Here is a 104,716-nt window from a genome sequence, read left to right on the forward strand (position 1 = left end):
GGCTCGATGGCTGCGGTGGTACCGGAAACAAGAACGCCGGCACCGGGCCGGCGTCGTGGCAAGTCGCACCGTCAAGCGTAATTGCTGCTGTAAATGTCGATTCCGTGCTCTGCCTGACGAACGTAGATGGAATGACCGTTTACGGAATCGTGATAACTCGCAATGCAGGCGAAACCCTTCGCGTCGTATTCCTCCTGATTGCTGGCAATCAGCCGGTCTCTCGTGCCGTCCGGGCGGTTGAGCCGTTCAGACTTGTAATAGCGGTCCATCGCTTCCGTCATGTTTGCGACCGTGGCGATTTTCGTATATGTCGCCCAGTCCGGAACGTAATAGCCTTTTCCGCTGCGCTCCGCCTCCTCTGCCTCGAACTGGTCAAGCTTTGCGAGATACGCGCTATCGGCCAGGTCGACACAACGCGGTAGCACAGCGTCGCCGTTGAGAATGCGACGGCAGTCGTGCATGCCGCGCAGATCGACAATATCGATGGGGCGAGGCAAACGCCCTACATCGCGCAGGCGATTCATTTGATGAAGACGGTCATAGCGACATTGGCGGTCGTAACGTGCTTGCTCTGCGTTCATGCTGCTATCTCTCCTGTGCTGTTCACGTGCAAAAGTTGGTGGCTGTTCCATTCCACGTCGATGTACTTCAATCCATCCCATACCTGCAACGCTTCGGGTCTTGGTGCGTCGGTGCTTCGAGCAGCCTCAGACATGGCCTCCTCATGATTACGCGCGCCGATCATGATCCAGCCGTACCGGTCTTTGAGCCTGTAGCTGGTGAGACCATGCGCAGCCAGAGGGCGGTCGTGCATGGGGGTGGTGGACATGTGCATTGCGTGTTACTCCAGTGGGAAATTGGTTAAGCTGACCGGGCCCCTAGATTCAGAAGTCCCGGCCATGCCGGTTTGTGCTGAGTCGGCGGTGCTTCTCGTCGTTGCCGCCGTTCCCCTGAGTTCGTCGTCCCGCGATCAAAGGAGACGTGGCCGGAACTGGGTCAAGGGATGAAGCGCGGGGTGTGGGGCGGGATGGAGCGAGAGCGACTGACACGGCCCCGCGCGCCTTGACGCAGTGGAGGCTGCGGCTACGATCGCGATAGAGGACAGCGAAACGAGGGGGACGGGAATTCGGCACGAAGAGCCGCGGCGAAGCGAAACGCCGCGCGGCGAGCGCGTTACCGAGCTGCCGAAGGCAGCGAGGCTGAAGGGGATGGCACGCGCCGGGGCAAGTCCGCGGGACGCGGCGCGCCCCAAGAGCGGGCGTGGAATGACTCCGTGACGCGGTGCTGTCGGCTTGCGTGACGGGCGAAGCCGGGCGCGCAAGGTGCAGCGGCACGGCTGGATGGCTGAGGCGCCAACGGAAACAAAAACGCCGGCGCGAGGCCGGCGGCGGATAGCGATCATCCGTTGGCAGGACGCGTTCTCCAGCTTACTGTCCTATCGGCCCAGCATACGAACCGAAAACGCTCCTGCAATCTTGCGCTCCATCTCAGCGACGAGCTCCGCGACAACTTGCTGGATTTCGCTTTCAGGCGTGCCGACCGGAAAAATCGCATGGCTTGTCGCCAGTACGTTTTCGCCTGCACTGGTGAAGTCACCGTTGGTGAGCCACCACCGATCGCACTCGTGATCGAAACGCAGCCAGATGCAGGCCCGTGCCGGCCCAACAAACGTCTCGAAATTCTTATTGAAGTAATCGAGAATGCTGTCTTTCTCCCAGGCGAACTTCGCAAGGCAATCAACAATCACGTCTTTCATGACTCTCCACTGTTCTAACAGTTAGAAGCTCAGTTGGCCCTGAGTCGCGGGCGCGGGCGGCACGGTCTCGGCACTGGATGTCTCGGGCACATGCCACGTGAGCGCATCGCGCATCGAGCCGACGCGATAACGTACCCGGTCAGCGTCCTCGCCTTTGATGTCAGAAAAGGAGAACGTGAATTCATCCGGTGCCTGGTCGCCCTCGCGGATCAAGCCAAGGCCTCGGGCCAGTTCATCAACGTCGCTTTGCTGATAATCCTTCTTGCACGCGGTGCGGCGCACGGTAATGCGGCTGTCCCCAGGCAACGGCGCTGCGTCGTTCAGGGCTTCACGCACGGCCGGAATGGTCGTCTTGGCAAATCCCGGTTGAACGAGCTCCCGCTCGAGCGCCGTGCCGGTCACGAAACTGGCGAGCGCAGAGTAAGCCCATTGACCGTGCGACCACTCGCCGTTTTCGCCTGCAACAAGCCGCACGTCTCGGTCAATCGCGTAGCAATGGATTGACGGAATTTCGACTTCCCGTGCCGCAACATTACGCACTGCGGGAACGTCAATCGGCAAGGTGCCAGTGTCGGAATGCGTGAAGATCCGCCAAGGGGAAAGCTCGCCATTAACCCCGTATATGGCATGCAACAAGGCCGTGTCGTCGTAAAGCGTCACGTCAATGCCACCGTTCCTGATAGTCTCGAACCGATCGGCGAAACCCGCACGATTAAGCGCGTCGGCAACTCTTTCGCACGAATCTTCCGGCACCGCCGCGCGCCATGATTGGTCGAACTTCAGCGACACGGCAACATCGCGAATCTGGACCGGACGATTTAGCTCCTGCTTCCACGACTCGATGTAGTTCTCGGGCTTGATTTCGCCGCTCCGACTTTGCAGCATGCCACCGCAACAGTCCGATGCGCCGACAAATACGCGGCGAAACACCTCCTCTCGCGTGCCGAATGCGAACGCGCTCCAGTGGTCGTCGTGCGGATAGACGTTCTTCTCGTAGTGACGCTCGAAAAGGACATAGAACAACTCCCCTTCATTCGAGCGGAAAGCTGCTGCGCACTTCCCAGTTGTGACCGTTGCGCCCATGTAAAGCTCCTTGCGTAAGTGGGTAAAAGCTGACCGGGCCCCTAGATTCGGAGTCCCGGCCATGCCGGTTTGTGCTGAGTCGGCGGTGCTTCTCGTCGTTGCCGCCGTTCCCCTGAGTTCATCGTCCCGCGATCAGAGGAGACGCCGCCGTAGCTGGGTCAAGGGATGAAGCGCGGGGTGTGGAGCGGGATGGAGCGGTAGCGACTGACACGGCCCCGCGCACCTTGACGCAGCGCAGGCTGTGGCTACGATCGCGATAGAGGACGGGGAACCAGGGGGCGGGAATTCGGCACGAAGAGCTGCGACGAAGCGAAACGCCTCGCGCGGCGAGCGCGCACACCGAGCTGCTGCAGGCAGCGAGGCTGGAGGGGATGGCACGCGCCGGGGCGAGTCCGCGGGACGCGGCGCGGCCCCAAGAGCGGACGTGGAATGATTCCGTGACGCGATGCTGTCAGCTTGCGTGACGGGCGAAGCCAGGCGCGCAAGGTGCAGCGGCACGGCTGGACGGCTGTCCCCTACCCTCGCGGCACCGCAAACGAATTCGCCGGCGGGTGCCGGCGATGGTGGACGGGAAAGGTCGTCGTTCAGAACAGAGCGAGCTGTTCCAGCTTCTTGAAGTCGATCGCGGCCGGTTCGGGTGCAGGGGCCGTCACAACCGGCGCCGGACCCCTTGGCTGTGGGTCGTTTTGCGGGGCGTACTGGGTATCCGGGGGATTGAGAAGCGCCAATGCGTCCGCCTCTGCCCGCTCGCGCTCAGTTTCACGCGCGAGACGGGCGCGCCATCCGCCAAGGATGTGCGCAGGGGTGTACCAGTGTCCCCACTCTTCGAGGGAAAGAGCGTTTCCGTGGACAACAACCCCTGGGATGTGTAGCAGGGATAGTTGTAGGTAAGCCATGTGAACGCATCGGGGATCAATGTCGACGCAGATTGCGTGCATCGAATTCTGGTAGTTGATCCCGGCATCGAGCAGCGCATCGGCGTAGGCGATCACCATTCCGCCGGCGCCGCATGCGGGTTCGTTCAGACGAAGGAAGCCCTTTTGCCTGACTTCGGCACCGTCTCCGACCAACACCATCGCCATCAATTTTGACACTTCAAACGGCGTGAAAAACTGGCCAGTTCTCTCGTTGCCAAGCTCGAACATCATGTACAGAGACCCGAGCACGTCTGCCAGTCCACCACGGGGTAATCCGGTCTCTTCGTTGAACGATCCGGCTATCCGCTCCTCGTAGCAGAGAACCAGTTCGCCAAACATCTGCGGGAACAGGGCGACCTCCTCTTTCTTGTACTTGCCGACGATATCGAGGTAACGCGCCTCGCGCTTTTCGTAATGCACCTTGTCGACGGCATTGCTGATCGACAGCGCCGAAAGCTCGATGAAGTCTGAAAATACCTCGTGCGTGTGGCGAGCATAGCTAAGGCTGCGAATCATCTTGACCAGTGCCGTTTGGTGTTGCCCTGCCGTGGTTTCATGCTTGCGTACTGCGCTTTTGTTTGCCATGTCGTTACAGAATTGGTTTGAGCTGACCGGGCCCCTAGATTCAGAAGTCCCGGCCATGCCGGTTTGTGCTGAGTCGGCGGTGCTTCTCGTCGTTGCCGCCGTTCCCCTGAGTTCGTCGTCCCGCGATCAAAGGAGACGCGGCCGGAGCTGTGTCAAGGGATGAAGCGCGGGGTGTGGGGCGGGATGGAGCGAAGCGACTGACACGGCCCCGCGCGCCTTGACGCAGTGCAGGCTGCGGCTACGATCGCGATAGAGGACGGCGAACCAGGGGGACAGGAATTCGGTACGAAGAGCCGCGGCGAAGCGAAACGCCTCGCGCGGCGAGCGCGCTTACCGAGCTGCTGCAGGCAGCGAGGCTGGAGGGGATGGCACGCGCCGGGGCAAGTCCGCGGGACGCGGCGCGGCCCCAAGAGCGGGCGTGGAATGACTCCGTGACGCGGTGCTGTCGGCTTGCGTGACGGGCGTAGCCGGGCGCGCAAGGTGCAGCGGCACGGCTGATTTGAAGTGCAACCGGATGACGCGCGGCGTGGTACTGCAGCGCGTGCTATCCGGCTGTGGCCGCCTAGCCGTCAGGCACTCGGGCCGCTGGGCGCCGCGTGTACGTGATCCGAGAACAGAAGCGCAAACGCCACGCTTCCATCGATCTGTTCTCCTTGCAGCAATTCGGCGATGGCGTCTCGTCGCACGATCAGGTCGATATCGTCGTACTCGTGTGGCTCGGCGAACGATGCGTACAGATCTGCGTCATTGTCCTGCAGGACGTTCTCAAGCAGGTCAGTGGCACGGTCCTGACACAGGTTGCCAGCGGCATCCACGCTTTCTGCCAATGGCACGCCGTCCACATGGATAACGTCCGACACGCTGGCCACGACCGAGCGGAAGGTAACCCCATCGTCGTCCGTTACCGCGCTCGCCCGTAGCTCGATTGTCATACCGGCCAGCCACGGGTGATCGATGAACAGGCGCGCGAGGAGAGCGCCTGCCCAGGTCGCGTCGAGCTTCCGCTTCTCGGCGGCCGCATGCTCATATTCGCTATTGACCTTCTGCCCTGCGTCGTTGAGCAGGAATTTACCGCCGCTGAGAAAGTACGTCGGCGTTGCGAAATTTTGATCTGCACTCATGCGTTGCTCCGTTTGGTACGGTGATTTCCTTCTGAGAAAATCACGGCGTTGGAATTGACATGGCGAAGCAGACCGCTCCACCACGAGGTTGCACTACAGACCTGATGCCAGTCACCGCGTCCGTCATTAGCGCTTACGTGGACTTCGATACATCGCTCACACGAGAGCATCTCGGCCACCAGTCCATCGTCGCGTGTGTGTGTTTGTGTCGCGACGATGTTCAGATGTGAGAGGTCGATGGCGTAGGGAACGCCGGATTCGAAGACTGTCCGGTACTCATCCCAGGTTGAGACAAGGAGGGGATCGCCCCTCGTCGGATACTGCCCCTCGACTGCTACCTGACACCCAAACAGATCCGCGCAGCGTCGGGCGTTGTCCAGCATGCTGTCGAGGTTAGCGTTCGCCCGACTGCCCGAGTGCGCGCTGTAGGCCGGAGCATTCAGGCTCTGGCTTACATGTGCCGCACGTTCGAACCAATCCTGATTGGCTTCGAAGTTCGAAAGGTCGGCAAGGCGGTGTGTACGCAGTACGCGTGCATTGGCGTGAAGCCGGAACTGTGTCGATGGGAACGCCCGCAAAATGTCCGACACAACCTCGTCTGTCAGCGTACCGAACGATTGCGGAACGAGTTGTACATGTTCGATGGACAGGTCACCGAATACTGGCTCGACATGCGTCCGGGTCAGCATGGCAAGTGCGCTTTCGTATCGCAGACCGGGCCAGCTTGCGAGAGAGACGCAGACTTTCATAGCCGCGTCACCGTCTGGGCCGACTCAACGTAGTAGTCGCGGTGATCCAGCGTCACGGTGCCCGTTTCGCAAACGAAGTCGACTTCGCCTGAACCACCTTCCCCGTCCTCAAAACCGCTATGGAAAACCTCGATCGCCCGATCTGCATAGTCGCTGAGAGCCTGGGTAAGAGATACGGTCTCTTCAACATATGCGGTCTGCCATTGACCGTCCACGTACTGGGAGCGAAGCGTCGTAACCGTAACCGTGGTGTTCGATTCGAACGCCTGACCGTCCGCAATGAGGATGGAAACCTCGTTGTCGTTGCCGGAATCACCAGATCCCGAATAGCAAACCGTCGCACCGGACGCGTCCACATTGCGCAGCGCATCAATGAGAACCGGCTTGTTTCGCGAAAGAATCAGATCGGGCGTCTTCTCAGCGGCTGCAGGAAGGCAGTCACTCTCGTTGTGGCGGGGTTGGTTGAGCAGGTCGGACATGGCGTGTTCTCCATAGTGGTTGAGCTGACCGGATCCCTAGATTCCGAGTCCCGGCGTGAACGATGTTTCTGCTGAGTCGGCGGTGCTTCTCGTCGTTGCCGCCGTTTCCCTGAGTTCGTCGTCCCGCGATAAAAGGAGACGCGGCCGGTGCTGGGTCAAGGATTGGAGCGCGGGGTGCAGGGGCGGGATGGAGCGGCAGCGACTGACACGGCCCCGCGCGCCTTGACGCAGCGCAGGACGTGGCTACGGTCGCGGGAAAAGGACGGCGAACAAGGGGAACGGGAATACGAGGGGTGGCCGCGACGAAGCGAAAAGCCTCGCGCGGCGAGCGCGCTTACTGAGCCGCTGAAAGCGGCGAAGCTGGAGGGGATGGCACGCGCCGGGGCAAGTCCGCGGCACGCGGCGTGGCCCCAAGAGCCAAAAGTCCTTGACTGGAAAAGTCTGCGTTGTCCGACCGGGGCGCGCTGGTCGTCGTCGCACATGAGCGCAGCGCACGCCGCAGGCGCGCGATTGCCGGGTTCGGCATGTCCCCGTCGCGGTACCGGAGGTTCCTGATCGACGGATCTACGTTCGTTGCGAAGAACCGCACGGCGACCTCGCGCGCTGGAGCCTCCAGTATCCCGGCTTCAGGGTACAAAACGTCGAGCGTGCGGAGCTGCCTGTAGACCAGACCACCGATATCCGCCCAGGAGCGCTCGGGTGCCTCTCGCCATGCCGCGAGCGCATCGGTCACTACCGTATTCAGAAGAACGCGGATCTGGGCGGTACGGGTCGGCTGCTTCGTGTGAATTGGCCAGCGTACGGGCAAGTGGACAGGTAAAGCAAAGATTGATTTCATGGTGGTTTTACGCGCCGAAGGGGCGCGCTCCTGTGTAGTAAGGAAAGGCAATCGGCTGGTTCGAGCGCGGTGTCTGCAACAAACTCGCCTCGCACAGCCGGTGCCGCTTTCATAGTTCGGTCCAGGCGAGATCGGCGGTAACCTGCCGGCCCATGCCAAATGACCGGCTAACCGAGTGTCTGATTCGCTCGCGCGCGCCGTCGATGGTCAACGTTCCCTTGCCAAGGAAGCGCCCGAAGAGAGCCCGCTGTTCTGCCGCCAGAAGGGTCCCGCTCCACCGCGCGGCGCGGTCTCCCTTGCGCTTAACGAGGAACAGGGCCAGCCTCGCAGCCAGTTCGAAGCGGTTGGCCTGCGCAGTCAGGATCAGGTGGGCGTCACACGCAACCGGGGCGAGCTTTGGATCGCGGAACGTGCGCGTGTATGGGGCTGGCCCGTAGGAAAGCGCCCAATCGACGGCGTGCTGCACGCGGCCGCGAGCTTCAGCGGGCGAGCGCGCGAGCTTCGAGTCGTACTGCCTCGCGTCGCGAGACAGGCGGATGTCGAAAAACTCCCGGCCTGGACGCGGTTCGATGCGCATGACGTCGATCTGATAACGTGCGCCCTTCGCGGCCCCTTCCCAGCGTTCAACCAGTTGCGCGCTCATGCTGCCTCCACGCGCTTGCCGTACAGCGTGAGGGCGATCATTTCCAGCCGACCGATGGAGTCGTGCACGTCACGGCCATCCGCCGGGTTGGCCACGATGTAGTGCGCCGCATTGCGGGGGCGTCCCGCAGCGTCACGTGCCACATACACCGTGCTGACCCGGGCGGCGAGCATCGCGCGCCGGGCAAACTCCGCGAAAGTACGCGCGTCGCCAAGCTCCCTGTCCGCCTTGATCATCTGCGTCCGGATGCGGTCCAGCTTGCGCAACGCGACGCGGACCTCGTCCGTCTCCGCTCCGCAGATGTTGGAGAATGTGACGCGATGGGCGAACGACTCCGCGCTCTGATCACTCACAAACGCTCGCAGCGAAATGCTACCGCTGTAGACGTAGCCGGTTGGGCCGACCACTGCGCGCTCCACATCCACTATCAGTTCAGTCGTGCAGCTTTCCTGCTTGACGTAGGCATAGGCGGTGACTTCGTGCTTCGGTTCGCGTCGTGACATGGCATGGCTCCTGTTTTTAGCTGACCGGGCCCCAAGATTCGGAGCCCTACGTAGGGGTTTCCATTCGGCGGGCGCTTGAAAGGTTCCAGCGTTGCCGCCGTTCCCCTGAGTTCATCGCCCTGCGACTACGCAAGCCGGTCGAGGCCGTGCGTCAAGGAGGCAAGTGCGGGGTGTTGGGGCGGGCAGGCGCGAAGCGACAACACGGCCCCGCACGCCTTGACGACAGGCCGACGCCGGCTAAGGTCGCGGGTATGGGCGATGAGGGGGAACAGTCGGTATGCGACCGCTGCGACCGCGTGAATGGCCCGCGCGGGCAGCGCCTTCTCGCGTAGCGAAGCGAGCGACTGGCATGGGTGGCTCGCGCCGGGCGAAGCCTTAGAGCGATCCGTTGTTGGTAACCGGGTCGGGGGAAATGCGAGCAGCCCGGAAGGCGGATGCCTGAAGGGCTGCTCGCCCCGACCCGGCTGATTTGCGGCGCAAAATCCGGAACGTAGATGAAATACGCCGAAGAGCGGTTTCCGCTCCTCGGCGTCTGAGTGTCTGGCTACTCGGCGCGCTGTTCGATCAGGTCGAGCAGGTTTTCGCCGTCCAGTTCAAGAGTCTGCGTGCCCGTGAGAAGCGAGTGCGAGACGCGGATGACTTCGGACGCACCGATCTGGGCGAGCGCTACCAGATCCTCGTGGGTGAGCGGCACATCGAGCGAGCGGAATCGAACGATGCCTTGCGGCGGGTTAGCGTGAGCCCACGGCGACATGCTCACGTCCATCATTGCGATGGTCCGGCCGTTCTTCCCCACTACGTGCGTTCCTGTCACGTATGTGAACCGCGACATCTCCTCGCGCAACTTTGCCTCGGTTACCTCCATTACGGTCCCAGCGCGCGCGTCGATCAGATAGCAGTCGCGGCTCGGACCGACGCGCAGCGCTGCGTCCAGTTCTTCGTTCATGCGGGGGTGTCTGCCGAGCTGTACCAGGTGCGTACCGCTTTCGCGAACGACCCAGCCGTACTGGCCGGTTGCGTAGGTACGCTGCAGGTATGCACGGTCGTGCTCGTAGAAGTCGACCGTGTAGTGTTTGAGTCGTGCGTCCGGCTTTTCGACAATGCCACGCATCGCGTCGAAAACGCGCGCGACGCGCGCAGCGTGGGCGGTGGCTTTCATAGCGGTCGCAATGGCATCGGTTGCAATGGTTTCAGCCGACAGGCAAAGTTCGATCTGCATGGTGCGTTCCTTTTACAAAGAGAGAGCAAGTTGGGTGCTGGCGACTTCGTGTGCGGCAGCGGCGAGAAGAGTCGTAACCCAGTCCGGCTTGGTCCGCGCGCCGGCCCACGCACGCGCGAATTCCTTGAGGCAGGCGACGCAGCAAAGCGCCCGGTAGTCGTCGCGCTGGACGGGGGCATACACAGCGTGGTGCGCAGTGCCGCCATCCCGGCGGGCACCGCATAACGTCGCCCCTGCTGACGGGCCGGTATGGGTGAGATGGATAGGCGGCACCTTCGGCTGGGCCGGGGCGGTCCCGCCGACGGCCGGGGCTGTTCCTTCGCTTTCGAGGGATAACAGATACGCGTCATACCCGGCGCGCTCCGCTGTCTGACGCCTGGGAAAGGCAATGCCGGGTACGTGCACGTGGGCGTAGAAGTACTCTCCGGTCGAGATGCGCTTGTTTTGTGTCAGCCGATGGCTGGACGCGTGGTTCGCGCGCTGCTCGCTTGTGTAGCGTTGGAAGCCGCGCGACGCGCGAAAGCGCTTTCTGTATTCGTCAAATGTCATATTCGACCCCTTCTGGTTTGAGCTGACCGGATCCCTAGATTCCGAGTCCCGGCGTTGGTGGTTTCTGCTGAGTCGGCGGCGCTTCTCGTCGTTGCCGCCGTTCCCCTGAGTTCGTCGTCCCGCGATCAAAGGAGACACGGCCGGAGATGGGTCAAGGATTGGAGCGCGGGGTGCTGGGGCGGGATGGAGCGCAGCGACTGACACGGCCCCGCGCGCCTTGACGCAGTGCAGGCTGTGGCTACGATCGCGAGAAAAGGACGGCGAATGAGGGGGACGGGAATTCGGCACGAGGAGTCCGCGGCGAAGCGAAACGCCGCGCGGCGAGCGCAACCTCGCGTAGCAAGCGATAGCGCCGCGGAGCGACACTTCTTCGAGGTACAACGCGCAGTCGAGCGGAGCTCGATGCGCGTGTAACGTTATCCGGGGCGCGATAGTCGCGCCCCGGCTGGACACTGGTCTGCCCGACTAGTCAGTGACCGGGCCCGGTCAGGACCCGGTGCGGCATCAGATAGGTGAGCGTTTTCAGGAAAGGTGAGCTTTATCAGGATACCAAAGCAAAAGCCCCTGCATCTTTTGCAGGGGCTTTTGTACTACTATGGCGTACAACGTAGGCGACGTCGTCAGACGGGTACGTTCGACATCGGCATTCTGCGCAGCAGCTGAGTAGTAAGGGACATGTAGCCATTCTCCAGGCGCGGGCAATGATCAGCGGCCCACTGTGCCGCAAGCGGAGATGCGAGCGCTTCCTCGACGACTGCGAGCTGCTCTTCGGTGCCGGCGACAATGCTGAGGTTGTGATTGATCGGGAGTACGCCTGGGGGCACGCGCACGGACTTCGGTGACGTGGCGATACGCGGCACGAGCAGCGACTCACGCGAGATATCCATCGCCGTGGACTCGGGAGGTACCCAGAGCTTGGCATTGCGACCGCGGGCGGCCATCCGGTGCATCTGGCTTGCGAGGTGCTCCATGATCTCGTCACACGGCCGCGTACGCGGCGTGGTGCGAATTACCCAGCGTGTCGGCTCCCCAAGCTTCCCGTCAACGATATCGTCCGTGTCCACAGCAGGCACAAGATATTCTGCCGGTAGCCTGCCGGCGGTCGATGCGTCTACGACGAACACGCCGGTGGTGCCGAGCCATGGGGCGATGCGGACCGTGGCGAACTCGCCCAGTGTCTTGTAGCCGGCATACCGGGTCACGTCGACGCCCGGATAGATCGGTTGCTCGGAGAGCTGAAGACCGCGCGCGGATCCGCCCTGCAGGACCACTGACACGGGATGAATGCGCGGAGGCGAACCAGCCTTGCGATGTTTTGGCCGGTAGAAGACATGGTCACCCTCTAGCCGCTCAAGGTGTGCAATGCAAAACCGCTCGCCGAGTGACTTCCGAAGACGGGCGGCACCCGAATTCAGCAGCCATCGATCGGCTGTGACAAACGCAATCCGGCCATCGGGGTGGACTGCGCGACCACACCGTTCGAGGAAACTATGGAGCAGATCCGCGGAGGCCCATTCCGGGACGTAGTCTGCGTACTGTTCGCGCAGATACCGTGGCACATTCGCCGCCCTTAAATAAGGTGGATTGCCCGAGATGAAATCCGCATAGGGTCGTGTCGGCCCATCGGTCAGAAAGTCGCGGTTGTAGACCATGTTCTGTGCGAGCTCTGCCGCGCGGGATGCGGAATGTCCGTATCGAGTAAATACCTGCGCGACGCGCGCGCGTGCATCGTGGCAGGCACCCGGGTGGATCTCCCATCCTTCGATAAGCGCACCCGGTTCGAAGCCGGCGGGCCGTGCCGCGAGCAAGCGATCGAGAGCGCGCGCGAGGAACATCCCATCACCACAGCTGGGATCCAAGAGGCGTCGGTCCTCGTGTGGCCAGCCTAGTCGATCGAGCAGTTGGTCGACAACGGGGCTTGCCGTATAGATTGCCGTCAACCAGTGCAACTCGTCGATCGCAGCACGCTTGATCTCTTCTGCTTCGTCGGTGAAGACCAGAGCGGACTGCGTAGCGCCGCCGAAACCGTCAAAGTCAATATTGCCCTGCATGAAGCCTCCGTGTTTGACTATGCCGCAGCGCGCATCTGGGGCGACGCCGCGTCGGATATCCGCGCGAGTTTCATCAGATACGCATATGCGTCGCTCGCACGGCTAGCCGCCGTGAACAGCGCGTTTTTATCCTTCTTCAGGACTCGAAGCCATGAGTCGAGATACGACGCGTGAAATTCGAGCTGTCCGGCGTCCATGCCAATACGGGCAAGACAGAACGCCGCGCCGAATTCGGCAACGAGTTCCTCAAAGGCGTAGGCTTCGTCTCCGAAGCGGCCACTCAGATCGCGCGCGAGTCGCTCCGGGTGTGCGGTCCAGTGGGTCAATTCATGGACGGCCACGTGGTAGAAATTCGCCGCAGATTCGAATCGGGTGCGCTCCGGCAGGAAACATTCGTCCGTGCTCATGCGATAGAAAGCGCGCTCGCCGGTCTCGATAATCGTGGCGCCGGAGCGTGTCAGGATCTGTTCGGCGACGGCGACGGGCTCAAACTCTTCATAGCGCGTTGCCGGCGCAACGCCGTCGATTTCTTCGACGTTGAATACGCTGAACGGCACCGGCGCCGGGAAAAACTCAATCTCGCCAGTTTCCGGGTCAACCCGCTCGCGTTGCGCAACTTTCAGCAAGCGACAATGTTTCGCACCGCGACGCACCTGGGCGCCGATGTCCTGTGCCTGCTTGTAGGTCATCCACTCATTACGAGCAAAGCCCCGGTCCGCAGCTTCTAGCCAGAGCAGCAACACATTGGTTCCGCTGTAGGGATTCTTGGTCGCGTAGTTAATCGGCAATCCGCCGCCTTGACTACGGGCCCAGAGATTGCCGGGCGACATACGGCCATCTTCGATTGCTTTGACAATGCGATCCGTGACTTCCTGCTTGAGGTCGATGATGGCGTTGCGGGAGCGCTTCATCACACACGCTCCATGATCACGTTAGGCAGCGGAACCAGACGCACAGATGCTGCATGCGATGCATGACAATCGAACTCCAAAAGCACCCCTGCTTCGGATTCGACTTGCACGGCTTGTGACATATATTTCTCCACGAGGTTTTGAGCTGACCGGATCCCTAGATTCCGAAGTCCCGGCGTTGGTGGTTTCTGCTGAGTCGGCGGTGCTTCTCGTCGTTGCCGCCGTTCCCCTGAGTTCGTCGTCCCGCGATCAAAGGAGACCCGGCCGTAGCTGGGTCAAGGGATGAAGCGCGGGGTGTGGGGCGGGATGGAGCGGTAGCGACTGACACGGCCCCGCGCGCCTTGACGCAGCGCAGGCTGTGGCTACGATCGCGATAGAGGACGGCGAACGAGGGGGACGGGGATTCCGGCACGAGGAGTCCGCGGCGAAGCGAAACGCCGCGCGGCGAGCGCAACCTCGCTCAGCAAGCGATAGCGCTGCGGAGCGACACTTCGTCGGGGTGCACCGCGCGGGGTGGGCAGCGCCCGGACCGCGCGCGAATTTTCCCGGGGCGGGGTGTTGCGCACGGGCTGGATGGGTCGGCTATAACTGGATTTGCAAGGATGCAGTCCGAGGAGTCGGGCGCCCGGCACGCGCCAAGGAAAGTGAAATACCTACCCTCGCACGCGGTAGCCAGAAAGCTCAAGGTTAAATGAAGCAAACCCCGGAGGTGAGCCGGCTTCGTTCACCCGGGCCGACCGGATTCTGTTCTAGGTTCGACCTGGGCGGGGACGCTGCAGTTAGGCGTATCCGTATTCAATTGTCACGACTAGTTGTGCCGCAGTGCCGCGCAGGCGCCCCTCGCCGAGAAATCGGGATTCGATCTGTGTCCGCTTTATCGACAGCGTCACAACCACATCGTCCGTGACCGTGCTGAGACGGTATTCATCGTCTTCATTTGACTCGCCGAATTCCCACTGCACCCGAGCAATGCCCGGCACGATCGGTTCCAGATCCGGCGTCGAGATTCGATCACCTTCCCGCAATGACCGAAGGGTGTCGGGAGTGCGGGACCTGTGGACCGAGTGCAGCGAGAGGACAACCGCGCCGTTCACTATCGTCATCGTGCGGCGGTGAAAGGCTGCATAGGCCTCGACGGGCCCCAGCCGGACATATGTACTTTCGCGATGAGGAAATGACACGTTCGATCACTTTGATGGACAACACGGCTAGAAATGATACGCCGTGGAACGCGGTGATCTATCGCGAGGGAGACCTGCGTCAATGCGGCGTCACGCTTCAGACTCAGCGTGTCGTCGCGCCCAATACTGCTTTGGGGTCGATCAGCGACAGTCGCGGACGGCCGAGCCCTCGCAAAAAGGGCGCCGCCCGGGTTACTTCACTAACCGTGTCAGCAGTTTTTCACTTACTTGGTGTCCGGCGTCACCATTCCTGAAAAGTCGATCCTTGAATTTAAAGCGATTTTTCAGGAAGAGTGGCACCGGGCGCCCGGCACGCGCCAAGGAAAGTGAAATATCCCTCTCGCTCTGCCGTAGTAAGTGAAAAAGCCGGTTGTGTTCTAATCGACGCGCCTAGAGTCGATACTCGGTCGCTGCCCCGGCGGCCTGCTTGCCGCTGGTCAACGACGGGCAAGGACCGGCCAGTTGCGGACGGTCGGAAACGCCGCCAAAATCCCCGAGTAGCTAGTCGCCTATCTGTGAGACTTCCGGTCGGCAGCATGGTTGCCGTTCTACCTTGGCGCTACCATTACAAAAGCATAGGCGGGAGGGCGTATGGCGCGATTCAATGCAACTGAACAAATAGGCGTTAATGCTGTCCAGCAGATAGTTCTCAAAGAGCTTGAGTGGATCTTCCGCGAGCAGCCGGTGATCGACATGGGAATCGACGCCCATATCGAGTTGGTGGACAAGCAACCAACCGGCAAGCTGATTGCCGTCCAGATCAAAACCGGCCCAAGCCACTTTGCCGAAGCTGGCGACGCATACATTTTCCGCGGAAAGCTCACACACCTGGATTACTGGACGAATCATTCACTGCCGGTAATCCTCGTTGCCCATTTCATTGAGTCGGGCCAGACGTTTTGGGTGCAAGTCGACGAGAATCTGGTAAAACGCACCGGCAAATCGTGGACCATCCCGATTCCAAAGGCGAACAAGCTAGGGGCCGGGACTCGCGAGGCTTTGATGTCGGTTTTCGATGGATCACCCTCGCAGCAGCGCATGCGGAAACTCGCTATTGACGAACCGCTTATGCGGCACATCAGTGAGGGAGGAAAGGTTTCCGTCGAACTCGAAGACTGGATGCACAAGAGCTTGGGGCGTAGTACCGTACAGGTGTTTATCCACGATGAACACGGAAGAGAAATACTGAAACAGGAGTGGCTCCAGTACTTCACTGGTTACAACATGAAGGCCCTAGCAGAAGCGCTGTTTCCATGGTCCGTCGCCAGCGTTGATGAAGACTTTTACGAGGAGAACAATGAGTTTGACGAGGACCCACGTCTTGCGCTTATGCGCGCGACCGACGAAGACAACGGATATTTCGCCATTTCCAACGACCCCGACGAAGTCTACCCATACGCAAATTCCGGTGGAGAAGTCGACTGTTACCGCCTTAAACTCGAATTGAACGATCCCGGCAAAGCATTTTTGTTGGTGTCCGACTACACCGCCGGTGCGGAGTGATCCGCGATGTACAATCGACCCGCTCGTGTAGGCCGAAGAAATCGGGCAAAAAACGATACGAAAGCGATCGGGGGTAAAAATGAAAAAGCTCGTGGCGGTCTTCGCAGTTACGATTTTTGCGGGATGCGCTTCCGATTCCGGCGTTATTGACCAAGGCGGCGGTACGTACTTTGTTTCCAAGCAGGCCGCCACTGGTTTCCCTGGCCTCGGGAATCTGCGCGCTGACGTGACCACTGAAGCAAGACAGTTCTGCGCGCGCTCCGGCAAGGACCTACGGGTGCACAGGACAAACGAAACGCAGCCACCCTATATCCTCGGTAACTATCCTCGAGTCGAACTCGAATTCACCTGCTCGTAACTCTGTTGTTAGAGAGGCGGAGCGACTTGCGGCGGTGCGGTTTCCGAGTAACCCGCTGTTTCTGGCGCAGCTAGGCCGCGTCGTTCGCCTACCGCCTGCTGCCGGCCAACTTCGGACGCTCGACACTGTCTCAGAATTTCGCGACAATCAGGTGGGCGTTTCAAGCGGCCTTGCGTAATCTACTAAGCCCCCTACATCAGTGACGACTGAATGATTCGCTCTTCGCCCAAGCCGTATTTTGAGCATATACTAGAAATGACTTGGTGAAACCAAGTAGGTGTGTAGGGATTGATATACACCTTATGCACCAGTCGTTCTAAGTCGACTCCAACCTTAACAACGGATTTTTTAAAATCCCAAACAACACACCTGAGTTCGCGCTCATACGTGAATTCTCTTTTTTTATGCATTATCGGCCAAAAACCGTTATTCGCCGGGATAATATAATTATCCCAGTCAACATAACTAACTTCCCCGACGTACACCCTGTTCGTTTTACGGTAGAAGCCGTACTCTCCATCGTTGAAGCAATTGGTCAAGCTGTCGTAAGTTGACTGAATGCAGACCCCGAATGGCTCCGAGTATATTTTCCACATTGCGAAATTCTCGTGCTCGTTCATGTGCCAACAATTGACAAAATAGCGTTTCAACATCTCTTCCTGTGCGCGATCACTCTGCGTCAGCATGTTGAACATTTGAGCTACGGTAATGCCTGGTTGATTGGGGAAAGGTAATTCGCCGTTTATTGCCGCGATCTCTCCAAGTGCCTTGATAGCAGCGCGCCCTGCATTGGTGTGGCTAGTCCCTTCGGACTTATCGTCACCTCGCAGCAAATCCGCCCTAGTGAGGAAGAGGGCTTTACTGTGTAGAAGATCAATAAATTTCGGTAGCGTCAAATACCGCCAAATTTTTATATGGTCGTTGCTTGGCTCAGAGAAACATGGATGCGTGTAGTTCTCAAGCTGAACTTTCTGTTGCTTTATCAGATTTTTATATTTTTCGTAAATTTCTGAATCACCGCCATAAAAATCGCTATGCGACACAATGGTGATTTTTTCGGATTGTTCATCAATCCAATTTAAGGCTTCATCAAACAAGCTGCTTTCATGCAAAGGGCAATCTTCAAACCCGGAAATTACCTTTATTACGGTTAATCCGTTTTCGCGAGCGTATGCTCGAGACTGCTCCTTCCGCTTCTCCAGATTTGCCGCACCCGCTGCTGCGGGCGTCCTCACGAGTAGCACGGCCTTCGCTTCGTTTTCCATTTCGGATCGATCGTTAGTATGAGGGCATATATCTTACCGCCGCTAACGAGTCGTCGCGTATGCCTTTACCTTTCGTTTGCGCTGCACATTTTTATACATGCTCGGCTGCCTGAATGGCCGCTTCGGATGACGCCGACAGGCCGTTGAGGGTCGATCAGCGACAGTCGCGGACGGCCGAGCCCTCGCAAAAAGGGCGGCGCCGCCCGGGTTACTTCACTAACCGTGTCAGCAGTTTTTCACTTACTTGGCACGGTTTTCACTCTCTGTGTCAGTCGACACTTGGCACAGTTTTCACTTTCTGTGTCAGTCGACAGCCGGCCTTAAGAGCCCCTTAGAGCGCGCTAGTAAATTGCTTGCGCTGTCGCTACAGCCTACTTATAATGTCTTTACGCGCTTCTTGGAAGCGTTCGATCCGCTACGAAGGAGCTATCACCGTGCAGTCCCAAGACCTTGTTTTTCTCGAAAACGCCCTCTCGTCATTCATCGAGACGGCGATCCATCGCGTCGCACACTCCGGCGACATGCAGTACTCGTACCGCATCACCGCGGCGGAAGTGAAGGAAGCAACCGACCGTCAACGCCTGCATGAGGCAATCATCAGCGAATACCAACAGTTTTTCGCGAATCACCACGTCGGCGCAGCGTACGACGCGGGTTTCGCGTCTTTCAGCATCACCATCGACCTCAATCGCTGTGTCTTGTCGCCGGCCCAAGCAAAATTTTTGTCGACCGCGATGGAAACGTTCCGCGCAGAAAACACCTAACTGCGTGACGCCAGTGTCTGTTCAGCAGATGCTGGTCGATCCGCAAATTTTGAGCGAGCGAGTTATGACACTGGTACAAAAGGAAGCTGACGGCACCTACCGCGCGGTATCCGGCGCGCGACGACTCAGGACGATGCTTGACGTCAACGGATGGGCCTCAGTGACTGATGTGGAGTCGCGCGAAACGCTTATCGTGGCCGAGGTGAATGGGTGTCTGGTCCTGTCGCAGATCGCAGAACCTGTGAACCGTGACGGCGCCGTCTAGTTTTCACACTTTAGGTCCGTGCTCGCCACGCCTGCGTTGACCTGATCTTCGGAGGATAGCTGATGGCGAAGCGATTGTTTGTTGAGGCGTCGTACGAGGCAACCAAGGATGGATCGATAACGACGGGCAAGGTCGAATTCATTGCCCGTGTCACTAATCTGAACAAAGGAACCGACGTGGATAGTCGTGCGCAGTGCGCGGCTGCTCGGCGACTAGCGGTCCCTCTAAGGGATGTCAAGATCACCGGCGTCATGTCGACCTGACGCCTCCAGAAATTTTCAAAGGAACTGTTGTGAATATTCCTCGACGTCCAAAGACGGTTGAAGTGACCACGCATGTCCCCGAACATCTCGCCGAGGCATTCCGGCAGACAACTCTGGAGTTCTTTGCGAAGGCGCGGGGTGGTCTGACTAGCGGGCAGCGGGCGGCAGAGATCCGCGCGCAGGACCGCGATGCGGGCCTCGATTCGCTCGCGCACCTGTTCGGCGTCGCCGAGGCTGACACCGGGCAATCAGCCCGGGTCGCGCAGTTTCTCGCGGGCCTTTACAACGGCCCCCGCTACCGTTTCGACCTGACGGATCTGCGCGCGCTGGACGATGACCTGTTTGAGCATTGCATGGCGGTGTTGCGGATGGACCATCGTCCGGACGTCGAGGTCCACCGTTACTTCCCGGACGGCGGCAATCGCTGGGAAAAGATGATCGCGGACTGGAATCTCGACAAGCGTCCACCGCCCGAGCCAGAACCGGAGCCAAACGCCAGGTATCAAGCTGCCTACGTGACGTACGCGAACGCACCGGGATATCGCAGCGTGACGCTTAGCGTGGCGCTGAATGACGTCGATCGCACGCGCCCCGTGGATCTGCATTTTTCGGCCGATGACACTGAGAACATCGCGCGCGACCTGCTCGAAATCCTTCGCCATGCTTGGGAACCGCGCGAGCACCGTGACGTGCCGCTGGATGCGCGCGCTGGTGAACGCCGGCCGCGGTGGCTTTAAAGTCTCGCCGTTGGACCAGAGAGTCACGACAGTGATTGGGATTTTTGGCGGGTGGGCGTTGGGCGCACTGATCGCTTTTCAGTGGGGTGGTTATCCGGCTGACCTCTGCCTGGGAATGGCGTCCGCGCTTAGCAAGCGTTTGCATGTGGGCGATATCGAGGAACATGGTGTTTTAGCGTTTGCGAACGTCGCGGACATTTCCCTGGCGTTCCGTTACGTGCTAATGCCGATGATGTTTTGTGTGCTCGGGCATGACGCGGAGCCCGCAGTGGTCGTGGTTATGGCCGTCACTCACCAGATCTTCTCGGAATAGATCGTTGGTGGTACGGCTTTGCTCGTACTGTTCGGTGAAGCAGTCGTCGCGCTGCGTTATGTCCACGCTGACCTGCCGGCGGAACGCAATTGAACGTCGACGCGGTCGAATCTCCAAGGGGGATCAGACGTTACGCTGTGTGACAGAACCGCGCGGATAGCCTCGGCCTGATGAACTGGTACACCGCATTGGACTCGCCTGGGTTTAAACCAACCGTCAAAGCGTAGTCAATGCAGCGTTTTGCGAGCGCCCTCTCCCGTTCGTTCATCCCGTTCATCACGAACAGGTTGCAGACCATGTCCGGGTGAACAATCGAAGCGAGCAGGTCGAGCAGCAGCTCGCACGAGCGGGTCTTGTCCGTGAGGATCGCCTCGATAGCGTCAGTGAATGCGTATGGGAGCTCGGTCATAGATTCGCGCGGGGGTGTCCGCCGAGTATATCCGCCGATATCGCGGTCGTCACTCGTGGAAAATTGCAGCCCGGTGGTGCGATAGACACCTGGTGCGCGAGCATTTTTGCCCGTATTTCGCACAGTTCGCGACCGGTGGTCGGCCGCAGGCAAGCTACCAGGACGCGCTACCGGCCGCGCAGATCGGTTGCGGCCGAAAGTCAGCGTGAATCCCTCACGCATCAGAACCGGCCCGAAGCGCTTTGCCCCACTGCCCCCTCACCTTCACCACAAGAGGCCCACAGCGGCCCTGTACAGCGGCCGTATGCGCAAGATCAATGCCGGGCGACCCCCTTCCCTGCAAAACTCGGTTTTAAAACCCAGGTAGACCGACACGTTGTCACGGCAGTGGCGAGCACACGAGCGCGTTGATTTGCGGGTGCGACGCAGGCGCGCCCGTAAATCTTTTATCGCGCACTTAGGGGTGCGGCGGCCATCGGCCGTCGTAGCCCTTAGTGCCTGCCGGTCGACGAGGATTGCATTCGGGTGGTGTGTCGTCGCCTGCCCCGGAGGGGCCACGATATGTCTTTGGGGGTGTGGCCGGGTGGGTGGGGCCGGCTTTAGCCGGCGAACCCGGCCGGGGGCTTGCCCCCTCACTGAGGGTGGGGCGTGTTTTCAAGCCTAGTTAAAACCAAGTTAAAAAAATAAGTTAACCACCCGCGCGCGTTTACACGCCGGACAAAGCCTTACCAGCATTGGCTAAGGGGGCCGCTCGGTGGTCCGATCGACACAAGCCGGTGGCGGGATAGACGCACGCGCGGTGGTGCGATAGACGCGGTTGGTGGTCCGAAAGACGCGTCGATTGCCAACTTATCCACAGAATTTGCAGCGGTGGTGCGATAGACGCGCGGTTTCCTGGCTCCAGGTTTTCGACTCTAAAACGGTGTCTTCGGCTAAAGAATCCCGGATCCCCCGCGGGACAGGACTCCTCAGGGTGCCGCGTGAGAAGGTTGGTGGCGCGATAGACGCGCCGACGGTGGTCCGATAGACGCGTCGGACCGTTGAAAAATTTTGCGTTGGGTGGCGCGATAGACGCTGTGGTCTGGTGGTGCGATAGACGCGCGCTCTTGCTCGCTTCCCGGCCCGGTGCGGCCGGAATTGCCTAAGGACAATTTTTTTTGTCAAAGGGGCAATAAATTTGTCAAAAATAGCGCCTGTGGACAATTCTTCTTGTCAGAATCACTCACTCAAACCGGCGCCGTCGTGGCCGTGCGCGTGGCGCTGAAGAGCCGGGACGATAAAACGCCTGCGCCGGCGTTGGATCGACCTGCAGAGCAAATGCAACCGGGACACAAAAAAGCCCCTCGAGGGGGCTTCAGGTTGCATCGGGCGCCGCTGCGTCAGGCGGGCAGCAGCTCGTGTTGTGCCGGCGGCATGAGGTGCGAGTCCCAGCGCAGCAGCCCGTAGTACCAACGGGTCAATTTCTTGGCGACGATCTCACGATGAATGGCCGCGTGGAGGTGCCTGTCCTGCTTGACGTTGTCGCGGTCGCGGCGAAAGAAGACGACGATCGCCTTCTCAGTGTCGATCGCGATGTGGAATTCCGGAAGGGAGTCGGCCTTCATGACGTCGACAACGTCACGGCGAAAATATTTCAGGGCTTGTGCCGAGCCGCTTTTCGCGTGCAGATTATCCAGCCCGATCTTCCACCATAGCTTGTCGCCACAGTGCTTTTTTGCGAGGTCGTACAGTCGTCTCTGGATGCCCTGGTTGAGGTTGAAGTAGCCGTGATGAATCATCAGGACCCGGCGTTTTCGCAAGTCTTTGTAAAGCTGCCGTGACAGGATCAATTCCAGCTCGAGCGCCCCTTCCCCGCCGCTGGTGTAGGTGGTGACTTCATAGTCGGTGATCAGGCCGAAACCTTTGAGTTTTTTTTCTAGAGTCTGTCCAGCTTTTGGGGCTTCCGGGGGCGCGCCCTCTTCGTCTTCATCCTCATCTTCTGGTGAGATGAAGTTGGTTTCAATATTGGTGCCTTTGAGCCTGCGGCACGAGTCGACGATGGCGGTGTACGAGCGTCCGCCGGTGCTACGACCCGTATAGACGAGAAAATCCCGTACCTTGAAGCGGATCCGTCTTGAGATAGGCATCCCGGCGTCCGCCGCCTTGCTGATCAGGGTGGCCGCGTAGACCAGCAGGTCCTTGTCGAAGATATTGGCCGCGCCTACGACGCTTGGGATGATCTGCACGATCTTCTCACCATTACGGTAGATACGGAGGCGGGTGTCCTTACCTTTCTGAAGCGAAAACAGGGGAAATTCCAGCGAGAGAAGATCCTCGCGCGGTTTCCATGCGGTTGCGAGTCGCTCGCCCTGGAAGAGTTCGAACTGTGTGGGTTCGTCCTCGTCGATGCTGGTTCCGTCGGCCATGGATGGGCCGTCGTCAAGTTCCTGTCGAAGGTCGATCGCGTCGGGAAGCGTTCGAGGGAGTGCCTTCGTTGTTTTGCCCGGCGCAGCCAACGCTACCACGGGAATTTCCTGCGCCTGCTCTAAGATCGTAGCCATGTAACTCAACGAGAGATCGGCTACTCCAGTTTGTCTGACTGCGTCTCAATTGCTCGTATTACGGCAGACAGCGCTTTCTGGAGCGCCTTCGGGTCCTTGCACGATTTGGCAAGCGGAAGGAACCGGTCTAGTGGCGCCGCGAGTGCCGCTGGAATTTCCAGGGTTCGACGGATCCACGATTCAGAGTCCTTTGCGCCACTTGCCCCAGTCGTCAGGTAAAGCTTGTAATACTTTCCGACGATCTGGTTCACCCATTGCTTTGATACCTCATACTTCCTTGCTACCTCGGCCTGCGGCAACCCTTTGACGACCACTGCGCGTGCGATCGCCGACGTTCGCTTGTCGATCGGTTGGATCGGCTTGTTGACCGACTCACGATGTTCGCGGAAAGCCCTGTCGATGATTTCAAAGGTTTCTTCGGTGCAGCGGAAGGTTGCCAAGAGGGTGGATCCAGGTAAGTTTGGGCACGACGGGAGCGCACGTCCGACGCGCGCCCCGCGACGATCAAAGCGCCCATTGCACGGGCGGCTGGGGATGCATTTCCCGGCCGGTATCGTACCTGAAATCATCGGGAGCAACCCCCGCTCGCAGCGTTGGATGCAGGCTGTTCAGCAACTGAACGGGAGTCTGTGATTCCAGCTCCAGATTCAGGCGCTTCAGCAGCGCGTCCGCGCGTTCCTGCCCAACGCCGATCAGCATCGAGCAGGCCACGTCGGCAAATGCCACCCACAGATGCCAGTCAACGTCGGTTTCGTCGGCGTTGGCCTGAGTAAAGTCGGCCCGGAGCTGCCTCGCGCGCGGAATCGTTCCGGTGCTCGTTTCGTAGAGCTCGCGCATATGCGTCTGAATGCGCTGCCGTGACGCGCCCTCAGGCTTGCGACCATCGCGAACCCGGGTCGCCGGAAGGCTGGCCATCGTGTTGGCCGGCTTCGATGACATTTCACCTCCGGTTTCGGCCCCGGTTTCGTTCCCGGCATTCGCCTGCATGCCGGATGTCTCGGCTGCGGAATCAGCGGGGTTGTTCCGCGGGGGAACGGGGGGAAACCCGTGAATCGGTGGGATGGCATCGGTGGTTTGCGCCTCGAGGGGTGCCGATTGCACGCGGGGTTTCCCCGGAACCGGTGGTGGCGTGCGCAGTTCGGTGAGGCGGAGGTCGAGTGTCAGGCGGCTGACCTTCGTGCCGTTGCGCATCTGTGCGGCATATTCTTCCGCGATATCAGGCGAGATCAGTTCGAGATCGTGCAGTTTGTTTGCTGCCTCGATGTCATCGAACCGGCCTTCGTCGAAAAGCGCCCTCGTAACGGGGCCGAATTTCTGGAAGCGCAGGTGTTTCGAAATCCATGACTCGCTACGCTGCTTTCCACCCGGGCTGGTCCAGAGCATCGCGGCTTTTTCCCGGCCGTACGTGGCGACGTCCTTCGCGAGCCCGGTGGCAACTTCCCTGACGGTCAGGGACTTGCGATCGACGTTTTCCGACACCTGGTAAAGGCGCAGAATGAAATCTGGCGTGTCTTTCGGGAAGATCTTCGCCGGGATGGTTTCCCATCCGTTGATTTGCGACGCACGGGTACGTCGTTCGCCCGCGACGAGTTCATACTCGCCGTTGCCCAAATCGCGCACGAGAATTGGCGTGTGAACAGAACCGGCGATTTTCAGTCGCGCGGCAAAGTCCATCACGTCAATGAAGTCGGTGCGATCCTGCTCATGAATGATGAGCTGTTCGATGCGAAGGTCGCGGTGCTGGACCCCGGCTTCTTTCTCTTGCAGAACCCGATCCTTGCTTTGAGGCATTCTTGCAATGTGCGCAAGGCTCGTCAGTCGGCTGCTGATTGATGTTGCTGCTGCTTCCATTTTTTGGTCCCTTCTTGGTCAGAATCCGATCTTGGTAAAGATCGCCTCACAGACCGCGCGCATTTCTCGTGCTGCACGTCGATCGCTATCGCCCCGCGGGTTTCTCCAAACCGGAGCCTTCTTTGCCAGCTTGGTTGCTGATCGTTCTTGTAGTTCGGCGTCGAGAATCACGTCGCCCCATTGATTGCGCAGCGCGATCCGTTCAGCCTGGTCGTAGGCGCGCCGGCTATTAACCTTGTTCAGCAGCACCCCGACAAGCTGGAGTGCAGGGTTGAAATGTTCGCGAATTCTCTCGGCCTGATCTGCCAGGTCGAGCAGGCCCGTGGTCGCGTCCTCGTCGAGGTCGCACGGCATTGCAAGGTAATCGGCGCAGATCATTCCAGCGAAAAGCAGATTGCACATGGTCGGCGGCGTATCGATCAGGCAGATATCGAACTGGTCATCGAGCGACGCGAGGTGTGCCCTGGCGTGTTCGACACAGTCGATTGGCCACTCGAGAACAGCGGTGAGGTCGCGGTTCCCGGCGAACAGCGATAGGTTCTCGTTGATCTTCTGCGGGATCGGGGCGACTTTCGTCTGGAAAAGCAGATGCGCACCGGAGCGGTCCGCAGGCATTGACGGGTCCGGGAGGGTTGCTCGTACACTGCGCGTCAGATTTCCTTGGGGATCGAGATCGATAACAAGCGTGCGGAGACCTCTTTCGATCGCGCTGTGTGCGAGGTGCCGCACTACGGTGGTCTTCCCCACTCCACCTTTCTGATTGGCGACGCTGAACTTTTTCATATCAGCTTCGTCCTCACGCCTGAACCATCTGGTCGACAGGCTGGAACATCCGGCCAAGGCTGTTAAACACGGCCAGCCAGTTAGCGGCAAATACGTTCACTGTGTTGCGCGCGGCGTCGGTGCCGCGGCCTGCGACGCTGTATTGGACCCCATCGTAGTAATCGGTCACGTGAGCGACTGCATTGCCCGGATCGACGTCGAACGACAGCCATGAACAACGGCGTGCAGTCCCACGAGGCTGCTGGTCGTGCGCGATCTGTACGCGCAGATGGCCATCCGGCGTCTCGTCGACGGTGCAGTGGACTGCCATGTCACTGGCAAGTCGCGGTGCAGCGTAGTGAGTTCGGCCGTTTGCCATTTCAGGAATCAGATCGACAAGCATCACGTAGATGCGGGATTGAACGGTGGACGTCATGAAGCCCCCTTTTTCTGACTGTGCGTACAGGATCGGCCCGCGGCGCAGTGCCACGGTTTACCGAATCATATTTGCGCATCACTTGACGGTCAAGTGACCGTCAAGTGATCGCCAAAAAAAGAAGCGTCCGAGAAACCGGATAGCCATGAAATCAAGTTAACACGGCCATCGGAAAGTTAACAACCAGGGCGGCAGGTCAGACCGTGTTCTGTAACGTCATGCACGCGGTGTGAGCTTCATCTGCTGTGCGTCGCGCAAGGCCGACTACGGGATCTTCAAGACAAATCGGGGAGTAGCGGGGATTCATATCTGCTTTGCTTATTCCAGAACATTAGAAGCCAACCGCGAGACGGATTAAAAACGGGATCCGTGTCTGCTGTCGGGTTGCTGCGTCAAGCGATCTATAACCACGCAAAAAATTTTACGCAGTTATCGGACTGAGCACAATTTCGCATGCGAAATTTTAGGACGTGGCCACATAGAGCGCCACGGCGAACGTAGGACCCAGCTTGAGAGCGGGATATCTGGAATTCGGTGAGTACGAGAGGTGGTATTACGTGGCGATATTCAGCCAGCAATTACCGTCACGAAACTTACGGAAGGATTACTAATGAACTTGAACGCGTCTCGGCGTATCTGGAGAGACCCTGCTGCGGAGTTGCTTTAGTGGGCAACTGGTTTACGGCAGCAATGAGGACTTCTTTAGCTATTTTTGAGACTGAACTTCAACTTTAGTAGTCCTACAGGCGTGCTTACCCCATCGTTCCCGGATCGCTGTGTTGAACACTCGATCGCGAGGTGGAGGGTTATTGCGACGTTACTGGGCGAACTCGAAATTTCCGAAAGGGCGATGCTCGGCCGCTACGAAGTAACAGGTCTATCGCTTCAAAATGTGATGTGAGAGTTCCGCTGCGTTTGCAGGAATCGTCTCAGACAGATGAGTGCCAGGCGAGCGAGTGCGCTGGTCAAGCGACTGGTCAGCCGAAGTGTGTGCGGTCATGTTGTGAAGCCTTGTTTTTTGTTTTGCGGTCCTCGAATGTCGGCTTTCCGCACCAGGACTTGAAGGCCCTGCCCCACGAAATGCCAACTGCCGCTAGTGTTACTTTGCGCTATGCCGGGCGGCTAATTCAAGCACTGGCCCTGGATTGCCAAATTGGCAATCGTATGTTATGCGGAGTTTGCGGACACGGTGCGTCCCGACGGAATTCGACAGGGAGCGATGGAAAACGTGGGATGCGATGCGGGAAAGAGACGACTGTACCTAGTCGATCATTCCGCTCGTTGCGGCTTTCGCGACTGCGTCGGAAATTCGATTGACACCCATTTTTTCGTTGATGCGCTGGAATATCTTGTAGGCGACAGACTCCGATACCCCGATGCGATCGGCAATATCCCTGGCGCTGTCGCCCCATCGGCGCATCTGGAGCACGGTCGCCTCCTGATCATCTAGCCTGAATTGCTCCAACGCTTCCCGCCGCACGTGAGCAATGTGCCAGTCGAGCAACTCAGCGGATAGCGCACGAAAGAGTTGCCGGCGCTCCCAGAGCTTGTCCTCCCCTTCCCCATCAGGGGTCGCGGCAGTGACAAAGAGCAGTCCGACCAGTTCGTTGCCCCGGACGTGAGCCGGGATAACGAGCCCGTTGTAAAGTCCGTGGCCGCGCGCTTCGGTAAGAAGCCAATGGTCCTGCCGGTGCAGGCTGATTGCCGAACTGCGTGTCGGTGCCACATGAGTCCGCGCGTAGTGGATGAACGGATCACTGACGTACCACAGCTTCGCGACATACTGCTGGATCCAGCTCGCACGGCATCCAACCAGAAAGCGGGCGTCTGCGAGGTCCGCGCGATCTGGCTCGGGCTCTGTGAATCGAAGCCAGTTATAAGTGAACTCACGCCCGCCGAGAAGAGTCACGACGTTTCTGACCGACAGGAGCAACTCGCCTTCTGTGCGGCAGTTCTCAAGTTCTCCGATGGCCTGCTCGGCGTCTAACCCCGTCGCGCTAACGCGCTCGAAAGAGATTTCTCGAAGGGCCGTTTCGAATTTGCGTTGAATGGTCCGGTAGCTATGCGCGAGCTGCAGTCCGTACGGATCTGCTGTGGCGAAATCATGGAGCGTCGCCGTGTTGGGTACGTCGATAACCTGCGTCAGCGCGACGCCGTCCCTTCGAGTAAGCTCGCGCTCGAGCGTGAATACGCCGGGCGTGACCTCGAACAGCCGCATGCGCACGCGCTCACTGGCGACGAGGTCGCTGCTTTCGTGCAGTGTCGAGGGAGGTTCAGTTAGAACAATTTCGGCCACGGACGGTCACCCTGCACTCACTTTGGGTCCGGCGTTTGCGGCGCGAATCCAGACGGCAGGATTGCTCCTTCGAGGTCTAGCGTGGGGAATTGCTTGAGCCACCTTAGCTGGCTGCTGTTGTCGACGCCGTGGATCATGATCCCAAGTTCCAACTCCTCGCATGTCCCTATGACGCCTTTGAGCACCGCACAGGTGGGTCTGTCAAACGGAACGCGTGCGATCAGGCCCGAACCGAAGCACACGCCATCGATCAACCCCGCGGTGAAATCAGCGAAGCGGGCAGCATCGGTGATGTCGAGGAAGACCGGTGAGCCGCCGCTTCTGATGGCTTTGATTTTTTTTACTATCTCGCCCTCTTGGTTGCTGTCGGTCAGCGGGCCGATCTTCAGCCGGATGCGATCGGGTGCGATCCCGTGCCTGGTAAGACACTCTGCCAGGCTACCGGCCATGTCCAGCTCGGCCAACTGGGCAGTGGAGACGGCGAGCGATACGTACGGCAGCTGTGCACCTGTGGCCGGGTATTCGCCGAGGTAGCGACATGCGCTTTGGACCATGAACTCGCTCACGTGCACGCTCAATCCGGATCGCTCAGCGAGGGGCATGATCTCCGATGCTGTTAGCACGATCTCGTCGCCGCGGCGCCACGTTAAGCTGGTGTGAAAACCTACAGGTGCGGTTGTGCGCATGCTGAAAATCGGCACGAACTCCATATGAAGCTCACGTTGCAAGAGAGCCTGCTGGAACGCCTGAACCTGCTCGATATGTCGGTCTGCCCTGCCGGACAATTCGGGAGTGTGGACGCAGTAGTGACTGGCTCCGGCCGCTTTGCCGGTAGCCTTTGCGGTGTACATGGCGAGATCAGCCCTGCGGAGGATCTCGAACTCGGATTCGTCGGTAGCCGACATTGAAGCGATGCCGATGCTCACGTGCACGGAGTAGCTCCTCCCGTGCAACACAAAAACGACGTTCAGTTCTTCGATGATCCGCCTCGCAGCATCAATTGCCCGGGCTTCCCTGCTGTCATCCGTGATCAGCACCACAAATTCGTCGCCCCCAACGCGGATGAGCTGCTCCCCGCTCACGAGGACGCCGCGGAGACGGTTGGCCACCTTGCTGAGCAACTCGTCGCCTACCTGATGACCGAGTTGGTCATTGATCAGCTTGAAGTTGTCGATGTCTATGAAAAGTATCGATACGCGGTCGCGTGGACCCGATTTTTGTATCTCCGTCTTCAGGGTTTCTGTGAGGAAGTAGCGATTCGGCAGGTTGGTGAGCGGGTCCGTGTTCGCGATGGCGGTCAACCTGGCCGTTGCGCGGCGTTCGTCAGTGATATCAATGCCGGAACAGATGAGGAATCGCTCACTTGTCCACGCGGGATTCAGCGTGAAGTTGTTGCGAAAAAAAAAGAGTCGTGGCCCGCTTGCCGTATTGATGGTTCGTTCAACTTCATACGGTCGCCCGCTATTAAAAAAGTTGGCGATGTTCCCCTGAGATGCTGCGCTTTCCGGCGCCGACATGAAGAGCTGGTGCGCACTCAGGCCGATAACACTCGCCTCGCTCATACCCGTGTATTCTTCCGCCCGGCGGTTAAACCGCTGGATGATCCCGTTCTGATCGATGATGACGACTGCTGAGTTCACTTCCGACACTACTTGCTCGGCAAACGCGAGGGCGCGGGAAAGATTTTGAGAAACCGCCTCAGCGTCACAAAACGCGGCCGCGCTACCGGCCCACTCCGATACGTGCGACTTTTTCCCAATAAGATGCAGCCGCATTTGCCTGCCGAACGCGTGTGCGTCGAGTACTATGGCCGACGTGACGCCCGTGAGGTTTCGAATCTGTTCCGCCTGCGTTCCGTCCAGTTCAATTGCAACCACAGGATCGCCCGCTGTATTGCAGAGGGACAAGTCGTCGCTCTCGCGGGTCAGCTTCCATACCGGACTGGAGGTACCTAGGTGGCTGTACAGGACTGCCCCGTCATGTAGGTCTTTCATCTGATGGGCTCAAAGCGTGCAATGTTGGTTTCTAATCCCGGTCGCATTTCGCGCGGATGTGGAGACAGGCGTCATTCACGTCTGTTGGCGTCGAGTTGGGATAGGAACCACGTTTGTCGCCACGCGTCTTTCGCTGAGTTTTGCGACTGCCTGAACAGGCACGTACTCGGGTTTCGATGACGCTACACCGATCCATCTGAAATCGTTGTCCCTGCGACCGACGAGGTAGAGCTGCAGCGGCTCTCCCGACAGGTTGATTTCGAGGTAGATTGCGGACGGCGAATCGCCAAGGGCGCGTATGCGGGCGGTTTGCTCGCGGTCTAGCGCAATGGTGGCGGCCGGCGGGGCCGTGATCGCGGGTGAAAGTTGCAGTGCCTTGCTGTCTGCTGAAAAGAGCCAATGCAGGGTTGTGCTGCCGAAACGTTCGAACAGAAACGCTTCCAGGTGTTCGTGGTTCATTCGAATTTCTTTGCCTAGAGTCCGTATCCCGTCCAACGGGGTCGAACAATCAAATGTCGCGGGGCCACGAAAACCTGCCCCAAATTGTATTGCTCTGGATTGCAAAAAATTGGTCGTCAGCATACGCCGATGCCAAACAAAATAAAATGGCAATCAGTTCACATGATGAACAAAATTTCCACGCTGATAGCGACTGCGTCCAGGACCTAGCTTGGGCAAAATAGCCTGGCGCTGGGACCACTCTCCTGCCCTTTGCAGTCAGCAGGAAGTCGGTCAGGTTAAAGCGGTCGCAGGATACCTGATCTCCATCGCCGCCGGTTTACACCACGCTTTCAGCGTGAGAATTCGTGGCGATCGACTTCGTACTCTCTCTTCCGGGCCGGCGTGATGGGCCAACTATCTAACGGCAACTCGGGCGACTTCTTTAGGATTTTCGGCACCGGCTGGCGCCTATCAGCTCAAGACGACTCGGCCTATGCGAACCGAGTTGCCTCATTGGTCGCCTTCCGGGCCTGCTAAATGTGTGTACCTGAAGCAAGCCACTAGACTTGTCGCTGCAAAGCGGTTTGCCTTGTACCCTTGCGGCGAACACCTTTCGATTTCCCTGTGATCCAGCGTCCGTCTCGATGGGACGGTTGGGGCGTTCGGTACAGAGACAACCCGTTGTACGTTGTGGATTGACGATCATTCAGGCTGCGGTGTGCGCTCGCGGGAGTGGCCCCGCGAATCTTGCCACCTTCGACGGCGGCTCTGTCGTAAAAACGAACCGCTCCTCGTTCATCTAGTTCGCGAGGGCGGCTGCTTTCCGTTTGAATTGATCCGTGCCTGTCTCGAACAAGCCGTCCAGAACGGCGGTTGAGGGCGCGGCGATGTCCCGGTCTGATGGGTTTTTAAGGAAATGTGACAAGTTACTCGCTGTCGATGACTCACAGCTTTCGGAGCGGGTAGTGCGACTTTAAGTCTACTTTCGTGGCGCGCGTCCGGCCTTTCTCAGTTCGCCGGCAACAAAGGAGCCAAACGTATTGGCGATATCCGGAAAGGTCAGGATGTTCGCCTCTGTTACCTGGGCAGGTTTAAGCATCTGACGTTCAATCGCCCGGAGCCCCATTGTGCTCGATGCGACAAACTTGCGGACAAGGTCTTCCCGTTTCTTCTTGTCGGCCGTGTCAAAGTATTCGCGCGCAAGGCGAATCTCGTCGTGTCGACGCTGTTCGGCCGCGGCGTTAGCTGCCGCCAAGTTGTCCGCTACTGCTTTTTGGATGTCGGACTTTGACTCCTTTTGAACCGTCGTCGCGGCAACCAGCTGAGCCTGAATCAATTCAATCTGTTTATCGGCTTCGGACACCCGGTAGTTGTCCGAAAGAGCTTTCATCATGTACCCAGCAGCAGTTTTAATCTTGTCGCCCTGTCGGATTCTCCATCGGGTGTATTCAATGGCCTGTTGAATGCGTTCATCGGTCCACACGGCCCGGTTCTGCGCGATTGTTTCAAATTGTTTTTCGGACAGCGCGAAGTCATTCTGCAGTGTCATGAAAAGCGCTACAGAATTGAGCATATCCGCCTTCGAGGCCACAGATGCTTCCTTGCGCTTGAGCCTGAAACGAATCTGATCTTTCTTTCTCGAACCAGGTGTCCCCGCGCGCGTTTCGTACGTCAGCTCGATATCAGACAATTCGTTGATTTGGCTAACGGCTGGCTCTAGATAATCGCGCTTGAAGTATTTGAATTCAGCATTGTTTGCCCATGACTTTCCGGGCAGGTTTCTAACGAGGTCGAGCGGCAGCCACTCAGTTACCGCATTCGGAACGAATGGCAGGACATGGTCGTAGATTGCGCGGGCATAGATGAGCGTGAATCGCGAAGTGATTAGCAGGCTTGTCCAGTAGGAGTTCTCTGGGTCCTTGATGAGACGTTGCAGCTCGACCGGGACCCTGAATCGAATCCGACCATTTCTGACACTCACGCGACCTATGAGCTCAAGCCAGTCGCCGTCCTCAGTCTCAACCACCAAGTCCTTATCCGCCTCATCGTCGTCTGCCCTTCCCTTTTCGTCACCTCTTTCGACGGATTCTTCCACCATCCGTCCAGCCGAATCGACGGACACGACTGGGGCGCTTGTCACTTCGAGCATGGACGACTTGACGCTACGTATGACGCTTGAAAAATGCTTCTTGTTTTTACTGTCGTAGCGCATCAGCCATTTGAAAAAGCTTAGCGTGACATCGTAGGCTTCCTGGATCTCAGGGTCCTGCGCAACGATAAAGTAGGCGGCGTCGACGAAACGCCTAGCGGATAGACCGAGGCCAATAATGCGAGCAAAGACTCGGTTCTTTTGATAGCCGATATCCTTGTCAGAGACGGCCTCGTTGATAGACCCGCGTGCGGGCGCCATTTCGACGAAAAGGTCAAGCGCATATTGAAGCGGGGTCACTCGCCGTTCGACGCTGCTGGCCATTCCTGTTCCCTGAAAAATGCAGCTATTCTTAAGCCCAAATTTCAGCAAACTCTAAGCATATAAAGGTGAGATGTCAATGAGGACGTCTCACCTTTGGCGCCCGCGACGGACGCAGTACACCATCTCTCACCTTCGGTACAACAAGTCTCACCGCCAATTCAGACATGTGCGCTCCAAAGGTCTGTGCCAGCTGGTTTCCACCCGGTTATCCACAATCCTGCCGCCAAACCTCTCACCTCCGAGCGGGCCACGGCACCCACTCTCACCTTTTGGTCAATCGAGTCTCACTGTTTAGCCTTGAGACTCCTCACCTGAGGGGTACATTTTCTCTCACCTTTGGGACATCAACTCTCACCCTACGCGGCTTAACGTATTGATATTTAAAGATTTATGTTTCGCTTGTTAGTATGTATGTTCGTTTTTTTTTATAAGACAACTTACAAACGGAGTGGGCAGAGCATTGGCTTTATTGAAGGTTCTGTACGAGGATGCTCGCGTGCAAGCACAACGGCAACATTCACCCGGGGGATTGTCAACCGGCAATACTGAATGCTCGACCAGTAGAACTGGCGCCGTCACGGTGCTAGTGACCCCGAAGCAGCCGATGTAGATGAATGGCGGACCTTGCCGTAGTGCCACCACGAAAGGTGAGAGATTTTGTACGCGTGGTCTACCGTCGAGATTGCTCGCGGAACAAACAGGACAAGGTCTCCCAGGACTACAGTGAGGCGCCGATGCCCAACGGGCGCGAGGGTCCGTGGCTAGCCGTCGCTCAGTGGGACGGCGAGAGACTTCGTGCCCAATCTGCTCTTATACGAGCAGGCGGGCAAATTCGGTACACAATCTCTCACCTTTATCTCCGCTTCGTGCCTAGGGAGACGGAATTGTTATAGACACGCGGTGTTGAGCGGTGGTTCTAGTGACGCAGGCCAGTTTTCCTAGAACAGCATGTCTGATCTGTCCCAGCTGGGGCAGCAGACCGATCGCGTCGTTTCTTGCTGCTCGACCTAAATACCCTCAACGTGAACTCGTGTTGCTCTTCAAAGGTGAGAGATTTTGTACCGGTAACGGCGACCATTTATCGGCTGTCTGCTGCCGGTCTGCGCGCCCGACCATATAGAAAACAGTGGCTTACGCGTGACTCTTCAGGGTTCAGGCGATGAAAAAAGCATGTTTTTGTGTTTTTCCTGTATTCTCCGTTTAGCTTCAATTTTCAGGGAAAACTCAGAAATGGCCAATGTCAGTCAACCGATGCCGATAGACCGAACCGTGACGCTTGAGGAAATCTCCGATTTCGCCGACGTCGTCACCGATTACGCAACTGAGTTGCGAGACCAGATTCTGGCGCCGCGCCCGCGCAAGGAAGCACCGGTGTTCACTACGGGAGAAGTCGCTGACCTGTGTGGGTTGACGCGCCAGCAAGTGCAATACCTTGCAACGAAGGGAGACGGCGTCTTGCCCGAGGGGCAGTCCACGGGCACCGGGCGAAGCCGTAGTCGGCTATTCACATTGGTTGAGGCTCGAAACTGGGTGCAAAAGGTATCGGACATCTACCAGACACCACTGGTAGTTGGACCGAGTGACTTTGAGGGCAAAGTGATCGTTACTTCCCAACTCAAGGGCGGCTCGGCCAAGACTACGTCAGCCATGTGTATTGCCCAAGGGCTGACCTTGCGTGGAAGAAAGGTTGCCGTAGTTGACCTCGACCCCCAAGCTTCCCTTTCGGAGTTATGTGGCTTATATGCTGAGAAGGAAGTCTTCGCTGACGACACAGTGCTCCCATATATCTATGACCAAAATGTGGAGGGCGGCCTGCTGGCGAAAGTGCAGAAGACTTATTGGGATGGGATAGACATCATCCCTGCTCATACGGAGCTAGTCGGTGCCGAATATCACCTTCCAGCGATGCAGATGAAGATTCCCGGCTTCAAATTCTGGCAGGTGCTGCGAGACGGGCTTGCGCCTTTACGCAAGCACTACGACTACATCATCCTAGACACGTCGCCTTCCCTTTCGTACCTGAATTTGAACGCCCTTTTAGCCGCGGATGCGATGGTCATGCCCATGGTTCCGGAGAATCTCGACTTTTTCAGTTCACTATCGTTTTGGCGGCTTTTCTCCGACGTTGCCAAGTCCTTTATCAAATACGAATCTAATAAGAAGTATGACTTCGTGTCCGTCTTGCTGACGCGGGTGAATTACAGTACCACTTCCGCGGCGCCTGTCGTGCGGACGTGGGCTCAAGGCGCTTACCGGCACTGGCTGTCCCAGTTCGAGGTTCCAGCTAGTTCCGTGATGAGTTCGGGGGCGCTTGCGTTCACAACCGTATTCGATATCAGCAGCTCGCACAGCCAAGCCAAGTCCTTGGCGCGGGTAAAACAGCCGCTCGTCGACTACTGCCGATGGGTCGATGACATGTTCGTCCAACAATGGAGGCCAGCACAATGAGCAATGGCAATATTCGTGACCAGATGCTGGCAAAGACCGCGGGTCTTCGCTCGACAGCGGAAAGAACTCCTGACGCCGGCCGGCGCGCGAGTCGTACAGAGACCGCGCCGGGTATGGCCGGGGCGTTGGCGGCCGCGCAATTGAGGGTCCAGGAACTCGAGTCGACGGGCACCTCGTCGCAATTGCCTGTTTCCGCGATCGTGCCGAATCCGTGGCAGCCGCGGCGGGTATTCAATGAAGCCAAACTCTCTGAGCTGGCGGAATCGATTCGCGAAGTGGGACTTATGCAGCCCATCGTTGTTCGGCGCGTCGAGTCGGCGTACCAGATTGTCGCGGGGGAACGCCGCTGGCGGTCACATAAGATGCTCGGGCTTGAGAACATCAAGACAGTAGTGATCGAGTGCTCCGACCAAGAAATGATTGTCTTGGCGCTTGTCGAGAATCTGGGACGGGACGACCTTTCTGACTATGAGGTGGCCATCTCCATCCGCCGGTCTGAGACTGAGTTTCCAAGCCGCAAGCGGTTGGCGGAGTCACTGGGCCTATCGCGCACGGGCCTATACCAGTTTCTCGCGTTTCAAAATTTGCCTGACTTCATCAAGAAGGATCTAGATCTGCAGCCTGCTCTTCTCGGGTGCAACGCCGCTGAGGAAGTTGTTTCTGCTCTGAAAAGGCACGGTGCGGAGGCTGAAGGCGCTGCGCAGGAGCTGTGGCCCGACGTGGTCAAAGGCGAGCTGGCGCAAGGCAAATTCGCTCCCGCCATTGTCGCGATGGTTACACGTCGCGCGACTGGGACTGCGGCGCGGGAGCGCCTCATTGAGAAGTTTTTCGCCGGCAAGGATCAGGCCGGAAGCATTACCAAGGATGTCAACAATTTCACGGTCAAGATCAAGACCGGGTCATTAACCGAGGCGCAGGAGACTCGAATAAGACAGCTCATTAGTGAACTGTACAAGGGTGAACCGCGCTGAGCATCAGGCGTGCCCCCTATGGAAGAGCCCGCCGCGAGCGGGCATTTTTGTCTTCAGTCGAGGCTACCCTCGGTGTCAGTAATACTGACACTCTAAGTGGTCGCCAGAGGTGTCCGAGTCTTACAGAATTGCGGTGTCAGTATTACTGACACACCGAAACTACTCTCGGCGCGACAATTAAACTACTTCGAGCGTTGGCGCGCGATCGGCGAGGGGCGCCGCGGCAATGATGGTTCGTGGCTACCGCCCCGCTACGCGCCCCATTTCGACGGATCACGGGCGAGTGGCGTTCCTGAGCGCGTGCGTGCCGGCAGAAGATCCGGAACGCCAGTCGGGCCGGTGATGGCCTTCATGGCATGGCGGCCACCCATAGTCGTGTCCTTTCTAGTGTTATCTCGACCGTTGTCGAGGTTCGGTCCGCGGAAGTATTTGGAGGCCGACGAAACGCCCGCCTCAACGGGCGTTTCGTCGGGCGTGGGATGTAGCCAGCGCTCTCTTCATTGGCTCGTCGTCGACGTACTGATTGAAGGTCCGCATATCGGCATGGCCCATGTTCTCCAACGCGGCGCGCGCGTCGAGCCCGTTGCCAACCGCGGTTGCCAACCCTTTCGCATAGGAGTGGCGGAGCCAGTGGGTGGAGGCGGCTTCAAACCGCTCCGCATCGACGCGACGTAGGTGGGCGCGCGCGTAGACCAACGCTTCTGCACACAGGCCCGTAATCAGGTTCCAGACTGTCGTCCGGCTGCGCAGTCCTTTCCAGTTCCCGAAGCGCGTGCGACGTAGCGAAAGCAGCAGGGGCAAGGTTTCGTCCGGCGCTGGCACGGGCGGCAGTCCATAGGCCATGCGGTAGGCCTGAAGTGACAGCGCGATCTCATCGCAGGGCACCCAGCGCGCCTTGCCGCCCTTACCGCGCTCGACGCGCAGCAACCACTGGAATGGCGGAGCGTCGGGAAACTCGCGCCGCAGTTCGGGGGAGACAGTTTCGATGCGCACGTGACCCATGACACAGCGAACCGCCTCGGTGGTGCGCAGGCCTGTGCGTTCGAACAGATCGACCGCGAACAGGTCGCGCGCTTTCGCCAGACGGGCTTCACGGGACAGTTCTGGCCGTGCGGCGATCACCTCGCGGATCAGGGCTGTGTCGTCCGGCGCCAGAAAGCGCGCCTGTTTTTCCGGCTGACGACGGCCCACGGTCGGCATCCCGGTCGCCGGATTCAACTGCAGGTAGCCAACGTCGCGCATCCAGTCGAATAGAGACGTGACGATCTTCTGGGTCTGTCCAGCGGACCGGTCGCTGAGCGGTTTGAGGAATGGCCGCCAATCTGATGATCCGCGGCGAACCCCCGGCCGGCGGATCGCCCATGAAGCAGGGGCTTGCAGGAACGCGAGATACGACGCGAATTCGTCCATTGTCCAGCTGGAGACTGTGGCGCCGGTCTGCCGCGCGTACCAGAACAGCCGCTCGGCCTCGGTGCGGTACTGTTCGAGCGTCGTGGGAGAGAGGCGGCCGCGCCCGGTTGCCTTGGCCCGAAGCCACCGAGCAACGACGTCCTCGTCCGATAGGTCCGGCGGCAGGATCGGGCTTTGCACGCGATTCGGTGTGTCCGGCACGCGCCCGACAGAGGAGCGCGTGCCGTCGGGGGGCGGGAGGGGCGGGACGCGATCGTTCAAGGAGCGTCCCCGGACGGCGTGCCGCCGGCGCCAATGCTGATCGCGGGCGGGGCGACGAAAACCTCCAGCACGCTGGCCAGCGGCGGGCTGACCAGAATCCCGAAGAACCCGCAAACGTCGTACGGATGCGCGAGAAAACGCCGCGATCGCTCAGAATCCGGCAGCGTCACGTCGACCATCTCGCCGCGCGCCGTCAGCACGACCGAGTGGGCGACGAAACGGTAGGGCGCGTGCGTGGCCGGATCGCCCTGGGCGTCGAGCAGCCAGCCGCGCAGCACGACGTCGCCCGGGTGTGCGCCGGCCCAGCGGTCGGCCAGGTCATGACAGAACGTCCTGTCCGGGCGGCCTGCCGGCGACGCCGGGCCGTGCAGCTGCGCAAAATCCGGCTGTTCGCTCTCCAGCTTCGCCAGCAGTGCGGCGCCGAGCGCGACGAACGGATTGCCGGGTGGCTGGCTGTGTGTGACCAGGTTGTTCATCGGGGCGACCTCCTGCGGCGCGGCCGGGCGCCTAGCGTGGCGTGATGGTGACAGGCTGGCCCTGCGTGGCCGCCCAGGCGGCAAGCGCCGCATGCGGATCGGCGTCGACCTGAAACGCCTTCACTCTCGATACCCGGTGGGCCGCGGTGGCCGGCAGCGCTTCTGCGACCCACCAGCTGTTATCCGGCCGGACGAAGGCCGTGAACGCCTGGTCGCCTGCCGTGACCAGCCAGTAACCGGTCATTGCGTCGCGGGCGAGCTGCAGCGAGGCCGTCAGCGCGTCAGCCGCCGCTTCCAGCGCTGCGTCGACGGCAGCCTGGTCGGTCGGGCCGTTTACGGTCAGGTTGACGCGCACGTCGTCCAGATAGGCGATCCAGTCGCGCCGGAGCCCGTCCATGTTGGTCGCGTTGACGGGTTTCCAGTCCACCCCGGCGAGGCCGGGCAGCAGCGTGTACAGCTCGCTGCTCGACACCATCTGGCCGTCGCGCAGGGGGCGCAGGACCGCCGGGGCCGGGCCGAGATCCTTGTCCCGGAACGAGAGCGAGGCGGGGGTTCCGGGGATCGCCAGACTGAAGGAAGAGACGTGGAGGCCGGTTTCAACGGGGCCAAAGGCAGTAATCGTCATGGTGTGGGCAGGTGGTTGGAAAGGTGGGAAATGACTTCACCGCGCGTCGGCGGCCGTCGGCGCTGCCGCCGACGTGAGCAGGGCCGTCACGTCGGGTTGACGCAGCGCGGCGCCGAGTTCGGCGTACTGCGGATCGTCCCCTTCGTCGGAAAACCCCCAGCGGCCGTCGTGCAGCATCACGGCGTACTTCATCGCGTCTGCGGGAGGGTAACCGTTCAGCACGTCACGCGCGGCGATCGCCACCAGCGCCGACCGTTCGTGTGGCAGCAACGTCGTCCACCCGTACTCCGGCAGCGTCCGGCCCAGGTGCGGCTCGACGGCCGTGCGCAGGGCCGCAGCCAGGTGCGTGACACGCTCGACGCGCGGCAGCTCGGTCTCGAGGAAGGCACGCATGCCGGGTTCCAGCGTGACCACGAAGCCTGGCCGGTACGCCGGCGTGTCGGCGTGCGGCGCGCACAGGCAGCGCAGCTCGTCGCCGGCGACCGTTTCGAGCAGCTCGACGTCGCCAGCGGCAAACTCGTGCGGCACGTCGGACGTCAGTCGCGCCCAACCTTCCCAGCGGGGCGAGATCGCGTCGACGCCGATCGACAGCGTCGCGTCACCGGGCTCGCGCCAGTCGGACAGCGGGTGAATCCAGACTGCATATTGATTGCCCTCGATGCGCACGCCGTCGAACTCACGGTGAACGGTGATCATACACACTCCGGAAAAATAAGGGTAAACCCTATGTTAGCTTTGAGTCGGGGCTGTATAAACCCCCATGCAAGTTACTGAACATTATGGCGGTAATGTCGACTAGATAAAAGTAGAGTAATAAATACGATAGTAAAAATAACGCCGACTATGGCAGAATCGGCGGCATCACAGAACACACCAGGCGGGTAGGCGGATGGACGGACAGCGGCAGGTGATGGGCAACGGGTGTGCTGGGGCGAGGACCGCGGCGAGGGCAGGGCGGGGCGCCCATGGCTGACACGTTCGAACTGGTCGCGCTGGGACTGCCGGCCGGGTTCGCGCCGGATTCCCTGCCCGACGCGGTGAAGCGGCTGGTGGCCGAGTGCTGGCCCGGCATGAGCCGCGCGCAGCTGGTCGCGCGCGCCCGCCGTCGAGCCCTTCAACCATCGCTGCGTGCCGCAGGGGGCAACCCGGGCGCGGCGCCGCCGGGGGAGACTGGGCTTTTCAGCCTGACACTGCTGGCCGAGGGCGTGCCGGTCCGGCTCATCGCGCATCTGCGGCGCGTGAAGCCGCGGCGCCAGTCGGCGCGCCCCGTGAAGGCATCAAAACCCCCTGCGCGCGATCCGCGGCAGGGCGATCTTTTCTGACGGACCCCGAGGAGCTGAACAATGGGCCGACCCCGGATTGAATGGAGCGATGCGCAACTGCTCGCGATCATGAATGGCATCGCCGCGATCGACCGGGATTTCCCGCGCGACAACGCGCGCTTTCTGGATGGGCTGATCGCCGAAGTCCGGGCCATTAGCGGTCGCGTGTTTGGCGCGACCACCTACAGCCGGCTGCTGCGCGATGTCGCGCCGCAGGTCGGCGTGCAGCGCCATCCGAGTGCGCCGACGGTCCAGCAGGCCATCCTGCGCGCGCAGGCGCTCGCCCCGATGGCGCCGCAGGGCAGTGCGGAGAACCGCCCGGTCGATCTTGAGCTGATGCGACAGGCGCTGGCTCCCGTGGTGCGCGAGGCGCTCGCGCCGTGGTACGCGTCACAGCGCGAGCGGGGGAACGGGCATGCGGGCGGCGCCGCGCCGGATCGTGGTGATGCGAACGCGATGGCGCAGAAGCCGCTGCTGCAGGCGGCGCTGGAAGATGCCCATGCGCGGATCCGGCGGCTTGAGCAGGACAATGCGCAGCTGCACCGCGAACTCGGCGAAGCGCATGCGGCACGGGATCTGGCCGGTAAACACGTGAACCGGCTGCTCGGCGAGCTGCACGCGTCGATCGAACGCGCCGGCGTCGGCGCAACGACCCTCGCGCAGACGGCCACGCAGCTGGCCGGCACCGAGCGGTTTCTCAAGATGCAGAACGATGCCGTGCGGCTGCAGGCGAGCGGGGAGGCGGACGCGCTGCGCGCGCAGAATGGCCAGCTGCGCGAGCGGATTGACCATCTGCTGCTCGAAGTCGACCAGTACCGGCGCACCCTGTCGACCCGCCCGCCCGGGAGTCGCTGAGCGCGCGGCACGCCGGCGCGGTTAGCCACGCATCGGGCCGGTGCGCGGGTTCCAGCCGGAGGTGCCGGTTGGTGATTACTCCAGTCATCAGATGTGGCGATTTGGTATCTGACGGCGAAGAGGGTGGCTTTTCACCGGTGAAAGCCGCGGACAGGGACAAGGCGGGACAGGGCGAGCGGAGTGCGGCGGACGCCGTAAACGCGAAGGGCCCGCCGGTGGCGGGCCCTTGGATGGGTTGGGGAACAGAAAATGTAGCGGGACACCGCCCAGACCTACACCCCTGACCCCTTGATAACCGTGCCGTCAAAAAACGCAACGGGCTTGCTGAAGTAGGACGTACTATAGGCGGCCAGAGTTCCCCGGTCAACCAAAAGCCGCTGAAAATGCGGCCCGGAAAACCAACGTCAAAACTGCGCACCCAAAACGCGTGCCCAAAAGAACGCACGAAAACAGAGGCAATGAAACACGACCCCAGACTAGCACAGTATCCGCTGACCCGCGAACAGGCCGTGTTTGCGAGCGTCTGGTACAACATGACGTATGCGTATTCGCTCGACTCGCACCGCGTGCGCGTCATGCATGCGGTCAACATCCTTGAGGAGCTGATGCGGCTGAACTCGTACGCGCACGCGAACGGCGAGGACCGCTGGATGGTCGGCCGGGAGGCACTCAGCATCCTGGAAAACGAGGCGGCGCTGAAGCGCCTCGCACTGAGCCCGCCGACCGCGACCATCCGTGCGCTGCTTGGCAGGTCGTTTGGCGCAAAATATGACAAGGCCGCCCTCGAGAAGGGGCGCCCGTTGCTGGAATCGTATCTGCGCGAATACGTGAGTCTGCTGCACCGCCGTTACGTCGACGAGGTCATTCAGGGCCTACACGACGCGGTGCTCACCCCGGATGCCCGCCCCGAGCCGGAGCGTTTCAACGAGATCCGGTCGCTTACTGGCAGCCTGGTCAGTTACCTGATTGCGCGTGGCCAGAGTATCGAAGGACTCTTCCAGCTGTACAGCCATGTCCTCGTGCCCATCCGGCGGCAAAGCAAGCCGTACCAGTTCGCGCAGCGATTCGACCTGCTCAGGAAGCTGGTCACGTCGGAACGTCGTTCCTGGCATGTCTGGTTTGCCATCGACGGCGTCACCGACCCGAAGTCGTTTCCCGCAAAGATCGGCGACATCCAGTTCGCCAAAGCGACCCCAGCCGAGGTCGCAGCGCTCGACGGCAGCATGAAGGAGCAGGGGCACCGCCTGTTTGCCGCCGACACTGCGGACGCGATCGACGCGCGCACCGCAGGCCAGCTGGTGCACGACCGCATCAACCGCGTGCTCGACCTGGTACGTTTCGAGTACGACCGGGCGAACATTTTTGTTTCCGAGCAGTTTGCGGTTCGCAAGTCGACGGGCGACGACTGGCGAATGCTGCCGATCCCGAAGGTCGTCCCCAATCCGCAGTCATCGGTGAGCCCGGCCGAACTGGACGCATTCGCACAGAACGTCGGCCGGCTGGTGAGCGGCGATCGCTTCTCGCTGGAGGGGCGCGACCGGGTGCTGGCTGCATTCCGGCTCTATCGCACGGGCGCGGACACCACCAGTTTCGAAAACAAGCTCGTTAACTGGTGGACCGGGCTGGAATTCCTCGCCAAGGGAATGGGCGGGTCCAATTCCATCGCTGACGCCGTCGAGGGAAGCGTCACGCCAATTCTGATGGGGGTCTCCGTGATCAACCACCTGGCCGCCTATCGCGAGATCCTCCTGGAACAGTCGATTGAACTCATCGACGCGTCGAGCGGGCAGCCGCTTGCCCTGAAGGAACTGGACTTTGCTCAGCTCTATGATGTCCTCGCTGAACCGGGTCATCGGCAGACGATCAACACCCGGCTGCAGAATCTGCCGCTCACACAGATGCGCTTTGACCAGTTCATGGGCTTCCTGGCCTCCCCGGCCGACATGAACACGTTCCTCGAACGGTCCGAGCAGGGGCTGCGCTGGCACCTGCAGCGGGTGTGGCGGGCACGCTGCGACATCGTTCACAGCGCGGGCCGCATGGTGAACATCGCGTTGCTGTGTGCGAATCTCGAGGCGTATCTGAAATCGGTGCTCACCGCGCTGCTGGCGGCGTTCGGGCGCATCCCCACGCTCGCGAGCCCGCAGGAGTTTTTCATTCGGGCCGAGCACAGCTACGCGAGCGCGCGCGACGCGCTGGGTCGGCGCGATGCTGGAGCGCTCAAGGCATTTCTGACGGAACTGAAGCCGCAGCAGGTGTAGCAGTGGACGGTCGTCGTTGCAAGAAGCGCAGCGCCGGGTGAACGCACGCGTAGCACGGCACGGTTGGCGTCGCCCGCGTCGTGGTCTGACACGCTTCGGACGTCTACGTACTCCAGCGGCGAAACCGTCAAATTTGAACCTGACACGTTGACGCGAAAGCGTAAACTAACGGCGGAAACGACTCTAATCTGATGCGTCTTGCGCGCCGCTCTGACGTCCGGTTGAAGTACAGCCCATCCTGACTGTCCGATGCGCCCTGGCACGTATCGACTCACCACCTAGAGCAACACTATGAGCACAGCCGGTTTCACAATCAGATGTGTCGCGAGACGGATGGCGGAAGGGCAGGGCCACGAACACATCGCGTATTTGTGGTGGGTCAAGGTCGTCGATGGCAAGAATACCAGCGAGTAGGGCTATCTCACCCGGGAACAAATGGTCGCCTACATCGAAAGGAACGGTCCGGACATCGTATGGTGTCCGGACCGGAATCCCGCTCTTCAGGGAAGCGTGGATTCATGTCCATAGCAACGGGCAAATCAAATACATCCAGACCGTTGCTGATCACCGCCGAACGGACAACCTTCTATATCTCCCGCTGCGATAAGCCTCCGGCGCGATGCGCATTCTTCTCTTGACGGACAGCGCTAAAGGGAACTCGCCGGTTCAACGGGTTCGTCGGTGCCGACCTTATAGAGTGTCGTCGCGAGGCCGAATCTTGCGCTCGCGACGCCATCACGTTGGCTCGTTTTCCCCGCAGACTGTCTGCATACAGTGCAGCGTGAGCCCACTTCTTTCGGACTACATTTCGTTCGCGGCAATCCGGCTGGGCAACAGGGCTCCCGTGCGCTCGAGGACCGGGTACGCGGCCGCGGCGACGATATGCGAATTGATGAGCTTCAGGTCACGGAGCAGATCGAGGTGCAGTGCGCTGGTCTGGGCGGTGTCAATGCGACCGGAGCGCAGCCGCTCAAAGTGCGACGCCGTGGCAGTGGATTCCGCTTCCCTGAAGGCCACCTTCTCGTCAGCCAGCATGCGTGCCGTACGTGGATCCTCCGTCATGAACAGCGACGCGGCGGTACGCAGATTGGTCATCAGGCGGTCCATCATGGCCAGCAATTCCGTTTCCCCTTCCTTCGAAAACGCGAGTCCGCGCTTCACGCGCTTGGTGGCGTGCGGGAGCAGGTTCAGATCCACCACGTCGCCAGCCTGCTCGATGTTGATAACGAAGGTCAGGATCTCGTGCAGCCGCCGATGGTCGTTCTCAGCAAGTTGTTCGGGATCGAGCGACGTCAGGTACGTCTTGATCGCGGTATTCAGGTTGTCCAGGATGTCATCGCGCCGGCGGGTTTCCACAATCAGTTTCCGGTCGCCCTCCACCAGCGCCGCGCGGGCACCCGCCAGCATCTCGCCGAGCACATCGGCCAGGCGCAGTGCCTCACGTGCCGCATTGCCAAGTGCCACCATCGGAATCTGCCGTGCGGCCGGATCCAGATACAGTGGCCGCGACGGGTCGGCGGGGTCTGCGCGCTGAGGTAGCAGCCGGCCCAGCAGTCGCGCGTACGGAGACAGCACCGGCAGGAACAGGCAGGCAAGCACAAGGTTGAACATCGTATGAAAATCGGCCACCACCCGAGCATTGTCCGGTTCGATCGTGACCATCAGCCGGCCAAGCGGCCCGAGCGCGGCGAGCGCCATCCCGACGCCCACGGCCCGCGAGAGCAGATTGCCCACCGGCAGCCGCTTCGACGCCGGATCGCCCGCGGTGGCCCCCTCCAGCAGCGGGTTGATGGCAGTGCCGAGATTCGCCCCCAGCACCAGTGCGAATGCGGCATCGGGCGGCACCACGTTCTGCGCACACAGCGACATGATGAGCAGGATGATCGCCACGCTTGAATGCGCGGCCCAGGTCAGACCCGCTGCCAGCAGCACATCCACCAGCGGCACGGTGGATGCGGCGCCCAGCAGCATGCGCAGACTGGGCGCGTCCTCGTAATCCGTCATCAGCCCGAGCAACTGGTGCAGCGCGAGCAGCATCAGGCCCAGGCCAATCAGGACGCGGCCCAGATCGTGTGCCCGTGTGTTTGACGCCTTCCGGAACATCAGTACGCCGACGAGTATCACCGCCGGCGAGGCCGCTGCAACATCGAACGACAGCACCTGCACGATCAGTGTCGTGCCGACGTTCGCGCCGAGCATGACGGCGAGCGCGGGGACCAGATCGACCAGGCCGCCGGCAGCGAAGCCGGCCGTCATGAGTCCGGTCGCCGTACTGCTCTGCAATACCGCGGTGACGCCGATCCCGGCCAGGAAGGCGCCCAGTCGCCCGCGCAGGGCCCGACCGAGCAGTGAGCGAAGGGTGGCACCGAACGCGCGCTGGATGCCGGTCTGCACCATGTGGGTACCCCACAGGAGCAGCGCAACGGATCCAGCCAGATCGATCAGCGTGAACGTCAATGTCATGATTCAGAGCCCTCCGTGCTGAACGACCGGTCATGTGACTCTTCGTGCGGGCTTGTCGCGCCTTGCTTGCGCGTTCGCATCGGACCTGAACCATTGCCGGCTGAGCCCCGGAGCCCGGACAGGGCAAGCGCGACGGCCTCTCGCAAGCCCCGGCTTTTGCCGCTATATGGCGCGACCATCAGGCCCCGCGCGCGGCTTACTTCGATTTTGGTGGCCGGCCCGTCTTGACCGGCTCGACCGCAGTGACGGCCGCGAGAAGGAGTTTCGTTGGTTCAGACTCCAGCAGAAGCAGGCCCGCCCGCACGAGCTCGCTCTTTTTCACGGCGACGCCCGCATCGAGGCACCGCTGTTTAAGCGCCGCGATCTTTTCGTAGTCCGACCTCGGCATCGTGAAGGTGTCCCGCACGACCTTTTCCCGTTTGACGTGCTCCCTGCGGTGCCGGGCGACGCGCGGAGGAGGCTCTTCAACGGGCGTTGCCTTCCGGGTCTTCGCCTTCGTCGCCGAATGTCGAACCTTCGTCGTATCAACCGGCTCCTTGCCTGCAGCTGCCTTATTGGCACCTGCAGCCGTGTGCACATACGGTCGTTTGCCGCTTCTGTTCCTCGTGGCCTGTGGCTTCATGATTTTGCGCAGGTTTGACAAACCGTACAAACAGTTTATCTTCTTTCGGGCAAGGGGAGTTTTCAATGCCAGACAAGCACATTTCCAGCGGGTTCGACGCTGACCTTGAACACCTGTCGTTGAGGTTTTTCGAGATGGGGGGACTGGTTGAATCACAGTTGAACGATGCGATGGAGGCGCTCAGCCGCTTCGACATGGGCCTGGTCGAGAAGGTGGTTGATGAGGAGCATCGACTCAATGCGATGGAAGTCGAAATCGATGCCGAGTGCGGCAACATCATCGCGCGACGCCAGCCCGCCGCATCCGACCTGCGTCGACTGATGGCCATCTCAAAGGGCATTACCAATCTCGAGCGTGCGGGCGATGAGGCACGCAAGATCGCAAAGAGGACGCGACGAATCGCGGATGACGGTGTGGGCAGGAACGTCAATACTGCCGAGATCCAGTCATCCGGTCAGATGGCGGCAACCATCCTCCATCACGCGCTCGCTGCATTCGCCCGACTCGATACGGTTGCGGCAGCCCGGATCATGCGCGAGGATGAGGCGATCGATGACCTGTACCGCGCTTTTGTGCGCAAGCTGCCAACGTACATGGCCGAGAATCCTCGCCTCATCGCTTCTGCGCTCGACTACCTGTTCATTGCATCGGCCATCGAACGGATCGGGGATCACGCGAAGAATCTGGCGGAGCTCGTCATTTATGTTGTCAAGGGCACGGATGTACGCCACGTTTCGCGCGAGCGACTTGAGCGCGAAGCCCTGGATGATTGAAAACCGGACAGCAGGGGCACGAAGACTCAACGATGGAGCGAGGCCTTTGGATGATTGCCGGGGTTTCCTTGCACATTCGTAGAATGACAGTCGATTCCGCTGGAACGGGTCGGATTCTGGATCAGGCGCCCCAGAGTCACACCCGACGGGGGTGCACCTTTTCGGGCCGTTTCGCGCGTTCGCTGAAGGACAGCAATACCCCGGGTGAAGGTAGCGTGACCGGGGACTGCCACAATGGCATGACGATGGAGTCGGCATTGTCCTGGCCGAAAAGGTCGTCCACGATCGTGCGCGCTGCGATGTACCCGCCATTCAGGGCGTCGGCCTCGCTCTCGAACGCGTGGCCGCCTGCTTCACCCAGTCTGAGTTGCGACAATCGGGGCACTGCGCTGCCTGCCTCGCAAATCCGAACGACCGCGACATAGCCCGGATGTGCCGATGCGCGTTTTGCCGGGCCGCTGCGGCAATCGGATTCGACTGCGACCTGCAGGGTGAACCCGTTGTATTCGTACGTCCGTGTCATGGCATGCTCCATTTACTTGCCGTGCTTGCAGGCTCGCATGCCTCACACGGCTTTCGGCCGCGCAGGTCTCGGAGAACCCGCTTGCAGTCATCCGCCACAGCACACCGCTATTGCAATCAAGATTCCAATAGTGCGCTTCGCTCGGCCCGAAAACGCATAATTGTGACATTTTTATGACGCCGTGGTGTGCGAAGTGCACATCGAAATTCGGTTGCAAGTCACTTTGAGCGGATCGCCGCTTGCCGCAACTGTGTTCAAAGGCCCCCGAATTTTTGATCACGCAGCTTCATCGTCCGTGTCGCCATAAAATCGGCGCCTCGCATAAGAGGTCAGACTGCTATGAAAGACAGGGCAACGATGCTGTGTATCCGTGATGGCCGGGTACTGCTGGTCGCGAGGGCACGCTCACGGTGGGCGCTGCCCGGTGGCAGGCGCCAATTCAGGATTCCACGCATGCACATCACGAACGCTGACAGGATGGTGTGCCGATCAAGTCAACCCGATTGCGAAGGCTGTTCGATGAAGGATCACTGCATCACCCTGTTGCGTCTTCGCGCCGATCCCAATGTGGGTGGCGTAGCAGATTCACGCGCTGTAATAAATATTTCGCAATGTCGGGCTAAGGATAACCGCTTCAAATGGACGTTGGCCCATAAATGCAATCTTCAAATATAAACTCATCCGATGCATTCAACATAAACTGGCACCATTAATTAGGTCATTGATTCACACATCGTGTGTAGTCAGGATCAGCCATGGGCCATGCCAGTCAGGCACCCACTGGGATCGCCGGTGGCGCTATGCACCACATCGCGCTGCCATGCAATATACATAAATATTCATCAGACAAAATGGTGGTACCCGTAAAAAGCATTTCACATATTGCATTCGAAAATTGAGCAGTTATGATGACGTCTCGGTAAGGATTTCCTGAACGTGCTTAGCAAACGCCAAGGAAATATTTGCCGCCATTCGGCAGGGAGAGGGTAATTAATGCTCGCGGCGCAGAAAGACTAAATCGAGGAGACGATATGCTGAGTCCCCATGAATTCGCTACCTTAATGCTCATCAAGGCCTTGCCGGATCAGATTGATCTAGGCCGCGCCGAGCTCGACACGCTGTTCGAGCAGCAACTCATATCACTGGAAAACCTCGCGTCAGGACGCTCACGTCCTCAAGTCACAAGCGACGGCGATTCCATTCTCAAGGCCGTCGCCCGGATGCGCTAGACATCTGCGGCGTCTACCTCCCGGTCCTGAATGAAACTGCGGCGTCTGCTGTCCCCATGTTCGACACGAATGCAGCTGCACCACACGGCGATCGCGCCGAAGCAACAGTCATGAACGAAGCGTCCCAGTTGGGGTTGGGTTCTCAGTTGGGGTTTGGTTTGTAGTGCCTGTTGATGTAACGACCGTCCGAAGTCCTCGCGACGCGTGCCGCCTGGCAGGCGTCCTTGCACTTCGATTTTTCCAGCATCGCGATCCGCCGCAACACACCCGTCCGATCGGGGTTTCGCGCGCCGGACCGGATTTTGAGGAAGTCAACAATGACTATATTGAGTCCCGAGCAGGTTGCTGCCGCGAAGGCCAACGTCGACGCGTTCTTCGGGTTGGCCGGAAAGGCCTTTGAAGGCGTCGAGAAACTGGTCGCGCTGAACCTGCAGGTCGTCAGGTCCACGCTCGCCGAGGCGCAGGAGAACGTGACGAAGGTGCCCGGCACGACAGACCCGCAGCAGTGGTTCGCGCTGCAGGCAGGTTTCACCGGACCCTTCGCGGAGAAATCGCTGTCATACAGCCGGCAAGTGTTGGACATCGCGTCGACCACGCAGGCTGAGGTCACACAACTCGCACAGACGCAGTATGAGCGGTATAACGCTCGCGTGCAGGCACTTGTCGAGGAAGCGGCGAAGAGCGCTCCCGCAGGTTCCGAAGCAGCGATTGCTGCGTGGAAATCCGCGATTACCGCCACCACGACCCTGTACGAAACGCTGCAGAAAACGGGACAACAGGCCGTGCAGGTTGCTGGGAGTAATTTTGATGCACTCACAGCTTCAGCGTCAAAGGCCGTGCGAAGCAACTCCGGACAGGCTCCCGTAGCGGCGGGCGCGAAGCGTTAGAACTGGCGCGGGCAGCGATGCCCGTGGTATGGTTTCTGTAATATATGAAGGATTCCTTATGGATAGGGAATCCCGCCTTCCAGTACATCCAGTTCCAGGACTGAAGGCAGTGTTGCTCCAGATGAGCATGACGCCAGCTTTTGTGAGGACGATTCGATGGCAAAGCAGATCGCGGTAGTAACGGGTGGCATGGGTGGACTGGGCGAGGCGATCAGCATCAAGCTGCATGACGCCGGTTATGCGGTCGTGGTTACCTGTTCGCCGGGCAACACCGGTGCGAACGAGTGGCTCGCACGGATGGAAGCCGAGGGGCGACAGTTCCGCGCGTACGCGGTCGACGTCGCCGACTACGACTCGTGCGAAAGATGCATGACGCAAATCAGCGCGGAAGTCGGACCGGTCGACATCCTGATCAACAACGCCGGCATCACGCGCGACGCCAGCTTCAAAAAGCTCGACAAGGTCAATTGGGACGCGGTCATCCGGACCAATCTCGATTCGGTGTTCAACATGACGAAGCCGGTGTGCGACAGCATGGTCGAGCGTGGCTGGGGCCGCATCATCAACGTGTCGTCGATCATCGGCTCCAAGGGCGGGTTCGGCCAGACCAACTATGCGGCGGCCAAGGCCGGCATGCATGGTTTCACGAAATCGCTGGCGCTTGAGGTGGCGAAGAAGGGCGTCACCGTCAACACCATCTCGCCCGGCTATATCGCGACGAAGATGGTGATGGCGGTGCCCGAGGACATCCGCGAGACGAAGATCATTCCGCAGATTCCGGTCGGCCGGCTCGGAGAGCCCGACGAAGTCGCCGCACTCGTGCTGTACCTGTGCTCGCGCGAAGCGGGTTTCGTGACCGGTGCCAACATTGCAATCAACGGGGGGCAACACCTGCAGTGAAGCCGATAGTTCTGCTATGGAGGTTGCGATGAGTGAAGCAGTGGCAATCGTTGTGGGTTCGTTCGTGCTGGCGATGGCACCCGTGTTCGTCGCCGCTCACTATTACCGGGAGCAATTGCGTCGGAAACGGCTCAGACAGCTGGATCACCACCACTACTGGCCGCACTGGAGCAACGCCCGGCATTGAGCTACTGCGTTCGCTATCCTGTTGTTGCGGTACCGGGGGTGATCGCATCGTTGCCTGAATGGATGGGCACCTGAGTTTCATCAGCAAACGTGCACTGGCAACACCTATGCGACGGTTGCCGCCGTTTCGTACGCCATGGCGGTAAACATCGATTCGCGCGACGATGAAACGGCGATATCTTGTGACTGGGTTGCCGCGCTCTCAGACGCGGTGGCCATCCTCGGATTCTGCTGGTCCTCTCAACCAGCAGAATCCCCTCGGCCAGGGCTTCACCGCCTTGGCTTTTTTGTGCGCCTGGCACGGGCGCACTCTTGTGGGCGCAAGGCGAGGTAAGAAACAGGGGGATGGCAGTTCTCTGGATGCTGCCACACGCCTTGAGCCGACTGCGGAAGTTCGAAGCAGGCTTGGGTTCGGCCAAACCGCTTCGACATCGAACTTCCGGTTTCGCCCAACGAGAGATAGTCGCGGGGCATCGAAGAATAACGGATCATCCGTCCGCCCACAGGAGTCACCCGTTATTGGATCATCAGTGGATGAAAGGTTTTGTTTCCAGGGCGGCGTGGACGGGTATCATGCACTGAATAAATCATCGACGATACGTCGCCCCGCGCTATAGCCGCCCATGAGCGCATCAGCTTCGCTTAAAAATGGCTTTCCATGCGATTCGCCAAAACGCAACGGCGAGAAAACGGCAAGAGCGGCACCTTCCTTGCAGATCCTCACGACCGCGACATATCCCGCGCTGGATAACGCACTGCGTCCCAGCCAGCTGAAATCAGCCTCGACGGCCACCTCAACATCGAATCCGTGATAATGATAAGTGCAGTTCATGGGCTCACCCGTTCCGCCTGCTGCGAAATCCACTGGACGTCGTCCGATTCCAGAGTGCGGATATACCGGAAGAAAAGCTCTACGATTCCACGAGTGGGGATGCTGGCGGAAAGCGTCGCTATCTTGACCGGGGCGAACCATCTGCACTTCGCAATTTCGTTGCTGGGCTGCACGCTTGCATGATGCGCGATGTCAGCGAAAAAGACATGGTGCAAGGTGTTGAAACCGGTAAATTGAAAGAGGTATGTCAACTCAATAGCCACCAGCGTCGTTTCTTCCGACAGTTCACGTCGCGCAGCGTCCAGGGGCGTTTCATCCCGACGGATTCCCCCGCCAGGCAACGCCCATCTTGATCGTTCTCTGGCAACCAGCAGAATCCGGTTTTCCCGCACGCATACCACGGTCGCTCTGTCTTTCATTCTCTCCCTGCACGCTTGATTTCTTGAGAATCAGTCGAAACCGGCGGTGATGTAACGCCGGCAGACCTTTATCGGGCATTGTAAGTCCTGTCCGAAATACCGCGTAGACGCCATACCGACAGGCCCCCCGATGCCGAATGCGGGAATCCGTGAAGAATGGTTGTTTTCCCCTCCAACAGTCGGGAAGATATCGCGTTAGACTGGCTCACTACGCGATCGGGCACTTTTTTGCTTATGCAACCTGGGCGTGCTGACCACACGCCGGGGTACTGACAGGAGTGCCAGCCATGCTTAAGGGGTTCAGGCAACCGGCGTCGATTCGCTGCGACGCCCGGCCACGCAAGGGGCGGGGCAGTGGCGAAGTCGCATGGGCAACGGTTGGACGCCAGGAGTCCGAATCATGATAACGACGTTCACGCTGATCGATCTCGCTGGCTCCGTTGCTCTGCTGCTGCTGGGCACCCAGATGGTCCAAACCGGCATGCACCGGGCATTCGGCGCCGGTCTTCGGTCACTCCTCGGCAGGTCGCTGCGCGGGGGCTTCCGGGCTTTCCTGGCCGGGACGGGCGCGACCGCGGTATTGCAAAGCAGCGCGACGACCGGACTCATGACTGAGGGCTTCGCTGCTGAGGGGGGTGTCGGGCTTGTGCCGGCACTTGCGGTCATGCTTGGCGCAAACGTCGGCGTGACATTGATCGTGCAGGTACTGTCATTCGACCTCGCGGCAGCCGTTTCGCCGGCCCTGATTCTTGTCGGCGCGCTGATGTTCCGCAAGGTATCGAACACACGTGCACACGACCTGGGACGCATGTTCATTGGTCTGGGCCTGATGCTGCTCGCGCTGCACCATCTGCTCGAGCTGATGACCGATTACGAGGATGCCCCCAGCCTGCGCATGCTGCTGGGCGCTGCTTCCACCGTACCGGTCGTCGATGTTCTGCTCGCTGCGGGCTTGACGTGGGCCGCCGATTCGAACGTCGCGGCTGTTCTGCTCATCACCTCGCTTTGCGCGCGAAACGTGGTTCCTCCCAATACGGCGTTTGCACTGGTGATGGGTGCGAACCTCGGCACCGCCATCAACCCCGTGCTGGCGGGCACGGGACCATACGATCCCGCATCGAAGCGGCTTCCGGTCGGAAACCTGCTCACGCGATTAATCGGCGTTGTGGCGGCCCTCGCGGCGCTCGGACCAATCGGCCGCTTCATGGTTACCATGGAACCGGACAACGCACGTGTGGTTGCGGATTTCCACACGCTGTTCAATCTGGTTCTCGCCGGTGTATTTCTGCCAATACTTCCCCACTATGCGAGCCTCTTAACCCGGTTACTGCCTTCACTCGTGGCGGTCGCTGATCCGCAGCAGCCGCCTGGCACCGATCCTACCGCGAGGCAGATTCCGAAAGGGGTGCCCGAAACTGCGGCACCCAACGCACTTCGACTCGCAGATCGTTTTGGCGAGATGCTGTCAGGCACCCGTGCGGCATCGACAGATCGCGAGCGGCAACTCATTGTGGAGATCCGCCAGCGTGGCGATATTCTGGATAGCCTGAACAGCGCGGCAAGGACTTACCTGACACCTCCTGACCCGGAGCAACTCGCGGCGAGCGCCCATCCACACCTCGATGAAAAAGTACGCGTGGCCTATCGCGAGGGGAGCCGTGGAATTGGTGTGAGAGAGGGCAGAGGCCACTCGCTCGAACACGTCGGGCCTGATGGCAACGCAACGACGTATTACCCTGCAAGCTCACTTTGGCTCACCTTGCAGGATCTCCAGGTCGTTCAGCAACTGGAACCCGCAGAGGGAGAAACGCAATCCACCCTGACTACCTGTGTCCGCGGGACCGCTTCCTTCGATGACATTCGCCTGTCAATTATTGGCGAACCCGGGAACAGCACGCGCATGGTCCAGATCTCGTTCGCGGCCAGGGAAATCCGTTCGGCAGACCGGCATGGCCTTCGCGAATGGCAAGACGCGCTCGGTACAACTTTCTCGGACGTCCCACTGGGAATTGCAAGGCTCGGCTATAACCGCTCGGACCGGGAGATGCAGGAACCCGATCAGTGGTGGGCGTCTTGCCACGTGCCGGAAAGCAGCATGAAGGCGCTCATCGAGGGCGTTGAGGCCGGCCGGCTCGCTGCGGTCAAGGTCGGCCTGTGTCTGAGCAACGTTTATACGTCGAGGCAAGTGTTTGCTGACTTCCCTGGGCAAGCGTATCTGTTCCTCCGGCCGGGCAAGGAAGACAGCGCTGCGGAATCGCCGGAAATTGCGGGCGGATACGTTGTTCATCTCGCACTCGACTTCGGGAAAGTCCGCTTAGGCGCGCTCAACCACAGCGAGAGATCACCCGAGGGGCAACAGCAAACAACCGGTAGCGAGACGAATTCGATTAGTGCACTGGTGGATAAGCTCAGCAAGCTTGTCGCCAGTTTGAAATGGCTTGCAGTGCTTGTCGCGGTCCTCGTTGTCGTTTTCGCATTCAAGAATCGATGATCAAACGGTGGCTCCCATTGCGCCTGGTTGCGCCGAGCTGCCCGCGTTGTGGTCCATATATGGCGAACGTCCCGATCGGGAGTAAGCTGAAAGTCGCTCGATTCTGAATGGGAGAACAGGGCGTGAGAACGCGTTCGACACTCGAGATCTGTTTGCCGCTTGCCCTGTTTGCTGTGGCCTGCCTCCTGTCGCTTCCAACCCTGCTGATCGCGTTCGCCTGGATGACGGTTGGCGTTATGTCGCTTGGACATCGCTCACTGGAGAGTTTCCCAACAGACGGAATCCGCCCTGAGTGGCTCAGGGGATACCGCGGAGCTTGCCTGTGGTTCTACCACATTGCCTGGTGGCCCTGGTACATGCGGTCCTCTCTTCGGGACATCGGGGATCGAATCGGACGGCGGCTGTTCACGACAGAGAAATCGCCGCATGACAAGGCGGAGCATACGCCGGACAAACCGTCTGACGCTGAGCGCGAGGAAGGCAACGCCGGCGACGCCCATCGAGGCAAGCGAGATTGACTGGACCGTAACCGACCGGAGTGTTGAACCGTCGGAAGGCGTTAAGAGGTCCGACCGGGATTCGTTAATATCTGAAGCTTAAGATATTAACGAATCCCGGCCGCCCCTCAATCTGTAGGGTGCCAAATTTCCCTCTTGGAGCATCAGCCGACTCTTACACAGTCCCGGCTAGCGCGCTCATCCGACGGCAATCGGCCACGAACGGAACTCCGCGGCCTGTTGCCACAGCTGACGTCAAACGCATCCAGCTGCAGCAATAGGCTGTCCAGCCCGCAAAGCTGAGCTTGAGTCAGCTGAGGCGCGTCCAGGAGTCTGTGGAGCCGCCAGCGCCAGTACTGCGCAGGCAGTATAGGGCCGCAGGGGCCACCAACCAGCGACGGCATCATCACCCGCGCAAGATGCGCGATCTCCCTGTCAATCAACGTTTCCATAGGCCTCCCCATGCACCTGTTTACGGCTGCTCGAATGGCCATTGGAATATTTATCTGATCAATACTATGTCGGTTTTCGCTGCAGGCCAATTTATTTTGAGGGAGGTATTTCACGGAGTGAGGCAGAACGCCTGCCTTGGAGCGCTGTGGTGACGTCCCCAGAAACTAACCGGGGCGCGGGAACGGGTCGATCTCTGCCGGGTGCGGTCGGGTCGACCGGGGGCCGCCTCGTCGGCTCTGCATCGGGCCGGGTTCGGCCTTTGGGAAAGCGAAAATGAAAACAGTGCAATGGATTGCCGCCAGCCTCGTGGCACTTGCGTCCGTGTCGGCCTTTGCGGCAGCGGGTGGCAACGGAGGCGGAAACGGTTGAAGCGGCGGAGCGGGAGGTAGCGGCGGGGCTGGACACGGTGGTCTGGGCGGTAACGCGGGCGGCATGTCCGCCGGCCACATGAGCAGCGAGGGCCTCAGCAACACCAACGGCTTTAATTCAGCCGACCGCGATGCCGGCCTTGCCCGCGCGGCGGATCGATCGGACACGCAGGCGGACCGTGCCGACGCGCAAACGAGCCGTCAGAGTCTTCATGCGGCTCAAACAGATCACGCGCGTTCACACTCGCATGCGCGGGTGAGCGCGAAGCTCCACCAAAGCCAGCACGACACAATCAGCCGTTCGACTTGATGAAACACAGAGGGCACCTGCGGGCGCCCTCTGTGTTTCATCTCTCTTCTCGTCAGCAATTCCCTTTTTTCGCCTGTCCCGGCGGACAGAAGCCGTTGCCCGGACCACCCTGGGGCCCGCCTTGCGGCGCGACAACCACGCCCGGCGAATCAGGCACATACAGCGCACAGCCGCTCAACAGGGCGGCACCCACCGTCAGCAGACAAAAGATTTTTTTCATGAGGTTTTCCGAGGAAGGGCTTGCGCCCTTCCTTCATCGCGTGGTGAGCAGTTAGAAACTGAAGTTGACGTTGGCCTGATCGGTTGTCGATACGTTGACTGCGGACGACTGGGTTGCGCCGCTTACGCTATCGGCTTCTGCGGTGTACTGTCCGGCGGCACTTGCGGCCGGGGACAGCGCGACCGGCAGGCTTCCCGTGTAGGTGCCGGTCAATGGCGCCGCCGCGGGCAGATTCAGTGCGTAGTTGCCGGTATCCAGATTGGCGTTCGCGCTGGTGATTTCGTAGTTAAGGCCGCTGATCGATTGCAATGCCCGTACGATGGCCTGCGCACTGACAGGCAGAACTGTCCCGCTTGCGACGTGCATGACGGAAGCCGGCAGCGCGATCGGGGCTGACGACGTGGCCACGACTGTCGGTGTATTCACAACGACTGGCACCGAGCGCACGATACCCGTTGCAACGTTATTCTGCACGATGACGACATCATAGTTGCCGTTGGTTGAACTCTGCTCGAGCGGCGTCAGCACGAACTGTCCGTTGCTGTCGGCAACGGTGCCCGTGATGACGTGGCCGTTCTGCTCCGCATAAACGGTAGCCCCTGCCTCGGCCGGCGCAACGTAGCCGGAGATCGTGCCGCTCACGACCGTCGGCGTCGCGGTGACGACTGGCTTAAGACCGTACGAGCTGTTACCTTTCTGGACGATCGATTTACACGCGTTGAAGTCGAGTACGAGATCGACCAGCGTGTTGGGTTGAACCGTGAACGGCCGGATGATCTTGTATGCAGGGAAACTTGCACGTACAGTTCTTAGGGGGCCAGGCGCGGGCAACCGCGCCTGGCTACCCGGCGACGCTGGGTCTCACGAGCGCAATGATCGGCTTCGGACCGCTGCGGTAGATTTAACTGCAGTAGCAGCATCTCGTGCTGGCGAGGTGCACGAGGACATGTCCACGCAAGTCATTTCGAAAAAGATCTTGACAACTTACTGCTCATAGAAGGGCACCCCGAAAAGTACGAATAACCGCAATTGCGCTCACCTTCCACCGCGTTTCATGCTCGCCACCGTGCTCGTGGACCATCCGAACCGCCCGCTCACGGACTTCCGGTGAATACCTCGGTGACTTCTTCTTTACGTTTTCCATAACTCCATTCTCTCAACCGTTGGAGTCTCCGGAAAACCTGGTGCGGTTCAATGCGACCCCCATCCCGTCTCAATGTTGAGACAGGTTTTGCGGCACTTCGCTTCTTGTTCGTGCCGTCTGGCTGCGCTGAATTTTCGATAGGAACCTTCGCTCTAGCCTTATGGGCGCTGGACGCGTGGGGTGGCATTGACGTGACCGCTTGCATGCGGAAATGATCATTTCCAACGAGATCAAGCCTCTGACACGTAACGGTTGTGAAACATTAGGCGCCTGTCTGGCACTTGTCGACCGCATTGGAACAACGCCGCTTGTCACGTAGCAAGCGTTTGCACCCTCATGGCACGGCTGTTGCTGTATGAGACTCACAAGCGAGTCTGTTGCGGCCGATATCAAGCCTGAAACAATCCACGGAAGCGATACCAAAACCTCGCACGCGTGATCATGGAAAGGCCAATGCGCTTTCGACGGAAGCGGTGGGGCCATCGAAAAACAAATCCATAAGAGTCGTACGATTATTTCGCACTACATATTAAATATCACTGGTGAAAGCGGTCGGTCAGGGTGTTTTCATCTGGAGGGGAAGCTGATGAGAGCGATATATCGTACCGGCATTGCTCGTGCAACGCTCGTGGTGACTTGTGCGCTGTCTTTACCCGCACAGGCCGCCCTTGGTGAAAGAGTCGGCAGCGTAGGCAGCGACCAGGTTCGCATGCATGCCACGGCACGCGGCGCCACATCGAAAATCGCGTACACGGTGCATCTGATTACGCTGCCGTCGGGCACCGTGGTGCGCGAGTATGTAGCGGCGAACGGAATCGTGTTCGGCGTCGCGTGGGAAGGCCCGACCTTGCCGAACCTGAGGGCTGCACTGGGCGAGGCTTTCGATCAATACGCCGCGGCCACCGCGACGCGCCGGGCAACCCCGCTTGCCGTCTCGAACGATGCGCTAGTGGTGTTCTCGGGCGGCCATTTACGTGCGTTCGCGGGTTACGCGTATCTGCCGCAAGCGCTCCCCGCTGGGGTCGACGCCAGCGTCATTCAATAACGGAGCTATCATGCGCGCTCCGGGTTTGCTCCTCAATTCAGACTGGCTTTTAAAGCTGCTCGCCGCTACATTGCTTGCAGCGTTGGTGGTCGGATGCGGCGGCGGCGGTGGTGGGAGCAGCAGTTCATCCGGCACGTCGGCACCCGCGCAATCGCTCACGAATATATCCCCCGCGCCCCAAGCGCTAGCCTCTAACGCAGCAGCAGTGACCGTCGATTTCGGCGTAATCGGTGTGCCGAACATACCCTTCGTCAGCGTCACGCTGTGCGTGCCGGGCACGACGCAGTGTCAAACCATTGATCACGTGCAAGTCGACACCGGCTCCTCGGGGCTGCGGGTGTTCGCCACTCAATTGCCGGTGTCTTTGGCACTGCCGCAGGAGCAGGATGGCGCGGGCAATCCGCTTGCCGAATGCATGCAGTTCTTCGACGGTTATACATGGGGCTCGGTGCGGCTTGCCGATGTACAGATCTCCGGTGAAAAAGCCGCGTCGCTGCCGATTCAGGTGATCGATCAGGACTATAGCGCAACGCCGTCGGACTGCAGCAGTGTCGGCGCGTCGCGGAACACCCCTACGAGTCTGGCGTCCAACGGAGTGCTCGGCATTGGCGTGTTCAAGCACGATTGCGGTCCGGCCTGCATGCAGAATGCGGTGCCGGCGACCTACTACAGTTGCGTCGGGACCAGTTGCACGTCGATCGCCGTCGCCGAAAACGTGCAGGTTGCCAATCCGATTCCCTACTTCGCGACCGATAACAACGGTTCGAGTTTGCTGTTGCCAGCCGCGTCGTCAAGCGCTGAAGCCTCGCTCAGCGGGCAACTGGTGTTTGGCATTGGCACACAGAGCAATAACGGCTTGGGCAGTGCGCAGGTGATCGAGGTCAGTCCGTCCACCGGCACGTTCAGCACAGTGCAAAATGGCACGACCTACTCGAGGAGCGTCATGGACAGCGGCTCGACCGGGCTCTTCTTTCGAACCAGCGCGCTACCGATCTGCGCGACTCCAAACAACGCGTTTTACTGCCCTGCATCGACCCAACAGTTGAGCGCAATGATTGAAGGTGTGAATGGAGCGATCAGTGCTGTCTCATTTGATGTAGGTAATGCCGCGGAGCTCAGGCTGAATCATGCCGGCGATTCGGTGATGCCGCTGCTCGCCGGTCCGGAATTCGGCACCCCGACGATGTTCGTCTGGGGCATGCCATTTTTCTACGGGCGTAACATCTATACTGCCGTCGAGCAACAATCGACGCCTGGAGGAAAGGGTCCATATATTGCGTATTGAGATACGCCGCGTTCATCTGCCATCAGTCAGGGGGCCACCGTTATATGACTCGAGCTGGTAAGTATGATTCGGCGTTCGACGTACGCCTGCGTTGGTCCGCAAAGCGTTCAATGGTTTGCGGGTTTCGTGAGGTGGCTAGATTTGTCTGCGAGCCGCATCAGGACTGGATCTGGTGATCTGCGCTGCCAGATCGGTGATCCAGCTCTCCGACGCACAGTCCAGATGCAGTCTGCAGGGCTTTGATAATCATATAGCCGGCCTCGCGCCGTTCCGGTAGGACGGCTGGCGTAGAGTCAGGGTTGCGACACCGACGTGACGCACAGAAGGCCGGCATGAAAAAGTTTAGCGGAATCGACCTGCACTCGAACAGCAGTGTGGTCGATGCATCGATGCGATGGCAGCGGGTGCCATAGTAATAGGCTCTAGGACTCCACCCGTGGAGGAGCTCATTGATACTGGGCAGAATGGATTGCTGGTCGGCTTCTTTTCGCAGACGAAACTCGTTGAGGCGATAGCACACCTGTGTGACAGTTGTCTCGGGATGGACGCAATACGTCACGCTTCACGGCAAACAATTCGGAAGCGCTTCAGCATTCGAGATGAATGCCTTTCGCAGCAGTTAGATATCTTGGGAGTCTCAACTAACTCCGTCCGGACAGAGGCTGTCACAGCACCGGTTACTTCGGCTTTGCCGTAGACGGTCACGTTGCCGACTCGAAGCGACGTACCATCTGAACGTTGGCGGTGACACTTTTATTTCGCGTGTGCCAACCAATTCAATCTTCTGCAGATTTATGGGCACGACGGTTTCGCAGAGGCCAAGTGACAGTTTCACTTGCGAACTGGTGACACTTTTATTGCGGTCGACGGCATACGCGGTCGCGTAGGATACGCGTGATGAAGAAAGTCAAATCGCCCTACATCCTGCTGTACATACGGCTGTTTTGTCATATCGTCATATCAGAAAGCCATGCCTTCGCCCGAATGGGCAGGCGGCGTATATATGTATGATCTAATATATAAGTATGACTAAATATATAGATGTGATTAAAGCGCAATGGATTTCCAAATGTGGGAAACCCCACACTTCCATGGGGAAACGCCCCACCTCCGTGAGCCGGCATGCACGACAATGAGAACACGTCGAAATGCTTTGACGGCGACGCACTGAACCGGGTCTGTCAGCAAGGCTTTATTGTGATGACCTGTTTAGTAAAGTGAGGTTCGTTGATCTCGCCGCCGCAGGTGCCCGCAAGTCCAAATAGTCTTCCGTGCGCACCTCATCGCATCTGACGCTGCGTAAGTGTAGTGAATCGGACGTTCGACTTGGTGCATCAAAATGGCCAGCTCAAAAAATCATCCCATCTCCATCGCCGTGGATGGGGTGATTTTGGCAGCTTGCGCTCGCAAGCACATGCGTTCCGCGCCACCTAAGCCGCGCTATCCTCTGATCGTCGCAACGCTCCTGTCCCACCTCGTCGATACTGCGCGCCCGCGTGAGCGGGCGCGCCTTCTCGTGCGTCGTCTTCAGGAAGTTTTGTAAAGGACAGACCACCATGTGCGGTATTGTTGGCGCAGCTGCGCAACGTGACATCGTTCCGATCCTGATCGAGGGATTGCGCCGCCTCGAATATCGGGGCTACGACTCCTGCGGTGTCGCGGTGCTCGCGGACGGTGAGCCGCGTCGCGCCCGCAGCGTCGCCCGCGTGGCGGATCTCGATGTACAGGTGCGCAAGGCGCATCTCGACGGCGTAACAGGCATCGCCCACACACGCTGGGCCACACACGGCGCGCCCGTTACGCACAACGCCCATCCGATCTTTTCGCGCGGCACCGTGGCGCTAGTGCACAACGGCATCATCGAGAACTTTGTGTCACTGCGCGATACGTTGCGCGGTAAAGGTTACGAGTTCGTCACGCAGACAGATACGGAAGTCATCACGCACCTGATTCACAGCGTTTATCAGGGCGATCTTTTCGCGGCCGTTCGCAAAGCCGTGCAGCAGTTGCACGGTGCATATGCGATTGCGGTGATGCACAAGGATCAGCCGCACACGGTCGTCGGTGCTCGCAGGGGATCGCCGCTCGTCGTCGGGCTCGGGAAGGGCGAAAATTTCCTCGCGTCGGACACGCTTGCTCTCGCCAACAGCACCGACCGTTTCATCTTCCTCGAAGACGGCGACGTCTGTGAGTTGACACTTGAACGCGTACGCATTGCCGATCGCGACGGACACGACGCCGGGCGCGAGGTGCGCACGGTCGCGGCATGCGGCTGCGCGGTCGAGCTTGGACCGTATCGGCATTTCATGCAGAAGGAGATCTTCGAGCAGCCGTGTGCGATTCGCGACACGATCGCGAAAGCAGGTTCACTCGATTCGCCGCTTTTCGACAAGGTGGCCGGCAAGGTCTTTTCGAAGATCGACAGTGTGCTGATTCTCGCGTGCGGTACAAGCTACTATTCGGGCCTGACCGCAAAGTACTGGTTCGAATCGATTGCGAAGATTCCGACGCAGGTCGAGGTCGCAAGCGAATATCGCTACCGCGATTCGGTGCCAAATCCGAGGTCGCTCGTCGTCGTCATTTCGCAGTCAGGCGAAACCGCGGACACGCTCGCCGCGCTCGAGCATGCACAGTCGCTGGGCCACAAACACACTCTCGCAATCTGCAACGTGGCAGCGAGCGCGATTGTGCGCCTCACCAAACTGGCGTTCCTTACCGAGGCGGGTAGGGAGATCGGCGTCGCTTCTACTAAGGCCTTTACGACACAACTGGTGGCGCTTTTCCTGTTGGCGGCAACGCTGGGCAAGCTGCGCGGCTACGTGGATTCCACGCTTGAGGCGACCTACATCAGGCAGTTGCAGGACTTGCCGGCGGCGCTCAGCGCTGTGCTCGCACTGGAGCCACAGATCATCGCGTGGGCAGGGGAGTTTGCCCGCAAGGAAAACGTGCTTTTCCTCGGACGCGGTCTGCACTATCCGATTGCGCTCGAAGGTGCGTTGAAGCTGAAGGAAATCTCATACATTCATGCCGAAGCCTATCCCGCCGGCGAACTGAAGCACGGGCCGCTTGCGCTGGTGACCGGGGCCATGCCGGTTGTCACCGTCGCGCCGAATGATAGGTTGATCGAGAAGCTGAAGTCGAACATGCAGGAGGTGCGTGCGCGCGGCGGTGAACTCTACGTGTTTGCGGACGCAGATACGCGCATCGTCAACGACGAAGGATTACATGTTATCCGGATGCCGGAGAACTATGGCTTGCTCTCCCCGATTCTGCACGTTGTGCCGTTGCAACTGCTCGCATACCACACCGCTTGTGTGCGCGGAACGGATGTCGATAAGCCACGAAATCTGGCCAAGTCCGTGACGGTTGAGTAAGCGGGTTGATGTAAGCGGTTGATCTGTCAATTTCAAATAAAAGTGGGTAACGCGGGTTGTCAGCCAGATTTCGGACTGGTCGCGAGGCCAGCCGAACTGGCCGGGCAACAAGCTGGCGGGACATGCGTCGTGATTGCTGTCCGCCGTTCGAGATGTGAATAACCGGGGATTCCTTAGGTATGCATAGCACGGCATAAACGAATCAGGAGACAGCCATGCGTTCTCGACAAGATTCCTCGTACAAGTGCCCATTGTGCTCATTGGCAATGGTCATGACCGCCACGGTCGCATTTCAAGTCGCCGTTGTGTCACTCGATGCGGCTGCGCAAGGCAAGAGTCCCGGCCAAGGTGCCGCGATCAAGGCCCCTCCGCTGCCGAACGGTTCGGCGCAGATCGACGTGAGGCCAGGCATGTCCGACACAGAGTGGAAAAATGCCTATAAGGAAACCGGGCGGCCTCGTTTCGATCCTAAAAAGGTGAAGCACGTAGGCGATACCGTCGAGCGCGATTAGGGAGAATCCATCATGAAGAAGATCATTCTCGTCATCGTCCTGCTCGCTGGACTCACGCAGCTCATGCTGCCGGCTCCCGCGCACGCGCAGGCCACGACGGCACACACGCTGATCCTGTATGACAATCCGGCCAACGATCCTTATTCGAAGCTTGGGCTGATGTACAGCATCATGCTGCGGAACCTGCTTGGCCACTTCAACACCACGGTCGACCTTGTGCCGGTACAAAACTATACGTCCGGCCTGATCGGCAGCCACGACGCTACGTTTTATATTGGCGACTATTACAACAATCCGCTTCCAACCGCATTTATGAACGACGTCATGTCGGCCACGAAGACCGTGGTCTGGTTCAAATACAACCTATGGCAAATCGCATGGAACAGCGCGTACACCTTCAATCAGACATTTGGCTTCAGTTTCCTTGGACTGGCAGGTTTGAATGCGACACCCTCGTCGAGCAATCCGAATCCGGGTTTCTACGACACAGTCACGTACAAGAACATGCCAATGGTGAAGTACTACGCGTATAACGCTTCGAATGGCGTTGTCAGCGCAGATCCGGATGTCGGCCTAACGCAGGTGCTCGACTCGACCAAGGCGCAATCGCTGGTGACGATTACAAATAGCCAGAGCAAAGCAACTGCGCCGTACATCATGCGCTCGGGAAAGTTCTGGTATTTCGCGGACATGCCGTTTTCGTATATCGGACCAGCCGACCGTTATCTGGTCATTTGCGACGTTTTGCACGACATTCTGCAAACAAACGCACCCGTCAACCACCGCGCCCTCGTGCGGCTTGAGGACCTCGACGCCTACACCACGACGAGTTCCATGAAAATGCTGACGGACTATCTTAACTCGAAGAAAATCCGGTTCACGATGGCGACGATTCCGGTGTACACCGATCCGAACGGCTTTTACAACGGCGGCGTTCCAGAGACTATCCACCTTGCGCAGGCGACGGGATTGAAGTCGGCGCTGAACTACGCGGTTGCCCGTGGCGGATCGATCGTGATGCATGGTTACACGCATCAATACGACTCGACACCGAACCTGTTAAACGCCGTCAGCGGTAGCGACTACGAGTTCTGGTTCGCAGTACAGAATCGCCCGGTGGACGAAGATTCGGAGCCGTGGGCTGCTGGCAGGATGACTGATGGATTGGCCGAATTCACGCTCAACGGTTATAAGGTGGTCGGTTGGGCCGCACCGCAATACCAAATGTCTCCACTGTCCGCCGCGGCTGCCGCGCTTGCGTTTCCCACCTCGTTTCAGAGAGCGGTCTATTACACCGCAACCAATCCGCAGTTGGGTACGGGCGCGGCCAATCAGGATTTTTCAGCGGGACAGTTCTTCCCGTACATCATCAACAAGGATTACTACGGGGAGCGAATCATCCCTGAAAATCTGGGTAGCATCCAGTACAACATCTGTAACATCGATCCGTTCTCGTGCATCGCCTATCCATGGCAGCAACTGATAACGAATGCGCAATACGGTCTCGTTGTGCGTGATGGCTTCGCGTCATTCTTCTTTCATCCCTACTGGCTCGAACCCGAGTTGAAGCTACCGGCATTCAGCGACTTCCAAAGCCTCGTGAACGGCATAACCGGCCTCGGTTATACATGGGTGGACGGAACGACTGCTAAATGACGAAGGTGCGGTTGTGGAGGGGGGCGATCTGCGCAGTTCTGGCGTGGATCGCACAGTGAGGCGTATCCCACAGACACTCGCGCCGGTGTCCCGCACTCTGAATCAGCAGTTCGCTGTTATTGCGCATAGTAAAGATTCATGCGCGAAAGGACATTGTTAGAGGAGGTTTCAGTTAGGCAGTGGAGGGCATTCCGTAACAGCGCCTTTTTTTGAACACGTAACGAGGGCGTGCTGAGACTTGTTTGGAATTCCTACTGTTTACGATCCGGCGTGAAATAGCCGGCAGACAACAAGCGCCAATGGAGACGCACTGGTTAGCGGTCGAAAAAGGGCTGTGCCGGTGTACTAGAGCGACAATATTACGAGGTTTAAATGAAAAAGATCTTGACTGTGTTCGGGACCAGGCCGGAAGCCATCAAAATGGCGCCGCTCGTGCACATTCTCGCGGCCCAAAGTCACATCGAGGCGAAGGTCTGCGTTACCGCCCAGCATCGCGAGATGCTGGATCAGGTACTGGATCTCTTCGATATCACTCCGGATTTCGATCTGAATCTCATGCGCCAGGGGCAAACCCTGAGCGACCTTACCTCCGGAATACTGCAGGGCGTCGGCACGGTGTATGACGATTGGAAACCTGACGTCGTGCTGGTCCACGGCGATACCACCACGACTCTTGGTGCGAGCCTCGCGGCATTCTATCGCTACATCCCGGTCGGACACGTTGAAGCGGGGCTTCGAACGGGTAACGTCTGGTCACCGTGGCCGGAGGAACTGAATCGTCGCGTGACCGACGCCGTGTCTTCGTGGCTCTTCGCGCCAACCGAGCAAGCCAGGCACAACCTGTTCAGCGAGGGAGCGCCGGCTGCAAGCGTGGTCCTGACCGGCAATACCGTGATAGACGCTTTGCTGAAAGTGAAGCGCAAACTCGACGAAGATGAATTGCTCGCCAAACGCATCGCGTCGAACTATCCGTTTCTTGATCCGTCGCGGCGACTGATTCTGGTGACGGGACACCGACGCGAGAGTTTCGGCGAGCCGTTCAGGAATTTTTGCGAAGCATTGTTGCAGATCGCGACGATGCACGAGGACATACAGTTGGTCTACCCCGTGCATCTGAATCCAAACGTTCGGGAACCGGTGCAGTCGATCCTTGGCCGGCAACCCAACGTGCACCTTATCGAACCGCAGGACTATCTTCCCTTCGTTTTCCTGATGTCGCGGGCCTATCTGATCATCACCGATTCCGGAGGAATTCAGGAGGAAGCGCCCGCGCTCGGCAAGCCGGTACTGGTGACCCGCGACACCACTGAGCGCCCGGAAGCCGTGCAGGCTGGTACGGCACGTCTTGTCGGCACCAACACCGAGCGCATCGTATGTGAGGTGAACTGCCTGCTCGAAAACCGCGCGCAATACGATGCGATGGCACACGCAACCAATCCGTATGGCGACGGACACGCGAGTGAAAAGATCGTTGATGCTCTATTGGAGATTCCAGCTACAAGTTCGGCGGGCAATGTTTCAATCACGCCACCCGTAACTGTTCAGAACGCAGTGGCATCGGCTCTTCATGCGCTGCGTATGGCATAGGTCAGTCTAACTCGATGAAAGAGTACCGGCCACGGCGGGGAAGGACTGGAGGTTCACATGCCGTCTGGATCTGGTGGACAGTGTATGCCGTTGCTTTGACGCAGCGGAGTATGTTCAACGCCCATCAGGACGCCACTGGAGCGTGCAGGTATGAACGCGGACAGAAACGGCGATTATCCGGTTGCTCGTCTGCATTTCGATATCCATGCAATGGCCGGCGCGTGGGCACCGATCCGGACGAGTCACGACTGCATAGCGTCTGGAAAAGCGACGCTCGATCGGTCTGCGTGATATGCGAGCGCCCGTTGCGTGCTTGTCTGGAATAAGACAGTCATTTATGTCGTGTTGTTAGTCTGATCAATGAGTTAATTATTAATTTAAATGTCCTAAGCAATGTTTGTTTTTTCGCCGGCGATGTGGGAGTGCGTACAGATTGAGAGCGACATTCGCTGCAGGATCCGGACACAGGATTGCTCATGTGGGCTTTGCGTTCTGTGTGACTGACACGTACATCGGTCCAAATCGCGGGACATAAACGTCGATGGATCGTCACGTTGAGCCGCGAGCGTTTCTCGTTGGGTCCTGTTGGGATATTGGGGGGCAGGGGTAGTTTCCCTGCATCGAAACGGCACGGATAGCACCGCGTCGATAAAAATCTGGAATCGGTGAGGCCAAAATGCTCGCAACATCTATTTGGCTTGCGTATCTGGACGGGTTGAACGCCGTTGCGTTATTGACTGCGCTCATCATTTTCGTCAGCACGCTCGACGATCTTGCTCTGGATGTCTATTACTGGGGATTCGAGATCGGTCGGATGTTGCGTGGTGAAAAGGCCGCCTCTGTCGATCTGGAGATGTTGCGTTCCCTGGAGGAGCACCATCTGGCGATCATGGTGCCTGCCTGGAAAGAATACGACGTGATCGCCAGGATGGTCGAAAATACGCTGGCGACCATGGAGTACAAGCGCTATGTGATTTTCGTCGGCACTTATCACAATGATCCGGAAACAACCGCGGAAGTCGAGCGCATGGTGCGGCGCTATCCTGGCCGGGTCACGCGTGCGACGGTGTTGAATGACGGACCGACATGCAAGGCCGACTGCCTGAACTGGATCCTCGCCGCCATCTTGCGTTTTGAAGAGACGCATCGCATCCGCTTCGCAGGCGTGGTGATGCACGACTGCGAGGACGTGATTCATCCCATCGAACTGAAATACTTCAATTATGCAGTCGCGGACAATGACCTTGTTCAGTTGCCCGTCCTGTCACTGCCGCGCAAGTGGAACGAGTTCGTTGCCGGCACCTACATGGACGATTTCAGCGAGATGCATCAGAAGGAGATTCCGTCGCGTCAGCGTCTGACCGGCATTGTCCCGGGCGCGGGGGTTGCATCGTGCTACAGCCGTCGGGCAATCGAAGCTGTGATGGTGGAACGCGATGGCCGTCCGTTCAACACAGACTCGCTCACGGAAGACTACGATTTCAGTTTTCGGTTGAGGGCGTTGGGAATGAAGGAGACGTTCGCGCATTTCCCGATTTCGGAAGCCGCGAGCGATTCCGCACCGAGCCGCGCCGGCCGACGTACCAGGGCATGCAAACTTCTGGCGACGCGCGAATATTTTCCGAGCACGTTTCGCACAGCGTATCGCCAGCGTACCCGCTGGATTCTCGGCATTGCCTTCCAGGGCTGGCAGCAGTTGCATTGGAAAGGCGACTGGCGCGCGCGCTATATGTTCTTCCGCGATCGGAAGGGCATGGTGACGTCGGTATTTTCCGTGATCGCCTACGGCGTGCTGGTCAATTTCGTTTTGCTCGCCGTACTAGAAAAGACCGGGTATGTGGTCCACTCCAGCCTTCCGGTGGGCGTTCTGGGGCAGTCGATTTTTCCGCTGCTGTCGATCAATGCGGCCATGCTCTTCGTCCGCCTGGGCGAACGATACTATTTCGTCAGTAAACTCAACGGGCCGCTGCAGGGGCTGCTGTCGCTACCCAGGTTGTTCGTCAACAATCTGATCAATTTCTTCGCGGTCTGTCGTGCATGGCGTATCTTCATCGGGCATCTCGCGACCGGCAAGCCGATTGCATGGGACAAGACCAGCCACACCTATTTGTCCAACGAGGAGCTGGGAAGGGCGCGGCGCAAGCTCGGCGAGATTCTCGTTGCATGGGGCGTGTTGACGGAGGCCCGGTTGCAGGCGTGTCTCGAGCGGCAGGTCAGCAGCGGCAGGCACCTTGGGGAACTGCTCATCGAGAGCGACGCGATTAGCGCGGAAACGCTGGCCGATGCGCTCGCGGAACAGGCCGAGCTGCCGCGCGTAAGCCTCGCCAATGTGGCCGTCGGCCACTTTGCGGATTCGCTCGCGTTCGAGTTGCAGTACACCTATCGGGCGGTTCCTTTTTCGACCTCGGAAGACGGAACCTTGAATGTGGCGATCGGAAGCCCGCTCACCGTGGACCAGCGGGAACTGATGCGGCGCGGCTCAAATGCGAATGTTGCCTACTTCATTGCAAGCGACGCCGAAATCGCCCAGGAACTGGCGCGGCACGCGCGTTTTGTCGAGCTTGAACGCGCACGCGGCAGGGAGGGAGTTTGTTTCCAGCACGTCCCGCCAGCAGAACAATCCGGGGGGGGCGCATGAAACACACAAAAAAAACACGCGCAGCGCGCTTGAGCCTGCATATCCGGATGAGCGGGCTGGCGGCCCTCATGTCGATCGCGTTCCACGCGCAGGCGAACGGTCCCGAGACGCTTGTCCCGAGAGCCTACCGCCTCGCGGACGCCGCGTATAAGGCGATCGACGCAGGCGACCTGCCGCGCGCAGAGAACTTCGCGTCGCGTGCCTTCAAGGTGCAGCCTACGAGCCAACAGCTCGGATTGTTGCTGCTCGACGTCCTGATCCGGGAAGGAAAGATCGAGCAGGCCGACGCGCAGGCCGAGGCGTTGCTTCTGCGCTTCCCCACGAGCGGTCGCGTGCTGGCTCAGCACGGCTTTCTCGCACAGAGGGAAGGGCGTTATGACGTCGCGGTGCGGGACTTCAAGGCCGCCCTCGAGACCGGCGAATGGAATGCGGCGGAGCAGCGCAACCTGCGTCTCGCTCTCGCCGACAGCGCCCTCGCTGCGCACGATCCCGATGAGGCGAGCGAAGCACTGCTGCCGCTTCAGGACGACCCGGATACGGCAGTACAGATCCGGATCGCGCAACTGCGGCTGCGCAACGGTGATCGGCAGGGGGCGATTCATGCGGCCGAGCTTGCCCAAAGTCACGCATCAACGGATGAAGACAGGCAAAGCGCAGCCGAGCTGATCGCGCTCGCGCAGCAGCCGCCGCCGACGGACGATACGGCAATGAAAATGCTTCAGAAGGCTTATGACCTGCTGCGCGAGGGCAAGGACGACACGGCGCTCGAAGCATTTCGGCAAGGCTTTGCCGGCGGCGCCGGGAACGCGGGCAACCTGGCAGATGCCGGGTATGCCGCGAAGCGCATCGGGGAAAACTACAAAGCCATCGAATACTTCAAGCGCAGTCTTGATGCAGACGAAACCGAGGGTTCATTCGATGAGCAGCGCAAGTTCGGTTATCGCCGGGAAGTCCAGCAGCTGGAGCGCAGGTGGGGCTTCCAACTCAGTGTGCCATACCAGGGCGCCGCGTTCGGCCCGCAAGGCACGGTTAGCGTGCTGCAGCCTGGTATCGAGGCGTACTGGCAACCGCCGAAGATCGGTTACCAGAACGGGCGAATCTTTCAGCTCTTTGTTCGTGGCTATGGCACCGCCTACGATGGCTCGGGCAACGTGACGGGCGGGCCGACAGTACAAGCATCCGTCGGCGCGCGTTACAAGCCCATCGCGGACCAGAATGTGGTGTTCACCGCTGAGCGGTTGATCCGCGTCGGCAACCTTTCAGTGAACGACTGGCTGGCGCGCATTGGCTATTCGTCAGAAGCCGGTACGGATTTACGGGTGACCGAGCCGAGCTGGCGCAGTTGGCAAGCTTACGCAGAAGCGGCGTACTTTGTCAGCGCGGGGCGATATATCATCTATTCGGAACTGCGTTACGGACATACATGGCGGCTGCCTGCGATAAGCGACCACCTGACGGTCTATCCTCACCTCGCGCTCGCAGGCGATCACGACAACCGCGAGACGAATCAAACAGCGATTGGCATCGGGCCCGGCATTCAGTTTCGCTTCTGGTTTCGCGAGAGTCGATTTAGCGCGCCTGCAAGCTGGGCCGACGTGACGGTGCAATACCGCTTTCCGCTGACCTCTGCGACGCGCGCGCGCGGGCTGGTGGTGCGCGCAACGCTGTGGTTTTGAAATTACCCAAGAGGGCGGCCCCGTCTTCGACGCATCGGCCTGACGATCTGCGATGAAGGGAAAAAATTCATGCCGGGATCCAACGATGAAAGAGCGTTCGTTCGAGGCGACTCTGAAGACTCGCGGATGCTGCCGCCGTTGGGTTCGATTGATGCGAACCCGGTATCGGATGCCGGCCATAACACGCCGGCTTTCGTGCTGTCGGGCCAAACTCATGGCGGCTGTGGGTGCTCTGCTACTGGCAGCTGGGTGCAGTTGCACGATGCCCGACGTTCACGTTGATGGCATCGTCTGGCAGACGGACAATTCAACGGCTCGTCCCGTAGGGAACTGGCAATTGCTGGGCGTGCATGATCTGCTGATCCAGTGGATCGTCGTCGACGATACTTCATTCGTTGTCAACGCCGGGATGTCTGTCGCCGCACACCTTCCGGACCTCGAGCGGATCAGCCGTGAGCCTTGGGCACGCAACGTGATCCTCGGGCTAGCCGGGTACCAGGATGAGAAGCGGGCGCGCGCCAATGTAGCCAGGCTCGCCGATCTCTCGGCAGCGGTTGCGCGTCTGCCCACCCCGCTGCACGTGACCGGCTATTACTTCCCCGTCGAGATCGATCCGACATGGCAGGATGCGCCGAGGCTCGCCGGGATTCTGCAACGGCTACCGCACCCTCTTTGGGTAACGGTCTACGATCGATCCAATATTGGGGGAGAAGCGCTGGCAGACTGGCTCGCATCCTGGCTGCCGGCGGACGTGGGCGTGTTCTTCCAGGATGGTTGTGGCGTGTACGCACGCGAGCCCTATGTCGCGCGGAACTACCTGGATGCGCTTTCGTCCCGTCTGGGAAAACGACGCGTGCGCGTGATCGCCGAGGCTTTTCGACCGTCAGGACAGAACACCTTCCGCCCGGCAACCGCTGACGAATTGAGGGTGCAGTTGCAGGCCTACGGCGGTTACTCTGCCTGGCTGTTCGACGGTCCGCACTACGTGTCTGACACGCTCGTTCGCGAACTGGCGCCAAACGCTTCGGCACGGCAGGAGTCGAGCCATTGACGCTTCGAAGACCGATTATTGGGGCGGAATCAGGAGGGAGCGAGGGACGTCTGGGCGGCTCCGGCCTGTCCGGCGCGGCTGCGCCGAACAGGCTTCTTCCATGTTGCGTCATCGGACGGTCACCCGATGTCCGGCTTGGTCATCGGGCGACTCGCCTCAGGCGGGCGCTTTCAGGGGGATGATGGTCTGGCGCAGCAATTGCCAGTAAGTGCTGGTCGAATATGGGATCATTTCCTCTGCGTAATACCACCAGAAGAAGCCGCCGATAAACTTCGGATCGGCCATGCTGTCGACCATCGGGTAATAGGTCTTGATCAGGTTCTGCTGCACCGAGGCCGGCGCGCCGGTGTCGGAAGTGCCGATTTCGCCAAATCCAACTTTGGCGTTCGGGAAAATCGTTTCGAGTGCCTTGAAATCCGCGCTCCAGGACGGCGACAGCCCCGGGCAATCCTGATACGGGTAGTAGCTGAAAAGGGCGTAGTCGGCGGCCTGCCGCACCGTTGCGGGGAGGAAGGATGTCGGCCAGGTCTTCCAATAATCCTGCGGTTTTTCCCAGCAGTTGTTGCCCTTGCTGTCGTCGTTGTAGTAGAGCGTGACGGCCGTCTTGCCGCCGGCCGATTTGACGATCGTGTTTGCCGCCGCGACCATCTGACCAATTTGGGTCTCTTCCGAATTCACCACCGTGGTCGTGCCGCTCGGATCGTTACGTAGCCATTCGCCGTTGATCTCGTTCGCGATCTCCCACACATCGACCGTGTTCTTCAGCGTCGACACCAACTCCTGCGTCCTCGCTTTGTATGTGGAAAGGTCGGTCGGAAAGTAGTACGAATCCATCACTTCGCCCATGACATTCGCGACCGCGTGCAGGCGCAACAGAGGCGCGTAGTAATCCGCCGCCGACGTGCCCGGATCGAACACAACGCGAACGGTTGGACGATACGGCAGGTTGCTCAGCGATGCGACGATCGCGTCCAGCTTTGTCAGGTCGTCCAGCGTCACGCCATAGACGGGAGCCTTCAGGGGTTCGACCTGCGCTTGCGCAGGTTGGGACAGGGGCATCAGCATGGCATACGCAACACTCGCGGCAACTGCCGCACCCGATAATGACCTTGTTAGTTTCACAATCACATCCACTCCTCGCTGAAGTCAAAAAAAGCGCGATTTTAACAGCGGAATGCGGGGTAATTGTCAGATGATAGAAGCATAGGCATGCGGGCAAGCATGTCGGGGGAGTTGCGGGCAGTCCGGTGGGTATGGTCACGTTGTTGGTGCGACACGTGTCACGGTCAGCCGCGCGTTATGCGGCATGTAGTAGATGGCAAAGCTCTTTCTTGCCTTGTCACATTCAACAACTGGAATAGAGGAGGTTGAAGCGGTGATCTGCTGTACGACCAGCAGTTGCCTACCCGGACGTGCGCGATTGGTAACGAGCTCCGGGGACAAAGTACCCTTCAGAAGACGGTTCACCCTGGCGACAGTGAAGGAGCCGACACTACCAGCAGCCGTGCGGTGTGGGGGCGAGGCAAGTTCCGCATGCACAACGTAAGTGAACTGCTGACGGAATCCTCGTTAAGCCGAAAGAGCCCATGCTGCTGCAAGGCTCTGACCAAAATGGTAGATGGCCGGTTGCTTCCCTTCATGCTGGAAGCACGTCGTCGTGGAGCCATCGGGGAATAGACAGATGCTAAACGGATAGGCCCGGCAGTATCGGGTCGGCACGAACGGGATCGTGGTAAGTCCAAATGTCCGCCCACGCCAGTGATTTGGCTACTGCAGGTGATCCGCAAGGGGAGCTGTTGGGCAAGTGGAATGAGAACGCGGAAAAAGCGAATGGCACGCGGTAATAGCCCGCATAGGGGTTCAGGATCTGCCCTGACCTGAAAGGGTGCAGACTTCCGCGTGGTGCAGTTGTCGCAGGTGTTCATTTGAGGTTCGATTTCATCTTGCTTCTCCAGGGTGAGCGCGGCATCGGGTGCCACGAGTTGTCTTGAGGCCAGCGGGTTCGCCGATGACAATAACCGCCGACAACCGAGCATTTAGCGGAGCGGAGATGTCAATTCACGACCACCCGCTGGGGTGCGAGCCCGGTATTGTGTGGGCGAGTACAGCGGCGGTCGACAGGATGCCGATCATGACGACTGCCTCCGCTTTCAGAATCGTCTGGAACGAAGACGCCGCAGCACTGTGCGATGCTGCGCGCCGTATGCGTGGTAGGTAAACCAGCCGGTTGATTCCGCCCAGGACGATCGCTGCATTGACAAGCCCAATTTTAGCGTTGAGGATGAGCCCCCAGTCGCTATGTGCGAGCGGCACGAGAGAGCCAGCCAGTCCGCGATTGGCGTTGTAAATTCCTGTGATGAGGACCGCGAGCAATGCGAAGGCTGCAGCGGCGGACAGGCGCCCGACGAAGTGCGCGAGGTCTTCTCCGCTCGCTTCGGCCCGCAGCCCGGGCAGCACGAGGAGTCCGCTCGTGATCACGAGCCCGCCCCAGGCTGCCGTCGCGCAAATATGCATCCAGTGAATCCACTCCGGCAGCGAAAAGTCGCCGGCGCCGGCCGCATGACTTGAGGCCGCCTTGCTAAACGCGAACACGGCTGCGGCGAGCAGCGCGACAGTCATCCGGGCCGGCCGCCCGAACGCTCGCGGCGCCACCGACAGGAGCACCCACACGATCAGGGCGACAAGTCCTGTAGACCACGCTGCGCCGTAATGCGATTGGGTCAGCATCGGGATTAGCACCGAAAAATCGGCACCCGGCGCCGACCCGCTCTTCAGTGCAGTCTCAAACAGCAAATTGGCGATATCCGCAACGATCAACGTGACGACGCAAACGGCTACGATCCGTTGCAACCGGCTCTGCATGCGCGGCGATGCATTGTCTAGCATCAACACCGCAAGACAGGCGCCCACTGCACACGCGAACAGTACGTTCGCGATGGCGGCCACGATGATCGAACCGGTTATTGTCGCAGGGTCCACTACTTCACCCTGAACAAACAGTCGCCATCCGTACGGTGTCCATCGGAGGCGACGACCACCCAATGCACCGTGTACTTGTCCGGCGGCAACGGGGGCTACACGACGTGGATCGACCTGCGCCTTCACCGTATTCACCTGCTTACCCGTCGAATTGCTGACGGTCAGCGAGCTGAATGCCGGTTCGAGTGGACCATCGAACACGACCGTTACGTTCTCCGGCGCGGGCACTTCGGCGCCCGCGGAGGGTGACTGCGTTTGCGCGAATCCGGCGGACGGTATCAGGACGCCGCTCACGATAGCCACTGCGCCGCAGCCTCGTCGAAGACGATTAAAGACGCTCATTTCTAGTCTCCTTTGCCGAAAAGCGGCTTACCTACGGAGTTGGGTAGCACGTCACCCAGGTAAAGCTACGCCTGCAGCTGAAGACAGCGGGCGTCACGGAGGCAACATTGTTCCCGGATCTGGACGGTATCGCGAGCGTTGTCACGGGAATGCACCTGTTTCCCGATGACGAAATCTTGCCGCGGCTTGGCTGACTATTGAGCTAGACAGAGAGTCCCGCCCCTCGCCGTTTGAATTGGCCTTCCGGCCGGATCAGGCCGCCATTCGATGTTCGTAGTATGGGCGATAGCGGTCGAGCAACGGAAAGCGGACGGTCGCGCATTTCCTATCGGTCATAAGCGAGCAAATCCGCCGAAGCGAACACGCTGGGCAGGATTCTCAAAGCTCGCCTTGCATGCGCCCAGGTGAGAAAGGCGAGGTGAGAGCCAGTTTCGGCAACGCTATCCCGTTGATCCATCGTTGCCGAAACCTGCACAGGACTGCTGTTATCAGGAACTTTGGTTAACGTTTTCGCTGACTTGCGCGTTTTAGCCAAGCTATGATCCCTGGTTGCCGAGAGCTACGGTCACCCACCGACATCCCCATCGACGTGGCAACGTCGTACGCCACTGCCAGGCTCTTGGCCATATCGGGGGTGAACTGCGCGCCCGGCTGCTGGCGCAGGGATTCCAGGATGGCGATGGCCTGGGCGTGCGCGGCCAGCGCCGCCGGTTTGTCGCTGGTGCCGTACAGGACAACGCCGCGGTTCAAATACGTCAGGGCCAGACTGAGGACCATGTCGGGGGTGAACTGCGCGTCCGGCTGCTGGCGCAGGGCCTCCCAGATGGCGATGGCCTGGGCGTACGCGGCCAGCGCCGCCGGGTTGTCGCCAGTGCCGCGCAGGACAGCGCCGCGCAACCTGTACGTCTTGGCCAGATAGTTGGCCATGCCGGGGGTGAACTGCACGCCCAGCTGCTGGCGCAGGGCCTCCCAGATGGCGATGGCCTTGGCGTACGCGGCCAGCGCCGCCGGGTTGTCGCCGGTTTCGTGCAGGGCAACGCCGCGGTTCTTGTACGCTGTGGCCAGGCTATCGGCCGTGTCGGGGGTGAACTGCACGCCCAGCTGCTGGCGCAGGGATTCCAGGATGGCGATGGCCTGGGCGTAGTCGGCCAGCGCCGCCGAGTTGTCGCCAGTGCCGCACAGGGCGTCGCCGCGGTTGTTGTACGCCCCAGCCAGATTGTCGGCCATATCGGGGGTGAATTGCGCGCCCGGCTGCTGGCGCAGGGATTCCAGGATGGCGATGGCCTGGGTGTAGGCGGCCAGCGCCGCCACGTTGTCGCCGGTGTCGCACAGGGCATCGCCGCGGTTCTTGTACGCTGTGGCCAGGCTATCGGCCATGTCGGGGGTGAACTGCACGCCCAGCTGCTGGCGCAGGGACTCCAGGATGGCGATGGCCTGGGTGTAGGCGGCCAGCGCCGCCAGGTTGTCGCCGGTGTCGCGCAGGGCAAGGCCACGATCGATCAACAGGCGCAACCGCTGGTCCCGCAGCCAGCCGTCTTGATCTTCCCGCTGTGGCGAATCGCCCACGAGCCACCCGATGATGCCCTGCGCCACACGGTAACTAGACAGAGCACTGTGCAGACGCGCGCTAGTCTGTTCTGTATAGCCCTTGTTGAGAAACTCCGTTAACCACGAACGTATGCCCATCACGCCCTCTGCACGACCGAATAAGATTCGGCCTACGCGCTGCTATTCATCCAGCTTCAAGATATGTATGCGCAGCATCGGTTGCCCCGGATCGGCGCTTCAATATGGAGCAGATCACAACAACAAAAGTTAGCGTTGCAAACATTGCAATCCGTTTACCTCAAATGACGTGTGCGAGGGGGGATCGGGGGTGGCTTGTCGCTGTTGTCGTTCGTGTCGTTGTTGTTTAAATTGTGCAGGCAAGCGTTGAAGCTTGGCATGGGTCACCACCTTACTTCGGCGTGGGGTAAGCGCCCTACTGGCGGGAAAAAAGCGGCGGTTGTCAACGTCGTTGTGGCGTCACTTCATGCGAACCGCTTTAATGCTGCCAAGCAGGCCTGCGTCGACCACGCGGTGGCGCAGCGAGGAGCTTGCCGCCAAGGCCCGCATGGCCCCTTAAATAGGGCACCCGAAACCGGACCTTCGCGAGGGTCCGGTTTCGGCCGGGTGCCGTCTCATGCAAAGGGCATGCGCAACTTGAACCTCGTAATGCTGCGATCGGTAGCACGCGACCCACAAGGGACGCTCGACTTTTTTCATAGCAGACGAAGACTGTACCTCCTGCCCTGTTTCTCGATGCCCCCATCGCTGGGCGCTGCGAGCGTGTGTACATCCGATTTGCGAAGGAGCGTCTCGCAAGACGATGTGTGGCTGTTCGGGGCACTCAGCAATGATGTGCGTACCACACACAGAACCGAAGTGCAGCAACCTCCCCGGAGAGGACTCGAAACTGGACAACAGACTTTCGCCAGATGTCCGGAGGAAGTGCTGTCGATTAATCCGGCAGGATGTCGAAAATGCGAGCAGAAATTCCTGAGCACTGCCTGAAGGGTAGCCAGGCCACCTCACGCCCCTGAGTTAACTTCGTCTATTGCCAGGAAAACCTGACACAAAAATTATCCAGTCGCAACCCTTTGCCTGCGACCTCCTGGGATTCCTTTATCTCAAGGTTGAGCGGAAATATGCCGTAATACATGGTGCGTGGCACACCGCCGGAATCCGCTTTGAGTCTGAGCGATCCGATGAAACCAACGGCGACTCATCCGAAAAAATCCCCGGTTCTCACGACAGGAGATGGACAAATCATGAGAGGTATTTTCCGTCGTTTCAGAAATCTCCGCATCGGAGTGCGACTCGCAATCGCATTCTCATTGGCAGCCTTCCTCACTGTGGTGCTCGGCGCGACGGCATTCGTCAAGCTCACGAGAATCACAAATGAATGGACCGATTTTGAATCGGTCACCCTCACGAGGCTACAGATTCTGCAGCACGCAAAAGGCACTTTCGGCGACGCCGTTCATAACTACAAGGACTATGTGCTTCGGGGGGGCGACTACAAGGCGAAGTTTCTGGCGAACCTGGATGACATCGACGCCGCGGTCAAAGCGCTCGAAACCGGAGGGCATCTCGGTGCAGATGAACAGAGGGCAAGTGCAGTGCTTTTTGACGCAACGACAGGCTATCGGGCGTCGATGGACCGACTGTCTCCGCTTGTCGCGTCGGGAGCAGCAATTGATGTCCGGGACAGGAGTGTCGCCGGCGCAGACAAGCCGATCGGCATGGCGCTGGATGCACTGATCCAGATCGTCATACAGCGCACGAAGGAACAGGGCGCGACGATTACGGAGTTGGCGCAAGTCGCAGAAGTCGCTGTCGTGGTGGTCACGATTGCCGCGCTGATTGCAGCAACGCTGCTTGCCTTCTTCATGACCCGAAGCATCACCCGCCCCATCGGGGCCGCCGTGACCGTCGCCAGGGCAGTTGCAAATGGTGACCTCACGAGCGAAATTACCGTCGACAGGACTGACGAAACGGGACAATTGCTCGACGCCTTGCGAAGCATGAACGAGCGGGTGTCTGACGTCGTCCGGCATGTTCACCAGACCGCCGAGTCTGTCGCGACGGCGTCGGCCCAGATCTCAGCCGGCAACGATGACTTGTCAAGGCGAACGGAACAGCAGGCTGCGTCCCTGGAAGAAACGGCGGCAAGCATGGAGCAACTGACGGCCACCGTTAAACACACGGCCGAGAATGCCATGCAGGCGAGCACTTTGGCGAACGCGGCGTCCGAAGCAACCATCGGGAGTAGCGCAGAGGTAGGTCGTGTCGCCGGAACGATGAATCAACTGGCGATGGGCGCCCAGCAAATGGGCAGCATCATCGGCGTCATCGAGGGGATAGCGTTTCAGACCAACATACTGGCGCTGAACGCAGCCGTCGAGGCCGCCCGTGCGGGCGAGTTGGGTCGGGGCTTTGCAGTGGTAGCGTCAGAGGTCCGCATGCTGGCGCAACGCAGTGCGGCGGCAGCGAAAGAAATCAAGGATCTGATCCTGACTTCCAATGAACGGGTGACGAGCGGCGCGTCGCTCGCTCAGGGAGCGGGCGATTCCATGCGACAGGTAAGCACGACCGTTGCACGCGTTACGGCGCTAGAGCGTGTTAGGCACTTTGAAGTACCGGCACTGCGTGAACGAGCATGAGCATCGCGAAGACCACGAAATGCAACCCGGCAAGTGTTTCGGGTAGCCTTTCATAATCACGCGCGAGGCGGCGGAATCGGTTAAGCCAGCCAAAGCTGCGCTCGACCACCCACCGCCGGGGCAGCAGGACAAAGCCCTTTTTGGCTTCCTGCAGTTTGATCACCTGCAGTTCAATGCCTTCATCACGTGCAGCCTGTGCTGCGTCTTCGCCGGTGTATCCCTGATCCGCAAAAGCCACTTTGACTGTTTGTCCTGTTACCTGCTGAACCTGACGCGCAAGTTCTGTTACCTGTGCGCGCTCCTGTTCATTGGCCGGTGTCACATGCACTGCCAGCAACTGTCCCAGGGTGTCTACCGCAATATGGACTTTGCTGCCGCGTTTGCGCTTATAACCGTCATAGCCCGCGCGTGGACCACTCTCGCAGGTTGACTGCAATGTGCGGCCATCCAGGATGACGGCGCTGGGTTGTCCCTGCCGTCCCTGCGCCACGCGTATTATCGAGCGCAGGTCGCAGACCATGTGCTCAAAACAGCCTGCCTGTAACCAGCGTTGGGTCTGCTGGTACACCAACTCCCACGGCGGGAAGTCATTGGGTAGCATCCGCCAGGGCGCGCCGGCCCGAGCCATCCAGCGTAACGCATCGAACATGTCGCGTAGCTCATATTTGCGCTGCGGCGCGCTGACGTCCATCAGTGTCAGATACGGTGCCGCGAAGCTCCATTCTTCGTCCGACACATCACTCGGATACCCTTTGCGGTCTGCTTTTCTCATGCCGCCAGGATACCAGGTCTGACACGAAGTGCCTAACACGCTCTAATGAACGAAATATCAGGCGCATCCCGCGAGCAAAGCACGGGCATCGAGCAGGTCAATCAGGCAGTCTCGCTTATGGATGAGGTTACGCAGCAAAACGCAGCCCTCGTCGAGCAGGCATCGGCCGCTGCGGCCTCACTGGTTCGGCAGACTGTCGAGTTGAAACAACGGATTTCTTTTTTCAAGGTGGGGCCGCTACAGCTAGCGAGCGGACGTTGAATCAGCGCAAATATAAGGTGTCGGCGAAGCGTATGCTGTTGATCGTGACGATTGGGAGACGATCATGACCGGAATGCTGCGCAGCTATCGCGGGTACGAGATGGAAGCACTGGTTTATCCCCGCGAAGCAGACAAGCACGGAAGTAAGAATATGCGCGATGGTCCCGGGTACGACGCCGCGGTACGGATTCGCCGTGCCGACGATGGCGATCCGGGTTCGAAGTTTACGGTGTTCAAGGTCACCGCTGTCGTCGGATATGAAGGTCACGGCGACGCACAGCGTGCCGCCTTCACACACGGTGAATCGGTCATCGACCACCTTCTCGCTGGCAAGTCGCCGCCGGACATTTGAAGAAGCGTTTTGACGCCTTCCGGTCTGGCAGCGTCGCGGACCGTATGTCGGCAACCCATTCGATCAAACGCAGGATCGGCAGCCATGTCTATCGATTGATAGGTGTACGCACGACAAGCCAGCCGCCATGAAGCAGCACGGGGAATCTGCGAAGGAACAATAGCGTGAGGGCAGTAATGAAAAGAATAGCCGGATATGGATTGGATGTATTTCTAATACTGTGCTTGCTGGTGTTTTTTTATTTTCACGCATTCGACAAATCGCAGAATATTCCGCCATGGTCGTCAGGATGGGGCAACATTCGCTTATTACTCGCCATTTTTGCAATGGTGACACTTCCATTTCGCCTTAAGCGATACCCCAACGTTAGTAATTTTGTTATGTTCGATAGTGCAGGAAGCAGGCGGAAGACCATCATAGTTCCTCTGCTCTGGATGTTAGTCATAATTTTTGGGTCTCTCATCATTCTAAGGACTTTGGTTAAATTGTTCGGGTCCGCAGGAGTGCTTCAATAAAATAATCCCTTAACTGCGCGCAGCACCATTTGCGTTAAATTCGTCAGATTGTCGAAGAGTTTGGTGTCTACGTGGAATGTCGCCTTCTGGCCGCGCACTGCCTCATGCAAAGGACATACGCAATGCGAACCTCGCAAAGCTGCGATCGGCAGAAAGCGACCCACAAGCGTCGCTCGCGTTTCCACAAGACGGTCACTCGAAGGCTAGCTACGGTGCCTCTACGCACGGTTAAAGATCACGTTCGGAATTGTTCAGTCAACCATCGCTGGCCAAATTTGCTCGCTGAACGGCTCAAGGCGGCAGGTGCGCCCGCGCGCGTGGTGGTCAACGAGGGAATCCGCGGCAATCGTCATATTGCCTGACGACGCGAACGCGCGTCGCCGGTTGCTGATTGGTGGTCGGCCACACAGACGAGCTCTGTTCATTGCGAGAAATTACACCCGTGGAACCCGCCGTGAACACGTTTTGCGTTACCCACTGGTGGCGCCACGTTGATTCGGACGGCTGCCGGGTGCCAGCTCACCACCACGCCTCGTTCATTTCCGCCGCCTCCCACGCAAGAGTGGTCAACTCATGAAACCGGATATACAGACATCGCGTACGCCAATCCACGGAAAGTCCGTGAAGATAGATGCGCTCAGGTTTTTGGCCGCCTTCTGGGTTCTGATTTTCCACTTCCATCCTCCTGTCTATACCGATTTCTTACCGACACAACTCGAATTTGTAGGCACCGCGCTGTGGAAGCTATCCGTTGCGATTTTCGACGGGCCCGCTGCCGTGATTGTGTTCTTCGTAATCTCCGGTTATTGCATTCACGGTGGGTATCACCGGGAAGCGGTGCTCAAACCGATCAACTATTACGCATCGCGATTCGCGCGGATCGGCATTCCGCTCGTCATTTTGTTTTTTCTCGTGCAGCCTCTGCGGACCGGCACCAACTATCTGAACTCGGTGCTCTGGTCGCTGTATTGTGAGATGGTCTACTACGCGCTTTATCCCGTGCTGCGTGCGCGCTTTCGCTTTCTTGGCGAATTAATCGTGGGCAGCGCGCTGCTTGGAGGGATCATGGTGGCGGCTGTTCGCCTGTTTAGCCACCCTGCCTGCGACAACTGCGTCTACGAGACCTATGGCGTAGCCGGCACGGCACTAGTCTATTCGGCTGGCTGGATTTCCGGTTGCCTGATCGCAGAGACGCAACGCAATGCGCACCGGTTTTTGGTGCAAGGTGCTTTCTCGCGGTTGACGATGCTGCTCAAAAGTGGGATCGATGGATTTGCTGGCGTGTTCCAGACGAGGCTTGTGCTATTGAGAATTGTGGTTGTCGCGGCGGGTGCGGTGATCATGACCGTGTCGTCAACGTCGACCTCGAAACCGGCGTTCATTCCGTACATCACGTCCGACATAACGCTGCCAACGTTCCAGTTCCTCGCGGCGCTGTGGATTGCGGTCGAAACGATGACGCCGCCCACCACGCGCATTTGGACGTGGCTCGCGAGTCTGGGTGCGTGGTCGTACAGCCTGTATTTATGCCACAAGACGACGCTGTCGCTGCTTGAAGCGATGCATTACGATCCATCGACGCGCTCAGCCTGGTTCGTTCAGATGGCGCTCGCTTTAGCGCTGAGCTATGGTTTTTACCGATTCGTCGAACGTCCGGCGCATCTGTTGTCGCAACGGCTACGCAAGCACACCACCGATGCGCCGCCCGCGACTGCATGAGCGAACGTTGGAACAAGGCCGCGCTCAATCGTTGATTGAAGCGATTGGTAGATTAATGTTCGCTGAAGAGTTAGTTGAGTGCTACGGTGGGAGTGACCGTAAGTGCGGCGATTGCTTAACTAAGCAGACTCGACGCGGGCGTTTCGCGCAGATCTCGTAACGATATGCGGCTGAAAGTCGGTGCTGGAGCAAAAAGACGCGCAGCCTAAACTGGCCGGGCACCTCGGATTCTCGCTGGCTCGTGGCCGAGTTGATGGATGGCGTTGGGCTCCGATGAGCCCCCCCGTCGAAAGGGTGGCGATGATTCAAGTGGGTCGACGCAACCTTCCTTAACCGCTCTGCAGTCAGTTGCTGAGGGATTGAATGGCTAACGGTTGGGGGACTAATAACGTCAACCGAAGTAAATATGGTGCGTTTCGAGAAGTAAAGTTAAGACTCGATAGTATTTCGGGTAGTTTGCCGTGATTTCTAGCGGTGAGTTTCTTTATAAAACAGCAGGTTGCGGTAGATCGCGAAGTAAAGTTGAGTCCCTTTTTGGATAAAAATGCGGGCCAGAAAGGTCCCTGACCGATCCAGAGGATCGATCCACAGCGCACGCGCGGGTAGGAGAAGGGGCGAGGCAATATCGCTGCCGCTGTTTCGCATGCTGGCTGCCGTCAAACACCAGGCGTTCCACGTTCGGGCGAGGTCGCTTTTGAAATGCTGAATCAAGGCCTCATTCGGTGCGGTATCGCACGGGACTTGAGAGCACGCAGGCATGAAGGCCAGCTATTCAATCAGGAACAAGCGCCGACGGGTCAGCGTTTGCTGACCGAAAACGTGCGCTCCCATCAGGTTCGCCAGTTAGGCTCTTGCAACGGTCAACGTCGTTGAGTTGCCGTTGGTCAGTACCGCGCGCAAGGGAGTTGCCTGAAGCCACACCTGAACCGTTTAAACGCCAATCGGGCGCGCTCGCCAGGTATCTATGGTGCGCACGTAGCTAGACACGTCGACGGTTTCATCCAAAGCGGTCAAGATACCAAACCGCAGCCAGTTATCGTTTCGTTGCCGTATGACTTTAATATATCCGCTGACCCGCAGTGGCAGTGAGAGGATCCGGAATGTTTGCACTTGCCATCAAATTTCCGTAATACAAATATTTTGTATAACGAAATTGATGATCAGAATTCTTGCGCAGAACGAGGTCGGCAATGCGCGGGGGCTGCTAGCCGTGTCGAAGCCTGGAACTCACGAAAGGTGACAATTGGAAACACAAGATTCGATCATTGCCCAAGAGTCAATGTTGCCCTGAGCACGGGGGAAATCTACGGTCGAATTTTGCCCCTGAACGTGGAAGTGATGGGCAAATTCGGATCACGGGATCACAATGGCCGGAATTGGAACCTAAGCTGCCACAAGGGTGTGGACATGTTATCCACCTCTAATTCGCGAAGTCGCAACTTTACTTTTTCTGCTACACAAGATCGAAGTTTAGTTCGCAAACTCGCAAAGTAAAGTCTGGCGCGCCGACTGAGATCGGCCTCGGAATATCAAGGCTCGCGCACCTTAAGAATGTTTCAAATTTACTTCGTTTGACGACTACGCACCTCCCTTATGAAAACGCTAGGCCTTATAACCAATGTTCGCGCACTGTTTCGAATGCGGCCTTGACCAAGTGACATTCCGCTCAAACCAACTGGAGCTTCTTTGCAACGTGCCGTTGTACGCGCGCTCCGCAAAGTTTGCGAACAGATCGACCTTGCTAGTGCGGCTATCGTACGTACCCTGACCGGGTCCGCCGGGCTACCCAGCGGGCAATCGCCAGCGTGAGCAGCACGAAAATCACGGTGCCCCGGAACGGCCTGGGAGATCACGAGCGGCGTCTAAACCATCCCGTGAGCGACATGCGGTCGCGCGTCGCGGGCAATACTTCGTGCAGCATGTCGGCGGATAGAAACACTGCGAGCCGGCTACCGACTGGCGAGATGTCCCGCGTGCTCAAGCCCTCAGGATGTAGCCGCAATGCGCCGCCGTGCTCAGGCAGCCAGTCCGCATTGAGATAGACGATGGCGGACACCGTGCGGCTATCATCATCGAGAAATTGATCGCGGTGTCGCTGATACGAAGCGCCCGGGGCGTAGCATGCGAAGTGGCTTTCATATTCATCGAGTCCAAGAAAGAGCCCGCGATTCAACGCAATGCGCAGCATTTCCATGATCGCGAGATACCGGTCCCGGGCTTCGGACTGGCCCGCCTCCACCCACTGAATCCGGTCGCCGCGCACATCGGGCTGAAGAGAACGTGCCGCGCCCTGGCCGACAAGCGCCAATGTGAGCATCCCGGCGGTCGCAAGCTCTGCACATTCCAACGCCAGCGCGAGCGTCAAATCCGGCGGAAAAAAATTGTCCTGTTCCGTCCAGCCATGGTCATTAATGGCATCCACGATACGTCGATGCTGTTCATCTCCGGGTGCATCGAAAAGCGCCGGCGAGTGTGATCGGGTCACTGCTTGTTCCTTCGAACGAAGGTGCTGGGTGGAAATTCGAACGGCCGTCAGAGGCGGGTATCGGCACGGGGGCTTGATCTGAGCCACGATAGTAGCACCGACTTCTTTCGGGTCCTGTGGCCAGCTCGGAGCGCGCCTTGCTTGTCCACTCGAAGTTCCTTGAGTCTTGTAAGGTTGTAGTGTGCGTCCGCGTAATCCGGCTCAATCGCGAGGCACTTGCCGTAGCCATTCAGCGCATCGTCGGCGCGGCCTAGCTCCTCCATGGCAACGGTGCGGTTGAAGTGAAGCTGGCAGTCGTCCGGGAAGTATTCCAAAGCCCTGTCAAACACAGCCAGCGTTTTTTCGCAGTGCCCCCTCTTCACATAGAAGAACGGCCAGGCCATCGGCGACGTTGCTCCGGTTCAAAACTGCGGGAGTTCCTTGGGCGGAACCGACTGGATAGAGGTATCGTCCAATGTGCATCGGCGCACAGAAGATCATCGGCAAATGGGTATTGTTGATCCACGGCATGGGGAAAGTTTTTGCCGTGGCCTGAACCGGGCGCGCTACCGCTCGCATAGATTGCAGCGCGCAATCGGATAGGCGACCAATAATCACACGCCCGATTTGACCGGCACGACAAAAATGAAACGGGGACCAAATCATGAACCATGAAACTCTCAAGGGCATCGCGCAGTTGCAGTCACGGCAGCGTGAGCGGCTGGCTGAAGACGCCACGCGCACCCTGCGTGACGGGAACCTGACGCTCTCACAGCGCGAGCTGCTGGGTCGCATGCGCCTCGCGCTGATCGACATCGACGTAGGGACGATGTTCGGACAGGATCAGGAAAACTACGTGTCGCGTTACGTTTACAACGCGGTTCAACAGGTGCTTAACGATATCCGGCTCGTGCTGCTCGACTACGGCTGTCCGCCGGAAGCTACAGTGACCGACTGGCTGCGCGAGCGGCTTGAGGCAACCAAATGAAAACCGACAGGTACAGCTTGGCGATTCTGTCTGTGTCAACCTGCGCGCGAAAATGCGCGTCGAGGTGCCACAGCTCGTGAATCGTGCGTATCAACCGGCTAACTCGGATATGGTCGGCTTTGTCGCCGGAGATTTGATTAAGATACGCGAGTACGCCAACCGAGACTGTCAGAAGGTGTCAACGCGAGCCGCTTGGAACCGGGCAATCGCTCGAGGTCGTGCGTAACGATGCTCCTGTTTCGCTGAGTGCCAATTGGGTCCTTCTCGGAGACGTCATGTCATGGGGCTGACGTAGTCGAGTACGGGCCGGCGAGCATTCTAAAAGCGGACCCGTTGACCACCTCAATCATCCCCGCGCACGTGGTAGCCCAGTGGTGGCCTTGCATGCGTGTCAACTTCGGAGAAGCCCAGTTCAAAATGTTGCTTCTTGGCACCTACGGCACGGCGTTGCGCGACAGAGGGAATGGCCAGTGTCAGCGTTTATCGGCGCCTGAGTAATGTTTTGCAAGGAAAAATCAGCAGGAACCGTTGCGTCGCATGCGTGGCCGTTTCTGTTGCGCAGAATCCGGCTGGAAGGCTTGAGTTGCCGTCTTCGGATGCCCGAAAAACGCAACAGTCCCAAACATACCAGTTCTGTTGATTACTTTAATTATGTAAAATGAGTAGGAGTCAGAAGTTTATCGAGAACCGAATCAAGAATGCAACTACCCCTGCGGCAAGTGCTCCGCCCGAATAGTAATCTGTTAAAGCTTGCCGATCCGTCGATTACGGGATCGGCGAAGGGTCCGTTCCCGTCAGAAAAACCCTCAGCTGCCGCTCCGCTTCGAATACTTCGTGAAGAGGAGCCTTTGCGAGCTGGGCGTCATACAGCGTCACCAGCGCTTCCAAGTCGCAGATTACCTCCGACGCGAGCCGCCACTCTCCCGTCTCATGAGCGTGCGCCAGGGTGATCTCGGCCGCGGATTCGGCGATCTTGAACTGCTCCACCGGTTGGTTGCCGTAACCAGCGCGCTGCAGATACCAGCTCAGGTACACCGCGCGCATAAGTTCATTGACCAGATGGCTGTTGCAATGTCCGTCGCGGCATGCGACCAGCGCAAGATGACAGGACAGCGACCGTTCACTGGCGGAGGCGAGATCCATCGGCAATAGAAGTGCTTTCGTCAGCGGCCTGCAGGCTCGGCCGGGGGACCTGTTTCGCTTGGAAGGCATTTTTCGACATTGCGACGCCGGGAATCGATTGATTATAGCGAAGCCATATCAGAGATACGGCCGCGACGACAATCAAGGGCCGAGTTCGACCCGAACCGACCACTGGGCTGGCGCGACGTCAACGACCGCGTCCGAGTGCGAAGCAGCCGCTCAAATTTCCGGCCATTTGCGAAAACGACAGCAACTGGACCGACAGTTGTCTTGCTACCGGCGCTGTCGAAACGGCAGGCTACATGCAAACGGCTGCAGACTGCTGCACAGCGCGGTTATTCACGTTGCGGCGGCTTGGGATCGCGTCGACAGAATAGTGGGTAGAATCTAGCAGTAATGCGGCGCCACAATGAGGGGTTTGCCATGACGACACGAAGACAAGTCCTGGCCACTGTTTGTGCCTTGGCAGTGAGCGTAAATGTCCCTGTCGCTGTACGCAGCCAGCCGGGCGAGTCAACGCGACGGATTGGATTCATCTCGCCCGGGGGGACGGCTGTCGTCGAGAGTTTTCGCGCAAGTCTCGTCGACCTTGGTTACGTTGACGGTCGCAACATTCACATCGACATTCGGGCTGCAAATGGCCAGTTGGATCGCCTTCCCGAATTGGCTGCCGAACTGGTCGGACTCAAGGTAGACGTGATCGCCGTTGTTGGAGCTGTCACGGCCCGTGCTGTGCAAAAAGCCACCACGAGCATTCCGATTGTGTTCGCCATCGTGGTTGACCCTGTGGCGGACCGCGTGGTTGCGAGCACGGACCGGCCGGGCGGAAACACATCGGGAGTGACAAGCTTCGACCCGCAACAAGCCAGAATGCAGATCAGCCTTCTCAAGGAAGCGGTTCCGTCACTGGAGCGTATAGCGATTCTATGGGATCTGGGCGTCTCAGAGTTGCTAACGCACGCCAATGAGGAGGCGGCGCGATCGCTCGGATTGCGCCCGCAGTCGTTCGGCGTTAAGGGTCCAACTCCCGACATCGATGGTGCATTTGCGGCAATGCTGAGCGAGCATGCCGGCGCGGTGCTGGTACTGGAAGAGCCCATCACGGTTGTGCACAGGAAGCGGATTGCCGAACTGGCCAATGCGCATCGACTTCCGTCGATGTTCGCTCGCGATTGGGTGGATGCTGGTGGCTTGATGGCATATGGAACGAGCGTAGTCGAGGCTGTGCGACGTATGGCCGGGTTTGTGGACAGGATCCTGAAAGGTGCAAGTGTCGGCGACTTGCCTGTCGAAACGGTGACGCGGCAAGAGCTGGTTTTGAACGTTAAGACGGCACGTGAGATTGATTTGACGTTTCCGCCGAATCTGCTTAAACGTGCGAACACGATCGTCCGATAGCCGAAATCGGATCTCATCAGCTTCAAACTGCTGAACACCAGGACTTGCGCGCTACACCCTCGACATGAAGCTTTTCCCTGAAGCGGCCATTCGCTGACCGCGTAATGCAGTGACATGTGGATTGCCGCTTCGGCCAAGGACTTGTCAGCCATGATCAACGCGCGAAAATCCGTTGTCTTGTGAGGACCCGACGCCGTTCGAATGTCGAAGTGCGAGCAAGGCCGGAACGACCGGAGATGGCCGGTCTGTGCCTTTTGGCGATCGGCGGCACGCGACCCGCATCGGCCGCTCGCCCCGACGCGACACCAATGGCGGGCATCACTGACCAATGCGCGGCGGAAGCAGCGTCCCGTTGGGCGCAGAGGACTCACGGTAACAACACGCGACCAGATCGTGGCGAATTATGCCGTTCTTATGTCGCTCAGCGCTGTCTTCCGGCGCCTATAACAGACACGGGCCGCAACTTAAGTCCGAATGTGGACTACGACGCCACCCCTCGGTGGGGACTCGTTCGTGCCTGTAAGCTCTGCAGCCATTCAGAGTCGAGGTGTCGAATAAAGAAAGAAGAAAGCACATGTCGAACATAGTGTACCGGAAGTCAGACCAGCTTCGACCGCGCCCGATAGAGCATCGACCGAGACGGTAGTCCTGGGTGCTATTAGTCCAATTAGCGGTCGCGATGCGTCGCTCCGACTCGGCGCAGGATCATGGATTAAAAGGCGCGTTTAACGAGATCAATAACGAGATACCACCGTCTGAACAGTTGATGGAGGCAAAAGGAGGCTATCATGTCAGCTCACACGTTCTTCGGTATGTTTACCATTGCAAATAGGGCCGCTTGTCTGATGGCTGCGTCAGCAACTGTCTTGCTTGCAACGCCTTCACTAGGACAACAATCTACGTCCTCAGGGGACGGCACGGTAGTGACCGCAAACATTTCCGACAGTTGCAGATCCGGTTTTCTTGAGCTCATCGCCAACGCTCAGGGTAGCGGTCCTTCACCTAACGCTCCAAGCGCGCAGACCACTGCGCAGGCCAATGTAATCATATTCGGACAGAACTTTTGTATGGGCGTGGGCTTTTTTGTGCAAGGCGTCGGTCCGATTCAACTTTCCGCCACCCATGATGCGAACAACACCAAACTACCGAAATCAATAACAGCTTCCGGCCAGTTCCCCTCCTCCGATGGCAGTGACACGATCATTCTCCAGACAACCATGGCCGCTTTCGGGCTGCCGTTCCAAGACGTCGTAACGGAGCAGCGAACGTTGCCGCTAAATCCCCCAGTGACCGTTTATAGCCATTCCGACTCGAATAGCAGTAATGCGTCGGGCTCGCTCACGGTTTCCACACAAAACTTGGGACCGTTACCACTTGCCAATATCTCTGGCAGCGTTGGCAATTTCAAGGTTATGAGTGTGAACGTTACGCATTAACGTTCTACGAACTCCCTTTGAGCGGCGCTCGATAGGGAGCGGCATAAAGTGATTGACGCGAACTGCCTATATCGGCTGATGTTCCCTTTGTCGTGTCGCGACCCCGCCACCAATGTCCGTTGCTTGATTGGATACTGTTGAAAAAGTCGTAGCGCGTCGCCCTAACACCAGGAGTGAAAAATTCGACCTCGCAGATCGCCCCACAAACCGCTCGCGAGCATCGGTTAAGGGTAAAGCGACCCATGAAAACCGGATTAGAACGACCGTCACCGACTTTTTCAACAGCATCTGATTGCAGAGCCGACGTTCGAGCGTCCGTCCGAACTCGCAGGCGAATGGCGGGAGGTGGCCGAGATGTGTGAAAACGGAAAAGTACTCGGTTTTCGGGTGTCGTTTTACCCTTCCCAGGTCACTGGCAAGCCAATACAGCGCGATCTGAAGGGCCGATTTCTTTGACGACCTCATTCAACACGCGTTTTCACACAGCCTTATATGGACACCGCCTGATGCAATTCGCATACACAGCCTGAGCGTCGCAAGGCTGCGATCGGCAGCACGCGACCCTCAGCTGTCGTCCGGCTCCTCACGCCCGCATTTAGGGTGCTACAGACAGTGACGCCGGGCTTGGGCGTTGGGAATATCCGGGCAGGCATGTCAGGTCTGCGGTGCAATCGCAACCTGTTTTCCCGGGCGGCGCCAGAAACCGGTCGTCTTCGGGCGAACGTCGGCTTCGGTGTCAGAGGCTATCGCCGCCATTATGCATCTCAATCAGCGCGCCATCAGACTGGACTATGCTGTCTTGGCGGGTTGTGCCCGCACGCATGTCGTGGTGCTGGCACGGCCTTTGAACAACCGTGACCTAGTGAGAGAACGATGCCATCCGAATCTCAATGCCCGTTCTCGGGCGATGCCTCCATTGCCACACGCGTCGTCGCTGGCACCATGACCAACCAGGATTGGTGGCCCAACCAGCTACGCGTTGACCTTCTGAATCAACACTCCGAGAAATCCGATCCGCTTGGTCGGAAATTCAACTACCGCGAGGAATTCAAGAAACTCGACTATGCGGCCCTCAAAGCCGACCTGCGCAAGCTCATGACCGACTCGCAGGATTGGTGGCCGGCCGACTTCGGTCACTACGGCCCGCAATTCATCCGTATGGCCTGGCATGCCGCCGGCACCTATCGCACAGTCGACGGCCGTGGCGGCGCAGGCCGCGGCCAGCAACGCTTCGCGCCACTGAACTCGTGGCCCGACAACGTCAACATCGACAAGTCGCGCCGCCTGCTGTGGCCGATCAAGCAGAAGTACGGCCAGAAAATTTCGTGGGCCGACCTGCTGGTTCTGACGGGCAACGTCGCGCTCGAAACGATGGGCTTTCGCACCTTCGGCTTCGGCGCCGGCCGCGAAGACACCTGGGAGCCGGACAACGACGTGTACTGGGGCGCGGAAACGACCTGGCTCGCACTCAGCAACGATCCGAACAACCGGCACAGCCGCTACTCGGGCAAGCGCGATCTCGATAATCCGCTCGCCGCCGTACAGATGGGCCTGATCTACGTCAATCCGGAAGGCCCGGACGGCAATGGCGACCCGGTCTCGGCGGCGGTCGACATCCGCGAGACCTTCGCCCGCATGGCAATGAACGACGAAGAGACCGTCGCGCTGATCGCGGGCGGTCACTCTTTCGGCAAGACCCACGGCGCGGGACCGGCGACCCACGTGGGGCCCCCTCCCGAAGCGGCTCCGGTCGAATTGCAGGGCCTCGGCTGGGCTAGCACCTACAAGTCGGGCACGGGCGGCGACGCGATCGGCAGCGGCATCGAGGTCACGTGGACACAAACGCCCGCGCAATGGAGCAATGCCTTCCTCGAAAACCTCTTCAAGTACGAATGGGAACAGGAACGGAGCCCGGCGGGCGCGATCCAGTGGGTCGCCAGGAATGCCGAAGCGGTCATCCCTGGCCCAAGCTCCGATTCGCCCAAGCGCAAGCCGACCATGCTCACAACCGACCTGTCGCTGCGCTTCGATCCGGCGTACGAGAAGATCTCGCGTCGCTTCCTCGACGATCCGCAGGCGCTTGCCGAAGCGTTTGCACGCGCCTGGTTCAAGCTGACTCACCGCGACATGGGCCCGAAGGCACGCTACCTTGGCCCGGAAGTGCCGCGCGAAGACCTGATCTGGCAAGACCCGCTGCCGGCGGCGACGCACCATCCGAGCGAGACCGACATCGCCGATCTCAAGGCGAAGATCGCGGCTTCGGGCCTGTCGGCGTCGGAGCTCGTCGCGGTTGCGTGGGCTTCGGCCTCGACCTTCCGTGGTTCGGACAAACGCGGCGGGGCCAACGGCGCGCGCATCCGACTCGCGCCGCAGAGCGACTGGGCAGTCAACCAGCCCGTCGCCGGCACGCTGGCGAAGCTGGAAGAAGTCCAGAAGGCTTCGGGCAAGGCGTCGCTCGCCGACGTTATCGTGCTGGCCGGCAGCATCGGCATCGAAACGGCCGCGAAGGCAGGGGGTCTCACGCTCACGGTCCCGTTCGCGCCGGGCCGCGTCGACGCCACCGCCGAGCAGACCGATGCAGTCGCGATGGCTGTTCTCGAACCCGTCGCCGATGGCTTCCGCAACTTTGAGAAGACCAGGTCGCCGGTTCCGGTCGATGCATTGCTGATCGACAAGGCCCAGCTGCTGACCCTGACGGCTCCGGAGATGACCGCGCTGATCGGTGGTCTGCGCGCCATCAACATCAACGCAGACGACAGCAAGCACGGTGTCCTCACGAAAACACCGGGCGCGCTCACCAACGACTTCTTCGTCAATCTGCTCGACATGGATACCGAGTGGAAGCAGGCCGGCGATATCTACGAAGGCTATGACCGCAAGACGGGCCAGCTCAAGTGGACGGGCACCCGCGTGGACCTCGCGTTCGGTTCGAACTCGATCCTGCGGGCGCTGGCCGAGGTGTACGGCAGCGCCGACGGCAAGGAGCGTTTCGTCAACGACTTCGTGTCCGCCTGGGTCAAGGTGATGAACCTCGACCGCTTCGACCTGTCCTGACGCGAGACTACAGCGGGCGGCTGCCAGACATGAGCCGCGCGAGCGCAGTATGCAAAGCCGGAGGTTTGCGCCTTCGGCTTTTTTCAGGTGCGTCCGAAACGCGATCAGCTGGCTGCGCCTCGTTCCGCCCGCACGCGCAGTCTCGTCAGCGTGCGTTGTCGGTGCGCGAGCGACTGACAACGGAGCGAAGCCGCCGCCAAAATGTCGGACTTACGACGGACGCGAATGGCGCTTCATGGCCGAGTGCCGTCTCATGCGCTCTGCATCTGCGTTGCGCGGCCTCAATCGGTAGTACGCGACCCTGAACGGTCGGTGGCGGTAGCAGGCCACGGGACGACGCGCAAAAGGTGTTAGAACGCGCAGTGCCCCCAAACGCTTGATATCATCAGCAGCACAAGAAAACGAGGGGCCACGATGAACAAAACGCTGTTGCTGCTGACGGTGCTTCTGGCCGGGTGCGCCAGCACCGCCGACATTGATACCAGTAAGATCGATCCAGATTGCGCCCACTCATGAACAGTGGATCAGGCGATGTGCCATAGGGCTTTGGTCGGATAGCTGATGCTCACAAGCGGGGAGGGCGAACATCCGGGCCGCTGAAGGGCCTACCAACGCTCGCCAGACTACCCAATAGGCGAGCGAGATGGCTGCCTGAGAATTGCCGCCATGTATCCCGATATTTGGCAAGCCGCGAAAACTGGCCTACAGTATTTATCATACGTAAAACAAATGGCGCAGGCCAAAACCAAATACAGGGGGCGCACATGGGTATGTTCTTTGACCAGGACATCGCGCATATTGCACGCGTGATGATGCCGTCATTGGTAGGAGACCTCGGCGGGCCGATCCTGCCGGCTGAATACTGGCGAGGGCGGCTCCATCAGCATCTGGATGCGACTCACCTCACGCGCGTCCAACTCTGCGCGCTGGACAGTCTGCTGCTTCAACTGGACGACTTCGAAGCCAAGGGTGCTCGATGTTAGCTCGAAGCATTTGTCCGTGTCGCTCGAAATCGCGACAACGCCGGACGGCACACCAGCTATGTCTTTTTGCAGTCCCCTCCCCGCCTGCCCGCTTCTCTTGGCTTATTGGTTTCGATGCAGCCAGCACATCAGCACATGGCTAGTGGCAACGGTCTTTCGGGCGTTCGCCGCGCCGCGAGTCGATGCCATTTGCTGCACGGACAATGCGATCGGCTGGCTGTATCTCCTGTCTCCGGAATGCGCGAAACACGAGCGGTGTTCGGCTTGCGGCGATCTTAACGATCCGGAATAAATACTGCGGGATCGCAGGGAACGCATCGTTGCAAGAGCAAGCAGGCAATAAACTTCCCAGGAGCCGTCAAGGCAATTGCAGGCAGCAATGTCGATTTATACGATGTGTATAGCTCTGCGAGCACCGGAAATTGTCCGTTCTGCACTTCCTGCATGTTGAAAAACGGATACTTCTGAACCATAAAGGCGTTGAAAGCATCGCCTGTCGCCATCATGTTTATTGAGATGAGACCGAGGCCAGAGAGGTATTCACGATGACCGAATGCCATGTTCATGCCCCCTCTAATATGAGGCAGCGTGTGTGCGCACAATGCTTCCAATCGCGTCATATCCGTTGCCGCGGTGAACTGCAAATTCGCCAGCAATAGAGTGAAACCCAAGAAGGCGATGTGATCGCCGTTGAGCTTCGGAAGTAGGGCGGCAGCTTCCTCACTGACGAATCTCAGGACGCTTTCTTTCGGAGCCTCAAGCCTGTTGACGACGATCTTTGCGAGCAAACTGAGGTCCATTTCAGCGCCGCGCTTTGCGGCCCCTATAGTTGCCTCTGTGAAAACCGCTTGCGCAGCAGGGCGCTCCAATTCTCGCAAGAGATCGGCCTTGTTTTGGGCGGCTAGCTCAGCGAAGAGGTGCTCTACAAATTCGCGTGCATTTGCTTGAGCTTCGGCCTGTGCGACTTGCCGGACCATCGGCAAATGATCGCGAACGAAGGTCGTCACCAACTCGCGGACATCTGCGACAGACAAACCATAATTATTCGTTTGGCTTACGGTGATGTTGCCGCCCGCTTGTAAGGCACTTGCGCCGTTTTCAGCCTTCTGATCTTGCCCTCCGAACATGCGCACCCCTATTTTTTGATCTTGATGTCGCGGCCGGCTTGGTAGGCGGTGCCGCCTTTGACTGATTGCTTTTGCGAGCGCGCCTTTTTTGCGGCGCGCCTGCGGAAAATCAGCAGGCCCAACCAGCCGAGGGCGGCCACCCCAATTCCATCGAACACCCACGAATGAGCATCACACCACGCGAGAAAAGTCGCCATTTCTTCCCCTGTTTCAATGACAACGTTTGTGGTCGGATGGGCACATTCCTGAAAATGCGGTCTCCGATCCAGTGAAGGCTTCGTTGAATCTAACCCAGCCAATCCACCGACGAGTATCGGTCAAACTTGCTTCGTCGGCAAAGTCTACTGCGGCTAAATTACACCTAGGATGACGCGTTTTGACCTGAATTTACTTTGCTTAGCCTTGGTTTTGCAGTTTGCGAGTCGCGTAAGGCATTGATTTATAAAGGGGTGTGGCGCGCTGGTAAAACTCCGAAGGCAAGGGTTGCTGGTTCGATCCCAGCCGGGTGCACCAATAGCCGTAAGGCTTTCAGCGGTTTCTCTGCTTCATCGTTTCTCCCCAGTACAGTGAAAATACAGTTAGCCGGCGGCCGTCTGCAGGTCGACGACCTGTGTGTGCGGCTGAACCCAACGTGCCAGGTGACCGGCCGGCAGGTGCGCGTAGCGTTGCACCATCTCCAGCGTTTCCCATCCTCCCAACTTCTTTTGCACCTCATGCGCGGTGTGTCTTGAGCCAGTCGCGCAGTGCGTCGTTCATGCGCGTTTGCCAGCCTTCGCCGCTTGCTCTGAAACGCTCCACTATCTCAGCGTCGTATCGAATCGTCACCGCGACTTTCGGGTGCGCAAGCTTAGGTCGGCCGCCGCGCGGCTTCATCTGTGCGAACTGTTCATCGGTCGGTTCGAACGTGTCAGGGTCGGCCGCGATGCCGCGAGCAATCGCGGCTTCTTCTTCGGGCGTGTTACGGATCAATTTGGGTTGCTTTTTCATAGCGGTCTATCTCCCGGTTGTTCGCCTTGCGCAGACTAATAACCCGAAAGGTTTCGCCGCGCTGCGTGAACACGACGCAATAGAGGCGGGCGTCGATCACGGCATAGCCAATTTCGCGCAACTCGCCGTAATCCTTGCGGTCGTCGGGTGCGCACCATATGGACGACCAATCAATCGCTTCGGCGATGCGACAGAGATACGCCGTGCTTCTGTTCGTTGGCGTTGCTCTTGGTTTGGCCGTGAGTTGTTCTCATATAGTTATTGTGGTTACAAAAACTAAGGGCCGCAACAGGTTTTTGTAACTATGTTTACCTGCCTGACTTGCGGAAGTGGTTTCGGTGTCGGTCGCGCGTCAGGTCGTCGCGCGTTTCAAGGCACAGGCCGAGGCGATACGCACGGTCACAAAGCAATACGACGTCGCCTACATGGCGATCACGATACGACGGACATCCGCCAGGGCGTCTATCAGCTCGTCAGGCAGTTCTATCCGAACGCGATCGCGCTCAACTATTCACGAGGGCCGAGGCCTTCACCTTCGGCGACCCGCTGCCGGTGATGGATCGCGCCGAGATTCTGGATTACGTCGAAACGTGGTCGGCCAGCAATTGGTTCGAGCCACCGCTGTCCTGGTCGGGCCTGGCGAAGACATTCCGCGCTGGCGTTCATCACGGCTCCGCGATCTACTTCAGACGCAACGTGCTATCGGCGACGTTCATTCCGCACAAGTTGCTCACGGGCGAGGTGTTCGATAAGGGGGCGCTCGATTTCCTCACGTTCGGCAATGGGTATCTTGATCTGCGAAAGAACCGGCTAGGCGGGCCGCTCGCGTTCGAGCGTGCGCCGGCGGGGCAGTGCATCACGTGATGGAACCGGACATTAACCAGGAGGTGTACGGCTTGCCTGAATATCTCGGCGCCCTGCACGCGGCATGGTTGAACCAGTCGGCGACGCTCTTCCGCCGGCGGTATTACGAGAATGGTTCGCACGCAGGGTTCATCCTGTATATGACGGACGCGGCGCAATCGCAAACCGATGTCGACAACATGCGCGAGACGTTGAAAAACAGCAAGGGACCGGGCAATTTCCGCAACCTGTTCATGTACGCGCCGAACGGCAAGAAAGACGGTATCCAGCTCATTCCCGTGTCAGAGGTCACGGCGAAAGACGAGTTTTTTAATATCAAGAATGTCACGCGCGACGACTTGCTCGCGGCGCATCGTATCCCGCCGCAGCTCATGGGGATCGTGCCGAGCAATACCGGTGGCTTTGGTGCAGCCGACACTGCGGCCGAGGTGTTCGGGCGTAACGAAATCGAACCGTTGCAACGTCGATTCGCGCAGCTCAATGACCGGCTAGGCGAGGAGGTTGTGCGCTTCAATCCATATTCGATTAAGAAGCCGAGCGCCGCCTAAACAGCGGTGATTCTACGGGGCGCTCTGAGATTGGCGATTGCGCGTGCTGGGCGCCCCGCAATACCTACCATCGGTTGTCTCTCATCGACCCGTTTGAGACACTCGCACACGATTCGCGACCGTCCACTCTCGGGCCCGACATGTAACGGTCGCCGCCCTCACCGATCCTACTCTGGATTGTTTGCCCGGCCCAGGACTGCGGCGTCGATCGCTGGGAGAGCGTGAAGGAAACCGAACCGCTGGCCCTCTTCCTTGAGGCGCTGGAGCTCGGTCATCAATGCTACGTCTCGATTACCCATTCCGTAAGAGAGGAGCGCGCGAGCCCGCGCCACCACGAAGCCGGAGAAGGGCGATGGCTCCCGGCTGGCGTAATCCTCAAGGGCCGCAGCATGGGCCGCCGCCGCGTCCCAAAGTCCCCGGTCGAGGCATGCGTCTATCGCGTCACGGCGAAAGAGATAGTGATTGTGGCTCACCGCCCCGGCGGCGAGCGTAGCTTCCCCTTCTGCGAGCGCCATCTCGAAAACAACGACATCATCTGTCGCGCGCGCAAGAACTCCGAAATAGGATGCTCCCAGATAGGCCATTCCGGTCTCTCGACTGATCGCCAGCGCCTCCCCGATATCGTTGAGCGCTTCACGCTGGCGACCGGCCACTCGATGCAACTCCGCACGAAACGCAAGGGCTTCGCCTTCGAACCGCCTCGCTTTCAGCTCGCGGGCATGCTGCAGCGCCGGGCCGACATGCTCCCAGGCCCGATCCCACTCCGCGAGATCGTGCAGGCAGTGATAGGCGGCATGATGGGCAACGACGAGCGCCCGGCGATGACCGACCTTCTCCGCTGCGGCGACGCTGGCGAGTGCGGCGTCGAGCCCATCCCTCGTCTCGCCTGCAAACCACGCCGTGATGGCGCGCATCGGCAGGTTGGCGACCTCGATTCGTCCGAACCCGTGGCATTGGCACAGATCGATGCAGCGACTGAAGGCGTCGTGCGCGCTCATCATCCGGCCGCGCATGTACTCTCCGTCTCCGAGCCCGCCCAGTGCAGCCGCCTCCTGTTCGTGGTCCTCTACCTCGCGCGCCAGCGCGAGGCTGCGTCCGTGTTCACGGACGCAGCCTTCGATATCGCCGCGCGGAAAACACAGATTGCCTCGCAGGAAGTGAATGCGCGCCTCTTCGCAGAGAAGTCCCTCCATGATTGCTGTCGCAGCGGCGCAGTCGAGATCGGCCCAGGCCCCATCGAGATCGTCAGTGACGCGCTTCACTGTGGCAAGGCCGATCCATGCCTGGCAACGCTCCGCGTCCGCAGCGGCGACCCTAAGGGCGCTTGCGAACGCGCCAAGTGCCGACATCATGTCACCGAGATCGTGAAGGATGTCCCCACGGAGACACTCGAGCGCGAAGCGATCCGTTCGCGTCGCCGCAAGTTCGAGCCCTCGGTCGACCAGCCGAAGCGCAAATTCATTGCGGTACCCCGCCGCTTGCGACCGCGCCGCGTCGCAATAGGCGCGTGCCGCCCCGGGGTCCGCCGCCCGATCGAGATGCTCGGCCCGCAGGACGGGATCACGGTCGCCATACCACTGCGCGGCGCGACGATGCAGCTCGCGGCGCCGGCTCTTCAGCAGCCCGTCATAGACGGCGTCGCGAATGAGCGCGTGATGGAATATGAATCCGTTGCCCTGAGGCCGCAGAAGGAGATCCATGACAAGGCGCTCCAAGGCCGCATCGGCGCTACCGTGGAGGTGAGCAACCGCCTCCTTCTCAAAGAGCTGGCCGAGCACCGAAGCCGCCTGCAAGACAGCTTTGTCCGTAGGATCAAGGCGATCCAGCCGCGCTTGCACCAGGCTTTGCACAGAACCGGGTACGCCATTTCCCGCAGTCTCCCCGGCATTGCGGAGCAGCTGCTCGAGAAACAGTGGGTTGCCGGCGGCCCGCTCGATGCAGTGCTCCGCAAAATCCCCCTCTGCGCCAGCAAACGATTCAGCGAGGAGACGCGCCTCGCCGATATGCAGGGGGCCCAGATCGAAGATCGAGTACGCCGCGCCGGCCGCAGCGCACCACGGCTGGTCGAGCGGATCGCCCTCGGTGCGCGATGTCAGCACCAGGATAGCCGGACACTGCGCGACTGTCGCCGCAAGCCCGGCGAGGTCGTCGAGCATTGATCCGTCTGACCAGTGAATATCTTCGACGGCAAGCACTCGCGGACGCAGCCGGCTAGCGCGTTCAACGAGCCGGGTCAGGACGTTCCGCCGGCCGCGGACGCGCGTCGCATTGTCCATGGCATCGTAGACCGCTCGCTGATGGACGGCCTGCGGCACATCGACCAGGTCATTGAGGAAGAGCGCGTCGTCGGCATCGATCAAGCCGTCCTTGATCGCCCTTACAACGGCTGTCATGCCGGCATTCTCGTCGTTCGCGTCGTCGAGCGCCAGGATGCCGCGCACGAGAGACTGGACTGCGTCGCGTCCGGTTCTCGAGCCGAAATCGAGCACGAGGCCGCCGTGGCAAGCAAATCCTTTATCTCGCGCGTCGCACTGGAACTCCTCGAGAAGGCGGGTCTTGCCGATGCCGGCCTCGCCCCGGACATAGACGATGTGCCCGCGGCCGGTTTCGCGGCATGAAGCCAGCACCGCCCGAAATTGGCGCAGCTCGCTAGCCCGGCCGACGAACGGTCGGCTTTGGGGAGACCGCCGAAGAGCGCCAAGACACCACACCGGGACCGCTTGTGCAAAACCCTTGACTGCAAGCGCGCCACGCTCCGCGCAGTCGAGGCGGTCAGCCAGGGGGCGCCACACGGCTTCCGAGATCAGGATCTCTCCGGGCCCGGCCGCGTCGGTGAGCCGCGAGGCGAGGTTCACCGTCTCGCCGGTTACTGTGTACTCCCTGTGGGTCACGCTGCCGGTGCCACTGGCCACAACCTGCCCGCCAGCAATGCCGATATGTACGGAGATTGATCGTGCCAATGTGCGCGACAGACCGGGCATGGCGTCGCCGATAGCGAGCGCGGCCCTGACGGCGCGTTCAGCATCGTTCCCGTGCGAGAGAGGCGCGCCGAAAACGGCCATGGCACAGTCACCGACATGCTTGTCGACGTGACCGCCATGCTGTTCGATACAGCGATCGGCCTGCTCGAAGTATCGATCGAGCACGGCGAGCACTTCCTCGGGATCGAGTTCTCGGCTCATCTGCGTGAAGCCGCACAGATCGGCGAAGAGAACGGCAACCTGCCGTCGTTCGCCCTCCGCCTGGCTCAGGCCCACGGCCGCGTGCTCGGGATCCTCTCGCGCGCGCAGCCCTGCCAATGCGTCGAGCAGTTTGCGGCGATGACCGACCGAAGTGATGCCCAGTTCCTTCAGGTCGTCCGCGGTCAGATTTGGCAGAACGTCGCCGTCAATGGCGTTCTTGCGAAACGCCGGCTCATACCGCTCCATTCCGAGACTGCGCAGCCACGCGGCGACGTCCACGACCCCTCCTGACCGGAAGGTCTCCGAACCGCTTAAAAGATAGCATGAAGTCAAATTCGTGCGCCGCTCAGTCCGCTAGCGGACGGTCGCAAGTTATCACCGAACGGCTGAGGTTGGCCGAGGGTGTGTCAAAACTGGTTCTCGTGCAAATAGGCTCATAGGACCGGTTAAAGTAGCGATCCAATCAATCTGGTGGGCGGTGATGAGCAAAGGGAAGGGGCTGGAGGGGTTGTTCGATTGTCGGCATTTTGATCGGGAGATCATTGTTCTGTGTGTGCGCTGGTACCTTCGCTACAAGCTCAGCCTGCGCGATCTGGTCGAGATGATGGCCGAGCGGGGATTGTCGCTGGCACACACTACGATCATGCGTTGGGTAAAGCGCTTTACGCCGGAGTTCGTCAAGCGCTGGAACCGGTTTGGCATACCCACAGGCCGGTCATGGCGTGTTGACGAGACCTATCTGAAGATTCGTGGCAAGTGGGTCTATCTCTACCGGGCGGTAGATCGGGCCGGCCAGACAGTGGACTTCATGCTCAGGGCGAAGCGCGACGTGAGCGCGGCCAAAGCCTTCTTCAGCAAGGCCGTCAAACATCAGGGCCAGCCACCGGAGACGATCACGCTCGATGGGTATGCCGCCTCGCACCGGGCCGTGCGGGAGATGATCGCTGACGCTCTGCTGCCTGATGGAACGCACGTGCGCTCCTCAAAGTATCTGAATAACGTGATCGAGCAGGATCATCGAAACATCAAGTCCAGAACGAACGTGATGCTCGGATTCAAACGGTTCAGGTGTGCGAAGACCACGATTTCAGGCATCGAGTTGATGCACCGCATCCGCAAGGGCCACTTCAATCTCCGCACTCTCGGGCTCAAGGATACTGCTGTACCTGCCGTCTGGAATGCCATCCTGTTCAATAAATAAGGCATCCTTATATATTGGAAACGTCTCGGCTTCACCACCTGTTTGCACCAGGACCCTTTCAAGCCGGCTTCGCGCCGGCTTTTTTTTCGCGCTGAGTGCCCCCGGCAACGTGTCCCAGGTCACGGCGCATCAGGTATTCCCTGATCTTAAGATTTCCTTTAGTGCCCCTCGGTACAATTTTTGAGCGCCGGTAAATGCCGCGGTGTATCTACGAGCATCGGCCAGCAGAAGTCGAGCCGTTCCAGCCATTCAAATGCCTGTCCAAAGGCCGCATCCATGGCGAGCGGTCATTCATCACCTCAGCTACGCATAACTGACAGGTAGCGCCGGCGGTAGTTGCTGAACTACTCATTTGAGGATAACCACTTCCAATCGAAGGATCAGGGCGAATTGAGACGGACGGTCAAGCGCGCTTCGGAAAGGCTGATTCTATAGAGAGAGACGATTCCCGTCTGTAAGCGGCATAAATCTCGTGGGATCGTATCGCCTTATTAGGCCGACGCTTCTTGGACTTGAAAGTGATAAATTCATATCGCTTCGTTGGGAAATAGAGCGGTTTTGCCATTCCTTTCGAGAAATATGATCAATATAAAACTGAGAGAACATCATGATCAAAAGCAAATGGGTTAGTGGAGTTCACGAAGGAAGCGTCGTTTCCTTCCTGGACGGGAAGAGGTTTTTCATCCACCTGCGCCCTGTGCTTATGCTTAAGACATACCCTTCGGGCGATATTGAAGACCGTCACGGCCAAAGGGTGCTTACTGTCTTGATCGACGATGCGCAAAAAGTGGAGGATCACATGTACGAGGCGTTGGCCCAAGTGAAACACGACGACGTCGTAGTCCTGATTTATGCAAGCGACGAAACTCGTATGGCGGCCCTGGCCGTGCTCGGTTTGGGTGAGGCCTAAGCGGAGTTCCATCGTTATTGCGCTTGCGTCAAACGCTTTCATTTTCCGATCGTTGTTTCGGACGTAACCGTGAAAACAGTGCGCTTTACGCAAGGGATTTGCACGCCGGTGTACGGTTATGGTCACCTGACTATCGGGTTCAATGGCGAAAGACGGCAATGATGGCTCGCCGGAATCCATCCTGCAAGGCAGCTCTACTACCCCACCAGGGCTGTTAAGTTCTCCCTCCGGCAATAGTGACGGCGCAGTCGAAGTTGAGTG

General features: G+C 59.2%; 89 protein-coding genes and 6 pseudogenes. 41 read left to right on the forward strand and 54 right to left on the reverse strand.

All coding sequences use genetic code 11. From position 1 onward, the window contains the following. Window positions 1-71 precede the first annotated feature (71 nt). From M0D64_RS32275 to M0D64_RS32345, 15 genes are all read right to left on the reverse strand, one after another. Window positions 72-632 (reverse strand): hypothetical protein, encoded by a 561-nt coding sequence (locus M0D64_RS32275; protein WP_266260801.1) that lies wholly within the window; start codon window positions 630-632, stop codon window positions 72-74. After that, entirely contained in the window at window positions 578-829 is a 252-nt protein-coding gene (locus M0D64_RS32280) for a hypothetical protein (protein ID WP_266260803.1), read from the reverse strand. The genes M0D64_RS32275 and M0D64_RS32280 overlap by 55 nt, the downstream gene beginning before the upstream one ends. A gap of 606 nt (window positions 830-1,435) precedes the next feature. Then, the gene (locus M0D64_RS32285) at window positions 1,436-1,756 is read right to left on the reverse strand and encodes a hypothetical protein (protein ID WP_266243664.1); all 321 of its coding nucleotides are present in this window, start codon (window positions 1,754-1,756) and stop codon (window positions 1,436-1,438) included. Window positions 1,757-1,777: 21 nt separating this feature from the next. Continuing rightward, a complete protein-coding gene (locus tag M0D64_RS32290; protein ID WP_266260805.1) occupies window positions 1,778-2,839 on the reverse strand; it encodes a hypothetical protein in 1,062 nt (353 codons plus the stop codon). A 584-nt stretch (window positions 2,840-3,423) separates the two neighbouring features. After that, window positions 3,424-4,341 carry an N-6 DNA methylase gene (locus M0D64_RS32295; protein ID WP_266243640.1) on the reverse strand — a complete coding sequence of 306 codons (918 nt, stop codon included), beginning with the start codon at window positions 4,339-4,341 and terminating at the stop codon, window positions 3,424-3,426. A gap of 569 nt (window positions 4,342-4,910) precedes the next feature. Beyond that, a complete protein-coding gene (locus tag M0D64_RS32300) occupies window positions 4,911-5,462 on the reverse strand; it encodes a hypothetical protein (protein WP_266243572.1) in 552 nt (183 codons plus the stop codon). Further along, window positions 5,459-6,211: a hypothetical protein gene (locus M0D64_RS32305; protein ID WP_266243570.1), complete on the reverse strand. Its 753-nt coding sequence runs from the start codon at window positions 6,209-6,211 to the stop codon at window positions 5,459-5,461. Before M0D64_RS32305 ends, M0D64_RS32300 begins: the two co-directional genes overlap by 4 nt. After that, entirely contained in the window at window positions 6,208-6,690 is a 483-nt protein-coding gene (locus M0D64_RS32310; protein ID WP_266243568.1) for a DUF6878 family protein, read from the reverse strand. Before M0D64_RS32310 ends, M0D64_RS32305 begins: the two co-directional genes overlap by 4 nt. Before the next feature lie 947 nt (window positions 6,691-7,637). Further along, window positions 7,638-8,171 carry a hypothetical protein gene (locus tag M0D64_RS32315; protein ID WP_266243565.1) on the reverse strand — a complete coding sequence of 178 codons (534 nt, stop codon included), beginning with the start codon at window positions 8,169-8,171 and terminating at the stop codon, window positions 7,638-7,640. Then, complete coding sequence (locus M0D64_RS32320; protein ID WP_266243562.1) at window positions 8,168-8,674, reverse strand: hypothetical protein; 507 nt, start codon at window positions 8,672-8,674, stop codon at window positions 8,168-8,170. Before M0D64_RS32320 ends, M0D64_RS32315 begins: the two co-directional genes overlap by 4 nt. A gap of 544 nt (window positions 8,675-9,218) precedes the next feature. Next, window positions 9,219-9,893: a hypothetical protein gene (locus tag M0D64_RS32325; RefSeq protein ID WP_266243560.1), complete on the reverse strand. Its 675-nt coding sequence runs from the start codon at window positions 9,891-9,893 to the stop codon at window positions 9,219-9,221. Between the two features lie 12 nt (window positions 9,894-9,905). Beyond that, window positions 9,906-10,442 (reverse strand): hypothetical protein, encoded by a 537-nt coding sequence (locus tag M0D64_RS32330; RefSeq protein WP_266260807.1) that lies wholly within the window; start codon window positions 10,440-10,442, stop codon window positions 9,906-9,908. 620 nt (window positions 10,443-11,062) lie between these two features. Further along, on the reverse strand, window positions 11,063-12,493 hold the full coding sequence (locus M0D64_RS32335; RefSeq protein ID WP_266243630.1) for an N-6 DNA methylase: 1,431 nt from the start codon (window positions 12,491-12,493) through the stop codon (window positions 11,063-11,065). Between the two features lie 17 nt (window positions 12,494-12,510). Beyond that, on the reverse strand, window positions 12,511-13,404 hold the full coding sequence (locus M0D64_RS32340) for an ArdC family protein (protein WP_266243632.1): 894 nt from the start codon (window positions 13,402-13,404) through the stop codon (window positions 12,511-12,513). Between the two features lie 779 nt (window positions 13,405-14,183). After that, entirely contained in the window at window positions 14,184-14,585 is a 402-nt protein-coding gene (locus M0D64_RS32345; RefSeq protein ID WP_266240855.1) for a hypothetical protein, read from the reverse strand. 591 nt (window positions 14,586-15,176) lie between these two features. Between M0D64_RS32345 and M0D64_RS32350 the strand changes: the two genes are divergently transcribed. Continuing rightward, a complete protein-coding gene (locus tag M0D64_RS32350; protein WP_266240854.1) occupies window positions 15,177-16,088 on the forward strand; it encodes a DUF4365 domain-containing protein in 912 nt (303 codons plus the stop codon). Between the two features lie 79 nt (window positions 16,089-16,167). Continuing rightward, window positions 16,168-16,446, forward strand: a complete 279-nt coding sequence (locus tag M0D64_RS32355) for a hypothetical protein (RefSeq protein ID WP_266240853.1) — start codon at window positions 16,168-16,170, stop codon at window positions 16,444-16,446. Between the two features lie 191 nt (window positions 16,447-16,637). Here the strand turns inward: M0D64_RS32355 and M0D64_RS32360 are convergent, their stop codons facing one another. Next, window positions 16,638-17,711, reverse strand: a complete 1,074-nt coding sequence (locus M0D64_RS32360) for a hypothetical protein (protein WP_266240852.1) — start codon at window positions 17,709-17,711, stop codon at window positions 16,638-16,640. 434 nt (window positions 17,712-18,145) lie between these two features. On the opposite strand from M0D64_RS32360, the gene M0D64_RS32365 reads away from it, so the two are divergent. From M0D64_RS32365 to M0D64_RS32380, 4 genes are all read left to right on the forward strand, one after another. Next, window positions 18,146-18,475, forward strand: a complete 330-nt coding sequence (locus M0D64_RS32365; protein ID WP_266240851.1) for a hypothetical protein — start codon at window positions 18,146-18,148, stop codon at window positions 18,473-18,475. A 13-nt stretch (window positions 18,476-18,488) separates the two neighbouring features. Further along, window positions 18,489-18,740 (forward strand): hypothetical protein, encoded by a 252-nt coding sequence (locus tag M0D64_RS32370; RefSeq protein ID WP_266260808.1) that lies wholly within the window; start codon window positions 18,489-18,491, stop codon window positions 18,738-18,740. A 292-nt stretch (window positions 18,741-19,032) separates the two neighbouring features. Next, window positions 19,033-19,740, forward strand: coding sequence for a hypothetical protein (locus tag M0D64_RS32375; RefSeq protein ID WP_266240849.1), 708 nt, complete (start codon window positions 19,033-19,035; stop codon window positions 19,738-19,740). Continuing rightward, window positions 19,703-20,053 (forward strand): hypothetical protein, encoded by a 351-nt coding sequence (locus M0D64_RS32380; RefSeq protein WP_266240848.1) that lies wholly within the window; start codon window positions 19,703-19,705, stop codon window positions 20,051-20,053. The genes M0D64_RS32375 and M0D64_RS32380 overlap by 38 nt, the downstream gene beginning before the upstream one ends. 130 nt (window positions 20,054-20,183) lie before the next feature. Here M0D64_RS32380 and M0D64_RS32385 read toward each other — a convergent pair whose 3' ends face one another. The 10 genes from M0D64_RS32385 to M0D64_RS32430 all read right to left on the reverse strand — a co-directional run bounded on the left by M0D64_RS32385 (window position 20,184) and on the right by M0D64_RS32430 (window position 33,255). After that, entirely contained in the window at window positions 20,184-20,462 is a 279-nt protein-coding gene (locus M0D64_RS32385; RefSeq protein WP_266240847.1) for a hypothetical protein, read from the reverse strand. A 1,379-nt stretch (window positions 20,463-21,841) separates the two neighbouring features. Beyond that, window positions 21,842-23,002 carry a replication initiator protein A gene (locus M0D64_RS32390; RefSeq protein ID WP_266240846.1) on the reverse strand — a complete coding sequence of 387 codons (1,161 nt, stop codon included), beginning with the start codon at window positions 23,000-23,002 and terminating at the stop codon, window positions 21,842-21,844. A 20-nt stretch (window positions 23,003-23,022) separates the two neighbouring features. Beyond that, complete coding sequence (locus M0D64_RS32395; protein WP_266240845.1) at window positions 23,023-23,442, reverse strand: TrfB-related DNA-binding protein; 420 nt, start codon at window positions 23,440-23,442, stop codon at window positions 23,023-23,025. A 64-nt stretch (window positions 23,443-23,506) separates the two neighbouring features. Then, window positions 23,507-24,853 carry a ParB N-terminal domain-containing protein gene (locus M0D64_RS32400; protein ID WP_266240844.1) on the reverse strand — a complete coding sequence of 449 codons (1,347 nt, stop codon included), beginning with the start codon at window positions 24,851-24,853 and terminating at the stop codon, window positions 23,507-23,509. Window positions 24,854-24,871: 18 nt separating this feature from the next. Then, window positions 24,872-25,636 carry a ParA family protein gene (locus tag M0D64_RS32405; RefSeq protein ID WP_266240843.1) on the reverse strand — a complete coding sequence of 255 codons (765 nt, stop codon included), beginning with the start codon at window positions 25,634-25,636 and terminating at the stop codon, window positions 24,872-24,874. Between the two features lie 13 nt (window positions 25,637-25,649). Continuing rightward, window positions 25,650-26,051, reverse strand: a complete 402-nt coding sequence (locus tag M0D64_RS32410) for a hypothetical protein (RefSeq protein ID WP_266240842.1) — start codon at window positions 26,049-26,051, stop codon at window positions 25,650-25,652. 1,261 nt (window positions 26,052-27,312) lie between these two features. Further along, window positions 27,313-28,347: an autoinducer binding domain-containing protein gene (locus tag M0D64_RS32415; protein ID WP_266240841.1), complete on the reverse strand. Its 1,035-nt coding sequence runs from the start codon at window positions 28,345-28,347 to the stop codon at window positions 27,313-27,315. Between the two features lie 17 nt (window positions 28,348-28,364). After that, window positions 28,365-30,341, reverse strand: coding sequence for a diguanylate cyclase (locus M0D64_RS32420; protein WP_266240840.1), 1,977 nt, complete (start codon window positions 30,339-30,341; stop codon window positions 28,365-28,367). A 75-nt stretch (window positions 30,342-30,416) separates the two neighbouring features. Next, window positions 30,417-30,923, reverse strand: a complete 507-nt coding sequence (locus tag M0D64_RS32425) for a hypothetical protein (protein WP_266240839.1) — start codon at window positions 30,921-30,923, stop codon at window positions 30,417-30,419. An 838-nt stretch (window positions 30,924-31,761) separates the two neighbouring features. After that, window positions 31,762-33,255, reverse strand: a complete 1,494-nt coding sequence (locus M0D64_RS32430; protein WP_266240838.1) for a replication initiation protein — start codon at window positions 33,253-33,255, stop codon at window positions 31,762-31,764. Window positions 33,256-34,485: 1,230 nt separating this feature from the next. Between M0D64_RS32430 and M0D64_RS32435 the strand changes: the two genes are divergently transcribed. Both M0D64_RS32435 and M0D64_RS32440 read left to right on the forward strand, forming a co-directional pair. Next, window positions 34,486-35,703: a ParA family protein gene (locus M0D64_RS32435; RefSeq protein WP_266240862.1), complete on the forward strand. Its 1,218-nt coding sequence runs from the start codon at window positions 34,486-34,488 to the stop codon at window positions 35,701-35,703. Beyond that, complete coding sequence (locus M0D64_RS32440; protein WP_266240837.1) at window positions 35,700-36,674, forward strand: ParB/RepB/Spo0J family partition protein; 975 nt, start codon at window positions 35,700-35,702, stop codon at window positions 36,672-36,674. The genes M0D64_RS32435 and M0D64_RS32440 overlap by 4 nt, the downstream gene beginning before the upstream one ends. A gap of 453 nt (window positions 36,675-37,127) precedes the next feature. Here the strand turns inward: M0D64_RS32440 and M0D64_RS32445 are convergent, their stop codons facing one another. From M0D64_RS32445 to M0D64_RS32460, 4 genes are read right to left on the reverse strand one after another with little or no spacing between them, the layout of a single operon-like run. Further along, window positions 37,128-38,345: a tyrosine-type recombinase/integrase gene (locus M0D64_RS32445; RefSeq protein WP_266240836.1), complete on the reverse strand. Its 1,218-nt coding sequence runs from the start codon at window positions 38,343-38,345 to the stop codon at window positions 37,128-37,130. Then, window positions 38,342-38,821 carry a hypothetical protein gene (locus M0D64_RS32450; protein WP_266240835.1) on the reverse strand — a complete coding sequence of 160 codons (480 nt, stop codon included), beginning with the start codon at window positions 38,819-38,821 and terminating at the stop codon, window positions 38,342-38,344. Before M0D64_RS32450 ends, M0D64_RS32445 begins: the two co-directional genes overlap by 4 nt. A 31-nt stretch (window positions 38,822-38,852) precedes the next feature. Next, window positions 38,853-39,446 carry a hypothetical protein gene (locus M0D64_RS32455; RefSeq protein ID WP_266240834.1) on the reverse strand — a complete coding sequence of 198 codons (594 nt, stop codon included), beginning with the start codon at window positions 39,444-39,446 and terminating at the stop codon, window positions 38,853-38,855. Between the two features lie 36 nt (window positions 39,447-39,482). Continuing rightward, window positions 39,483-40,142 carry a hypothetical protein gene (locus M0D64_RS32460; protein WP_266240833.1) on the reverse strand — a complete coding sequence of 220 codons (660 nt, stop codon included), beginning with the start codon at window positions 40,140-40,142 and terminating at the stop codon, window positions 39,483-39,485. 269 nt (window positions 40,143-40,411) lie between these two features. Here M0D64_RS32460 and M0D64_RS32465 point away from each other — a divergent pair, with 269 nt between their 5' ends. The 3 genes from M0D64_RS32465 to M0D64_RS32475 all read left to right on the forward strand — a co-directional run bounded on the left by M0D64_RS32465 (window position 40,412) and on the right by M0D64_RS32475 (window position 43,884). Further along, the gene (locus M0D64_RS32465; RefSeq protein ID WP_266260810.1) at window positions 40,412-40,768 is read left to right on the forward strand and encodes a hypothetical protein; all 357 of its coding nucleotides are present in this window, start codon (window positions 40,412-40,414) and stop codon (window positions 40,766-40,768) included. A 21-nt stretch (window positions 40,769-40,789) separates the two neighbouring features. Further along, the gene (locus M0D64_RS32470) at window positions 40,790-41,623 is read left to right on the forward strand and encodes a hypothetical protein (RefSeq protein WP_266260811.1); all 834 of its coding nucleotides are present in this window, start codon (window positions 40,790-40,792) and stop codon (window positions 41,621-41,623) included. A 458-nt stretch (window positions 41,624-42,081) separates the two neighbouring features. Next, window positions 42,082-43,884, forward strand: coding sequence for a hypothetical protein (locus tag M0D64_RS32475; RefSeq protein ID WP_266260813.1), 1,803 nt, complete (start codon window positions 42,082-42,084; stop codon window positions 43,882-43,884). 801 nt (window positions 43,885-44,685) lie between these two features. On the opposite strand, the gene M0D64_RS32480 is transcribed toward M0D64_RS32475, so the two are convergent. Next, window positions 44,686-46,347 (reverse strand): Na/Pi cotransporter family protein, encoded by a 1,662-nt coding sequence (locus tag M0D64_RS32480; RefSeq protein WP_266260814.1) that lies wholly within the window; start codon window positions 46,345-46,347, stop codon window positions 44,686-44,688. A 196-nt stretch (window positions 46,348-46,543) separates the two neighbouring features. Further along, on the reverse strand, window positions 46,544-46,969 hold the full coding sequence (locus M0D64_RS32485; RefSeq protein WP_266260815.1) for a hypothetical protein: 426 nt from the start codon (window positions 46,967-46,969) through the stop codon (window positions 46,544-46,546). Window positions 46,970-47,034: 65 nt separating this feature from the next. Between M0D64_RS32485 and phoU the strand changes: the two genes are divergently transcribed. After that, window positions 47,035-47,742, forward strand: coding sequence for a phosphate signaling complex protein PhoU (gene phoU, locus M0D64_RS32490; protein WP_266260858.1), 708 nt, complete (start codon window positions 47,035-47,037; stop codon window positions 47,740-47,742). Between the two features lie 136 nt (window positions 47,743-47,878). Here phoU and M0D64_RS32495 read toward each other — a convergent pair whose 3' ends face one another. Further along, window positions 47,879-48,277: a hypothetical protein gene (locus M0D64_RS32495; protein WP_266260817.1), complete on the reverse strand. Its 399-nt coding sequence runs from the start codon at window positions 48,275-48,277 to the stop codon at window positions 47,879-47,881. Between the two features lie 327 nt (window positions 48,278-48,604). On the opposite strand from M0D64_RS32495, the pseudogene M0D64_RS32500 reads away from it, so the two are divergent. The 5 genes and pseudogenes from M0D64_RS32500 to M0D64_RS32520 form a co-directional block, all read left to right on the forward strand. After that, window positions 48,605-48,694, forward strand: a pseudogene (locus M0D64_RS32500) (NUDIX hydrolase); the annotation flags it as partial. Window positions 48,695-49,296: 602 nt separating this feature from the next. After that, the gene (locus tag M0D64_RS32505) at window positions 49,297-49,494 is read left to right on the forward strand and encodes a hypothetical protein (RefSeq protein WP_266260819.1); all 198 of its coding nucleotides are present in this window, start codon (window positions 49,297-49,299) and stop codon (window positions 49,492-49,494) included. Between the two features lie 317 nt (window positions 49,495-49,811). Next, complete coding sequence (locus M0D64_RS32510; protein ID WP_266260820.1) at window positions 49,812-50,381, forward strand: phasin family protein; 570 nt, start codon at window positions 49,812-49,814, stop codon at window positions 50,379-50,381. Between the two features lie 156 nt (window positions 50,382-50,537). Continuing rightward, entirely contained in the window at window positions 50,538-51,281 is a 744-nt protein-coding gene (gene phbB / locus M0D64_RS32515; protein WP_266260821.1) for an acetoacetyl-CoA reductase, read from the forward strand. 28 nt (window positions 51,282-51,309) lie between these two features. Next, the gene (locus M0D64_RS32520) at window positions 51,310-51,468 is read left to right on the forward strand and encodes a hypothetical protein (protein WP_171925650.1); all 159 of its coding nucleotides are present in this window, start codon (window positions 51,310-51,312) and stop codon (window positions 51,466-51,468) included. A gap of 570 nt (window positions 51,469-52,038) precedes the next feature. Here the strand turns inward: M0D64_RS32520 and M0D64_RS32525 are convergent. Beyond that, on the reverse strand, window positions 52,039-52,299 hold the full coding sequence (locus tag M0D64_RS32525) for a hypothetical protein (protein ID WP_266260822.1): 261 nt from the start codon (window positions 52,297-52,299) through the stop codon (window positions 52,039-52,041). Further along, window positions 52,296-52,718 (reverse strand): NUDIX hydrolase, encoded by a 423-nt coding sequence (locus tag M0D64_RS32530; protein WP_266260823.1) that lies wholly within the window; start codon window positions 52,716-52,718, stop codon window positions 52,296-52,298. Before M0D64_RS32530 ends, M0D64_RS32525 begins: the two co-directional genes overlap by 4 nt. A 400-nt stretch (window positions 52,719-53,118) precedes the next feature. On the opposite strand from M0D64_RS32530, the gene M0D64_RS32535 reads away from it, so the two are divergent. Beyond that, window positions 53,119-55,209 (forward strand): Na/Pi cotransporter family protein, encoded by a 2,091-nt coding sequence (locus tag M0D64_RS32535; protein WP_266260824.1) that lies wholly within the window; start codon window positions 53,119-53,121, stop codon window positions 55,207-55,209. Window positions 55,210-55,361: 152 nt separating this feature from the next. Next, the gene (locus tag M0D64_RS32540) at window positions 55,362-55,727 is read left to right on the forward strand and encodes a hypothetical protein (protein WP_266260825.1); all 366 of its coding nucleotides are present in this window, start codon (window positions 55,362-55,364) and stop codon (window positions 55,725-55,727) included. A 143-nt stretch (window positions 55,728-55,870) separates the two neighbouring features. Here the strand turns inward: M0D64_RS32540 and M0D64_RS32545 are convergent, their stop codons facing one another. Next, window positions 55,871-56,158: a hypothetical protein gene (locus M0D64_RS32545; RefSeq protein ID WP_266260826.1), complete on the reverse strand. Its 288-nt coding sequence runs from the start codon at window positions 56,156-56,158 to the stop codon at window positions 55,871-55,873. A gap of 274 nt (window positions 56,159-56,432) precedes the next feature. On the opposite strand from M0D64_RS32545, the pseudogene M0D64_RS32550 reads away from it, so the two are divergent. Continuing rightward, window positions 56,433-56,711 (forward strand): annotated as a pseudogene (locus tag M0D64_RS32550) (hypothetical protein); the annotation flags it as partial. Window positions 56,712-56,889: 178 nt separating this feature from the next. On the opposite strand, the gene M0D64_RS32555 reads toward M0D64_RS32550, so the two are convergent. Both M0D64_RS32555 and M0D64_RS32560 read right to left on the reverse strand, forming a co-directional pair. Then, a complete protein-coding gene (locus M0D64_RS32555) occupies window positions 56,890-57,057 on the reverse strand; it encodes a hypothetical protein (protein WP_266260827.1) in 168 nt (55 codons plus the stop codon). A gap of 51 nt (window positions 57,058-57,108) precedes the next feature. Continuing rightward, a complete protein-coding gene (locus tag M0D64_RS32560) occupies window positions 57,109-57,888 on the reverse strand; it encodes a DUF4382 domain-containing protein (protein ID WP_266260828.1) in 780 nt (259 codons plus the stop codon). Window positions 57,889-58,787: 899 nt separating this feature from the next. Between M0D64_RS32560 and M0D64_RS32565 the strand changes: the two genes are divergently transcribed. The 10 genes from M0D64_RS32565 (at window position 58,788) to M0D64_RS32610 (ending at window position 73,025) form a co-directional block, all read left to right on the forward strand. Continuing rightward, window positions 58,788-59,246 carry a DUF2844 domain-containing protein gene (locus M0D64_RS32565; RefSeq protein WP_266260829.1) on the forward strand — a complete coding sequence of 153 codons (459 nt, stop codon included), beginning with the start codon at window positions 58,788-58,790 and terminating at the stop codon, window positions 59,244-59,246. Between the two features lie 10 nt (window positions 59,247-59,256). After that, entirely contained in the window at window positions 59,257-60,531 is a 1,275-nt protein-coding gene (locus tag M0D64_RS32570) for a DUF3443 domain-containing protein (protein WP_266260830.1), read from the forward strand. A gap of 394 nt (window positions 60,532-60,925) precedes the next feature. Further along, window positions 60,926-61,228, forward strand: coding sequence for a hypothetical protein (locus M0D64_RS32575; protein WP_266260831.1), 303 nt, complete (start codon window positions 60,926-60,928; stop codon window positions 61,226-61,228). 859 nt (window positions 61,229-62,087) lie between these two features. Beyond that, window positions 62,088-63,905, forward strand: coding sequence for a glutamine--fructose-6-phosphate transaminase (isomerizing) (gene glmS, locus M0D64_RS32580; RefSeq protein ID WP_266260832.1), 1,818 nt, complete (start codon window positions 62,088-62,090; stop codon window positions 63,903-63,905). Window positions 63,906-64,120: 215 nt separating this feature from the next. After that, window positions 64,121-64,417 (forward strand): hypothetical protein, encoded by a 297-nt coding sequence (locus M0D64_RS32585; RefSeq protein ID WP_266260833.1) that lies wholly within the window; start codon window positions 64,121-64,123, stop codon window positions 64,415-64,417. 12 nt (window positions 64,418-64,429) lie between these two features. Beyond that, the gene (locus M0D64_RS32590; protein WP_266260834.1) at window positions 64,430-66,073 is read left to right on the forward strand and encodes a DUF2334 domain-containing protein; all 1,644 of its coding nucleotides are present in this window, start codon (window positions 64,430-64,432) and stop codon (window positions 66,071-66,073) included. 372 nt (window positions 66,074-66,445) lie between these two features. Then, a complete protein-coding gene (gene wecB / locus M0D64_RS32595) occupies window positions 66,446-67,660 on the forward strand; it encodes a non-hydrolyzing UDP-N-acetylglucosamine 2-epimerase (protein WP_266260835.1) in 1,215 nt (404 codons plus the stop codon). A gap of 676 nt (window positions 67,661-68,336) precedes the next feature. Further along, a complete protein-coding gene (locus tag M0D64_RS32600) occupies window positions 68,337-70,298 on the forward strand; it encodes a glycosyl transferase family protein (RefSeq protein ID WP_266260836.1) in 1,962 nt (653 codons plus the stop codon). Beyond that, a complete protein-coding gene (locus tag M0D64_RS32605) occupies window positions 70,295-71,974 on the forward strand; it encodes a bacteriophage N4 adsorption protein A (protein ID WP_266260837.1) in 1,680 nt (559 codons plus the stop codon). The genes M0D64_RS32600 and M0D64_RS32605 overlap by 4 nt, the downstream gene beginning before the upstream one ends. Window positions 71,975-72,236: 262 nt before the next feature. After that, entirely contained in the window at window positions 72,237-73,025 is a 789-nt protein-coding gene (locus tag M0D64_RS32610) for a hypothetical protein (protein WP_266260838.1), read from the forward strand. 156 nt (window positions 73,026-73,181) lie between these two features. On the opposite strand, the gene M0D64_RS32615 is transcribed toward M0D64_RS32610, so the two are convergent. From M0D64_RS32615 to M0D64_RS32630, 4 genes and pseudogenes are all read right to left on the reverse strand, one after another. Beyond that, window positions 73,182-74,090 carry a hypothetical protein gene (locus M0D64_RS32615; RefSeq protein WP_266260839.1) on the reverse strand — a complete coding sequence of 303 codons (909 nt, stop codon included), beginning with the start codon at window positions 74,088-74,090 and terminating at the stop codon, window positions 73,182-73,184. 993 nt (window positions 74,091-75,083) lie between these two features. Next, entirely contained in the window at window positions 75,084-75,911 is an 828-nt protein-coding gene (locus M0D64_RS32620) for a CopD family protein (RefSeq protein ID WP_367619675.1), read from the reverse strand. A 92-nt stretch (window positions 75,912-76,003) separates the two neighbouring features. Next, window positions 76,004-76,346: pseudogene (locus M0D64_RS32625) on the reverse strand (copper resistance protein CopC). A gap of 501 nt (window positions 76,347-76,847) precedes the next feature. Further along, the gene (locus M0D64_RS32630) at window positions 76,848-78,032 is read right to left on the reverse strand and encodes a tetratricopeptide repeat protein (protein ID WP_266260840.1); all 1,185 of its coding nucleotides are present in this window, start codon (window positions 78,030-78,032) and stop codon (window positions 76,848-76,850) included. 1,043 nt (window positions 78,033-79,075) lie between these two features. On the opposite strand from M0D64_RS32630, the gene M0D64_RS32635 reads away from it, so the two are divergent. Next, window positions 79,076-80,551, forward strand: a complete 1,476-nt coding sequence (locus M0D64_RS32635) for a methyl-accepting chemotaxis protein (RefSeq protein WP_301717706.1) — start codon at window positions 79,076-79,078, stop codon at window positions 80,549-80,551. Here M0D64_RS32635 and M0D64_RS32640 read toward each other — a convergent pair. Then, the gene (locus tag M0D64_RS32640) at window positions 80,511-81,323 is read right to left on the reverse strand and encodes an IS5 family transposase (RefSeq protein ID WP_154568023.1); all 813 of its coding nucleotides are present in this window, start codon (window positions 81,321-81,323) and stop codon (window positions 80,511-80,513) included. The two genes, M0D64_RS32635 and M0D64_RS32640, sit on opposite strands and share 41 nt — an antisense overlap. A 42-nt stretch (window positions 81,324-81,365) precedes the next feature. Here M0D64_RS32640 and M0D64_RS32645 point away from each other — a divergent pair. The 3 genes and pseudogenes from M0D64_RS32645 to M0D64_RS32655 form a co-directional block, all read left to right on the forward strand. Then, window positions 81,366-81,584: pseudogene (locus M0D64_RS32645) on the forward strand (hypothetical protein); the annotation flags it as partial. Window positions 81,585-81,648: 64 nt separating this feature from the next. Beyond that, window positions 81,649-81,936 carry a hypothetical protein gene (locus tag M0D64_RS32650; protein WP_266260841.1) on the forward strand — a complete coding sequence of 96 codons (288 nt, stop codon included), beginning with the start codon at window positions 81,649-81,651 and terminating at the stop codon, window positions 81,934-81,936. 1,136 nt (window positions 81,937-83,072) lie between these two features. Then, window positions 83,073-84,170 (forward strand): acyltransferase, encoded by a 1,098-nt coding sequence (locus tag M0D64_RS32655; RefSeq protein ID WP_266260842.1) that lies wholly within the window; start codon window positions 83,073-83,075, stop codon window positions 84,168-84,170. A gap of 468 nt (window positions 84,171-84,638) precedes the next feature. On the opposite strand, the gene M0D64_RS32660 is transcribed toward M0D64_RS32655, so the two are convergent. From M0D64_RS32660 to M0D64_RS32670, 3 genes are all read right to left on the reverse strand, one after another. Further along, window positions 84,639-84,881, reverse strand: coding sequence for a hypothetical protein (locus M0D64_RS32660; protein ID WP_266260843.1), 243 nt, complete (start codon window positions 84,879-84,881; stop codon window positions 84,639-84,641). Window positions 84,882-86,019: 1,138 nt separating this feature from the next. Further along, complete coding sequence (locus tag M0D64_RS32665) at window positions 86,020-86,655, reverse strand: 2OG-Fe(II) oxygenase (RefSeq protein WP_266260844.1); 636 nt, start codon at window positions 86,653-86,655, stop codon at window positions 86,020-86,022. 47 nt (window positions 86,656-86,702) lie between these two features. Continuing rightward, window positions 86,703-87,038, reverse strand: coding sequence for a hypothetical protein (locus tag M0D64_RS32670; protein ID WP_266260845.1), 336 nt, complete (start codon window positions 87,036-87,038; stop codon window positions 86,703-86,705). 260 nt (window positions 87,039-87,298) lie between these two features. Here M0D64_RS32670 and M0D64_RS32675 point away from each other — a divergent pair, with 260 nt between their 5' ends. Next, window positions 87,299-87,622 carry a hypothetical protein gene (locus tag M0D64_RS32675; RefSeq protein ID WP_266260846.1) on the forward strand — a complete coding sequence of 108 codons (324 nt, stop codon included), beginning with the start codon at window positions 87,299-87,301 and terminating at the stop codon, window positions 87,620-87,622. A gap of 765 nt (window positions 87,623-88,387) precedes the next feature. Here M0D64_RS32675 and M0D64_RS32680 read toward each other — a convergent pair. Beyond that, window positions 88,388-88,765, reverse strand: a complete 378-nt coding sequence (locus M0D64_RS32680; RefSeq protein WP_266260847.1) for a hypothetical protein — start codon at window positions 88,763-88,765, stop codon at window positions 88,388-88,390. A gap of 423 nt (window positions 88,766-89,188) precedes the next feature. On the opposite strand from M0D64_RS32680, the gene M0D64_RS32685 reads away from it, so the two are divergent. The 4 genes from M0D64_RS32685 to M0D64_RS32700 all read left to right on the forward strand — a co-directional run bounded on the left by M0D64_RS32685 (window position 89,189) and on the right by M0D64_RS32700 (window position 95,636). After that, complete coding sequence (locus M0D64_RS32685; protein ID WP_266260848.1) at window positions 89,189-90,163, forward strand: ABC transporter substrate-binding protein; 975 nt, start codon at window positions 89,189-89,191, stop codon at window positions 90,161-90,163. A 788-nt stretch (window positions 90,164-90,951) separates the two neighbouring features. Further along, complete coding sequence (locus M0D64_RS32690) at window positions 90,952-91,599, forward strand: hypothetical protein (protein WP_266260849.1); 648 nt, start codon at window positions 90,952-90,954, stop codon at window positions 91,597-91,599. An 873-nt stretch (window positions 91,600-92,472) separates the two neighbouring features. Beyond that, entirely contained in the window at window positions 92,473-94,653 is a 2,181-nt protein-coding gene (gene katG / locus M0D64_RS32695) for a catalase/peroxidase HPI (protein ID WP_266260850.1), read from the forward strand. Between the two features lie 764 nt (window positions 94,654-95,417). Next, window positions 95,418-95,636 (forward strand): hypothetical protein, encoded by a 219-nt coding sequence (locus tag M0D64_RS32700; protein ID WP_266260851.1) that lies wholly within the window; start codon window positions 95,418-95,420, stop codon window positions 95,634-95,636. Between the two features lie 275 nt (window positions 95,637-95,911). Here the strand turns inward: M0D64_RS32700 and M0D64_RS32705 are convergent, their stop codons facing one another. From M0D64_RS32705 to M0D64_RS32725, 5 genes and pseudogenes are all read right to left on the reverse strand, one after another. Further along, complete coding sequence (locus M0D64_RS32705; RefSeq protein WP_266260852.1) at window positions 95,912-96,763, reverse strand: LPO_1073/Vpar_1526 family protein; 852 nt, start codon at window positions 96,761-96,763, stop codon at window positions 95,912-95,914. Between the two features lie 8 nt (window positions 96,764-96,771). Further along, window positions 96,772-96,960, reverse strand: coding sequence for a hypothetical protein (locus M0D64_RS32710; protein WP_266260853.1), 189 nt, complete (start codon window positions 96,958-96,960; stop codon window positions 96,772-96,774). 381 nt (window positions 96,961-97,341) lie between these two features. Then, window positions 97,342-97,476: pseudogene (locus M0D64_RS32715) on the reverse strand (site-specific integrase); the annotation flags it as partial. Continuing rightward, the gene (locus tag M0D64_RS32720) at window positions 97,475-97,750 is read right to left on the reverse strand and encodes a BrnA antitoxin family protein (RefSeq protein WP_266260854.1); all 276 of its coding nucleotides are present in this window, start codon (window positions 97,748-97,750) and stop codon (window positions 97,475-97,477) included. The gene M0D64_RS32720 and the pseudogene M0D64_RS32715, both read right to left, overlap by 2 nt. Next, window positions 97,722-97,937 (reverse strand): BrnT family toxin, encoded by a 216-nt coding sequence (locus tag M0D64_RS32725; protein ID WP_308102527.1) that lies wholly within the window; start codon window positions 97,935-97,937, stop codon window positions 97,722-97,724. Before M0D64_RS32725 ends, M0D64_RS32720 begins: the two co-directional genes overlap by 29 nt. 134 nt (window positions 97,938-98,071) lie before the next feature. Between M0D64_RS32725 and M0D64_RS32730 the strand changes: the two are divergent. Further along, a pseudogene (locus tag M0D64_RS32730) lies at window positions 98,072-99,162 on the forward strand (phage portal protein). Between the two features lie 167 nt (window positions 99,163-99,329). On the opposite strand, the gene M0D64_RS32735 reads toward M0D64_RS32730, so the two are convergent. After that, window positions 99,330-102,623, reverse strand: coding sequence for an adenylate/guanylate cyclase domain-containing protein (locus tag M0D64_RS32735; protein WP_266260855.1), 3,294 nt, complete (start codon window positions 102,621-102,623; stop codon window positions 99,330-99,332). Window positions 102,624-102,825: 202 nt separating this feature from the next. Here M0D64_RS32735 and M0D64_RS32740 point away from each other — a divergent pair, with 202 nt between their 5' ends. Continuing rightward, window positions 102,826-103,545 carry an IS6 family transposase gene (locus M0D64_RS32740; RefSeq protein ID WP_266260856.1) on the forward strand — a complete coding sequence of 240 codons (720 nt, stop codon included), beginning with the start codon at window positions 102,826-102,828 and terminating at the stop codon, window positions 103,543-103,545. 583 nt (window positions 103,546-104,128) lie between these two features. Here M0D64_RS32740 and M0D64_RS32745 read toward each other — a convergent pair. Beyond that, window positions 104,129-104,716: hypothetical protein (locus M0D64_RS32745; protein WP_266260857.1), on the reverse strand; the 588-nt coding region annotated here is incomplete at its 5' end.

The sequence above is a fragment of the Paraburkholderia sp. WS6 genome, assembly GCF_030464835.1.
Classification (GTDB): domain Bacteria; phylum Pseudomonadota; class Gammaproteobacteria; order Burkholderiales; family Burkholderiaceae; genus Paraburkholderia; species Paraburkholderia madseniana.

Excerpts from the sequence above, each read along its gene's own strand:
- M0D64_RS32640 (WP_154568023.1), bottom strand. The coding sequence starts at position 81,323 with ATGAGAAAAGCAGACCGCAAAGGGTATCCGAGTGATGTGTCGGACGAA.
- phoU (WP_266260858.1), top strand. The coding sequence starts at position 47,035 with ATGCCAGACAAGCACATTTCCAGCGGGTTCGACGCTGACCTTGAACAC.
- M0D64_RS32285 (WP_266243664.1), bottom strand. The coding sequence starts at position 1,756 with ATGAAAGACGTGATTGTTGATTGCCTTGCGAAGTTCGCCTGGGAGAAA.
- M0D64_RS32465 (WP_266260810.1), top strand. The coding sequence starts at position 40,412 with ATGGCTGACACGTTCGAACTGGTCGCGCTGGGACTGCCGGCCGGGTTC.
- M0D64_RS32495 (WP_266260817.1), bottom strand. The coding sequence starts at position 48,277 with ATGGAGCATGCCATGACACGGACGTACGAATACAACGGGTTCACCCTG.
- M0D64_RS32690 (WP_266260849.1), top strand. The coding sequence starts at position 90,952 with ATGTCAGCTCACACGTTCTTCGGTATGTTTACCATTGCAAATAGGGCC.
- M0D64_RS32300 (WP_266243572.1), bottom strand. The coding sequence starts at position 5,462 with ATGAGTGCAGATCAAAATTTCGCAACGCCGACGTACTTTCTCAGCGGC.
- M0D64_RS32485 (WP_266260815.1), bottom strand. The coding sequence starts at position 46,969 with ATGAAGCCACAGGCCACGAGGAACAGAAGCGGCAAACGACCGTATGTG.
- M0D64_RS32455 (WP_266240834.1), bottom strand. The coding sequence starts at position 39,446 with ATGACGATTACTGCCTTTGGCCCCGTTGAAACCGGCCTCCACGTCTCT.
- M0D64_RS32460 (WP_266240833.1), bottom strand. The coding sequence starts at position 40,142 with ATGATCACCGTTCACCGTGAGTTCGACGGCGTGCGCATCGAGGGCAAT.
- M0D64_RS32340 (WP_266243632.1), bottom strand. The coding sequence starts at position 13,404 with ATGAAGCGCTCCCGCAACGCCATCATCGACCTCAAGCAGGAAGTCACG.
- M0D64_RS32535 (WP_266260824.1), top strand. The coding sequence starts at position 53,119 with ATGATAACGACGTTCACGCTGATCGATCTCGCTGGCTCCGTTGCTCTG.
- M0D64_RS32530 (WP_266260823.1), bottom strand. The coding sequence starts at position 52,718 with ATGAAAGACAGAGCGACCGTGGTATGCGTGCGGGAAAACCGGATTCTG.
- M0D64_RS32295 (WP_266243640.1), bottom strand. The coding sequence starts at position 4,341 with ATGGCAAACAAAAGCGCAGTACGCAAGCATGAAACCACGGCAGGGCAA.
- M0D64_RS32420 (WP_266240840.1), bottom strand. The coding sequence starts at position 30,341 with ATGAAAGACCTACATGACGGGGCAGTCCTGTACAGCCACCTAGGTACC.
- M0D64_RS32315 (WP_266243565.1), bottom strand. The coding sequence starts at position 8,171 with ATGAGCGCGCAACTGGTTGAACGCTGGGAAGGGGCCGCGAAGGGCGCA.
- M0D64_RS32380 (WP_266240848.1), top strand. The coding sequence starts at position 19,703 with ATGCGCGCGCTGGTGAACGCCGGCCGCGGTGGCTTTAAAGTCTCGCCG.
- M0D64_RS32685 (WP_266260848.1), top strand. The coding sequence starts at position 89,189 with ATGACGACACGAAGACAAGTCCTGGCCACTGTTTGTGCCTTGGCAGTG.
- M0D64_RS32355 (WP_266240853.1), top strand. The coding sequence starts at position 16,168 with ATGAAAAAGCTCGTGGCGGTCTTCGCAGTTACGATTTTTGCGGGATGC.
- M0D64_RS32470 (WP_266260811.1), top strand. The coding sequence starts at position 40,790 with ATGGGCCGACCCCGGATTGAATGGAGCGATGCGCAACTGCTCGCGATC.
- M0D64_RS32425 (WP_266240839.1), bottom strand. The coding sequence starts at position 30,923 with ATGCTGACGACCAATTTTTTGCAATCCAGAGCAATACAATTTGGGGCA.
- M0D64_RS32610 (WP_266260838.1), top strand. The coding sequence starts at position 72,237 with ATGCCCGACGTTCACGTTGATGGCATCGTCTGGCAGACGGACAATTCA.
- M0D64_RS32590 (WP_266260834.1), top strand. The coding sequence starts at position 64,430 with ATGAAGAAGATCATTCTCGTCATCGTCCTGCTCGCTGGACTCACGCAG.
- M0D64_RS32350 (WP_266240854.1), top strand. The coding sequence starts at position 15,177 with ATGGCGCGATTCAATGCAACTGAACAAATAGGCGTTAATGCTGTCCAG.
- M0D64_RS32525 (WP_266260822.1), bottom strand. The coding sequence starts at position 52,299 with ATGAACTGCACTTATCATTATCACGGATTCGATGTTGAGGTGGCCGTC.
- M0D64_RS32475 (WP_266260813.1), top strand. The coding sequence starts at position 42,082 with ATGAAACACGACCCCAGACTAGCACAGTATCCGCTGACCCGCGAACAG.
- M0D64_RS32450 (WP_266240835.1), bottom strand. The coding sequence starts at position 38,821 with ATGAACAACCTGGTCACACACAGCCAGCCACCCGGCAATCCGTTCGTC.
- M0D64_RS32605 (WP_266260837.1), top strand. The coding sequence starts at position 70,295 with ATGAAACACACAAAAAAAACACGCGCAGCGCGCTTGAGCCTGCATATC.
- M0D64_RS32430 (WP_266240838.1), bottom strand. The coding sequence starts at position 33,255 with ATGGCCAGCAGCGTCGAACGGCGAGTGACCCCGCTTCAATATGCGCTT.
- M0D64_RS32555 (WP_266260827.1), bottom strand. The coding sequence starts at position 57,057 with ATGAAAAAAATCTTTTGTCTGCTGACGGTGGGTGCCGCCCTGTTGAGC.
- M0D64_RS32620 (WP_367619675.1), bottom strand. The coding sequence starts at position 75,911 with ATGCTAGACAATGCATCGCCGCGCATGCAGAGCCGGTTGCAACGGATC.
- M0D64_RS32510 (WP_266260820.1), top strand. The coding sequence starts at position 49,812 with ATGACTATATTGAGTCCCGAGCAGGTTGCTGCCGCGAAGGCCAACGTC.
- M0D64_RS32505 (WP_266260819.1), top strand. The coding sequence starts at position 49,297 with ATGCTGAGTCCCCATGAATTCGCTACCTTAATGCTCATCAAGGCCTTG.
- M0D64_RS32700 (WP_266260851.1), top strand. The coding sequence starts at position 95,418 with ATGGGTATGTTCTTTGACCAGGACATCGCGCATATTGCACGCGTGATG.
- M0D64_RS32740 (WP_266260856.1), top strand. The coding sequence starts at position 102,826 with ATGAGCAAAGGGAAGGGGCTGGAGGGGTTGTTCGATTGTCGGCATTTT.
- M0D64_RS32520 (WP_171925650.1), top strand. The coding sequence starts at position 51,310 with ATGAGTGAAGCAGTGGCAATCGTTGTGGGTTCGTTCGTGCTGGCGATG.
- M0D64_RS32670 (WP_266260845.1), bottom strand. The coding sequence starts at position 87,038 with ATGGCCTGGCCGTTCTTCTATGTGAAGAGGGGGCACTGCGAAAAAACG.
- wecB (WP_266260835.1), top strand. The coding sequence starts at position 66,446 with ATGAAAAAGATCTTGACTGTGTTCGGGACCAGGCCGGAAGCCATCAAA.
- M0D64_RS32405 (WP_266240843.1), bottom strand. The coding sequence starts at position 25,636 with ATGAAAAAGTTCAGCGTCGCCAATCAGAAAGGTGGAGTGGGGAAGACC.
- M0D64_RS32360 (WP_266240852.1), bottom strand. The coding sequence starts at position 17,711 with ATGGAAAACGAAGCGAAGGCCGTGCTACTCGTGAGGACGCCCGCAGCA.
- M0D64_RS32675 (WP_266260846.1), top strand. The coding sequence starts at position 87,299 with ATGAACCATGAAACTCTCAAGGGCATCGCGCAGTTGCAGTCACGGCAG.
- M0D64_RS32545 (WP_266260826.1), bottom strand. The coding sequence starts at position 56,158 with ATGGAAACGTTGATTGACAGGGAGATCGCGCATCTTGCGCGGGTGATG.
- M0D64_RS32335 (WP_266243630.1), bottom strand. The coding sequence starts at position 12,493 with ATGCAGGGCAATATTGACTTTGACGGTTTCGGCGGCGCTACGCAGTCC.
- M0D64_RS32400 (WP_266240844.1), bottom strand. The coding sequence starts at position 24,853 with ATGGAAGCAGCAGCAACATCAATCAGCAGCCGACTGACGAGCCTTGCG.
- M0D64_RS32385 (WP_266240847.1), bottom strand. The coding sequence starts at position 20,462 with ATGACCGAGCTCCCATACGCATTCACTGACGCTATCGAGGCGATCCTC.
- M0D64_RS32440 (WP_266240837.1), top strand. The coding sequence starts at position 35,700 with ATGAGCAATGGCAATATTCGTGACCAGATGCTGGCAAAGACCGCGGGT.
- M0D64_RS32410 (WP_266240842.1), bottom strand. The coding sequence starts at position 26,051 with ATGACGTCCACCGTTCAATCCCGCATCTACGTGATGCTTGTCGATCTG.
- M0D64_RS32710 (WP_266260853.1), bottom strand. The coding sequence starts at position 96,960 with ATGGCGACTTTTCTCGCGTGGTGTGATGCTCATTCGTGGGTGTTCGAT.
- M0D64_RS32325 (WP_266243560.1), bottom strand. The coding sequence starts at position 9,893 with ATGCAGATCGAACTTTGCCTGTCGGCTGAAACCATTGCAACCGATGCC.
- M0D64_RS32705 (WP_266260852.1), bottom strand. The coding sequence starts at position 96,763 with ATGTTCGGAGGGCAAGATCAGAAGGCTGAAAACGGCGCAAGTGCCTTA.
- phbB (WP_266260821.1), top strand. The coding sequence starts at position 50,538 with ATGGCAAAGCAGATCGCGGTAGTAACGGGTGGCATGGGTGGACTGGGC.
- M0D64_RS32650 (WP_266260841.1), top strand. The coding sequence starts at position 81,649 with ATGACCGGAATGCTGCGCAGCTATCGCGGGTACGAGATGGAAGCACTG.
- M0D64_RS32575 (WP_266260831.1), top strand. The coding sequence starts at position 60,926 with ATGGCAGCGGGTGCCATAGTAATAGGCTCTAGGACTCCACCCGTGGAG.
- M0D64_RS32275 (WP_266260801.1), bottom strand. The coding sequence starts at position 632 with ATGGAACAGCCACCAACTTTTGCACGTGAACAGCACAGGAGAGATAGC.
- M0D64_RS32600 (WP_266260836.1), top strand. The coding sequence starts at position 68,337 with ATGCTCGCAACATCTATTTGGCTTGCGTATCTGGACGGGTTGAACGCC.
- M0D64_RS32320 (WP_266243562.1), bottom strand. The coding sequence starts at position 8,674 with ATGTCACGACGCGAACCGAAGCACGAAGTCACCGCCTATGCCTACGTC.
- M0D64_RS32305 (WP_266243570.1), bottom strand. The coding sequence starts at position 6,211 with ATGAAAGTCTGCGTCTCTCTCGCAAGCTGGCCCGGTCTGCGATACGAA.
- M0D64_RS32615 (WP_266260839.1), bottom strand. The coding sequence starts at position 74,090 with ATGCTGATGCCCCTGTCCCAACCTGCGCAAGCGCAGGTCGAACCCCTG.
- M0D64_RS32435 (WP_266240862.1), top strand. The coding sequence starts at position 34,486 with ATGGCCAATGTCAGTCAACCGATGCCGATAGACCGAACCGTGACGCTT.
- M0D64_RS32480 (WP_266260814.1), bottom strand. The coding sequence starts at position 46,347 with ATGACATTGACGTTCACGCTGATCGATCTGGCTGGATCCGTTGCGCTG.
- M0D64_RS32390 (WP_266240846.1), bottom strand. The coding sequence starts at position 23,002 with ATGGCTACGATCTTAGAGCAGGCGCAGGAAATTCCCGTGGTAGCGTTG.
- glmS (WP_266260832.1), top strand. The coding sequence starts at position 62,088 with ATGTGCGGTATTGTTGGCGCAGCTGCGCAACGTGACATCGTTCCGATC.
- M0D64_RS32720 (WP_266260854.1), bottom strand. The coding sequence starts at position 97,750 with ATGAAAAAGCAACCCAAATTGATCCGTAACACGCCCGAAGAAGAAGCC.
- M0D64_RS32330 (WP_266260807.1), bottom strand. The coding sequence starts at position 10,442 with ATGACATTTGACGAATACAGAAAGCGCTTTCGCGCGTCGCGCGGCTTC.
- M0D64_RS32630 (WP_266260840.1), bottom strand. The coding sequence starts at position 78,032 with ATGGGCATACGTTCGTGGTTAACGGAGTTTCTCAACAAGGGCTATACA.
- M0D64_RS32310 (WP_266243568.1), bottom strand. The coding sequence starts at position 6,690 with ATGTCCGACCTGCTCAACCAACCCCGCCACAACGAGAGTGACTGCCTT.
- M0D64_RS32680 (WP_266260847.1), bottom strand. The coding sequence starts at position 88,765 with ATGGATCTCGCCTCCGCCAGTGAACGGTCGCTGTCCTGTCATCTTGCG.
- M0D64_RS32565 (WP_266260829.1), top strand. The coding sequence starts at position 58,788 with ATGAGAGCGATATATCGTACCGGCATTGCTCGTGCAACGCTCGTGGTG.
- M0D64_RS32570 (WP_266260830.1), top strand. The coding sequence starts at position 59,257 with ATGCGCGCTCCGGGTTTGCTCCTCAATTCAGACTGGCTTTTAAAGCTG.
- M0D64_RS32290 (WP_266260805.1), bottom strand. The coding sequence starts at position 2,839 with ATGGGCGCAACGGTCACAACTGGGAAGTGCGCAGCAGCTTTCCGCTCG.
- M0D64_RS32585 (WP_266260833.1), top strand. The coding sequence starts at position 64,121 with ATGCGTTCTCGACAAGATTCCTCGTACAAGTGCCCATTGTGCTCATTG.
- M0D64_RS32280 (WP_266260803.1), bottom strand. The coding sequence starts at position 829 with ATGTCCACCACCCCCATGCACGACCGCCCTCTGGCTGCGCATGGTCTC.
- katG (WP_266260850.1), top strand. The coding sequence starts at position 92,473 with ATGCCATCCGAATCTCAATGCCCGTTCTCGGGCGATGCCTCCATTGCC.